At 34.8% G+C, this 115,343-nt stretch carries 94 protein-coding genes, 2 CRISPR repeat arrays and 1 riboswitch (2 of these 97 running past the window's edge); of the genes, 33 read left to right on the forward strand and 61 right to left on the reverse strand.

Features of this window, described 5'->3' with window-relative positions; translation table 11 throughout:
• From J3U36_RS03500 to coaA, 14 genes are all read right to left on the reverse strand, one after another.
• Positions 1–2,497: the 5' portion of a type VI secretion system Vgr family protein gene (locus J3U36_RS03500; protein WP_267385841.1), read on the reverse strand. The gene continues 41 nt to the left of window position 1, outside the view; only the first 2,497 of its 2,538 coding nucleotides appear in the window; its start codon is at positions 2,495–2,497; the stop codon falls past the left edge of the window.
• Between the two features lie 615 nt (positions 2,498–3,112).
• The gene (locus tag J3U36_RS11390) at positions 3,113–3,415 is read right to left on the reverse strand and encodes a helix-turn-helix domain-containing protein (protein ID WP_065559280.1); all 303 of its coding nucleotides are present in this window, start codon (positions 3,413–3,415) and stop codon (positions 3,113–3,115) included.
• 136 nt (positions 3,416–3,551) lie between these two features.
• Positions 3,552–4,069: direct repeats of the CRISPR family, unit length 29 nt; unit sequence CGGTTTATCCCTATGTGTATAGGGAACAC.
• 449 nt (positions 4,070–4,518) lie between these two features.
• Positions 4,519–5,223 carry an OB-fold protein gene (locus J3U36_RS03505; protein ID WP_267378289.1) on the reverse strand — a complete coding sequence of 235 codons (705 nt, stop codon included), beginning with the start codon at positions 5,221–5,223 and terminating at the stop codon, positions 4,519–4,521.
• A gap of 422 nt (positions 5,224–5,645) precedes the next feature.
• The gene (locus J3U36_RS03510; protein WP_267361299.1) at positions 5,646–6,059 is read right to left on the reverse strand and encodes a type II toxin-antitoxin system HicB family antitoxin; all 414 of its coding nucleotides are present in this window, start codon (positions 6,057–6,059) and stop codon (positions 5,646–5,648) included.
• Positions 6,060–6,120: 61 nt separating this feature from the next.
• A complete protein-coding gene (locus tag J3U36_RS03515) occupies positions 6,121–6,294 on the reverse strand; it encodes a type II toxin-antitoxin system HicA family toxin (RefSeq protein WP_267361297.1) in 174 nt (57 codons plus the stop codon).
• Positions 6,295–6,417: 123 nt separating this feature from the next.
• A CRISPR array of direct repeats spans positions 6,418–7,240; the repeat unit is 29 nt; unit sequence CGGTTTATCCCTGTGTATACAGGGAACAC.
• Between the two features lie 771 nt (positions 7,241–8,011).
• The gene (locus tag J3U36_RS03520; RefSeq protein WP_267378286.1) at positions 8,012–8,473 is read right to left on the reverse strand and encodes a hypothetical protein; all 462 of its coding nucleotides are present in this window, start codon (positions 8,471–8,473) and stop codon (positions 8,012–8,014) included.
• A gap of 39 nt (positions 8,474–8,512) precedes the next feature.
• Positions 8,513–8,965: a nucleoside-diphosphate kinase gene (ndk, locus tag J3U36_RS03525; protein ID WP_267378284.1), complete on the reverse strand. Its 453-nt coding sequence runs from the start codon at positions 8,963–8,965 to the stop codon at positions 8,513–8,515.
• 15 nt (positions 8,966–8,980) lie between these two features.
• Positions 8,981–11,212 (reverse strand): penicillin-binding protein 1C, encoded by a 2,232-nt coding sequence (pbpC, locus tag J3U36_RS03530; RefSeq protein WP_267378282.1) that lies wholly within the window; start codon positions 11,210–11,212, stop codon positions 8,981–8,983.
• Between the two features lie 175 nt (positions 11,213–11,387).
• Complete coding sequence (locus tag J3U36_RS03535; RefSeq protein WP_267378280.1) at positions 11,388–16,487, reverse strand: alpha-2-macroglobulin family protein; 5,100 nt, start codon at positions 16,485–16,487, stop codon at positions 11,388–11,390.
• Between the two features lie 269 nt (positions 16,488–16,756).
• A complete protein-coding gene (locus J3U36_RS03540) occupies positions 16,757–17,440 on the reverse strand; it encodes a 7-cyano-7-deazaguanine/7-aminomethyl-7-deazaguanine transporter (protein WP_267378278.1) in 684 nt (227 codons plus the stop codon).
• Between the two features lie 196 nt (positions 17,441–17,636).
• Complete coding sequence (queC, locus tag J3U36_RS03545; RefSeq protein WP_267378276.1) at positions 17,637–18,296, reverse strand: 7-cyano-7-deazaguanine synthase QueC; 660 nt, start codon at positions 18,294–18,296, stop codon at positions 17,637–17,639.
• 27 nt (positions 18,297–18,323) lie between these two features.
• Positions 18,324–18,797, reverse strand: a complete 474-nt coding sequence (gene queF, locus J3U36_RS03550) for a preQ(1) synthase (protein ID WP_267378274.1) — start codon at positions 18,795–18,797, stop codon at positions 18,324–18,326.
• 2 nt (positions 18,798–18,799) lie between these two features.
• Positions 18,800–18,844, reverse strand: a riboswitch (PreQ1 riboswitch).
• Positions 18,845–19,085: 241 nt separating this feature from the next.
• Positions 19,086–19,523 carry a DUF1090 domain-containing protein gene (locus tag J3U36_RS03555; protein WP_267378272.1) on the reverse strand — a complete coding sequence of 146 codons (438 nt, stop codon included), beginning with the start codon at positions 19,521–19,523 and terminating at the stop codon, positions 19,086–19,088.
• 17 nt (positions 19,524–19,540) lie between these two features.
• A complete protein-coding gene (coaA, locus tag J3U36_RS03560) occupies positions 19,541–20,479 on the reverse strand; it encodes a type I pantothenate kinase (protein WP_267351425.1) in 939 nt (312 codons plus the stop codon).
• A gap of 167 nt (positions 20,480–20,646) precedes the next feature.
• Between coaA and yihI the strand changes: the two genes are divergently transcribed.
• Both yihI and hemN read left to right on the forward strand, forming a co-directional pair.
• Positions 20,647–21,135 (forward strand): Der GTPase-activating protein YihI, encoded by a 489-nt coding sequence (gene yihI / locus J3U36_RS03565; protein WP_267378267.1) that lies wholly within the window; start codon positions 20,647–20,649, stop codon positions 21,133–21,135.
• Positions 21,136–21,415: 280 nt separating this feature from the next.
• Positions 21,416–22,819: an oxygen-independent coproporphyrinogen III oxidase gene (gene hemN / locus J3U36_RS03570; protein WP_267378264.1), complete on the forward strand. Its 1,404-nt coding sequence runs from the start codon at positions 21,416–21,418 to the stop codon at positions 22,817–22,819.
• An 89-nt stretch (positions 22,820–22,908) separates the two neighbouring features.
• Here hemN and rsmC read toward each other — a convergent pair whose 3' ends face one another.
• Positions 22,909–23,949, reverse strand: coding sequence for a 16S rRNA (guanine(1207)-N(2))-methyltransferase RsmC (rsmC, locus tag J3U36_RS03575; protein WP_267378261.1), 1,041 nt, complete (start codon positions 23,947–23,949; stop codon positions 22,909–22,911).
• Positions 23,950–24,036: 87 nt separating this feature from the next.
• Between rsmC and J3U36_RS03580 the strand changes: the two genes are divergently transcribed.
• The 6 genes from J3U36_RS03580 (at position 24,037) to cyaY (ending at position 27,322) form a co-directional block, all read left to right on the forward strand.
• Positions 24,037–24,444: a DNA polymerase III subunit psi gene (locus J3U36_RS03580; RefSeq protein WP_267378257.1), complete on the forward strand. Its 408-nt coding sequence runs from the start codon at positions 24,037–24,039 to the stop codon at positions 24,442–24,444.
• Positions 24,413–24,877, forward strand: coding sequence for a ribosomal protein S18-alanine N-acetyltransferase (gene rimI, locus J3U36_RS03585; RefSeq protein ID WP_267351416.1), 465 nt, complete (start codon positions 24,413–24,415; stop codon positions 24,875–24,877). Before J3U36_RS03580 ends, rimI begins: the two co-directional genes overlap by 32 nt.
• A 25-nt stretch (positions 24,878–24,902) precedes the next feature.
• Positions 24,903–25,538: a thiamine diphosphokinase gene (locus J3U36_RS03590; RefSeq protein ID WP_267378255.1), complete on the forward strand. Its 636-nt coding sequence runs from the start codon at positions 24,903–24,905 to the stop codon at positions 25,536–25,538.
• Positions 25,539–25,609: 71 nt separating this feature from the next.
• The gene (locus J3U36_RS03595) at positions 25,610–26,380 is read left to right on the forward strand and encodes a hypothetical protein (RefSeq protein WP_267378252.1); all 771 of its coding nucleotides are present in this window, start codon (positions 25,610–25,612) and stop codon (positions 26,378–26,380) included.
• A gap of 19 nt (positions 26,381–26,399) precedes the next feature.
• Positions 26,400–26,915: a surface-adhesin E family protein gene (locus J3U36_RS03600; RefSeq protein WP_267351411.1), complete on the forward strand. Its 516-nt coding sequence runs from the start codon at positions 26,400–26,402 to the stop codon at positions 26,913–26,915.
• 98 nt (positions 26,916–27,013) lie between these two features.
• Entirely contained in the window at positions 27,014–27,322 is a 309-nt protein-coding gene (gene cyaY / locus J3U36_RS03605; RefSeq protein WP_267378247.1) for an iron donor protein CyaY, read from the forward strand.
• Positions 27,323–27,411: 89 nt separating this feature from the next.
• On the opposite strand, the gene uvrD is transcribed toward cyaY, so the two are convergent.
• The 7 genes from uvrD to lptM all read right to left on the reverse strand — a co-directional run bounded on the left by uvrD (position 27,412) and on the right by lptM (position 34,734).
• Positions 27,412–29,640: a DNA helicase II gene (gene uvrD, locus J3U36_RS03610; protein WP_267378245.1), complete on the reverse strand. Its 2,229-nt coding sequence runs from the start codon at positions 29,638–29,640 to the stop codon at positions 27,412–27,414.
• A gap of 191 nt (positions 29,641–29,831) precedes the next feature.
• Complete coding sequence (gene yigB, locus J3U36_RS03615) at positions 29,832–30,545, reverse strand: 5-amino-6-(5-phospho-D-ribitylamino)uracil phosphatase YigB (RefSeq protein ID WP_267361267.1); 714 nt, start codon at positions 30,543–30,545, stop codon at positions 29,832–29,834.
• A complete protein-coding gene (gene xerC, locus J3U36_RS03620) occupies positions 30,545–31,468 on the reverse strand; it encodes a tyrosine recombinase XerC (protein ID WP_065559259.1) in 924 nt (307 codons plus the stop codon). The genes yigB and xerC overlap by 1 nt, the downstream gene beginning before the upstream one ends.
• 9 nt (positions 31,469–31,477) lie before the next feature.
• Positions 31,478–32,212, reverse strand: coding sequence for a DUF484 domain-containing protein (locus tag J3U36_RS03625; protein ID WP_267378241.1), 735 nt, complete (start codon positions 32,210–32,212; stop codon positions 31,478–31,480).
• A 118-nt stretch (positions 32,213–32,330) separates the two neighbouring features.
• The gene (gene dapF, locus J3U36_RS03630) at positions 32,331–33,155 is read right to left on the reverse strand and encodes a diaminopimelate epimerase (RefSeq protein WP_267351401.1); all 825 of its coding nucleotides are present in this window, start codon (positions 33,153–33,155) and stop codon (positions 32,331–32,333) included.
• A gap of 142 nt (positions 33,156–33,297) precedes the next feature.
• Complete coding sequence (gene lysA, locus J3U36_RS03635; protein WP_267378238.1) at positions 33,298–34,551, reverse strand: diaminopimelate decarboxylase; 1,254 nt, start codon at positions 34,549–34,551, stop codon at positions 33,298–33,300.
• A gap of 15 nt (positions 34,552–34,566) precedes the next feature.
• A complete protein-coding gene (lptM, locus tag J3U36_RS03640) occupies positions 34,567–34,734 on the reverse strand; it encodes an LPS translocon maturation chaperone LptM (RefSeq protein ID WP_220216806.1) in 168 nt (55 codons plus the stop codon).
• Positions 34,735–34,904: 170 nt separating this feature from the next.
• On the opposite strand from lptM, the gene J3U36_RS03645 reads away from it, so the two are divergent.
• The gene (locus tag J3U36_RS03645) at positions 34,905–35,240 is read left to right on the forward strand and encodes a zinc ribbon domain-containing protein YjdM (protein ID WP_220216805.1); all 336 of its coding nucleotides are present in this window, start codon (positions 34,905–34,907) and stop codon (positions 35,238–35,240) included.
• Between the two features lie 66 nt (positions 35,241–35,306).
• Here the strand turns inward: J3U36_RS03645 and J3U36_RS03650 are convergent, their stop codons facing one another.
• The 5 genes from J3U36_RS03650 to J3U36_RS03670 form a co-directional block, all read right to left on the reverse strand.
• Positions 35,307–36,203 (reverse strand): L-ribulose-5-phosphate 3-epimerase, encoded by an 897-nt coding sequence (locus J3U36_RS03650; RefSeq protein ID WP_267378235.1) that lies wholly within the window; start codon positions 36,201–36,203, stop codon positions 35,307–35,309.
• A 68-nt stretch (positions 36,204–36,271) separates the two neighbouring features.
• Positions 36,272–36,916: a 3-keto-L-gulonate-6-phosphate decarboxylase UlaD gene (locus J3U36_RS03655; protein WP_267378232.1), complete on the reverse strand. Its 645-nt coding sequence runs from the start codon at positions 36,914–36,916 to the stop codon at positions 36,272–36,274.
• A gap of 19 nt (positions 36,917–36,935) precedes the next feature.
• On the reverse strand, positions 36,936–37,628 hold the full coding sequence (locus tag J3U36_RS03660) for an L-ribulose-5-phosphate 4-epimerase (protein ID WP_267378229.1): 693 nt from the start codon (positions 37,626–37,628) through the stop codon (positions 36,936–36,938).
• A gap of 3 nt (positions 37,629–37,631) precedes the next feature.
• Positions 37,632–38,105, reverse strand: a complete 474-nt coding sequence (locus J3U36_RS03665) for a PTS sugar transporter subunit IIA (RefSeq protein ID WP_267351391.1) — start codon at positions 38,103–38,105, stop codon at positions 37,632–37,634.
• A 25-nt stretch (positions 38,106–38,130) separates the two neighbouring features.
• A complete protein-coding gene (locus J3U36_RS03670; protein ID WP_267378225.1) occupies positions 38,131–39,900 on the reverse strand; it encodes a PTS ascorbate-specific subunit IIBC in 1,770 nt (589 codons plus the stop codon).
• A gap of 426 nt (positions 39,901–40,326) precedes the next feature.
• Between J3U36_RS03670 and ulaR the strand changes: the two genes are divergently transcribed.
• Together ulaR and ulaG are read left to right on the forward strand one after the other, a co-directional pair.
• A complete protein-coding gene (gene ulaR / locus J3U36_RS03675; protein ID WP_267378223.1) occupies positions 40,327–41,088 on the forward strand; it encodes an HTH-type transcriptional regulator UlaR in 762 nt (253 codons plus the stop codon).
• A 26-nt stretch (positions 41,089–41,114) separates the two neighbouring features.
• Complete coding sequence (gene ulaG / locus J3U36_RS03680) at positions 41,115–42,182, forward strand: L-ascorbate 6-phosphate lactonase (protein ID WP_267351386.1); 1,068 nt, start codon at positions 41,115–41,117, stop codon at positions 42,180–42,182.
• 152 nt (positions 42,183–42,334) lie between these two features.
• Here the strand turns inward: ulaG and recG are convergent, their stop codons facing one another.
• From recG to pmbA, 6 genes are all read right to left on the reverse strand, one after another.
• A complete protein-coding gene (gene recG / locus J3U36_RS03685) occupies positions 42,335–44,428 on the reverse strand; it encodes an ATP-dependent DNA helicase RecG (protein ID WP_267378220.1) in 2,094 nt (697 codons plus the stop codon).
• Positions 44,428–46,542 carry a bifunctional GTP diphosphokinase/guanosine-3',5'-bis pyrophosphate 3'-pyrophosphohydrolase gene (gene spoT / locus J3U36_RS03690; protein WP_267351382.1) on the reverse strand — a complete coding sequence of 705 codons (2,115 nt, stop codon included), beginning with the start codon at positions 46,540–46,542 and terminating at the stop codon, positions 44,428–44,430. The genes recG and spoT overlap by 1 nt, the downstream gene beginning before the upstream one ends.
• An 18-nt stretch (positions 46,543–46,560) precedes the next feature.
• On the reverse strand, positions 46,561–46,851 hold the full coding sequence (gene rpoZ / locus J3U36_RS03695; RefSeq protein WP_220216796.1) for a DNA-directed RNA polymerase subunit omega: 291 nt from the start codon (positions 46,849–46,851) through the stop codon (positions 46,561–46,563).
• Positions 46,852–47,005: 154 nt separating this feature from the next.
• On the reverse strand, positions 47,006–48,229 hold the full coding sequence (locus J3U36_RS03700; RefSeq protein ID WP_267378218.1) for a CinA family nicotinamide mononucleotide deamidase-related protein: 1,224 nt from the start codon (positions 48,227–48,229) through the stop codon (positions 47,006–47,008).
• Positions 48,230–48,278: 49 nt separating this feature from the next.
• Positions 48,279–50,015 (reverse strand): SulP family inorganic anion transporter, encoded by a 1,737-nt coding sequence (locus tag J3U36_RS03705; protein WP_267378215.1) that lies wholly within the window; start codon positions 50,013–50,015, stop codon positions 48,279–48,281.
• Between the two features lie 8 nt (positions 50,016–50,023).
• Positions 50,024–51,376, reverse strand: a complete 1,353-nt coding sequence (gene pmbA, locus J3U36_RS03710; protein WP_267361243.1) for a metalloprotease PmbA — start codon at positions 51,374–51,376, stop codon at positions 50,024–50,026.
• Between the two features lie 84 nt (positions 51,377–51,460).
• Between pmbA and yjgA the strand changes: the two genes are divergently transcribed.
• The 3 genes from yjgA to J3U36_RS03725 all read left to right on the forward strand — a co-directional run bounded on the left by yjgA (position 51,461) and on the right by J3U36_RS03725 (position 53,546).
• Positions 51,461–51,994: a ribosome biogenesis factor YjgA gene (gene yjgA, locus J3U36_RS03715; protein WP_267361241.1), complete on the forward strand. Its 534-nt coding sequence runs from the start codon at positions 51,461–51,463 to the stop codon at positions 51,992–51,994.
• 72 nt (positions 51,995–52,066) lie between these two features.
• Positions 52,067–52,594, forward strand: a complete 528-nt coding sequence (gene ppa, locus J3U36_RS03720) for an inorganic diphosphatase (protein WP_065559243.1) — start codon at positions 52,067–52,069, stop codon at positions 52,592–52,594.
• A gap of 742 nt (positions 52,595–53,336) precedes the next feature.
• Positions 53,337–53,546 (forward strand): cold shock domain-containing protein, encoded by a 210-nt coding sequence (locus J3U36_RS03725; protein ID WP_065559242.1) that lies wholly within the window; start codon positions 53,337–53,339, stop codon positions 53,544–53,546.
• 134 nt (positions 53,547–53,680) lie between these two features.
• On the opposite strand, the gene gapA is transcribed toward J3U36_RS03725, so the two are convergent.
• Together gapA and J3U36_RS03735 are read right to left on the reverse strand one after the other, a co-directional pair.
• Positions 53,681–54,679 (reverse strand): glyceraldehyde-3-phosphate dehydrogenase, encoded by a 999-nt coding sequence (gene gapA, locus J3U36_RS03730; RefSeq protein WP_065559241.1) that lies wholly within the window; start codon positions 54,677–54,679, stop codon positions 53,681–53,683.
• 394 nt (positions 54,680–55,073) lie between these two features.
• Positions 55,074–56,459, reverse strand: a complete 1,386-nt coding sequence (locus J3U36_RS03735; RefSeq protein WP_267378209.1) for a hypothetical protein — start codon at positions 56,457–56,459, stop codon at positions 55,074–55,076.
• 636 nt (positions 56,460–57,095) lie between these two features.
• Between J3U36_RS03735 and J3U36_RS03740 the strand changes: the two genes are divergently transcribed.
• The 4 genes from J3U36_RS03740 (at position 57,096) to mutS (ending at position 63,795) form a co-directional block, all read left to right on the forward strand.
• A complete protein-coding gene (locus J3U36_RS03740; RefSeq protein WP_267378206.1) occupies positions 57,096–58,259 on the forward strand; it encodes an ABC-three component system protein in 1,164 nt (387 codons plus the stop codon).
• A complete protein-coding gene (locus tag J3U36_RS03745) occupies positions 58,246–58,755 on the forward strand; it encodes a three component ABC system middle component (protein ID WP_267378203.1) in 510 nt (169 codons plus the stop codon). Before J3U36_RS03740 ends, J3U36_RS03745 begins: the two co-directional genes overlap by 14 nt.
• Positions 58,756–58,757: 2 nt before the next feature.
• Positions 58,758–60,743, forward strand: coding sequence for a DUF3732 domain-containing protein (locus tag J3U36_RS03750; RefSeq protein ID WP_267378200.1), 1,986 nt, complete (start codon positions 58,758–58,760; stop codon positions 60,741–60,743).
• Between the two features lie 493 nt (positions 60,744–61,236).
• Positions 61,237–63,795 carry a DNA mismatch repair protein MutS gene (gene mutS, locus J3U36_RS03755; protein ID WP_267378197.1) on the forward strand — a complete coding sequence of 853 codons (2,559 nt, stop codon included), beginning with the start codon at positions 61,237–61,239 and terminating at the stop codon, positions 63,793–63,795.
• 118 nt (positions 63,796–63,913) lie between these two features.
• Here the strand turns inward: mutS and dld are convergent, their stop codons facing one another.
• Positions 63,914–65,611 carry a D-lactate dehydrogenase gene (gene dld, locus J3U36_RS03760; protein WP_267351367.1) on the reverse strand — a complete coding sequence of 566 codons (1,698 nt, stop codon included), beginning with the start codon at positions 65,609–65,611 and terminating at the stop codon, positions 63,914–63,916.
• A gap of 361 nt (positions 65,612–65,972) precedes the next feature.
• Positions 65,973–66,932 (reverse strand): 23S rRNA (adenine(1618)-N(6))-methyltransferase RlmF, encoded by a 960-nt coding sequence (gene rlmF, locus J3U36_RS03765; RefSeq protein ID WP_267378193.1) that lies wholly within the window; start codon positions 66,930–66,932, stop codon positions 65,973–65,975.
• Positions 66,933–67,164: 232 nt separating this feature from the next.
• On the opposite strand from rlmF, the gene J3U36_RS03770 reads away from it, so the two are divergent.
• Both J3U36_RS03770 and J3U36_RS03775 read left to right on the forward strand, forming a co-directional pair.
• Positions 67,165–68,586 carry a sodium:proton antiporter gene (locus J3U36_RS03770; RefSeq protein ID WP_267378192.1) on the forward strand — a complete coding sequence of 474 codons (1,422 nt, stop codon included), beginning with the start codon at positions 67,165–67,167 and terminating at the stop codon, positions 68,584–68,586.
• A 522-nt stretch (positions 68,587–69,108) separates the two neighbouring features.
• Positions 69,109–72,567, forward strand: coding sequence for an autotransporter outer membrane beta-barrel domain-containing protein (locus J3U36_RS03775; protein WP_267378191.1), 3,459 nt, complete (start codon positions 69,109–69,111; stop codon positions 72,565–72,567).
• Positions 72,568–72,939: 372 nt separating this feature from the next.
• Here the strand turns inward: J3U36_RS03775 and J3U36_RS03780 are convergent, their stop codons facing one another.
• A complete protein-coding gene (locus J3U36_RS03780; protein WP_267378189.1) occupies positions 72,940–75,486 on the reverse strand; it encodes an autotransporter outer membrane beta-barrel domain-containing protein in 2,547 nt (848 codons plus the stop codon).
• 895 nt (positions 75,487–76,381) lie between these two features.
• Here J3U36_RS03780 and asd point away from each other — a divergent pair.
• Both asd and mscM read left to right on the forward strand, forming a co-directional pair.
• On the forward strand, positions 76,382–77,230 hold the full coding sequence (asd, locus tag J3U36_RS03785; RefSeq protein ID WP_267378186.1) for an archaetidylserine decarboxylase: 849 nt from the start codon (positions 76,382–76,384) through the stop codon (positions 77,228–77,230).
• Between the two features lie 4 nt (positions 77,231–77,234).
• Positions 77,235–79,844, forward strand: coding sequence for a miniconductance mechanosensitive channel MscM (gene mscM, locus J3U36_RS03790; protein ID WP_267378184.1), 2,610 nt, complete (start codon positions 77,235–77,237; stop codon positions 79,842–79,844).
• Here mscM and J3U36_RS03795 read toward each other — a convergent pair.
• A complete protein-coding gene (locus J3U36_RS03795) occupies positions 79,841–80,371 on the reverse strand; it encodes a DedA family protein (RefSeq protein ID WP_267378183.1) in 531 nt (176 codons plus the stop codon). The genes mscM and J3U36_RS03795 overlap by 4 nt on opposite strands.
• A gap of 207 nt (positions 80,372–80,578) precedes the next feature.
• On the opposite strand from J3U36_RS03795, the gene fdhD reads away from it, so the two are divergent.
• The 4 genes from fdhD to J3U36_RS03815 all read left to right on the forward strand — a co-directional run bounded on the left by fdhD (position 80,579) and on the right by J3U36_RS03815 (position 84,836).
• A complete protein-coding gene (fdhD, locus tag J3U36_RS03800) occupies positions 80,579–81,385 on the forward strand; it encodes a formate dehydrogenase accessory sulfurtransferase FdhD (protein WP_267378180.1) in 807 nt (268 codons plus the stop codon).
• Positions 81,386–81,630: 245 nt separating this feature from the next.
• Positions 81,631–82,449 carry a purine-nucleoside phosphorylase gene (locus J3U36_RS03805; RefSeq protein WP_267361209.1) on the forward strand — a complete coding sequence of 273 codons (819 nt, stop codon included), beginning with the start codon at positions 81,631–81,633 and terminating at the stop codon, positions 82,447–82,449.
• Between the two features lie 55 nt (positions 82,450–82,504).
• On the forward strand, positions 82,505–83,746 hold the full coding sequence (locus J3U36_RS03810) for a nucleoside permease (protein ID WP_267378177.1): 1,242 nt from the start codon (positions 82,505–82,507) through the stop codon (positions 83,744–83,746).
• 184 nt (positions 83,747–83,930) lie between these two features.
• The gene (locus J3U36_RS03815; RefSeq protein WP_267378174.1) at positions 83,931–84,836 is read left to right on the forward strand and encodes an EamA family transporter; all 906 of its coding nucleotides are present in this window, start codon (positions 83,931–83,933) and stop codon (positions 84,834–84,836) included.
• Between the two features lie 62 nt (positions 84,837–84,898).
• Here J3U36_RS03815 and dsdC read toward each other — a convergent pair whose 3' ends face one another.
• Positions 84,899–85,834: a DNA-binding transcriptional regulator DsdC gene (gene dsdC / locus J3U36_RS03820; protein ID WP_267378172.1), complete on the reverse strand. Its 936-nt coding sequence runs from the start codon at positions 85,832–85,834 to the stop codon at positions 84,899–84,901.
• Positions 85,835–86,530: 696 nt separating this feature from the next.
• On the opposite strand from dsdC, the gene J3U36_RS03825 reads away from it, so the two are divergent.
• Together J3U36_RS03825 and J3U36_RS03830 are read left to right on the forward strand one after the other, a co-directional pair.
• Positions 86,531–86,950 (forward strand): hypothetical protein, encoded by a 420-nt coding sequence (locus J3U36_RS03825; protein WP_267378169.1) that lies wholly within the window; start codon positions 86,531–86,533, stop codon positions 86,948–86,950.
• Positions 86,951–87,297: 347 nt separating this feature from the next.
• Positions 87,298–87,777, forward strand: coding sequence for a hypothetical protein (locus J3U36_RS03830; protein WP_267351326.1), 480 nt, complete (start codon positions 87,298–87,300; stop codon positions 87,775–87,777).
• 106 nt (positions 87,778–87,883) lie between these two features.
• On the opposite strand, the gene amtB is transcribed toward J3U36_RS03830, so the two are convergent.
• The 9 genes from amtB to J3U36_RS03875 form a co-directional block, all read right to left on the reverse strand.
• The gene (amtB, locus tag J3U36_RS03835) at positions 87,884–89,164 is read right to left on the reverse strand and encodes an ammonium transporter AmtB (protein WP_267378166.1); all 1,281 of its coding nucleotides are present in this window, start codon (positions 89,162–89,164) and stop codon (positions 87,884–87,886) included.
• A gap of 14 nt (positions 89,165–89,178) precedes the next feature.
• Positions 89,179–89,517, reverse strand: coding sequence for a P-II family nitrogen regulator (glnK, locus tag J3U36_RS03840; RefSeq protein ID WP_220216771.1), 339 nt, complete (start codon positions 89,515–89,517; stop codon positions 89,179–89,181).
• 262 nt (positions 89,518–89,779) lie between these two features.
• Complete coding sequence (gene dgt, locus J3U36_RS03845; RefSeq protein ID WP_416379814.1) at positions 89,780–91,273, reverse strand: dGTPase; 1,494 nt, start codon at positions 91,271–91,273, stop codon at positions 89,780–89,782.
• Positions 91,274–91,291: 18 nt separating this feature from the next.
• Positions 91,292–92,356: a 5-(carboxyamino)imidazole ribonucleotide synthase gene (gene purK, locus J3U36_RS03850; RefSeq protein WP_416379815.1), complete on the reverse strand. Its 1,065-nt coding sequence runs from the start codon at positions 92,354–92,356 to the stop codon at positions 91,292–91,294.
• A 7-nt stretch (positions 92,357–92,363) separates the two neighbouring features.
• The gene (gene purE, locus J3U36_RS03855) at positions 92,364–92,864 is read right to left on the reverse strand and encodes a 5-(carboxyamino)imidazole ribonucleotide mutase (RefSeq protein ID WP_267361193.1); all 501 of its coding nucleotides are present in this window, start codon (positions 92,862–92,864) and stop codon (positions 92,364–92,366) included.
• Between the two features lie 143 nt (positions 92,865–93,007).
• Positions 93,008–93,358 (reverse strand): RidA family protein, encoded by a 351-nt coding sequence (locus J3U36_RS03860; RefSeq protein ID WP_267381737.1) that lies wholly within the window; start codon positions 93,356–93,358, stop codon positions 93,008–93,010.
• Positions 93,359–93,383: 25 nt separating this feature from the next.
• Entirely contained in the window at positions 93,384–95,387 is a 2,004-nt protein-coding gene (uvrB, locus tag J3U36_RS03865; RefSeq protein ID WP_220216767.1) for an excinuclease ABC subunit UvrB, read from the reverse strand.
• Positions 95,388–95,782: 395 nt separating this feature from the next.
• Complete coding sequence (gene modF, locus J3U36_RS03870; protein ID WP_416379813.1) at positions 95,783–97,255, reverse strand: molybdate ABC transporter ATP-binding protein ModF; 1,473 nt, start codon at positions 97,253–97,255, stop codon at positions 95,783–95,785.
• Positions 97,256–97,265: 10 nt separating this feature from the next.
• Entirely contained in the window at positions 97,266–98,201 is a 936-nt protein-coding gene (locus J3U36_RS03875; RefSeq protein ID WP_267385843.1) for a TOBE domain-containing protein, read from the reverse strand.
• Between the two features lie 177 nt (positions 98,202–98,378).
• Between J3U36_RS03875 and modA the strand changes: the two genes are divergently transcribed.
• The 3 genes from modA to modC are packed head-to-tail and all read left to right on the forward strand — an operon-like array spanning position 98,379 to position 100,532.
• Entirely contained in the window at positions 98,379–99,143 is a 765-nt protein-coding gene (gene modA, locus J3U36_RS03880; RefSeq protein ID WP_267378149.1) for a molybdate ABC transporter substrate-binding protein, read from the forward strand.
• Between the two features lie 12 nt (positions 99,144–99,155).
• Positions 99,156–99,845 carry a molybdate ABC transporter permease subunit gene (modB, locus tag J3U36_RS03885; RefSeq protein WP_267351309.1) on the forward strand — a complete coding sequence of 230 codons (690 nt, stop codon included), beginning with the start codon at positions 99,156–99,158 and terminating at the stop codon, positions 99,843–99,845.
• A gap of 3 nt (positions 99,846–99,848) precedes the next feature.
• Positions 99,849–100,532 (forward strand): molybdenum ABC transporter ATP-binding protein, encoded by a 684-nt coding sequence (gene modC, locus J3U36_RS03890; RefSeq protein ID WP_267378145.1) that lies wholly within the window; start codon positions 99,849–99,851, stop codon positions 100,530–100,532.
• Here the strand turns inward: modC and J3U36_RS03895 are convergent.
• The 4 genes from J3U36_RS03895 to J3U36_RS03910 form a co-directional block, all read right to left on the reverse strand.
• Positions 100,511–101,263, reverse strand: a complete 753-nt coding sequence (locus tag J3U36_RS03895) for a UDP-2,3-diacylglucosamine diphosphatase (RefSeq protein ID WP_267378142.1) — start codon at positions 101,261–101,263, stop codon at positions 100,511–100,513. The two genes, modC and J3U36_RS03895, sit on opposite strands and share 22 nt — an antisense overlap.
• Positions 101,256–101,747, reverse strand: coding sequence for a peptidylprolyl isomerase B (ppiB, locus tag J3U36_RS03900; protein ID WP_065559211.1), 492 nt, complete (start codon positions 101,745–101,747; stop codon positions 101,256–101,258). Before ppiB ends, J3U36_RS03895 begins: the two co-directional genes overlap by 8 nt.
• Before the next feature lie 75 nt (positions 101,748–101,822).
• On the reverse strand, positions 101,823–102,674 hold the full coding sequence (gene folD, locus J3U36_RS03905) for a bifunctional methylenetetrahydrofolate dehydrogenase/methenyltetrahydrofolate cyclohydrolase FolD (RefSeq protein WP_267378139.1): 852 nt from the start codon (positions 102,672–102,674) through the stop codon (positions 101,823–101,825).
• Positions 102,675–102,743: 69 nt separating this feature from the next.
• The gene (locus J3U36_RS03910; RefSeq protein WP_267378136.1) at positions 102,744–103,433 is read right to left on the reverse strand and encodes a DUF2884 family protein; all 690 of its coding nucleotides are present in this window, start codon (positions 103,431–103,433) and stop codon (positions 102,744–102,746) included.
• A gap of 378 nt (positions 103,434–103,811) precedes the next feature.
• On the opposite strand from J3U36_RS03910, the gene J3U36_RS03915 reads away from it, so the two are divergent.
• Complete coding sequence (locus J3U36_RS03915) at positions 103,812–104,078, forward strand: GrxA family glutaredoxin (protein ID WP_220216757.1); 267 nt, start codon at positions 103,812–103,814, stop codon at positions 104,076–104,078.
• Between the two features lie 60 nt (positions 104,079–104,138).
• Here J3U36_RS03915 and tsaB read toward each other — a convergent pair whose 3' ends face one another.
• The 3 genes from tsaB to rfaD all read right to left on the reverse strand — a co-directional run bounded on the left by tsaB (position 104,139) and on the right by rfaD (position 108,002).
• On the reverse strand, positions 104,139–104,822 hold the full coding sequence (gene tsaB / locus J3U36_RS03920) for a tRNA (adenosine(37)-N6)-threonylcarbamoyltransferase complex dimerization subunit type 1 TsaB (protein ID WP_267378132.1): 684 nt from the start codon (positions 104,820–104,822) through the stop codon (positions 104,139–104,141).
• A gap of 30 nt (positions 104,823–104,852) precedes the next feature.
• A complete protein-coding gene (locus J3U36_RS03925; protein WP_267378130.1) occupies positions 104,853–106,757 on the reverse strand; it encodes an ATP-dependent DNA helicase in 1,905 nt (634 codons plus the stop codon).
• Positions 106,758–107,075: 318 nt separating this feature from the next.
• Complete coding sequence (gene rfaD / locus J3U36_RS03930; protein WP_267351293.1) at positions 107,076–108,002, reverse strand: ADP-glyceromanno-heptose 6-epimerase; 927 nt, start codon at positions 108,000–108,002, stop codon at positions 107,076–107,078.
• Positions 108,003–108,286: 284 nt separating this feature from the next.
• Here rfaD and J3U36_RS03935 point away from each other — a divergent pair, with 284 nt between their 5' ends.
• On the forward strand, positions 108,287–109,294 hold the full coding sequence (locus J3U36_RS03935) for a glycosyltransferase family 9 protein (RefSeq protein ID WP_267378128.1): 1,008 nt from the start codon (positions 108,287–108,289) through the stop codon (positions 109,292–109,294).
• A gap of 60 nt (positions 109,295–109,354) precedes the next feature.
• Here the strand turns inward: J3U36_RS03935 and J3U36_RS03940 are convergent, their stop codons facing one another.
• The 5 genes from J3U36_RS03940 to rfaE1 form a co-directional block, all read right to left on the reverse strand.
• Positions 109,355–110,284, reverse strand: coding sequence for a hypothetical protein (locus tag J3U36_RS03940; RefSeq protein WP_267378124.1), 930 nt, complete (start codon positions 110,282–110,284; stop codon positions 109,355–109,357).
• An 11-nt stretch (positions 110,285–110,295) separates the two neighbouring features.
• Positions 110,296–111,243 carry a glycosyltransferase family 8 protein gene (locus J3U36_RS03945; protein WP_267378121.1) on the reverse strand — a complete coding sequence of 316 codons (948 nt, stop codon included), beginning with the start codon at positions 111,241–111,243 and terminating at the stop codon, positions 110,296–110,298.
• Between the two features lie 151 nt (positions 111,244–111,394).
• Positions 111,395–113,164: a lipid A ABC transporter ATP-binding protein/permease MsbA gene (gene msbA / locus J3U36_RS03950; RefSeq protein ID WP_267378118.1), complete on the reverse strand. Its 1,770-nt coding sequence runs from the start codon at positions 113,162–113,164 to the stop codon at positions 111,395–111,397.
• Between the two features lie 28 nt (positions 113,165–113,192).
• Positions 113,193–114,929 carry a lipid A export permease/ATP-binding protein MsbA gene (msbA, locus tag J3U36_RS03955; RefSeq protein WP_267361167.1) on the reverse strand — a complete coding sequence of 579 codons (1,737 nt, stop codon included), beginning with the start codon at positions 114,927–114,929 and terminating at the stop codon, positions 113,193–113,195.
• 196 nt (positions 114,930–115,125) lie between these two features.
• Positions 115,126–115,343 carry the 3' portion of a D-glycero-beta-D-manno-heptose-7-phosphate kinase gene (rfaE1, locus tag J3U36_RS03960; protein ID WP_267378113.1) on the reverse strand. Its footprint extends 1,261 nt past the window's final position, so only the last 218 of its 1,479 coding nucleotides appear in the window; its start codon lies beyond the right edge, outside the window; its stop codon occupies positions 115,126–115,128.

A 115,343-nucleotide genomic window follows, 5' to 3' on the forward strand; every position in this document is an offset into this window, starting at 1 on the left:
CAGTCATCGGTAATTGTTCGGTGTTACCACTTTCATCCGTCATGCCGTCTTGTGTACTACCGTCACTAAAATGAATTCGATAAGGATGATTTTTAAGTACTTGAGTGGGTGATCCATTTACACGTAACTTAAACTTACGCCCAAAATCGCCTTTTTGGAAAGAAGGTGTAACTTCTTTTATACTTTCCGCCCCAGAATAGGACAATAGTGCGGTTTTTTGTAAAATACTGGTTGGTGCAATTAATTCAATGGTTCCATCTTTAATGCGTATGCCTGCCCCACCACTGAGTAGTAATAATTCTTTATTGGCATTGATCGTGACTTTGCCATCGGTACTGGTTATAAACATATTTTTTTGGGATATTACTTCCATTTCGTCAGATTGCGCTTGAATTTGAATGCGACCCGATGCCGCAATCAGTTTGATCCCTAATTTTTGTGCGAATATCGACACCATTTCGCCAGCAGCCATGGATAATTTTTTTAAAATATTGACGCTGGCATTTTTACCTGCTGTGACAATAATATTTTCACTGGCTGCACTTTGAATACTTTTTGGTGATGTTTGGGCAATCCCTTTTTCACCGTGAATGACGACCGTTGATTCTTGTAATTGATTTGTTGCGCTAAGCAGTGTTTGTTGTTCGTTAATGTCAGCCGGTTCAGCACCACTTAATTTGCCACATTCAATCAATGTGTAAGAAATCTCTAAAGATTTTTCTACCTGTTGGATTGATTGTTTCATATCAAGTTGTTGACCTTCAGCCTTTTCTTGCGATATGGTGCTGATATAGACCCCTTTAGCAGCACGCATTGCCCCCCATTCATCAGTGCGTAACTCAAAGCCTTCACCACGTTTATGTTTCTCGCTATCCACTAAATGACCAATGTTGAGCTGGGTTTTACCGTACTCAGTGGCAAGCTTGATATGTTCTTGCCCACGTTTGTCATCCATGCGCAGTTTGTTGTTCGCTGGTGTACGAATTACATTGCGGTGTTTGTTGATTGTGGTGACATGGTCGGGGTGAGTACTGTCATGCATAGCATGGGCAATATAAGGTCTGTCCGGGTTACCATTAGTAAATGCAACCGCCACTTCTGTACCGTCTATTAACGGAAAATGAAAGCCGTACGTATTACCCGAATAAGGTTTTGCCAGTCTTACCCATAAACTTTCTTCGCCTTTTTTCCAATTTTTTAAATCAAAATTGAATTTAATACGATAGCGCCCTTTTGTATCGATATAACCATAAGTATCATCATCCGGACTGGTTACCCGTGCCGGTAAAGTACCGCTAACTTGTGGCCAAGGAAGTGGCAAAGGGCGATAAGGTTTTAATACATCATATGGAATGGCAGTAAAATGGGTTTCGTAAGAGTCTGTTCGATTACCATGACTTTCGGAAGCAATAATAATAATACCTTCTTTTATATCATAAATCGGACATTCTTCAATAATAAGACGTTGACCCGGCACCAGTTGATAATCATTACATTTACCATAGATAATGAATTGTTCTGATATATAGTGTTGGTGACGTATGTGCGCATACCATTGCCCGCTTTCAACGGTTTGTTTATCACCCAATACTTTATAATGCTCTTCATAACGATAGTCATCGCCATGGGTTGTGATATCTTTAGGCTGGCTATTGGCTGAGCCATGTAGTTGACTGTTTGCCATGCGATAATTGTAGTCGTTAACACTAACTTGCTTAGGTTTGGTTTTACTACTGAATTGTAAGTCCCATATGCTGTGACGTTGATTATCCGTCAGTCCACTCGGCTGTTTGATTATAATACTTCCGGCATCTTCCAGTCCTTGTTCATAATCACTCATCACGATAACATCACAGTGGTGCTTAGGATGCGTTTCGAAATAGAACCAAATCCCGACATCGGCAAGTAATCTTTGTATAAACGCTAAATCGGACTCTTGCCATTGGGTAATAAATTCACGAGCCGGATAGGTTTCGTTTAATTCAAAACGAAAATCAATTCCTGTAAAACCATGATTTCGTAATACTTCTTCAACCACATCAACAACACTTGTGTTTTGATAAATTGCACTTTGGTGATGGTTGGCTAATAAGGCTATCCTTGGCACTAATGTAACGCAATAATGCGCTTCGTCTTTACTCATTGAAACAAGGCTGAACTCTGTGATAACACCGTAAATTGTTCTTGATTTATCAAGCTTATCAAGGGAACTGATCTGAGTTAACTTTAAAGGTAATTGACGAGGATGAAAAGTAAGCGATGCGGTTTGATTAAGTATCGTATCAATAGATATATGCTTATTTGGCGTAGTAAAATGAATTGTATATTGCCATGGTTGATTTAATTCTTCTTTACCTTCAAGTGATAATATTGATATTGTTGTCAGTAAATCTACACCATCAATTGAAAGGGAATAATTATTTTGTGCTGAATGTCCAGTTAATAAGTTTCCTGCTAAAGAAGACAAACTGTCTATCAACTGCTCCTTTGTTTTCATAACCTTGTTCCCTTATATTCTATTACTTAACTTTAATAACAAAACTCTGCATTTATTTTCATCATATTATCATAAAATTTACATAATAATACTTACAAAATACATTTTTTTAGAAATGTATCACAAAGATATTTAAATACGAGTTTAATCAAGAAAACATCCATTTAAATAGTATGGGTAATCAAAGGGGAATAATAATTTTATTTTTTGTCACAATTACACGATTCAACTTTTTAATAATCTTTTATTTTGAGCTGATAAACTTTGCCTGTATTTGGGGTTGGTCACTTTACACAACGCAATTAAGTTTTGGTTTATCCCTGTGTATACAGGGAACATTTTTTTAAGTCATCGTATATATTACTAATACAAATCCCTGGTTTATCCCTATGTATATAGGGAACACTCCGCTTTTGCTATGTCCTGCTCCAGCGAATCCGGTTTATTATAGGGAACACATCAACAGCGCTTTTTAAATTTATAACAAACACTTTCATCAATTAACAATTCTCAATCACAATTTGCAATATCAATAATTGTTAACTATATGATTAATTCAATTAATTGACAATAACCTGTAACTAATAATTTAGTATAACTTATTGTAAACGATCGTTATTTGTTGCCAGATATTACAAAATCGACGTCCGCGTTACACGCGTCCAGATATTTAAAAATTGTTTTTATATTGGCATGATCTGGGTTGTTTTCAATTCTACTGATATTTGACGGCGACACGTCTAACTGTGCAGCCAAATCGGTTTGTGTAAACCCCGCGCGTTCACGCGCGTTAATCAGAAATGCCCTCAATTTCCACGTTTTTTGGGATTCGCGATACGCGGCTAGGGCTGTGGGGTTTGCTAAAACCCTATTTTTGAGTTCCTCGAATGTTGTGCTATGTTTTTTTCTAGTGGTCATTTCCAATCATCTCCTGTAGTCGGGTTCTAGCTATTTTTAGAGCATTAGCAGGCGTTTTATTCGTTTTTTTGACAAACGCGGATCCCTATGTTTATAGGGAACACTTTTTTTGGCATAAATTTTCAATCCACGCATTCGGTTTATCCCTATGTGTATAGGGAACACGTGCAGCCAAATCGGTTTGTGTAAAACCCGCTCGGTTTATCCCTATGTGTATAGGGAACACTTGAAATGTAAACCGTTTATGTATAGCTCGAACGGTTTATCCCTATGTGTATAGGGAACACAATGCCACAGCAAGGGGTGTCCAGTACGTTTACGGTTTATCCCTATGTGTATAGGGAACACTAATATATCCAGCTGGGTGTCCATCTAAAAACGCGGTTTATCCCTATGTGTATAGGGAACACCGCTATTATCAACTCATTAGCCATCGCAACCTCGGTTTATCCCTATGTGTATAGGGAACACATAGATTTAGAAAATTGCAGTAAATGAATATGCGGTTTATCCCTATGTGTATAGGGAACACGCCAACACCTAACGTGACACTACCAGTTAAAACGGTTTATCCCTATGTGTATAGGGAACACAAGTTGGTTTAATCACCGCCTTAGAGACCAATCGGTTTATCCCTATGTGTATAGGGAACACTCTTATTATAACTTATTGTTTATTAATTAAAATAGAGAGGTGTAAAATTCTACCGATTTTTTTGATTCTTTTTTGAGCAATTAAGAGTTGAGCAATAACAGATTAAATTTATAATTTAATCAAACTGTTAAATATGATTTATAAGGAACTTTTTACGATACACATTCTTGTAATTTTTTTGTCTACCAACCAATTTGGAATCATCATGTGTCTGTAATCGATTGCTTAAAAGTTAATGACAAATTACCGTGCATTATACATCTTTGTATTCTTTCACCTTATTTGTCTTTCCGTACATATTTGATATCAATTCTTTTGTTGATATCATTTAAGTGAAAAATATCGTTTAATTTTGTTTAATATTCTACATAATATTTGGTGTATATTTTGTTGCTGAGTTGACGTGAAAACATGTCACTAGCATAGAAAAAAGCCCTAAAAGGGCTTTTTTATGGTTTTGGTAATGTAAATTTTTTGACCCCATCCTTCGCTTTAGTCTGTGCAATTGTCATAATTTCGATGAAATCTGCTTGATTTTTTTCAAAATCCTCAGCTGTTTTAAATTTCTCTAATGTATTTGGTTTTTGCTTATCAAATTCCCACATTGCTAAATAAACAGCCTCAAGTTTATTTGATGGTTTATCATTTATATCTAATTTATCTAGATCGCTCATTACTGAGTTGAGGAACTTATCGAAATAACTATCAGCAGTTACGCAACTTTTCAACGAAGGAAAAATGACATTATTTTTAGAGCCAAGACAAATCATATCAAGCTTAGTTCCTTTATTGATATTCATGGCATCATCTTTATTTTTTAATTCAAGCGAAACATATTCAAATTGATTTTTTCCATTTGCTACTACATAAGGATCGCCAGTCAAACTGGTTTTTACTCCTGATGCAACTGTTTTAATATTAACCAAATTTTTATCATATTTTTTTTCATAAACATATTGGTTATCACCATATTCTTTAATTAGCTGTGCAGCATTAACCGTTGGCATTGCATCCATAAAACCTGATTTTCCATTCGCTCTGAACACCTCTATATCATCTTCTATTAAAAATTCAATGATCCTTTTTGCATTTTCATTTGCTGAGACATTAAAACCAATACAAGCAAGGATGGCGCTAAAAACTACTTTTTTCATGTGATATTTCCTGTAACTTAAAATTTATAATGAGCATAACTTAACAAATTAAATATAACTTTTCAATTTTTTCAATAATATAATTTGTATTTACCATGTCAGTTAACATCACACAAGTCATCGTAATGGTCTGTTGTTTCAATTGTTTGGTCACCGTTTTATTGGTTTGGTTGGTTTGCTTGCTTGACCTATAGTGTAAAGTAAAAAAACTATAGTCGGCAGATTTAGTTCACCCTAGATTAGGTTGGATAGATAACTATATTTGGTGGTTTATCCCTGTTTATACAAGAAACATTTATTTTATAAAAAATAATAAGTGTCGCTATAACCTTATAAAAGGTTATATATAAGGCAGAAAATAAAAACCCACTAAGGGGCTTTTATTTTAATGATTTTTATTTACGTTAAATTAATTTTTTACCTTAGGTTACGTTTAATTCCAGACGTTTTCCAAGAGCAGAGAGCGCTTTGCTAATGGTATCAATTTTTGTTGAATGTCCTAAGTTAACAATCCGCTGAACTTCTTGAGGTCTTACGTGGATCCTCTTAGCTAATTCAGCATTAGATATGTTTTGTTCAATCATTTCATTTAACAACAATACCTTAGCAAAAAGACTAACTGGTAAATCAATTAAATATTCACCTTTTTTTTGCTTGCTGGGTAATGGGACTTTTCGATGATCTTCAAAGTAAAAGTCAATGCTTGTAATCAATGCATCTCGTGCCATTTTCAAAGCATCATTTAAGTCATCACCACAGGTTATTGCTTCTGGTATATCTCTAAATGTTACTGTATACATATCCCCTTCATTGGTTAATGTTGCAGGATATAACATACCTCCTCCTTTGCTTTTAAGTTGAATTCTCTTATCAAGATAGCCCCTTTCGGGGCATCTATTAAAGATTGAGTTGCTTTCTAATCGCAATCATTGTACCTTTCGCTAATTCCTTATTTGGATGCCTTGGCATGGTTGATCGCCTTCCTTGGTAGTAAAGTTTTAGGTGATTACTACCTTGCTTTACTTCGACTCCTTGAGCAACTAGCCATCTTAAAAACTCTGCATGTTTCATAATTAATTTCGAGCTGATTTAAGATTAGACCATAGTAAACAAAAATGTTTATTTTTTCAATTAAAAGTAATCAAAAATGTTTATTTTTTTAATCTAATAAATAAACTTCGAATCGTATGTTCTCGGTTTATCCCTGTGTATACAGGGAACACTTTTCTTGCAGATGCTGGCTCAAATCGCAAAACGGTTTATCCCTGTGTATACAGGGAACACTATTAACGAGAACGCCCTCATGTAATTGAGGGCGGTTTATCCCTGTGTATACAGGGAACACTAATAACAAAACCACAGCATTCAGTCTCACCGCGGTTTATCCCTGTGTATACAGGGAACACTAAAAATCTACTAACCGAAGTTGTGGCTGACCCGGTTTATCCCTGTGTATACAGGGAACACGTTAATCAAAAAATGAATGATTTAAAAGATACTGGTTTATCCCTGTGTATACAGGGAACACCACTAAATTTTATATATTGTATCTTAAAAATTCGGTTTATCCCTGTGTATACAGGGAACACTATAGCCGTACTGCCGTTTTGTAACAGCGGGATCGGTTTATCCCTGTGTATACAGGGAACACTTAGAGGAAACAACGAATGACTGTCCAAAAATCGGTTTATCCCTGTGTATACAGGGAACACTAATGAAATGCTAATAAGTTTATGTATGAAAACGGTTTATCCCTGTGTATACAGGGAACACTCATAGGTTTTAGGGTGTTCTGCTCCCGTGTCCGGTTTATCCCTGTGTATACAGGGAACACTGATTTTAATTGTCCAACCGTCATGATTTCACCGGTTTATCCCTGTGTATACAGGGAACACCGTGACTACCGTCACATGGAAACGAAAGGGGGCGGTTTATCCCTGTGTATACAGGGAACACGAATCTAAAACACCGGTCTATAAATCCGTTCCCGGTTTATCCCTGTGTATACAGGGAACACCCTTATTATAACCCATTGTTTATTAATTAAAATAGCAAGGTGAAAAAATCCACCAAATTTTTTGATGTTTTTTTAAGCTATTAATAGTTAAGCATTATCGGCTTAAATTTATAATATTATCATCATGTTAAGCACAATTTGTAAGAAATTTTGTACGACATTCTTTTCTGTAATTTTTGTTCGCACCACGCAATAGTGAGTTGATCTAGCTTTTGTGATGCAAAAACTTTTTTTATAATTGGCATGACCTGAACCAAAATTTTCTTGAGGTACAAAAAAATCAAACTTTCCAAGATGATTTTCAAAAGACAAAAATCCTTTATTTTTTAAATGAAATCTAGTCATGTCCCACTTAAAATATGCGTTTTCTCATCTTGATTATTATTATTTATAGAAGGATATTCCTTGTGGTAACAATTACACTATTGTAACGAGTTTTTTTGATTACGATACTCAATGACCCTTTTGTATATTTAGTCACATGCCCTAAATTTTAAGGTCAATCTATATTATTCTTTGACCTTTAATAAAAGGTGTTATGCTTTTAGAAGTAACAATAAGATAGCTTTTACTGTTTTCATTGGGGTGTTAATTAAGTTTCTCAATAATTAATTTTTTATATTTATAATCAGTACTAAAAGAACCTTTTTCGTTCCATATAGTATCCGTGACTTTTATGTATAGAATATTGTCATTCCAAACCAAATCCCAAATAATCCATTTTTCTGTTTCGAAACAAAAATTATGCTCTATATGATCATGTTTAATCTTTTATAAGTCTATAATTGATTTTGATCCTTCATAATCTAAATAAAAGGTAGTAAAATGCGTTTTTGCCTTATTTATATAGGGTATTCCTTGTAAAGTAATGGTATTATTTTTGTTATCCTGAATTTTAACCTCGCTATCTTCATAATATAAAACTGTAATAATATCCTTATTCAAGGGCTTCCAATAACCATAATAGTCATAAATTTTCTCGGATTCGTTATCGTTCAAATTATTTATATAGGTTTTATTGTTCACTTTTAGGTATGATTCTGTTTTTATGAATCTTTTATCATTTTTTTCAATCATTGGGTCATAAATTTTTTTCATATGACGGAATTCTTCTGCGCTGCTTTTTTCTTCTATAAAGTTTATTGAAAACTTTTTTAGATTATTAGCTTCACTATTTGTTGTATAACTACCTACCAGAAATAAAAAAATAGATAAGAAAAGGTGTTTTATCATTTTGTTTTAACGCTATGTCATTTGGGGTATATTGGTGATTTATCCCTGTGTATGCGGGGAAACACGGTCGCTGCCGACGATTTCACTGTCCACAAAAAAATAGGCAATTTCTTTTTCAGCTGATGATAATGAGTCAGAACCATGCACGGCATTTTCAGTTACGTTGTCAGCAAAATCTGCACGTAATGTGCCTGTAGGAGCTTTTGATAAATCCGTTGGGCCCATAAGATCACGATAACGTTTGATAGCATTTTCACCCTCTAATACTTGTACTATAATCGGACCAGAGATCATAAATTTAATTAAATTATTGAAAAACGGTTTTCCTTGATGTTCGGCATAGAAACCTTCAGCTTGTGTTTGGGTCAATTTAAGCATTTTTATTGCAATGATATTAAGATTTGCTTGAGTTATTCGAGTTTCTATTTCGCCCATTAAATGTTTTTTTATGGCATTGGGTTTAATAATTGATAAAGTACGTTCAATAGCCATTGTGCGTTATCCTTGTTAATCTGAAGTAAATTGGATTCGTGTTATTTGTCCACTTTCATCGAGTAATAATAATCGATGTTGTCCTTTTTTCACGATTGTTAATGCGATTTTATCATTATCAGTTGATTGGGCAACAAGTTCTCCATCTAGAAACCACCATTTTTCACCCACTCCACCTTCGGCAAACAGTTCGATATTTATTTGATTTTGTCCCGGTAGCGATTTAACAAATTGCTGGTTTTTCAATCCGATAATCGTTAATGTAGAAAAAATATTTTTTTCCATTATAGGACAATCTTTATCGATTGGTGGAATAAGTGAATTTCTTCGCTCTTTCGGTAATAACCAGTTTTCCAGTGCTATAGGCCAAAGTGCTATTGTTTTTTTCTGAGCACCAGCACAATCAGGCGCAACACGTTTTCCTTGATCATTAATCCATACATTTATCCAACCAGTGCGATAAATAGTTTTAAGTTCATTTAATGAATTTTGCGTTGGTGGAATCATGTTATTTAATACCCAAGCCGTTTTTTGACGGTGACAATTATCATCTGTTACAGGTAATATTTGTCCAGTAGGCCAACATATTTTTTCTGATGTGACCGAGTCCGGTTTAACCGAAATTGGTAACGGTCGATTAATTCGATTTTCTTTATTTAATAATATTGAGTTTACTTGTTGCAAAATTGGGGTAGCGGAAATTGAACCATATTGACCTATTACTGGTGTTCCGTCAGGACGACCAACCCATACTCCAATTAAGTAACGAGGATTGATGCCGACAGCCCATGCGTCTCGATATCCATAGCTGGTTCCTGTTTTATAATAAACGCGATTATTATTAATAAGCATTTGTTTTGTGATCCATGCACTACCCTCAGAAATAAACGGTTGATTAATGATAGGTTCATTTTGAGTAAATCTTAATGGGCTAACTTCACCTTGTCGAGCAAAGGCACTGTAAGCACTCACTAAATTATCCATTCTTAACGAAGCCCCACCTAAAATATAAGCGATATTAGGATTGTTGCCTTGTGAAATCAATGGCAAACCCACGCTAAAAAGTTTAGCTGCAAATCGTTTTGGACCATAGAGTTCAATAAGTTGTACTGCCGGAAGATTAAGGGATTTTCGCAGTGCATTTGAGGCGCTGACGGGTCCGTTAAAATCTTCGTCAAAATTAGTGGGTCGATAATCAGTACTTATACGCGGCACATCTTGCAGTAAAGATTCAGAATGAATCATTCCATCATCAATCGCAAAAGCATAGATAAAGGGTTTTAATGTTGAGCCTGGTGATCGTAGTGCTTTAATCATATCAATCTGTCCAAAGCGTTCTTTATCATTAAAATCCGCTGATCCTAAATATGCTTTCACCGTCATATCAGTATGATCGACAACTAATATCGCAAGCGATGTTTTAGGGGGTAACTGTTTTTTGCGGTTTAATACCATATCTTCAAGATGATATTGAAGTGAAGGATCAATAGTTGAATGAATAATTTCATCATTAGGATATTGCTGCTTTAAACGATAAGATAGCAATGGGGCAAGTTGTGGGGATTTGCGAGGATGTACCCACACTTCATCTTGCTTAACTTGCTCAATAATTGCAGGTGTCCAGACTTGATATGTTGCTAGGCGATCTAAGACTTTGTCGCGTGCTTGTTTGGCTCGCTCTGGGTATTTATCCGGTCTTAATCGGCTTGGCGCTTGGGGTAAAACCGCTAATAAAGCAGCTTCGCTACGAGTTAACGCACTGGGTTTTTTACCAAAATATGACCAGCTCGCAGCACCAATACCTTCTATTGTTCCCCCATAAGGAGCATGGTTAATATATAGCGTGAGTATTTCTTTTTTACTGTAATGCAGTTCAAGTTGTAAAGTTCGAAATATTTGCTTTAATTTACCTGAAAGCGTTCGTTCATGAGGATAGAGTAATCTAGCAACTTGCATTGATATTGTACTACCACCAGATATAATTCTATCATTATTGATATTTTGCCAAGCAGCACGAAGCAAAGAAAAAGGGTTTATCCCAACATGTTCATAAAAATAGCGATCTTCGTAATTTAATAAAACATCCAGATAATAATCAGGGACTTCATCGAGTTTTACGGAATAACGCCAAATACCATTTTCATCAGCAAATCGCCACAAAGGTGTTCCGTCTTGTGCAACTATTGTTTGAGTAGGTTTATTTTTTGAAATTGATATGGGAAAAAGGTAATCAGCGATGAGAAACATAATTAACCCAAAAAATCCGAAAATGAATAGCCAAATAAGAAGTTTAAAAAGGCGTTTTATTATCTTCATTGTCATTATCTAATTTCAGGGGTTAACAGAGATTTTTACACAAAAAACACCGCCAATTTTATTTGGCGGATGTTTTGATGATAATTAATTTAATGAATTTATACTACTAATCATTTTTAATTTTAGGTTGAAATATTGTCATCATATCTAGTGTTTGACCAATCGCAAATCTTTCCGGACGATACATTGATTCAACAAATGGAGAAGGCACCATATAGCTACCTGGCGTCACTGCTCTAACTAAATAAGCCATACGTTCACCGTACAAATTTCTGCCAATATAATTTTGGATATCAACAGCCGCTACGTACCTATCATCACGATATTGCTGATAACGTATATGACTACTATCTTGATTATTGAGTAAATTGGCTAACCCAGGAATAGAATCTAAACTGACATTACTGCCTATAAGATTTTGATTTTCCAATTCTAATCCAGCAGGTAAGAAATCAACAATTAACGCATCTTGAATTCTTTCTCGCGATTTTACATCTAAGATGACAAGCATCATTGTACCCACTTTTACATCTGTAGGAATAATAGGGTTGCCTTTCATATCATAATAACTTCGACTGATCCTTAAGATGTTCCCATTTGATGTTGGTGCCGGTGCTGTTTTAGCATAACCTGATACGGTTAATTTAATATATAGCGGTTTATCATTTTGCGGGTTACTGATAGTTAATCCGTGATTTATATCGTTAAAATTAAAATTACGTTTAAACGAACCACTAGCCAAAGTGACTTCATTATTCACTGCCACTTTAAACTTCTGTGTGCTTTTGCGTTGTTCTAACGACCAACCCGCAATAAACAGTGAATTTAATTCTTGCGTTGATAGATAACGTTTGTCACTTAATAAATCAGATAATTTAAATAGATATTCAGTTTGCAAATTCGTACCAATTTTATTTTCAACAAGAATCGCTAATACTAAAGCGTCATCACGAAGTTCACTACCGTAATCACCATAATAATTAATGTCGTTTTCGTAATTTGTATTTTTCACTTCTTCCATCAAAGCTCGATATAATTCTTCATAACCGGTAAGTTTTGCCGTTAATGCTAACTGCATTATAGGTAGTGGAGATAACGCTATGTTGTTGTCTATAATTTTTCGAGATAGATTTTTAATTTCATTACGCATTATCGAAGTAATTTTATCTTGTTTTGCCATTAACATTAACGCATAAGCTTTTATCGAAAGCTCTGTATGATCATATCTATCTGAATTTTGATAATAATATCTCATGTTATCAAGAACTGAAGAGGAATAGATATACTCTCCAATTCGTGTCATCGCTGAATTGAGTGCTTTATCATTCACTTGATAACCTCGTTCTTTAGCTTGAAGTAGAAAATCAGTGGCATAGACAGTAAGCCAATATTCCTCATTACTTTCACTACTCCAAAGACCAAAACTACCATTGCTTCTTTGCATTGATAAAATACGAGAAATCCCTAATTGAACATTTTGACGACGTTCTTCATCCGAGTCGGTTTTGATGCCTAATGCAGCTAGCTGTTCACTATTAGCATATAAAGATGGAAATAAGCCACTTGTAGTTTGTTCCAGACATCCATAAGGATACGCAAACAATTCTTTGATATATTGGGCAACATTTAACGGTGGCTGATTAGAAACAATTAATTGAGCGCTAACAGTATTATCAATTAAATTATCTAAATTAGACGGAGATAGCATCCAACTTTCACCTGCATCAATTGCTTCAACATAACTTTTGTAGGTTGCAGAATAGGCAGGCCTGACTCCTAATTTCCATGAACGGTTGATTTTATAATCCGATCCATCATTCAATTTAATTCCTGTTACGGTGACTGTTATGGTTCCTTGACCATAGCCGTAATCAGCAATAATAGGGATTTGAATAATATTTTTCTGCTTTGTATCAAGCTTAAGATTGATAGATTTCGATTCCGTTTGATAAACCAGTCCTGAGGTTGCGACATCAATTTTCATGGTTTGAGTTGTATCAGTCAAATTATGGATATCTAATGCTAATTCAGCACGATCTCCACCTGATATGAATCGAGGAATAGACAATTCAGCAATCACAGGAGAAGCAACAATCATCGCTTGCTCAGCTTTACCAAAGCGGTTGTCATCCCATGCTTGCGCCATTAAACGTAATTCTCCATTAAAATTTGGTAATGCTAACTCAACAATTCCTTCACCATTTTCATTTAATTGGATCGTTTTGAGTTGTTGAGCAACGATGTTTACTTCAGTTAATGGTCTTTTACCGCCTGCGGCTACCGCATCACCACCAAAACTCATTTTAATGTTTCGTCCTTTTGCCTCAATTAACTTGCCGTATACGTCATACTGATCAACATCATATCGTTTACGTCCTAAAAATGAGGTATAAGGATCGGGCGTTGCGAAATTAGTTATATTCAACACGCCTGCATCTACCGCAGAAACTAAAACTGTTACGGTCTGATCTTTATTAATTGCTTGTTTATCCATTCTTATTTTAATTGGAATGGTTTTTTCTGGCTCGGTTTTATTCGGTGCGTCAATCGTGATATTTAATTGACGATTTGACGTGTCTAACGGTAAATAAAGTAGACCAACCGCCCGTTTAACCGTTTGTACTTCAGCATTCGTCGACGGTCGGATAATCATTGCATTTATATAAATATCGTGACGTTTCCAATCATTAATTGGGATTTCAACTTCAAGACCTTCATCACCAACGGTAATTTCTTTTTTCCATAATGTTCCATCGTTGGTTTCAAGTGATATGTAACCTGAACCGGCAGCTGGCGCTTGTACGTGTACTTTTGCTGTATCACCAACTGAATAAAATGCTTTGTCTATACTCAATTTTACCTGATCTGGACGCAAATTATTTGTACCTTGAGTATTATCTTCCCAGTCATAGCCAGCCCAAAAACGAATGTTACTTACTACATTGGTATTTGGATCCACAATTTCCATTCGATATGCCCCATAATCATCAGGTTGATAGCTGACTTTAGCTGTAGCGTTTTCATCAATGGAAATCCTATTTTCTGAAACAACAAACTCTTTTAAAGTTGAATGTTGCTCCCAACCACTACCATCAGACCAAGACCAATAATAATTTCGACGCTCACGCACTACACGGGCTATTAAATTATTAGTAGCGAGTTTTTCACCTTGCTTATTCACGTAAGCAACTTCAAACTCAGCTAATGCGCCAATGTCAACAGTTGGACGCTCACTATAAGTATCCATCTGCCAATTGTAATAAGGTTCGTCGCTAAATAAAGTACGTAAAGCGGGAAGTTGATTTGCTGGCCAAATATCTTGAGTTGCATAACGAGTAACTGGTCTTCCACCCGAATCCAATAAACTTATATTTGTCACGATTCTAATAGGTTTTTTTACACGAGCCCACTGATCTGCACTAAGCTTGATTTCTGTTTTACCATTATTATCCAAAGTTTCATCAATTTCGGACAACTCAGTATAATCTGTTTCACCTTGAACATTTCCGATTTTAAAATCATTTAATCCCTGAACAGTTCTTAAATTTTTATAATAGTTCCTACCATTCAATTTATTCCCTGAAGCTGGTGCACCATAGAGATACCAACCTTTTATACTAAATTCCACGTCTTGATCAAATGATATAGGTTCATTAGAAGGCGCTTTGATTTCCATTGCCATTCTTTCTGGCAGGAACTCTTCTACTTTAAAATAAGAAAAACGATAGTTGTCATCACCGACATTAATACGAAGTGACCATTTACCTGTTGGCGCATCATTTGGTATCGTGAACTCAACTTGATATAAACCATGCGTGTCTGGTTCTTTTTTTACGTAACCACTTGCTATAACATTATCGTCAGAAGAGAGCACATCAACCATGATTGGTTGATCAGGTAATTGTTGTCCGTCAGCATCCCGTAATAATGCGTTAAAATAAACCTTTTCACCAGGACGGTATAAATCGCGAGGCCCAAAAATAAATAATTGTTTTGAATAAAAAGTTGAACCAGATAGATTAAAGTCCGTTAAATTTAGGGCATTACGATTAATGGTGACAAATGAAGTCTGGCTTCCATCATCGGCTGTTAATAAAGAATAATTAGATCCTTCTGGTAATGTGATCTCAGCAAAACCTTCATTATTCGTTTGGAATGAAAGGGTATTACAATTATTATTGTTGTCATTTGAGGAGTTAACACAAAGTAGCGATAAATTTATGTTTGGTAACGGTTTGCCATTATCTAATCCATGAGTCATTACCAATAATTTACCATTGTTGTAAGCATGAATAGCTATCCCAATATTACTGATTGAAAATAATGTGGCAGGCAATTCATCATTATAAGATCCAGCTTTATCCATTATTGCAAGATAAATGCCTTCTTTATTTATTTCTGAAAACTTAGATAAATCCAGCAATAGTGTTTCTTGAGTATTTGGTGTAGGATTGAGATCAAACCTTGAAGAAAAAGATAAATCCATATATTCTTCAAAATTTTGTGAACGCCAAGTATAATAACGGTTTATAAATCCGTAATTCGTAATAAATTTAGCTAACTTTTCTGGTTTGATTCGATAAAAATTAATATCGACTTTATCAATATTCAGTGTCGTAACTGGTAAACCATTCATGGATTTGCTGGGTAATAATACTCCACTACTTGAAAAAGCGATAAAAGGCTCACGATTTTGGGTATTAATTTCAATTTGATATACTGAGGATAAACTCTTATCATTGATAGCAGATAGCATTTTATCAATGGTCAAGGTTAACTTACGATTCGGTTCAAGGAATCGATGCCTTAATTCCAAACCGTTATTTGAAAGCTCCCATGCGCCATCAACCGTTCCTTTTTCCTTATCGACAAGTCTTAGAAGATTGGAAAAATTGAGTTTAGGGTTAACCGGAACAGAAAACGTAACAACTAAAGTACTCGAACCATCAAGTATCATTTCTGAGGTATCAAGGACAGTAAAAGGGTTATTTTTATATTTTTCTTTTAACTCAGGAGTAACAGTAAATATACTTTGAGTTTGATTATTTTGATTCGAATTAATCTTTGAAGTATTGTCATTGACAGATTGAGTTGTTGTCTGACTATCTTTGTTTTCATTAGCTATCGATGAAGATTTATTATTATTATCACAACCGATTAAAACCAAAATTAAGCTCAATACGCTTAACCCTTTAATAAAGCTCATTATTTTTCACCTATTTTCTATTCCAAATATTACATTATCAACATTTTTCGATTATCTATATTATGCACTGCCTAAAAACGTTTGGCAAAAGTTGTTTTTAAAGACAATGCCACTTCTTCAAGTATGTCTGATAAAAAAATTATCTTTTATTAAAACATATTGTTAATAGAAATCATTGCCATTAGATGAAGAGACAAAACTCATTTATTCATGAAAATAAATGAGTTTTGTAAATAGTGGAAGGCGCTTCGTTACAAAAGCGAACAAAATTATGAATTGGCGCTAGCTAACGTCATTAATCTTTTCATTAAAAAATTTAAAATAACACCATAAAGGGGTAAGAAGAATAATCCACAAATTAAAATTTTAAAGCTATAGTCAATCGAGGCTATTTCGATCCAATGATTCGCCATAAATTCGTCGTTACTTTGATAAAAGGCAATAGCAAAAAAGACAATAGTATCAATACCATTACCTAATACCGCTGACGCTGAAGGCGCAACCCACCATGCTTTATTTTTTCGTAAATAATTAAACACGGTAATATCCATCAGTTGCCCAACCAAATAAGCGGCAAAACTGGCTAAAGCAATACGGAAAACAAAACTGTTAAAATCAGATAAAGCTGAAAAGCCCATCCAATGCCCTTCAAAAAACACAACCGAAATGGAATAAGAGAACAGTAAGGCCGGTATCATGACAACGAAGATAATTTTTCTGGCAAGGCTGGCACCAAATACCCGAATGGTTAAATCGGTGGTTAAAAAAATAAATGGAAAGGTAAATGCTCCCCATGTGGTATGAAAACCGAAGATATCAAACGGGATTTGTACCAAATAATTGCTTGATGCAATAACTAAGATATGAAAAAAAGAGAGCCAACAAAGTGCTTTACGCTGCTGAGATGGAGTAAATTTTTTCTGTAATGAGTCTGAGTGAATATTTAAATACATATTCGTTTCCTTTTTTGAATGGGGTGAGAGAACCCATAATGTTTAACGTAAAAATGATGTAATTAAGGTAAAAATGTCGGATTACCTTAATTTAATTACATCGATATTTAATATTGTTAACTTTTTATACAAAAATACTTGTTATACAAAATAATCGTTGATGATTTGCCTGCATTCATTTAACCGTCAGACACGACTATTTTGTGACATCGGTTAAATATTGATTTAACCCTTTTTCACGTAGCTCACAACTTGGGCACTGACCACATCCGCCGTCAACCCCGTAATAACAAGTGTGAGTGTGTTGTCGAATATAATCAAGATAACCGAGTTTATCAGCCATTTCCCATGTTTGCGCTTTAGTCAGATACATTAAAGGGGTGATGATGTTAAACGTGTAATCCAAAGCTAAATTCATCGATACATTCATGGATTTAATAAAGATATCTCGACAATCCGGATAACCACTAAAATCAGTTTCACATACACCAATAATAATATCTTGAATAGCGTGTTGTTTGGCATAACACCCCGCTAACAATAAAAATAGCATATTACGCCCGTCAACAAAGGTATTCGGATAATTCCCTTCTTGAGAGGCTTTGATTTCTTGTGAGTCATCAATCAAGGCATTATTGGTCGTTTGTTTGATCACTGAAGTATCAATGAGGGTTTGCTTTACACCAAGATCGTCAGCAATCCATTTGGCTTTTTCAAGCTCAATGGCATGTCGTTGACCGTATTGAAAGCTGATTGTTTCAACGTTTTCACGTCCATAATCAGCAATGGCTTGTAGCAGGCAAGTGGTCGAATCTTGCCCACCCGAAAATATCACAAGTGCTTTACGATGTTGCATTAAAAAATTCCTGTTAGGCTGATGAGATTAGCGATTATCGACTTTTTCAGGATAAAGATCGTGATTAGCTAAACGATTAAGCGCAATTTGTTCCCAGTGAGTACCGGGTTTACCATAATTAGCATAAGGATCAATAGAAATACCACCACGTGGCGTAAACTTACCCCAGACTTCGATGTATTTGGGATCCATTAATTTAATCAGATCTTTCATGATGATATTAATACAATCTTCATGATAATCACCATGATTACGGAAACTAAACATATAGAGCTTAAGTGATTTACTTTCGACCATTTTGATATTAGGTACATACGAAATGTAGATCGTTGCAAAATCAGGTTGACCGGTGATAGGACAAAGACTGGTAAATTCCGGACAATTGAATTTTACAAAATAGTCATTATCAGGATGTTTATTATCAAAGGTTTCCAGAATTTCTGGACAATAAGTTGTAGGATAGCGAACAGACTGATCGCCTAGTAGTGTAACGTTACTCATAATTTTCCTTAGTTTTTTTGCGTGGGAGGTTTACGAACCACGTGATAAGGCGCACACCTTACCTTTTTTTGTGATAAAAGTCTAGCCTATTGCTTAATCACTTAGCATAACGGCGTTAACCGCTAAGTTAACTTAATTTGCTTGAAAATTGGGGCATTTTGGTTAAACAATAGCAATGCGTGTTGAATAAGAAAGTTGTCATCATCAACGGGATAACACACAACGTTATCACTATTTTGATGATGACAAATTTGGAGGATAATCTTAATAAAAGCTAAAATTTAAAATTTATTTCGATTTCACTGCTTTGTAGAAGTTGTCCAATTTATCTTTAGCTTCCGCAAGTTCTTTTTCAGCATCATTTAATTTTGCGGTTTTTTCGGCAATTTTTTGGTTATCACCTTTGAGTTTTGCCTCTGCTAAATCTTTTTGCCTTTCTGCCACTTTTTCAGTTTTTTCGTTAATATTTTTTTTGTATTCGGCTTCTAAATTATCATCTTTACAATGCATTTTGACATTTAACAATGCTTTTTCTAATCCTTGAACACGTTCAACATTATCGGTTTTTTGGGCTTCAGTAATTTGTGCTTCAATTGCCTCTTTTTTGCCGGCACAGGTTTGCCCTTCATGATCATCAACGTTTGCGGCACAAACACCTAATGTAAGTGTTGTTAAAAAAGAAAGCAGTGTTAATTTACTTACAGACGACTTAATTGTTGATTTCATAATAATTCCTCTTAAGTTTATTTTCTTAATTGAACACAATCGACTTTATGGTTTTTGCCTTTCGTTAATATTAAACTTGCTCGCTCTCTTGTCGGTAAAATGTTTTCGATCAAATTTAATTCATTGATTTCTCGCCAAAGACGATTAGCGATATTTATCGCTTCTTGCTCTGGAAGCTGTGAATAGTGATTAAAATATGAGTTAGGATCACTAAAGGCGCCAGCTCGAAATTTTAAAAAACGATTCACATACCAATCATGTAGAAGCGACAAATCCGCATCAACATAGATCGAAAAATCAACATAATCTGAAACAAAGACTCGGTTGGTATTTTGTGTAAAATTTAAGGTTCCTTGTAATACGTTTAATCCTTCTAAAATGAGAATATCAGGACTATCTATAACGATTTCTTCATTATCAACAATATCATAAACCAGATGTGAATAGACGGGTGCTTTAACTTGAGATTGACCTGATTTTACATCAGCAACAAAATTGATCAACCTTTTAATATCATAAGATTGTGGAAAGCCTTTTTTGTTCATTATGCCACGCTCTTCAAGATATTTATTAGGATATAAAAAACCATCCGTGGTGACTAATGCAACTTTTCGATGTTCAGGCCAACGACTTAATAGTGCTTGTAAAACACGTGCAGTCGTACTTTTACCTACTGCTACACTCCCTGCTATACCGATAACGTAAGGGATTTTTTGGGTTTTACCTAAAAATTTAGCAAGAACAGCCTGACGGCTAAAACTATTATTAATATAATAGTTGAGCAATCGGGATAAGGGTAAGTAAATTTCGCTGACTTCATCTATGGACAAATCTTCATTAATTCCTTGCAATGAGGTCAGTTCTTCAGGGGTTAATGTCATGGGTTCAGCATTACGCAAACTAGCCCATTCTTGGCGGCTAAATTGCATATAGGGACTAAGATGATTTTTCATCATGTCGTGTTCTCAAATTCCATCTATTTAAATTGATTGGGTTAAGATTATACATAAATCTTAACTTTTACAATCATAAATTAGCATTAATGCATGATCGTAGCTATATTGAAGACTTACTGATAAAATAGCCTAAATAAATATTTGTCCTAATATTAAACAGAGATTATATGTTAAAAACCAAATCGAAACAAAAACCGAAAAAAACCCGTCAAGAGATTAATGAAGAATCTTGGGCACTCAAGCGAAAACGCAAACATAAAGGCTTACCAAGTGGTTCTCGTTTCAATAATGAAACCAAAAAAAATAAACCAACTGCTAAAACTGTTAAAGATCCACGCATTGGTAGTAAAAAACCGATTTCGTTAATTGCAGATGAATCAGTGAAATCGACCAATAAAATCAAACAACCGAAAACGCAAAAATTAGTTTTATCACCCGAGCAAGAATTGGAACAACTGGAAAACGATCCTAAATTAGAGCAATTACTTGATTTAGTCGAAAGTGGAAGCCAATTAACAAAAGAGCAACAAACATATCTCGATACTAAATTAAATCGTATCGATGAATTGATGCAGCAACTCGGTTATAGTGTTGATGATTTTGAAGATGAAGAAGAGAAACAAGAAGATATTGTAAGTTTATTGAAACGTAATTGACGTCATATCTGAACAAATTTACATTAATTTATTGTGATATATAATGCAATGAATTTGTGATAGTTTGGCTGTTAAAATATCAACATCAATCTGTTCCGTCGACTGAATGTACAATCAAATATTTAATAATGAGAGCCAATCATTATGCCTATGTTAATCATGCTTAGTTTATATATTGGACTATTTATTTGTACTTTACTCTATCTTCGAAAAACGAACCGGATTAAATTTCGTGTTAAGGCAAAACAGAAAACGATTTTAAAAGGTCATGGAAAAAGTCATGTCAAAGACAAAATTAGACGAAAATAATAGCTTAGCAGAAGCACAATTGTGGGATCAAAGTTTAATTGAAAAATACAATTATTCAGGCCCACGCTATACTTCTTATCCTACTGCGTTAGAGTTTAATGAAAATTTTAGCCAACAAGACTTTATCTTGTCCGCCACCCGCTTTGCGGATAGACCTTTATCGCTTTATGTTCATATTCCATTTTGCCATAAACTTTGTTATTTTTGTGGGTGTAATAAACTGGTTACCCGACAAACCCAAAAAGTCACCCAATACTTAGATATACTGGAACAGGAAATAGCTTCACGTTCTCAGTTATTTAAAGATCGCACCGTCACTCAAATGCATTGGGGAGGCGGTACACCGACTTTTTTAACGCATGACGAGATTACTCGACTTATTACCTCGTTAAAAAAGCACTTCAATTTTGATACCCACGCTGAACTTTCAATCGAAATCGATCCAAGGGAAATTACCCCACAAACTATCGATCATCTAGCCAATTTGGGCTTTAATCGATTAAGTATGGGGATTCAGGATTTTAATCATGAAATTCAGTATTTAATTAATCGTGAACAAGATGAACAACTCATTCGATCCTTGATCCTTCAAGCAAGAAAAAACCGTTTTCATTCAATTAGTTTAGATCTAATTTATGGATTACCGAAACAAACGGTTGACAGTTTTACCGAAACATTGGATAAAGTGATTGATATCTCACCCGATCGTTTAAGTGTCTTTAATTATGCCCATTTACCTAGCCGATTTGCAGCACAACGCAAAATTAAAGACCACGATTTACCTAATGCTCATGCAAAATTACAGATTTTACAGACCAGTATTCAAAAGTTAACCCAAGCAGGGTATCGCTTTATTGGTATGGATCATTTTGCAAAACCGACTGACGAACTGGCAATTGCCCAGCAGCAAAATAAATTACATCGAAATTTCCAAGGTTATACTACCCAAGGGGAGGCAGATTTATTAGGGCTTGGCGTATCAGCAATTAGTATGCTGGGTGATAGTTATGCACAAAATCAGAAAGATCTTAAACTTTATCAACAACAAGTTGAATTAAGTGGTAATGGTTTATGGAAAGGGTTTTCCTTAAAGAAAGATGATAAAATTCGCCGTGATGTGATAAAACAGCTTATTTGTCATTTCTATTTAGATAAACAAGCGATTGAACAGCAGTATCAAATCCGATTTGATCACTATTTTGCCGAAGATTTAACCCTGCTTGACCCATTAGTCAAAGATGGATTAGTCACAGTAACAGACGATGCCATTATCGTTAATCCTAAAGGTCATTTGCTTATCCGTAATATTTGCATGTGTTTTGATAGCTATATGAGACAACAAGCACGGCAACAGCAGTTTTCAAGGGTGATTTAGTCACTAGTCAAACCGCCCTCTTTCGATGATGTATTAAAGGCAAAGTTACGGTAAAAACCGTAACTTTTTTGCTTGTGTGGAATTATCAGTTAATGACAAGCTAAATAAACTCTAAATTTTGTTGTTTGTGCAATGACTTCAACACTTTTGAAGGTTTCGTCTAAAATAGCTTGATAAGGTAAAAATGAGTTTGCCACAATACAAAGGTAACCATTTAGTTTTAAGTGTTTTTTCGCTTCTTTAATCAGTGTGTTTACTGCCGTATAACTGGTTTCTTTACCGTCATGAAAAGGGGGGTTAGACACAATAAGATGATATTTATCATTAATATTTGAAAATACATCGCTGGCAACAACTGTTGCATCAATATGATTGGCAATTAACGTAGCTTTACTTGATTCAATGGCAGCAATGCTAACATCAGACAAAGTAAGATTGATTTCAGGATACAATTTACCCAACACGGTTGATAACACCCCTGCTCCGCATCCTACATCTAACACATTACCTTTAATAATATCAGCATGATCAACTAACGCATTTAATAGCAGTTCACTTCCGGCATCTAATCCTTTTTGACTAAACACGCCCGGTAAACTCTTAATCTCAATATCTTGATCTTCAATGGATAAATGATAATTTAACCACCATTCACTAAGATCAAATGCCAAACGACTTTCAGCTTGAAAATGATACAAACCACAACGCCTTGCGCTGTCAATTTTTTGGATGACACCAAAATCAGCGAGAAGCGACTCAACACTTTTCACCCCCGTTCGATTTTCACCAACAATAAAGATATCACTATCTTTTGACATATTATTTAATAGATAAGAGAGCTGAAATTGGGCTTCGCTTTTTGTTTTTGGCCAATAATAGATTAACGTATTCATGCCGTTATAAAAATCTTTATCAGGCAGAAGAGAAAAATCGATTTCAGTGCCCTTACGACTATTTTTTAGACGCAAATAGGTATGAAATTGTGAACAATGAATTTTAACTTGATTAGCCACAATAACAATAGGATAACTATCTTGAATATCACCAGCAATAATAACTTTTTTATCGCTAAAAAATGTTTGATGACGTTCAAGTACTTGACTTGCAGGAGTAAAAGCGGATGTTGCCATAATGCCTCAATGAAAAACCTTTATAAATTGATGCGATGATTATACAATTAACCATCTTTAATCTCTAATAAAAACCGAATGTCGATAATGTCACAACGTGATTGGTACTTACAACAATGCAATATTACGCAATATGTGTTGCGTAAAGCAAATGTTTTTAAAGGTGAAGTGGTAAACCATATTGACGATGAAATTCGTTTAATTGTTGTCGCTGAGCAAAAACCCACGCAAAAAATTTATTTTGATATTTTAAATGCCATTCGCCTTAATCAAGAACAGGTACTTTTTTTAACGCCTTCCCAATTAATCATCCCCTCAGATGATATTGATAAGGTTATATGGTTTATTGACATAAATCCTGATGAATCTTGGAAACGTGCATTAACGATTCAAACAACGGATTTAATTTCTTTAGCTAAAGCTCCACAACAAAAACGCCAACTTTGGCAACAATTATGCGAATATGAAAACTATTTCCACCCTGACCGACAATGATTTACCCGATGCTTTTGAGTTAGAACAACAATGCCACTTGATTCCTTGGTCAAAGCAGACGTTCTATTCAAATCAAGGCGATCATTATTACAATCTTAAATTGACTATCGATAACCGTATAGTTGGTTTTTGTATTTGTCAAATGGTTGCTGACGAAGCTAATTTGTTCAATATCGCTATTCATCCAAAATACCGACAACAAGGGCTTGCTAAGGCGTTACTGAATCATTTAATTGATCACCTGACTAGCATCGATCACCCAATTGCGATTTCCACATTGTGGTTAGAAGTAAGAAGATCAAATACACCCGCAATCGAACTTTATCATTCTCTTGGTTTTAACCAAATTACCGTTAGGAAAAACTATTATCCAACAACCAATGGCAAACACGAAGATGCAATTATTATGGCTTACACATTAACCTTATCATAACGATAAATTACAGAAGGAATAATCAATGATAGCTAATCGGGCTCTACTTTTTGTCAATGGTGAACCGCCACATCACTTTCCAAGTGATTTAACCGGCTATCATTATGTTGCTTGTACTGACGGCGCTTATCATAATTACTTAGCCTCAACCGCTATCATACCGGATTTTATTATTGGCGATTTAGACAGTTACCATCACACTATGGCTGTGCCAGACAAAATCCAAATAATACAAACTCCCGATCAAAATAAAACTGACTTTGAGAAAGCTATCATTTTTTTAGCTGATAAAGGGATTCAACACTTTGATATTTATGGGGCAACTGGACATGCTAGCGACCATTTTTTAGGTAATTTATCGGTAGCGTTGCAGTATCATTCACAATATCAAATTACTTTTTATGATAATTACGGCCACTTCTTTTTTGCCAAAAAGTATCAAGAAATCGTTAATATCAACAATCATATAGTCTCTTTTATGCCATTTTGTGAAGTGACGGACTTGACCATTACAGGCGTGCAGTATCCTTTAGTCAATCAAACGCTCACTTTTGGGAAATTTATTAGCGTACGCAATAAAGCCATATCAGATTTAGTTAAAATTACTTTTCAACAAGGTAATTTAATCATTTTCATTGAAGATTTTAGTAGTAAACATTGACGGCGTGATTTACAATAATTTACAATATCATTATACTTTTTTAATAAAAAGATTACCAAAAGGACATCACCATGCTTTTAAAAAAACTTTCTGTGCTTGTGAGTACATTATTGATATCTTGCATGGCTTTTTCTGCTCAAAATCAACAAGATATCAATAAAACTGACAAAGTAATGAAAGCTTTTTTAGCATGTGATAATCAATTATTTAAGCAACTCGCTTTATACAAAGATGATTTTAATCAATATGTTGACTTAGCCACTGCTGATAATGTGACCTATATTCCTGTCGAATCTATCGAAAGTCATGATAAAAACAAAGTGATGTTTAAAAAACCGTTTCAATATCGTGGGTTAACCATTTCGGGTTATCAAAATGTCTACCTTTCTACCACCGCATCAGGCCAATTTTATTACTGGGGATTTATTGTTGATAATGCCATTGACGATGTAAAAAACGCATTAGATACTCTCCATTGGTCTAAATTCAATGCACAAATTTATACTGCAAATACTAAAATTTTTGATACCCAATCTCATTCTCCTAATTGGCAGGATAATCCATATTCTATAGACGGTGTGCTTCCTAAAATTGGCACTATTGAAAAATCACTTTATTTAGAACCGATTTCTGACAAACAAAGCTTGGTGTCGTGCTCGATTCAAGGTGATGTAGACAAACAGATTCTTTATGTTACAAGACCAGATATAAAACCAATTTTTAAAAAAATGGAACTTGAACGTAAACAGAAGTTAAAACTAGATAATAAACAGAAAGAAATAGAACAAAAAAGACAATTTCAACCTCAAGTTAAGCCTAACCAAAGCTTAAAAAATAATTAAAAAATGGAGATGAAATTTAATGAAAAAATTAGGAATACTGTTATTTCTTTTTTCTTTTTCTGTACTAAGCCTTCAGGGAGTAACAAAAAATAAAACGGAGGTAAATAAAGTTGACTTTAATAAAGAGTATCAAAAATTAAAAGACGCCAGTATTGGAGAGCAATTTATTTCAATCAATAAAAGTTATGAAAGAGATTCGGTCGGTTACACTTTTATAGATAAAAATTCGGTCAGATTGCATCCGTATAATAAAAACATTCGTCAATTTAATAAAGTAACTAATTATATACCTTCTCTTAACTATGAACAGATTAATGGGAATAAAGTACCTTATCATTCAATGGTTATCCAAGAATTTGCGAATTGCGATAAAATGGAAATTGCCGAAGGCAAGATACAAATTTATGCAAACTATTTTGGTGACGGTAAATTGATTTCTGAAAATCAGTTAGTAAACCGTTGGGTTGCAACCAATCCAGGAACCGATATGCGGGTGTTACTGGTTATTGCCTGCTCGTTACCCCTTGTGAATTAGTCACGAACTTTGTGCATTGCATTTAGGCGTACGGTAGCGAAGAATAGGCGTTTATGCTAATATTCTGGCATTATTTTTAACGAATTGATGACAATGAAATGAATATTACGCAATTTCACATTCTAACAGAACAATTATTTAATAGTGTTGAACTTTTTTTAGATAACTACGCTCAAGAACATGATGTCGATATTGATTATGAAACTAATGGTAATGTGATTACAATCAGCTTTCCAAATGGCAGCAAAATCATTGTCAATACTCAAGAGCCGCTTTATCAAGTATGGTTAGCAACCTCAAAACAGGGTTATCATTTTGATTATCATGATCAGCAGTGGATATGTAACCGAAGTGATCAAACCTTTGATACGATTTTTTCTGAAGCAGTAAAAGAACAAGCAAGCTAATTAAATAAGCAGTTAAAAAAGGGATCTTACAATACTTTATTAAGATCCCTTTTCAGGTTCAAACAATATTCATTTTTTTGCAGGTATAATCAAAGTAGGGTTAAATTGGCTAATTTAATCACTAACCATTTGATTCCTTCGTTAACAAATGCGATTTGAACACGTCGATGATCCCCTTCACCATCAAGATTGATTATTGTGCCTTCACCAAAACGATGATGTTTCACTTTTCTGCCTAATGTATAACCATCACTTTCACGACTTTTATCCAGATAAGATTGTCTGCGATTTTGCTGAAATTGCTTTTCTTGACTTAGATTATCTAATTTGCCTTCAGGAGGCGCAAAGAATCCCCGATAGCTAATTTCGTTTAACCTGTCGACTGGCAATTCAGCTAAAAAGCGAGAAGGTAAATTACGCTCTTCACGACCATAAAGGCGTCTTAACTCGCATAGCGATAAGGTTAAATGCTTGCGTGCTCGTGTTATACCAACATAAGCAAGGCGTCTTTCTTCTTCCATTCTGTCGATTTCTAGTGCTGAACGTTGCGCCGGAAACAGTCCTTCTTCAAGACCGACAATGAAAACATTATCAAATTCAAGTCCTTTTGCAGCATGTAATGTCATCAATTGGACTGAATCTTGTTCTTTTAGCACGTCTCGGCTTTCTAACGAAGTATAAGCTAAAAATGATTCAAGCACGGTTAAGGTCTGACCGGTTTCACTATCTTCAATCACGGTATTTTCATTATTACGATAAAACTGTTCAGCCGCCGACACTAACTCTTCAAGATTTTCAAGTCGAGATTGTCCTTTAATGCCTGGCTCTTGCTCATACATTTGTTGAATTCCGGACGATTTTATCAGGATATCGAGTTGTTGATAAAACGGCATTTGCGCAACTTCATCATAAATTGATCCCATGAGTTCAAGAAAACGACTTACTCCAGATCGCTGCCGTTCGGTTAATCCATTCATTTGAATTAACATTAAACACGCATTCCATAATGAAATATTATTTTGTTTGGCTGTTAATCTGATTTTATCAAGGGTCACATTACCAATACCCCGCGTTGGCGTATTCACCGTTGCTTCAAATGCCATATCGTTATCGTGATCATGCAAAAGCCGTAAATACGCAAGTGCTAATTTGACTTCTTGCCGCTCATAAAACCGGATCGAACCATAGATCTGGTAAGGTAACCCAGCTTGTAATAACGTGTCTTCAAACAGTCGGGACTGCACATTATTGCGATATAAAATGGCACAACTGGAATATTTTTCACCAGCATCATGATATTTTTTTATCTGCCCAATAACAAATCTGGCTTCATCAATATCATTGAAACCAACATAAAGAGAAATCTTTTCGCCTTCATTGCGATCTGTCCACAAATTCTTACCTAATCGATTCTGATTTTTAGCAATAAGTTGATTAGCGGCATCTAAAATCGTACTGGTTGAACGATAATTTTGCTCTAATCGAATAATTTCAGTTTCGGGAAAATCATGAATAAAGAGTTGTAAATTATCGGCATTTGCACCACGCCAACTATAGATTGATTGGTCATCATCGCCAACAATCATGACATTCGCCGTCGTGCCCGCTAATTTTTTTACTAAAGAATATTGTATATGATTCGTATCTTGGAATTCATCAATTAAAATATTTGAAAAACGATGTTGGCAGTAACTTAATACATCTTTGTCACTGCACAATAATTCATAAGCACGTAAAATAAGCTCCGAAAAATCAACATAGCCTACTCTGTCACAAATCGCTTGATAGTCATTGTAGATACTCTGCCACATTATCTGTTTAGGATCTTCAGGTATCAAATCTTTAGCGCGTAAGCCCTTCTCTTTTTGATTAGAGATAAAACTTGCACACTCTTTTGCCGACCACTGTTTTTCGTCAATTTTTAATTCACGAAAAATCCGTTTGATCAGACGAATCTGATCTTCCGTATCGATCAATTGAAAATTGGATGGGAGTTTAGCTTGCTGAGAGAACATGCGTAATAAACGATGCGTTAACCCATGAAATGTTCCAACCCACATACCATTAAAATAACCTTCACCAATCAGATGCTGTATACGCTCTTGCATTTCAGCCGCAGCTTTATTGGTGAAAGTGACGGCAAATATGGAATGAGGCGAATAATGTTTTTCCATACAGAGCCATGCAATACGGTGAACTAATACCCGTGTTTTACCACTGCCAGCCCCTGCAAGAACAATAGTGTATTGATTATCAGTGGTCACCGCATCTTTCTGCTCGGTATTAAGGTCGTCTAATAATGATTGTCTGTTTTCCATTATGTTAAAACCTGTTGTCATCATAGCAATTCTTGATAGGTTTTGAATTTAAACCTAGTATCAATCAATTCTTTTCAGTTAATCTGTCGTGTTTAGGTTGTCATCAAAAAGGATGTAAAGATAGGCGTTTTTTTAAAGCAATTGATGATGATCGTGTAGCTTACTGTCTATTTATACATATTTAAAATAAATTATAGCAGATTATCCAGTTCTGATAAATGATTGATTTCAATATGTGGTAAACATTTGGCATCAGCAAGATGATAAATATCTTGACCATAAATATTAATCCAACAAGCTAATAAACCATTATTTACTGCGCCGTTAACATCTGTTAATAGATTATCACCGATATGTAAAACGTGCTTTGCTGGTACGGCTAACTTGTTAACTGCCAAATCGAATATCTCAGGAAAAGGTTTAGAACGACCATCCGCCCCACCTCGAAGCGAAAATTGAAAGTAATCTCCTAATCCTATTTTATGAATATCCACATTGCCATTTGTGATCACCGCTAAGGGTATTTTACTGGCAAGTGTTGCCAATAATTGATGCGTCGATTCAGTGATTTGCATTTTATGACGCCAAAAGTTAAAGCACGCCATAGATTGCTGAACGATATCATCAATGTTAAATGTGGATACACCCATTTTAAGGAGTAGAGATTTAATCGTTTCGATTCGCCAAATAACCACATCGTGATAGATTTCGGGATTTAGGGCTAATACCTGTTGTTTTTCATTATGAAGATCTGACAAGGTGATATTTTTTAGCTGTTCATGTTGTCTTAAAGACTTGATGATTTCATCTTCAGCTTTTTCAACAATCATGCTGTTGTCATATAACGTATCATCAAGATCAAATGTCATTGCTTGAATGCGGTTAATTGATCGGTAAAAACGCATTACTTTCTTCCTCTTTTTGCTCTTGGATGCGTCGAATCATAAACATCAGATAAGTGTGAAAAATCAAGGTGGGTATAAACTTGAGTTGTAGACAAATCAGCATGCCCGAGTAACTCTTGTACTGCACGCAGATCTCGACTGGATTCTAACATATGCGTTGCAAAAGAGTGACGCAATTTATGCGGATGAACATGTGAACTTAATCCCTGTTTGATCCCCCACTCAGCAAATCTTTTTTCAACATTTCGTGGGGAGATTCGACGACCTAATTTTGATATAAATAAGGCATCATCTTGAGGTTCTAATAAGTTACGCATGGATAACCAGTGTTGGATCCATTTAATCGATTCTCTACCTAATGGTAATTTCCGTTCCTTATTTCCTTTCCCCATTACCCGAATTTCCCCCTCTTTTAGGTTTAATTCACGGCAATTTAGATTCACTAATTCTGACAAACGTAATCCGGATCCATACATAACTTCAAGCATTGCCCGATCACGTACAGATAAAGGATCGTTATATTCAATGTCCAGTAATTGATTTATCTCGTCAATATCAATATTTTTAGGCAGATGTTGACCGATCTTAGGATTTAAAACGCCACGAGCAGGATTTGCGCTGATCAATTGATTCTTGACCATCCAATCACAAAAGCTCCGCAATGCCGATAACCTTAATGACAAGCTTCTTGCTTGTAACCCTGCTTGTTTACTTCTACCAATTAATAAGCGCACCGCGGATGAATCGAGATCTTGCCAGTTAGCAATTTCGACTGTTTTTGCTAATTCAATAATGGCATAGAGTTGTCGACGATAATTAATTTGCGTGTTTAAACTGAGTTGTCTTTCGGATTTTAAGTAGTTTAAAAATTGCTCAACGGGTTGGGTTAATAATGATAGTTGTTCTTGATTAGACTGAATCATCATTAGTCCTTATTTTGTTCGCATAATCCACTTTTCAATCAAGATCGGTAATAACTCACTTATTTTTTCCAACAAGAGTGTCCCTTGACCTACTTGATAATGATGTGGATTTGCACTGGTAAAAATCAAGATGCCCAAATCACCAAATTTTCCTAATAGCGATAAAGCAACTGATCCAACATAGTTATGTTCTGGTAATAAAAAATCTAATTCCGTCGAATTTAATGTACCTAAATACTGATGGCTATACTGCAAATGACGAACACGAATAAAATCAAATTGCGAAGAATTCAGCGCCAAGTAGTGATAATTTGATGGCGCACTAAGTAGCCATTTATCGTCAAAAAGGTAGAGATAAGCGCCGTTCAGTCCCAATGATTTTGCCCATGAATTAAGTGACTGAATTAATTCATTGAGGTCTGAGGTTTGAATCAATTTCAGTTGAAGATCCATCAATTGGCTAAACAACTGCTCATTCGCTGTGGCATGTTCCATTAATAACGTTATTTCAGACTCAAGTTGCTTTATTTTATTTCGTTGCCTTGCCATGTGCCATTCGGGTAATGAGATGACGCCACGCACGGGATGAGGAATTTGCAAACTTTCAATCTGGTTGGCATTGCGAATAAAAAAATCAGGGTTATTGATAATATACTGACTGACCACTTCATCATTTAATTTGAGTGGTTTAGTTTGAGTTTGACTGTTTTTAGTTTTTAAATTCCGCGTGTTTTTTACAACCATAGTTAAATTCTTTATTCATTTGTTAACATTTTAAAGATAGACTCATTTAATATTCAAATATGCGAACTCGGATTTTTATTGACCCACGCTACAAATTAATTGCCAAATAAGCACTATTTTAAAAAGAGATAAAACCGTCATAAACATGTGTTGCCGGCCCCGTCATAAAAAGTGGTTGATTTTCGCCTTTCCACTCAATCAGCAACTTGCCACCGGGTAAATTGACATTCACAGTCGAATTTAACAAGCCTTGATTAATTCCTACCGCGACCGCTGCACACGCACCAGTCCCACAGGCTTGGGTTTCACCCACTCCACGTTCGAATACGCGCAAATTGATGTTATTACGATCAATAATATGCATAAATCCAATATTAGCCCGTTCAGGAAAACGTTCATGTTGCTCTAATAATGGCCCTAGCGTGCTCACTTGAGCAGTTAAGATATTATCAACTTGTATTACACAGTGTGGATTGCCCATTGAGGCAACTCCACATAAAATGGTTTGTTCTTGTGCTCTGATAATATAGGTCTTTTCTTCTTTAATCGCTTTAAAAGGTACTTTATTTGGCTCAAAAACAGGTACCCCCATGTTCACTCGAACGGTTTCATCATCGTTAACGGTTAAGACAATGTTCCCTTTCATGGTACTGACTTTTAACACGCGCTTTTTGGTCAAACCTTTCAAACGAACAAAACGCGCAAAACAACGTGCACCATTACCACATTGCTGAACTTCTGTCCCGTCCGAATTAAAAATACGATAGTGAAAATCGCTATCAGGTGAATAAGGTGGTTCAACAATAAGTAGCTGATCAAACCCAATACCGGTATATCTATTAGCCAGACGCTTAATTAAATCCGGAGATAGATGAACATTTTGCGTTACCGCATCAATAACCATAAAGTCATTTCCCAGTCCATGCATTTTTGAAAAGTTCATCATCATCTACCTTTTATCATCAAAGATTACTATATCTTTAATAACTGTTTATTGATTCGTTTTATTTTAAAAACGTCATAAACAACTTATTAAGATTCATCATTTTTGTTTAACCAGTTATAACCTATACATTAATGGATAGCTAAAACACGTGTTCTCCACGCCATAAGTCGTCAAACGTTTCGCGTTGACGAATCAACTTATGCTGTTGTTGATCAATCAGCATCACTTCTGCTGGGCGAGGATGGCTGTTGTAATTTGAAGCCATGCTAAACCCATAAGCACCTGCGCTACATATCACGACTAAATCATCTTGTTTGACAGATAGCTCACGTTGATAAGCAAGTACATCACTTGATTCACAAATCGGCCCAACAACGTTGTATATAAAGGTTTTATCTTCCGCTTGTTGCTCTTTTTCGGGTAATATACGCATCCAAGCTTCATAAAGCGCTGGACGAATTAAATCATTCATCCCTGCATCGACTATTGCAAAATGGTTATCATCTTGATGTTTAGTGTATTCCACTTTCGTAATGAGTAAACCTGCGTTAGCCACTATTGAACGCCCCGGTTCAAATATTACTTCGAGATCTGGATAATGCGCTAATTTTTTCAATAATTCAGTCACCAGTAGCGATGCCGTTGGTGGTTGCTCATCATCATAACAAACGCCTAACCCGCCACCTAGATCAATATGTTGTATCTGAATATTTTCTGATTTTAATTTATCGACTAATAAAAGTATACGTTCAGCGGCATCCAAAAACGGCGATAACTCGGTGAGTTGCGAGCCGATATGACAATCAATACCAACAATGTTAATATTGGATAATGCTTTTGCTTGACGGTACACCTCAATCGCTAATTGGTAACTAATACCAAATTTGTTTTCTCGTAAACCGGTTGAAATATACGGATGCGTTTTTGCATCAACATCGGGATTAATTCTTAAAGATATAGTAGCGACTTTACCAAGACGTTTTGCAATATCATTGATTCGATATAATTCTGCTTCTGATTCAACATTGAAGCATTTTATACCTACTTGTAAGGCTCGTTCAATTTCGACAATGGATTTCGCCACGCCCGAAAAGACAACTTTTTTGGGATCTGCACCCGCTTTGAGTACTCGTTCTAGCTCACCTTGTGAAACAATATCAAACCCTGAGCCTAACTTAACTAACAACTGTAATACCGCTAAGTTACTATTCGCTTTGACCGCATAACAAATTAAGTGTTTACGATGAGTAAGTGCATGCTTGTAAGCTAAAAACTGCTGAGTGATATAGTCAGCAGAATAGACATATAAAGGGGTACCATATTGTTTGGCTAAATCATCAATAGCAATTTGATCAGCCAATAAATGACCATTTTGATAATGCAAAAAATTCATTGTTTCTTTCCTAACTTAAGCAACTTTATTTATTATTTGTTCTTGATTCAAACTATTCATAGTTGTTTGGTCTGTTTGATTATTGGATGCTTCTGTAGGATGATATAAAGGCCCTTTTAGACCGCACCCCACAATTGATAGAATGAGCAAAAACATCGAAAGTAATTTTATTAATGATTTCATATAATATTCACAATATTCTAGATTTTTATGATAACGACTATATTACACGATAGCCCTAATCGTGCAAAGCGCTAATAATAGGTTTGCCAAAGAACAAGGCAAAATCTAAAGTCAGGGAATTTGATAATAATTATGCTATAATTAAACTTTTTAATACGACAGGAAACAAGATGGAATCAACAAATCACTGCCCTACCTGTGGATCAGAATATACTTATCCCGACGGTAATTTAATTGTCTGCTCAATGTGTGCTCATGAGTGGGATCCTAATCAAGCAACGACTGAATCATCTCAACGTGAAGTGAAAGACAGCAACGGTAATTTATTAGCGGATGGCGATGATGTATTATTGATTAAAGACCTTAAATTAAAAGGTTCATCGACTGTGCTTAAAAAAGGGGCAAAAGCGAAAGGGATTCGTTTAGTCGACGGTGATCATGAAATTGATTGTAAAATCGATGGCATGAAAATTATGCTCAAAGCCTGTTTTGTCAAAAAAGCTTAATGCATTGAATGCTTCATCTTTTTCAATAAGATGAAGCGTTGATTTACAATCAAATCATGTTTGATTTTATATTGACTTAAATATAGGAAATCCTGCCTGTTCGCCAATTGCCTTTAATCTGTTTTGAGCTGTGATAATATTTTCTTTCCATTTGTCATCTTTTGCCCACATCTCAATGACTAACGGTGCTGAATAGTTCATCATTTTAAGTGTTTTAAGTATGGAAAGAAAATCAACCTCACCTTCACCAATGACAAGATCTCTAAATTGTCCTGAATAATTCTTTTTCACTTTTAAGGTGTCTTTCAGATGAATTTGGACGATATGATCACGACTTAACAATAATTCAGTACATGTATCGTAGTTCCAACCCGTGATATTTCCAACATCAGGATAAGCCATGAAGTAAGGGGAATTCACTTCCCGTTTTAAAATTTCAAATTTACTGAGTGAATTTAGGTAATTAGTATCCATAATTTCAACTGCCAACATTATTCCAACTTTTTCCGCTTGTTTAGCTGACCATCGTATACCTTCAATAAAACGTTGGTGAGTCTTGTTATTGGCTGGTTCATAATAGACATCATACCCTGCTAACTGAATCACTCGTATTCCAAGCTTATAAGCCAAACGAAGCGCTTTATTCATGATGTCTTTAGCTTGGTTGCGGACTGTTTCATCTGCTGAGCCAAACGGATATTTACGATGTGCACTTAAACACATTGAATGTAGTGGTATTTGATTTTGCTCACATAATCGTTTTAGTGCATAGATTTCGTCATCAGACCAATCGAGCCTTGCTCGACGCTCATCTGATTCATCTATTGATATCTCAATAAAATTAAATCCTAATGATTTTGCTTCCTGCAATTTTTGTTGCCATGAAAGTTCATTAGGCAATGCCTTTTCATAAATACCAATATGATTGGTCTGTAAAGTGGGATCGATTGCAAATGTTGACATAGTTAAAACCTGTTCATATCTTTATTATTTTCAAAAATGCAGTCGCCGTAACAACTGCAATCTATCACTTACCAATATTTTGCTATTTGCTCTCTTAATGCTTGAGCCGTTTTTTTACCATCTTCATTGGCAAGAGCTCGACCAGCAATGAAGGCTTTGGTTTTAATGCCAGCAAACAAGTGGATATCTTCCGGTACAATTCCCCCTGTGATTGAAAGCTCTAGTCCTAAATCTGAAAGCTGACGCATTTTAACCAAATCCTCTTCGCCCCAACCTACCCCAGCTAATTCTGCATCTCGAGAACGGTGATAAATTGCCTGTTTAATACCCAATTTACGCCAAGCTTTCGCATCTTCTAATGTCCAATGCCCATACAATTCAATTTGGATTTCGCCTTTAAACTCATCGGCGACTTTCTTACATGCTTCAACCGTGGCTATGTGCGCAGCTGCCGATACGGTTAACCAATTAGCGCCAGCAGAAAAAGCCATTTTTGCTAATATTGCTCCGCCATCGGTGGTTTTTAAATCACAGACTAAAATATGATCGGGATAAAGTTGTCTTAATGTTTTTACACTTTCCATGCCTGCCCCAAACGCAAGAATAGTGCCGACTTCAATAATGTCGACAAATCCTGACACATTTTTAGCAACATCTAATGCCGGTTTTAATTCAGTTTGATCTAAGGCGATTTGTAATTTAGGTGCTGTCATTTTTATTTCCTTGTTCATTTTATTTTTGACCGTAATAAGCGTTTGCGCCATGTTTGCGAAAATAGTGCTTATCAGATAAAGTTTGTTGTATTTTAATGGTTTGATTGAGCTGACGAGTTGCAATTGCCATCATAGCGACTTCTTCCAGTACCACAGCATTATGTACGGCGTCGATAGCATTTTTTCCCCAACAAAATGGGGCATGTCCAGAAATCACAGCGCCAGGCATGGCTTTTGGATCGACGCCTCGACGCTTGAACTCCTCAATAATGACAAGTCCTGTATTTTTTTCATAATCGGTCGCAATTTCACTATCGGTTAGCCGACGAGTACAGGGTATATCACCATAAAAGTAATCGGCATGCGTTGTGCCTAAGGCTGGGATGTCTAACTCTGCTTGAGCCCAAATGGTGGCATAGCGCGAATGGGTATGGACAATGCCACCAATATTTTCAAATGCTTTATAGAGTTCAAGATGAGTGGCTGTATCACTGGACGGATTGAGTTTACCTTCTACAATTTCCCCTGTTAATGAAAGCACAACAATGTCATCTACAGTCATCGCACCGTACTCAACACCTGAAGGCTTTATGGCAATAACGCCTTTTGTGCGATCAATTTCTGATACGTTGCCCCAAGTAAAAGTAACCAGATTATATTTAGGTAACAGTAAATTAGCGTGTAAAACCCTTTCTTTTAAAGCTTGATACATAAACTAACCTCCATTTAAAGCCCGATCAATGACTGCATAGACATCTTCTTTACTGTGACAACGTCTTAATTTATCGAGATCAACACCTGTTGCGCTATTTTCATCATCTAAAATTTGTGTCACTTCCATTAACCCTTCCATATGTTGATCAGACGTACTTCCGGCTAAGGTGACAAGCACATCAACCGGTTCATCTTCTCCGTCAAAATAAACAGGTTTTTTTAAGGTTACTAAGGCAAAAGCGGTACGATTGACACCATCTTCAGGTCTAGCATGCGGCATAGCCAGATTAGGCGCAATGATAATGTAAGGTCCCATGGATTTTACACAACGGATAATGGCATCGTGATAAGATGGTTCAATGGCTTTTGATGCTACTAACATATCGGTTCCAAGCTTGACCGCATCTTCCCAATTTGCCGCTTCTGCGCTGAGTAATATTGAGTTATTTTCAATTAAAGATTCTTTGAAAGCCATATTGCGCTCCTTTTTCATATTCTATCTATTTATTCGTATTAACTTGGTTAATTAGTTCGATAAGCTCATCGCCAAACGTATGTGGATTAAGCATATTTTGTACACCGAGTGCATGTTGACCTTCATTCACTTCAATTTCATGTATCAGATGCTTCGATGCTACGATGATATCAACATTCGGTAATCGGGATTTGTAGTCGGTAACAGCACAAGAATCCATAATGTTAGGGATCCCTTTCTTATCCAGAAAATTCGCAATTTTCATTTTCATCATCATTGATGACCCTTGACCACTACCGCATACCGCCAGAATACGAATTGGTTGGCCTTCACTTATTGCAACTTCATCCATTTTTTCAACTACTGCTTCATTTACATCCTGATGTATATCATTTTCGATAGGTTGATTTTTTTGTTGTGCTTCTTCAGCGCGTAGTGTTTTAGCGGCAAAGAACATATACACCAATGCTAACGCAATGATTAAATAGATAAACAAATGAGAAAATGATAACCCTTGTAAGATTGGTGGGAATAGAATTGACCAATCCGCCATCCCCATCCATGAGTCAATAGGCGTGCCGTTTTGCGCAAAAATATTGATCACCCAAGCAGAGCCCAGAACTTCGATTATCCCCATTGCAAAACAGATTTTCATAACTGCTTTCCAACCACCAAAATGGTTGGCAAATACGCCAATTGTCGCATTTGAGAAAAACATTGGAATAAATCCCGGAATAATCATTATTGGGGATTTAAAGATAAGCAATAATGCGATCGCTAAGAATTGCCCTAATGCGCCCCAAATAAAACCAAAAACCATGGCATTAGGCGAAAATGCATAAATGGCTGCACAATCAATAGCAAGCACAGCATTGGGAATTAATTTTTCAGAAATACCTTTAAATGCTTCGGATAATTCAGCAACAAACATTCGTACACCGCCCACAATAACTTGTATTGCAACGGCAAATTTAAGCCCTGTTTCGAAAATATAGATTGTCCAATGGGTTGAACCAGCCATTGTTTGAAGATTATCTAAACCAAATGAAAGAAGAATGATGCCAAAGAAGAATGTCATGACAATGGTTGTGGCAGCGATACTATCATGGAAAATATGTAACCATTTAGGTAATTTAAGATTATCAACCGAATCATTTTTATCACCCAGTTTTGGCGCTAATTTTACCGCTATCCATGAACCGAGTTGCTGTTGATGACCAATGGAAAAACCAGCCCCACCTGTTACCGCTTGGGTTGGTTTAAACATCATATTTGAGAATATCCCCCAATAGAGTGCAGTAATAATGGCGGAATAGATAATGGTTTCCCACATGCCATAACCAAATAAAAAGTAAAATAGTGCAATAAGACCGACTTGCTGAAACATAATATGACCTGTCAGCATGATCGTTCTGATACCGGTTAAACGGCGAAACAGTACAAGTGCAATGTTGATAGCAAGTGCCAATAATACTGCATAGCCAACCCAAGAATATTGATCGCCCATACCCTTTTCGACGGCCACCATCGAGGCATACGTATCAATAATCGATCCTTTAATACCATGATATTCTGATAGTTTTGCAATGACGGGTTTAAAAGTTGAAACTAACACTCCTGAACCGACTTGTAATAACATAAAACCAACAATGGTTTTAATGGTGCCTTTTAAAACGGTTGTTATGTCTTTACGTAAAAGGCAATAACCTAACATTGTCACTAAGCCAAGCAACAAAGGCGCTTTTGTCATAACTTGGCTATAAAAAATATAAAATATGTTGTAGATTACTTCCATATGTTCCTCTCATTGGTTTATCGACATCTTTAAATATCTAACGCTTTACTGTGGAGAACTAACTTCGTTTTTAAATTTTTCTATAATATTTATTGTTATATGAATAGATAAAATTTCTGATTACACTTCGTTATTCATGATTAAATAACACTTGTTATATTCTACAATCACAATTAACCATTCAATGATTATTTATGATTATTTTGATAAAGATCACTTTTCTAAATCTATCACACCCACATCTGTGATTATCATCACATTTTTAGGAAAAAACAGCGGTAAAAATTAGAAATATAATTATTATTATCAACATATTGAATCAACAATGAGTTAAATATTGGTTATAAATATTTGACAATATTATGAATGAAAATTATTATCATTTTTGATCAAAATTAATCACTTTAATTCAACAAAGAGGTAATAATGAACGAAATATCACGACATAATGAAATAGTGGCAATGGTTAACGACAAAGGGATGTTAAGAGTGACTGAGTTAGTTTCATATTTTTCTATCTCACCGGCTACAGCTCGTCGTGATATCACTAAGCTCGATCAGGAAGGAAGAGTAAAAAAAGTACGTAACGGTATTATGCGCATCGAAGAGAAAAAGCCAATATGGGCACCAATCGGCAATAATAATACCGATCATTATCATGAAAAGGCTCGCATCGCTATTCGTGCAGCTAAGTTATGTGGTGCTGATGAAAATATTGTCATTAACTGCGGTTCAACGGCGTTTTTATTGGGTCGAGAACTCTGTGGTAAAAATGTTTCAATCATTACTAACTATTTTCCGTTAGCGTGTTACTTGATTGAACATGATCATGAAAATGTCATCATTATGGGAGGATTATATAACAAAACACAAAATATTATTCTTAACCCCATTGCGAACATTACTGATTCTTATGCTGGCAAATGGATGTTTACCAGTGGCAAGACGTTAACACCCAATGGACTTTATAAGAATGAAATATTAGGTGCAGTGGCTGAACAACAGATACTTGAAAAAATTGAAAAATTAGTTGTTGTTGTGGATAGTTCAAAAATTGAAACCAAAGCCAATTCTGGCATGCTTTTTTGTCCTGTGAATAAAATCGATATTTTAATTACCGGTAAACAAGCAAACAAGGAAGTCATTGAAAGCATTAAGGAGCAAGGTGTAGATGTTATTTTAGTTTAATTATTAAAATGTAAAAGGAACAAAGTATGAGTAAAGTGAACGAAATTACCCGAGAATCGTGGATATTAAATACCTTTCCTGAATGGGGTACTTGGCTAAATGAAGAGATTGAAGCAACAGAGGTTAAACCCAATACGTTTACCATGTGGTGGCTTGCTTGTACTGGCATTTGGTTAAAATCTGCCGGTAATACCAATATCTCCGTCGATTTTTGGTGTGGGACCGGTAAAAAAACACACGCTAATCCCTTGATGAACAAACAACATCAAATGATGCGTATGGGGGGAGTACGCGAATTACAACCTAATTTAAGAACCAGTCCATTTGTATTAGATCCTTTTGCTATTAAAGAGATTGATGCGGTAATGGCAACCCACGATCATGCCGATCATATTGATGTCAATGTGGCGGCTGCGGTCATTCAAAACTGTTCACCAAAAGTGAAATTTATTGGCCCTAAAGCTTGTGTCGAATTATGGAAAAGTTGGGGTGTACCTGAAGATCGTTGCATTGTTGCCAAAGTAGGCGAAACCATTAAAGTCGGCGATATTACCATTCGAGTGCTAGATTCTTTTGACAGAACATCGTTAGTGACACTACCAAAAGGGGTATCCTCAACTGATAAAGCGATATTAGATGGCATGGATGACAGAGCCGTTAACTATCTGTTTGAAACTTCGGGCGGTTCACTCTATCACTCGGGAGATTCTCATTACTCTAACTATTATGCCAAACATGGTAATGACTATAAAATCGATGTTGCGTTACTTTCTTATGGTGAAAATCCGCGTGGGGTCACCGATAAAATGACCTCTTCAGATATTTTGCGTGCTGCGGAATCACTAAAAACCCAAGTTGTGATTCCTTTTCATCATGATATTTGGGCAAATTTCCAAAGTGATCCTCGTGAAATTGAAGTGCTTTGGCAAATGAAGAAAGATCGTTTGGAATATCAATTTACGCCTTTCTTCTGGCAAGTTGGCGGTAAATATACTTATCCAACAGATAAAAACAAAATGCACTATCAGCATTATCGTGGGTTCAGAGACATCTTTACCGATGAGCCTGAATTACCTTATCGATCTTTCTTGTGATTTGTTTCGAAATTAAGATTAATAATTTTTTGTGGGCAGTGAATAAAATTCAATGTCCACTTTTTATATTCTCTGCCATGAATAAATGTGGAATCAATTCACTGAAATTATCTATCTGTTTTTATGAATAAACTAATAAGAAAATGAAAATACTAGGCATTAATATATTTTTGTCTATCCGGAAGCCAACAGTCAATCAGCTCTTTGACACTTTCGGGGTGTTGTTGTTGTAAAAAATAAGAGGCTTTTTGAACTTGACTTATCAAATGTTGATCACGGATTAAATCCACAACTTTGAAGTTAGCTATCCCCATTTGACGCGTACCCAAAATCTCCCCACTACCACGTATTTCTAAATCTTTTTGCGCAATCACAAAACCATCATTACTGTCACGCATGACTTTCATTCTTGCTTGTGCAACTTTGCTTAATGGTGCTTGATACATTAATACACAATGAGATACCGCCGTTCCTCGACCTACACGACCACGTAATTGATGCAATTGCGCCAGACCTAATCTTTCCGCATTTTCAATAATCATCAAGCTTGCATTTGGCACATCGACACCCACTTCAATAACCGTTGTGGCGACGAGCAATTGGATAACACCTTGTTTAAAATTCTGCATTACCGATTGTTTTTCGTCCGACTTCATTTTGCCATGAACCAGTCCAATCGTTAAATGAGGCATTTTTTCTTTGAGCTCTTCAACCAGTATTTCAGCGGCTTGGGCATCTAATGTTTCCGACTCTTCGACTAATGTACAAACCCAATAGACTTGACGATTTTCCAGGCAAGCTTGATTAACGCGTTCAATAATTTCATCACGCCGAGAATTTGGAATCACAACAGTTGTGACAGGTGTGCGCCCCGGGGGTAACTCATCAATGATAGAGACATCTAAGTCAGCATATACCGTCATGGCTAATGTTCGTGGAATCGGAGTAGCTGTCATAATTAGCTGATGAGGATAGTCGTTATCTTTGATTCCCTTTTCCCACAAACTCAGTCTTTGATTCACACCAAAGCGATGCTGTTCATCGATAATCACCAGTCCTAACGAAGCAAATTCGACTTTATCAACAAATACGGCATGTGTGCCAATTAACAATCTAATATCCCCATTTTTTACTTGTTCATAACGCAATCTTTTATTTTTAGCAGTCAAACGCCCTGATAACCAATCAACGGTAATACCCAACGGATCAAACCATTGTTTAAAGTTATTATAGTGTTGCTCAGCTAATATCTCGGTCGGTGCCATTAAGACAACCTGCGCACCATTTTCAATCGCATTTAATGCCGCTAAAGCCGCGACTAACGTTTTTCCAGATCCCACATCCCCTTGAATTAATCGCATCATTGGGACTGGTTTTGCCATATCGTGATAGATATCGTGTACAACACGTTGTTGTGCGTTAGTGGGTTTAAAGGGTAACGAGGCTAAAAAAGGCTCAATAAATTGTTGCGTTGGGCGATAAATACGGGCTTGCTGTTTTTGGTTATCGACTTTTAGCATTAACATACTCAGATGATAAGCAAGTAGCTCTTCAAAAATAAAACGTTTGATAGCAGGATGTTCCCCTGCAGATAATTGAGTGATATCGGTACCAATAGGAGGGTTATGAATAATATTTAATGATTCCAATACCGGTAAAAAATGATTTGCTATTGACTTAGGCAGAATTTCTTTGGGTGGATTACGTTTTAACAGTAATAACGCAGAAGCAATTAATTTACGAATGACATTTTGAGTTAATCCATAGGTGGTTGGATAGACTGGGGTATATTTTTCTTGATCATCCAATAATTTTTTAGATTTGTCTGCTGGATTAGCAATAATTTTATATTGAGGATGAATAATTTCAGCGCCTAATTTTCCTTTTTTTATCTCACCATAAGCACTAACCCAATTGCCAAGTGCTAAACTTGCTTTTATGCCTGCATTGAAATGCATGAATCTTAATATTGCTATGCCCGAATCATCTTGAATATGACAAATTAACATTTGTCGACGTCTAAGCACCACTTCACACTTGATGATTCGACCTTCTATGGTAGTGTGCTCACCAATAGCAACCTCACTTATAGGACAAGATGAGGTGCGATCTTCGTAACGTAACGGAAAGTGTAATAAAAGATCTTGAACAGTATAGATACCTAATGCATTGAATTTTTTTTCAAGGTTAGAGCCAATTCCGCTCAATTTTATTATCGGAACCTGACTTAAAAATCGATTTGCCATCATCGCTTATTAATATTACGTGAGACACTTACAACATCTTGCTGCAATGAAATTTTACGCATTAACTCATTGAGCTGCTGACGATTTTTAACTTCAACTTGCAAAATGACTGTATAAATTTGTCGATCTTTCTGTTCGGTATTAAGCCATTGCAAATGCGCTTTTTCATCATTAATAATTGAAAGAATATGCCCAAGAGCTCCTTGGTTGTTGGAGATATCAACCCATATTTCAGCAACAAATTGTTGAGTGATATCAGTCGCCCATTTTAAAGAGATGTATTTTTCAGGATTATTTTGGTATCCCGTGACATTTCGACATGATTCATGATGGACAATTAATCCTTTTTCAGGACTCACTTGACCGACAATCGGATCATCGGGAATTGGGTGACAACATTTCGAAAATGTGACTAAAACCCCTTCACTACCAGTAATGACTAAGGTTTTATTTGTATCGTTGTTATTTTGAAACAATTCTTTGTGTTCTAACCCTTTAACAATAAAATGGCTCATTATATTACCAAGACCAATCTCGGCTAAGACATCATCAAAAGATTGTAACTGCGTTATCTCAACAATTTTCGCAATTTGTTTAGCTTTAAGTGAATTGATGCCACCTGTTTTTAATAATGACAGATTCAATAGTCTTCTACCTAATTCAATTGCATCATCACGTTTTAACATTTTTAACGCTTGTCTAATACGTGATCTGGCTTTAGCACTCACAACAAAATTAAGCCAGTTTGCATTCGGACGACCTTCAGGCGAAGTGATAATTTCAACGGTTTGACCATTACTTAATGGCTGTGAAAGTGGATAAGGTTTTCGGTCAACAATTGCGCCGATACATTGATAGCCAATATCAGAATGGACAGCGTAAGCAAGATCTACGGCGGTTGAACCTTCCGGTAACTGTACTATTCTTCCTTTAGGGGTAAAAACATAAATTTCTTTCGGAAACAGGTCAGATTTCACATTTTCAATAAATTCAAAAGAGTTACCCACACTTTGTTGCAACTCTAATAGACTTTGCATCCAACGCTGTGCTTTGATTTGCGCCGTTGTATTATTCAGCTCATCATTGGCATTATAAACCCAATGTGCGGCAACACCCATTTCAGCCATTTGATCCATATCTTCAGTACGTATTTGCACTTCAACTGGCGTACCATGTGGTCCAATTAATGAAGAATGCAATGACTGATAACCGTTAGCTTTAGGAATTGCAATATAGTCTTTGAAGCGATTAAGGCGAGGTTTATACAGATTGTGAACAAGACCAAGTGCACGATAACAGGCATCAACATCTTTCACAACGATCCGAAAAATATAAATATCCATGATAGAATGAAAATGCTGTTCACGCATTTGCATTTTTTGATAAATCACGTAGATATTTTTTTCTAATCCTTCAACTTCCGCCTCGATATTTGCTTCAGCTAAACGACCACGTATTTCCGATAAAATCTGTTGAATTAATTCTTTACGTGTACCTCGAGCTGCTTTTATCACATTTTCAATTACTTTGGCTCGATTAGGATGCATCGCCGTGAATCCTAAAATTTCGAGTTCAGTTTTAATATGGTGAATACCTAAACGGTGAGCTAATGGAGCATAAATTTCAAGCGTTTCTTTTGCAATACGACGGCGTTTGTCTGGTCTTAATGCCGCAAGTGTTCGCATATTATGCGTACGATCAGCCAGTTTAATTAAAATCACTCGCACATCTTCGGTCATGGCGAGCACCATTTTCCGAAAATTTTCAGCTTGAGCCTCTTGTCGATTACGAAATTTTAATTTATCAAGTTTGGATACACCTTCAACTAACACTGCAACATGTTTACCAAAATGATTTGTGATATCTTGGAAAGTAACTGGTGTATCTTCAATCGTATCATGTAATAGTGCAGCAATGATAGTTTCATAATCAAGCCGCATATCGGCTAAAATTGATGCCACAGCAACAGGATGCGTGACATAAGGTTCACCACTAGATCGAAATTGCCCTTCATGTGCTTTCTGAGCAAAAAGATAAGCATCTTTAATAAGTTCAACTTGTTTGGGTGGAAGATAAGATGCTACAACCTCTTTTAAGCTATCAAAATATTGCATAGGCAATTCCTATAGCGCTTATTCGTATGATGGCGTATTTTCGAGAAGGATCGATTCATGCAGTGTAGAACGCACTTCTGCTTCTTCTTCCTGACGAGCTTGAAAATCAGCTGTATCAAGAATTTGTTTATTAACAAGACCATCTTCAATTTCACGTAAAGCAACAACGGTTTCTTTATCGTTTTCTTCTGGAATTAATGGTGATTTGTTTTCAACTTGCAATTGACGTGCGCGTCTTGCTGCAACTAAAACTAGATCAAAGCGATTACCAATTTTTTCTACAGCATCTTGAACAGTTACTCGAGCCATTTTTACCTCTAATGTATTTACTAGTTTATGTAATTTGGAAGATCCGTTATTTTACTTAATTTTGTGGGGAATTGTCTATATTAATATCATACTATTGTTAAGATAGTTAAAATTAACCATTCCCAGTCTAAAAAACATCACATTATCGTTTAACTTAATCCAAAATATCGAGCCAAGCATTAGAAGCAATTATTGGTTTATTTAACAAATAACGACGTAAAGCATCTAACGCTATTGCTGAAAAAGTTTGTAACTCTTCATGCCGTGAAAGTTTTCGACCAATATATTTTAAATTAACTTGGATAGTTTGCTTTGCTGTGGTAATGATTAACGTAAATTGACTGTTCTTTTCTTTGAAATTAACCATACCTAATACAATATCAGCTCTATATTGGGTCATAATATGCCAAAGATAATCTTTGGGATCTTCAAATAATAATGGAATCACTTCTGATTTTGCGATGGGTGCATCGGTTTCAAATAATTGATAACTAATTATCCCTGCTGATTGTTGTTCGACCACTGCGATAGTTAAATCTTTTTCATGTAACAGCCCTGAAACAACTTTGGCTAAACCGAGTTCACTGTCTTTGCTAATCATGCCTTCGTAAAGCAAATTGTCATCAACAATAGATTTAGTTTTTCGCCATAAACTATCCAACGTGTCTTTTTTGTGTTGAGGACCACTCAATTTTAATTCAATAATAGGCATCGCAGCACGATAACCAATCACGATATCTTTTGGAATATCTAATTTAGATGTTAGCTCGGTGGCTAAATCACTTTCAGTGCGCCCGATAATAGTTAATCGATAGCAGAGCGTTTTTTCTAATTTTGGAAAGGATAATTTAATTTCTGGTAATACAAGAGTTTTGATCATCTCTTTAAATTCAGCAGGCACACCAGGCGTAAAAAACACAATACAGCCGTTGATGTGCATTTTAAATCCGCAGGCTGTTCCTATTGAATTATCAATTAATACAGAACTTTGCGGCAATAAAGCTTGTTTAAGGTTGCTTGACGGCATCACGTTACCGCAACTGGCAAAATAACGTTCAATTTGTGTTAACCACTGCTGATTGAGTACCAGTGCTTCATGATTGGCTAAAGCTGCCGCTTGTGTTGTTAAATCGTCACTGGTTGGCCCAAGCCCCCCATTAACAATAATGATATCATTGATCAGACTACGTTCTTGTAATGTTTGGGTAAGCTGGTTAAGATTATCACCAACTGTGTGGCGAGTCGTGATTAAAATACCTTCTTGAAAAAATAGTTCAGAAAGCCAAGCTGCATTCGTATCGGTTATTTGACCATATAAAATTTCATCGCCGGTACTTATCATTTCGATCTTAACGTGATTATTGTTCCTACTCATCATGGTTCTGCACCTTTTGACATCATTAATTGAACAAAAAAGGGGGCGTTAATTAATCCGTATCCTCGTCTTCATTTTTATTGTCCATATGTTCCCTACTTTGAACTAACTTAACAGCAAAATAGAGATCGTAAGTAAATTCAATGTAATCATGATCAGGGGTAATATTCATTTGTTTAAACCAATTTTTAAGGGTTTTGCGTCTACCTGATAAGATTAAAACCACATTACGTACTTTTAATGCATTAACTAATTCGTTAATACCCGATAATACACTGACATCTTTATAAGTAAAGCAAGGAATCGCATCGACGATAACATAATTAACAGGTTGCTCTGATTCGTCAATATAACTAATGATTCTTCGTTTAAAATAAGCAATATTAAAATACGTTAAAGGTGAATTGAATCGATAAATTATCGTATTACTAACAGGTTTAACATCTTTGCCTAATGAATGAATTCGTCCGTCATCATCAACCCCTAATAACTGATCTTTAGGTCGAAAAACGCGACGTAGAAACAAAAAGATGCCTAATAATACCGCTAAAGCCATACCCGGTATAATACCGATAAGTAATACCGCAATAAATGTTGCTAAGCTTAAATAAAATGCGTCACGGTCATATTTAAAAAAACGCAAAATTGTTTGTACATTAATTAGCGAGATCGAGGAATATATCAAAATCACGCCAAGGACACTTGTTGGAATAAATTGTAACGGTGACAACAAAAAGAGTACCACAAATCCTATTAATGCCGCAGCGATTATCGATACAAGCTGAGTTTTTCCACCATTCGCATCGTTCACCGCCGTTCGTGACGAAGTCCCACTTACAACAAATCCTTGTGATAGACCTGCTGCAATATTTGCCATGCCTAATGCCTTAAATTCAACATCGGCATTTGTTTCATAATTATTTTTTGTTGCAAAACTTCGTACGGTAATCATCATACTCACAAAACAGATAACAGCAATGTTCAATGAGGGAACAACTAAATCACGCATTAATCCTTTATCAAAATCAATCCAAGCTTCCAATGGTATAAAATCACCAGTTACATTACCAATAATGTGGATATCAAAATGTTCAAAATTAAACAACCATGAAAATAAAGTCATTATCACAACGGCAAAAAGTGGTGCCGGGTAACGTGGTTTATATTTCTTAAAAGCAATGAGAATCAATAATGTTATGAAAGATATAAATGTCGTGCCTAAATGTGATTGATAAAGCTTAACCGGTAAATAAACCACACGTTCAATAAGGTAAGAATAGTCATAATGAAAACCAAATGTTTTCGCTAATTGATCGACAATGATTGTAATAGAAATACCATTTAACAAACCAATTAAAATAGGTTGACTGAGTAAATCTGCTAAGGCGCCAAGATGAAATTTGCCGGCAATGATACACCAAATACCAATCATAATTGTCAGCAGCACCACCAGTTGCCAACGTAACATGGGATCATCTGCAGCTAAAGGAAAAACAACCGCAGCAACCACCGCACACGTTGCGGTATCGGGCCCTACAATCAACTGTTTAGACGATCCAAAAAGGGCATAGACAATAAGCGGTAAAATGGTTGAGTATAGCCCCGCAATGGCACCAACACCTGTTAGCTCAGCATAAGCAATCGATACCGGTAAGGATACCGCGGCTACGGATAATCCGGCTTTTATATCTGCGTTTAAATATTCACGTTTATAATGTAAGAAACTGATTAGTCCTGGCATCCATAATGTGATTTTTTGGAAAAACGTACTACTGACTAACTTTCCCATTTTTCATCCTATTTCCCTGCTATACTCATTTTATCTATTAATATTGAACCACATTGAATATTACTGCGTGTTTCAAGATCATTCCCTATTGCCACAATATTTTTATACATATCTTTTAGGTTATTAGCAACGGTTATTTCATTTATTGGATATTGAATTTCACCATTTTCAACCCAAAAACCTGTCGCACCACGTGAATAGTCGCCCGTTACATTATTCACACCTTGCCCCATAAGCGAAGTAATCACAACCCCTTTATCCAATTTTTTCAACATGGTTTTAAAATCAGCATCATGCTCACTTGGCGATACAAGCCAGTTATGAATTCCTCCCGCATGACCTGTTGATGTTAAACCAAGCTTTCTGGCTGAATAATGACTAAGCAAGTAGGTTTGCAATACACCGTTTTCAATGATATTTCGTTTAATTGTTTTGGTTCCTTCACTATCAAAAGGCGATGAACCAACACCTTTTAAAATATGTGGATCTTCAAAAATAGTTAGCCATGAAGGAAAAATCTGTTTACCCACGCTATCAAGTAAAAATGATGATTTGCGATAGATTGCACCGCCACTAATTGCACCCACTAAGTGCCTTATTAATCCAACTGCAACTTCTGCACTAAACAGTACGGGTACTTGCATGGTAGAAATTTGTTTAGCCCCTAAATGCGCAATTGTTCTTTCTGCTGCTTGCTGCCCAACCCAACTAGGAGATTTGAGTGCCTTAATATCACGCGATGAAGTGTAAGCATAGTTTCGTTCCATTTTTCCCGCCTGTTCAGCAATCGCTGTACAAGACAACGAATGAGAACTTGCACAGTAGCCTTGTAACATACCAAGACTATTACCATATACATACACACCATATTTACTACTAAAATAACCGCCGTCACTACTCATAATGTCAGCATTGGCAAGGGCCGCTAGCTCAGCTTGTTTTGCCTGCTCAATAGCCTTATCCACGTCTAAATCACTGGGATAAAAAAGATCTAAATCAGGAGGATTCAATGCCATCTGATCTAAGTTTCCTAAACCAGAACAAGGATCAGCAGAAGTATATTGCATAATATTAATTGCCATATCGATAGCTTGATTTATTGCATGTGGCGATAAATCATTAGTTGATGCATTTCCTTTGCGTTGTTCTTTATAAACGGTTATAGATAATGCACCATCACTATTAAATTCAACATTTTCAGTTTCCCCTTGTCGAGTACTTACACCAATACCAGTTGCTTGGTTAATTGAAACTTCAACTGAATCAACACGAGGTTTAGCCAGTTCAATAGCTTGAGCAACAATATTTGATAACTTATCTTGTTGTCTTTGGGCATCTTTTTTAATCTGTTCAATACTCATTTTATTATTTTCTACAATTCTGCTAGTGATACGTTATAATAAGCCAGAATTCAATTTTAGTTAACTATTAACAAAAGAAATCCTATGAATAACCCTAAAGATTTAATCATTGACCAAGAATTTGATACTGATATGGATGATGAAATTATTTATGTCAGTAAAAGTGAAATCAAACGAGATGCCGAAATTTTGAAAAAAATGGGCGTCGAATTGGTTAATTTAAGCAAAAATGAACTGACTAAAATCCCCCTTGATGAAGATTTACTTTATGCTATCGAACTTGCTCAAAAAATCAAAAAAGAGGGATATCGAAGACAAATACAATATATTGGCAAATTGCTTCGTAGCCGCAATATCGATCCTATCACGCAAGCTTTAGACAAGCTCAAAAACCGTCATAACCAACAAGTTGCCTTATTTCATAAACTTGAAAAGTTACGTGACGAATTGATTGAAACAGGTGATGCAGAAAACATTATCGAACTCTTTCCTATAGCAGACAGACAACAACTGCGTACGCTTGCCCGTCAGGCTAAAAAAGAACGAGAATCCAATAAACCACCAAAAACAGCCAAACAGATTTTTCAATACTTAAAAGAATTGAGCAACGCCGAATAATCTTTATAATGTTCGCTCATTTCATATCAGAAACAATATTGTAAATTATTAACCAAGATAGAGGATACAAAAATGGGACTTTTAAATGTACCAGCAGGTAAAGAATTACCGGATGATATTTATGTAGTAATTGAAATTCCAGCAAATTCGGATCCAATTAAATATGAAGTAGACAAAGATACAGGTGCAGTTTTTGTTGACCGTTTTATGGCAACAGCAATGTTTTATCCATGTAACTATGGTTATATTAATAACACATTATCGCTTGATGGCGATCCTGTTGACGTTTTAGTTCCAACGCCGTATCCATTACAACCTGGTTCAGTGATTCGTTGCCGTCCTGTTGGTGTATTAAAAATGACTGATGAAGCCGGTCAAGATGCTAAATTAGTTGCCGTACCACATACTAAATTATCTAAAGAGTATGATCACATCAAAGATGTGGATGATTTACCTGAATTACTAAAATCTCAAATTAAACACTTTTTCGAACAATACAAAGCATTAGAAAAAGGAAAATGGGTAAAAGTTGACGGTTGGGAAAATGCCGATGCTGCTCGCAAAGAAATTATTGAATCTTTTGAGAGAGCTAAAAAATAATTAATATTTGCTATCAATTTTCATAATAATGGTTAATTAAAAGCTATAAGTCTTTACTTATAGCTTTTATTTTTAAATAAAGAATAGCAGAAAGTAATTAAATCAATAACAATGCCTTTTTAACAGATGAGATGAAAAATAAGTGAATATCCAATTTAGTGCTATTTAGCTTAGATAATTTGCGCTGGCAATCTTATCTCAATAAGGCAAGTTGCAAGCCTTATATGACATAAATGACATAAATGACATAATTAACCACATTGTGATTCACATCTTTAACAGTAAGTTGTAAACCTATAGTTAAAACGTATGTAAACGTTTGATATAAAGAAACGATAAAACAATGTATTCAAAAGAAACCTAAAAGTAATCGTTAATACTAATTTTTAAATTTACATCTTACATGCCTTAATTTGCTTAAATAATCTTTACTTTCGAAATAAATTTAAATCAAAAACCCTTCAATAATTTGCTATTTATCAAATTTAACCATTATATCTAAAAATTTTATAAAAAACTTCATCCTAAGATGAAAAAATTGTCATTAATATCTTGCTTTCGATTATAAATTATGCGGTAATAGTAACAGACTTATGAAGCAATATTTTTTTATGAAAACGTTTAACAATTAGGGGGTGTTTTTAACGCATCATCTAGTTTGTAAGTTGATTAATTTATATTGCATAAAAGTCTATACGTGCCTTAAAGGCAAAATATTAATTATTGTTAGGATATCTAGTAAATGAATAAGAAAACAGGCCAAGTAAAATGGTTTAACGAGAGTAAAGGTTTTGGATTTATCACACCAACCGATGGGAGCAAAGACGTATTTGTTCACTTTTCAGCAATCTCGGGGGAAGGTTTTAAAACTCTAGCTGAAGGTCAACAAGTCGAATTTGCTATTCAAGATAGCCCTCGCGGACCAGCGGCATCAGAAGTTGTCGTAATCTAATTAATATCGTAGTATATATATTAGTGAAAACGCTCATTTTTAAAAAATGAGCGTTTTTATTTTGTAAAGCTATAAGATTTTAGCGAAAAAAAAGTGACCATTTGGTCACTTTTTAAAAAACTAAAAATTAGTCATTATTTTTTAGATACAACCGCAATTAAATCTAAAACTTTATTTGAATAGCCAACTTCGTTATCGTACCAAGAAACTAATTTAACGAAAGTATCGCTGATTTGGATACCCGCTTTTGCATCAAATACAGAAGTACAAACTTCACCTAAGAAATCAGTTGAAACAACATCATCTTCAGTGTAACCAAGAACGCCTTTCATTGGACCTTCTGAAGCCGCTTTGATCACTTTACAGATATCTTCATATTTAGCAGGTTTTGCTAAACGAGCAGTTAAGTCAACAACAGAAACATCTGGAGTTGGAACACGGAAAGCCATACCAGTTAATTTACCGTTTAATTCAGGAATAACTTTACCTACTGCTTTAGCTGCACCAGTTGATGAAGGGATGATGTTTTGTGCTGCACCACGACCACCACGCCAATCTTTGTGAGATGGACCATCTACCGTTTTTTGAGTAGCTGTAGTTGCATGAACAGTTGTCATTAAGCCTTCAACGATACCAAAGTTATCATTGATTACTTTAGCTAAAGGCGCTAAACAGTTAGTGGTACATGACGCATTAGATACGATATCTTGACCAGCATAATCTTTATCATTAACACCCATAACAAACATAGGCGTGCTATCTTTAGAAGGACCAGTTAAAACAACTTTTTTAGCACCCGCTTGGATGTGTTTACGAGCAGTTGCATCATCTAAGAATAAACCTGTTGCTTCAGCAACAACATCAACACCCACTTCGTTCCATTTTAAGTTTGCAGGATCTCTTTCAGCTGTAACGCGGATTGTTTTACCGTTAACGATTAATTTGCCATCTTTAACTTCAACAGTACCGTCAAAACGACCGTGAGTTGAATCATATTTAAGCATGTACGCCATATACTCAACGTCTAATAAATCATTGATAGCAACGATTTCAATATCAGAGCGTTTTTGTGCAGCACGGAAAACAATACGACCAATACGGCCAAATCCATTAATACCTACTTTGATTGTCATAAAAATTACCTTCTTTATTTGTGTTAAATGATAAAATAACTAACAGTAAACTACCAAATTTTTAAGGTTTATTCAAGCTGATTCAGAATAATTGGCAAGAATAAATTAAAATGAAAATTATCTTAATAATCATAGGATATAGGTTAGTTATATTTTATATAAGACTGTGATTGGATTGAGCAATGACAATGATAATTTTTAACTAAATTGTCAGAGTTAAATTGATCATAATTAAGGTGCTAAATTTTAGATAATCGCACGATTACATTTAATAAATTAAAAGGTATCAATTAATCCATATCAGACGTTAAGTTATACTAAAAGACGATTAAAATAAAAAATCCCACATTATCAATTTTGTGGGATTCTATTTTTGAGCGATAATTAACAATTATTATAAAGAACTCATCTTATCAATAAATTGTTTTAAATGGTTTCTGATATCCTCACCTTGCGTATAATGTGCTTCAGATTTTAACGTTGATTTGGACTTCCACTCGCCTGCTTGTGAGTTATGAAATTTACTTGGAACATCGCCCGAATAGATATAATCCGTTTTAGAAGAGATGGCTTCGCTTATCAAACGTTTAGAATTACTGATTTCTCCGGTTATTTCGATATCAGTAGTAAAAATGTATTTTTTTGAATTAGTGATAGTCTTTAAGTTGAATTTTTGCTCTTTATAAATTGGAACTTTAATTTTATTACCCTTATCATCGGTTTTTTCGCTCATTCTTTCTACATATTTTTCTGTTTTTACTTCATTTTTTTCATACGGTTTCATATGAATATAGTCAGATTTGGCATTAATATCTATAATGATATTAGCTTGTGAACTATGATCAACAAAGTATATATAATCAGCGTTAAAAACTTGTTTTACCCAGCTAAGATAGTCGGAATCTTTAACATACACATTAACGCGTCCCTTTAATTTACAACGACTCGCTCTAGCGCTGGCATCACGGTATGAACCGAACTGTTCATAGGCTGAATTGGCTGCCTCATAATATTTAGCCGCTTCACGATAAATTTTGCGTTTATAAGCTATTTTTTCAAGTGACGAGGCTTTTTCATAATACTCTTTTGCTAGCGCAGTAACATGTTTTCTTTTATTATCCTCATAGAGTTTAAAACTATCTTTATATTCGCCTATTGGCTTATAAACTTCCCAAGCTTTAAGATATTCTAGGGATGCTTCATGATAACTACCCTGTTGCGAAAATGTTTTACCTAAATCATAGTGTTGTTTTGCTTCAATATCCAAATGTTGCTTTTTAGCATTTTTATATAAAGTAAAAATATCTTTATATTTATACCGTTCTGAACCTTTTAAATATAAGTCAGCTTTTATTTTGTAACTTTCACTATCCGTACCTTTTATCGAATTACCATAATCGTAATACTCTTTTGCAATAAGTTGATCTAATTTACTCACTGGATATTTATCGTTAAAAAATGCAACAGTTTGACTATAAAAACGATTAACTAACATTAAATTGATTTTTCGAAGCGATTCATAACTATCAATACGTGCTTGATAATCAGTACTAGCACTACTATTAATGATTGTCTCGTAATGTTTCATCACATTACTAACCAATCCCCGTAATTTTTCGGCACTTTCTTCATTAAATTTTGCTTCGCCTTTTTCATCAATAGTAGCCGTTAATAAACTAATACTTTCTACATATTTCCCTTCGTTATAAGCTTGATCAGCCGTACGAACATGGCAAGCCGTTAAACAAAACACCAACAAAATCGCTAAAACTATCCGCATATTATTTCCTTTCTCTATTTATTAATTAATTATCAGACAGTTAGAATAAAAACAGTTTGATTTAGTGATCTTATGAAAAAAATTAACCTTATTTTTTTCATTTAATGCTAAATTTTTAAACAATAAAAATGATTAATTTTAGAAATAATAAGACTTTTAAAGCAAACTCTTTATCATCAGTAATATTTCTGATTGGTCATATCTTAATAAGCCGAAAGAATCGAAAATTATGCTAAATAGTCAGTAAAAATAGAGAGAGTAATCGCCTGAAATGTAGATAAAAAAGGGGGGATAATATGACCGAATATAACAACTTCACTGACTACAGGCAGGTAATGATTTAGTGCTATTTTATTAAATTTTTAAAAATAATTGTCATAGTTTTTATTACATTTTGATAATGTCTTTTTACTGTAGAGTAAATTAGTTATATATAATTTTTTATTTTTACTCTACTGTTGGTTAGTATTTAAATGTTAAGATATATTTAATCATAATACAAAAAGTAAATATAGTGTAAAATTATTATATTATAATTGTTAAATTAATTTTTTTTTTGTGCTATACTCTACCATATTTATAAATACGTTTATGGCGTAATATATTATATTTTATGATAAAAGTGTTGGAGATTTAATGTCAAGTGCGGTTGAGTCATGGCTAGGATACAAATATCAGGAATATCGCCTCGTACAGCGTTTACTTGAAGCTGATAATACAATTAATATAGGATTTGAAATGCTTGACGACCTCGAAGAGCAATTAGAGTCTTCTACCGTTCTTGAACAAAACAAGGTAACTACTACAACTCGTAATATTGTATCAAATAAAAGTAAAGATTTTTGGAAAACACTTTCTAATTGGTTAGACCTAATACGTGACAATAAAATAGATCCTTATATCACTACTTTTTTACTCTATACAAATAAATCACATTCGAGTAAATTATTAAAGTTATTAGTAAATGCAAAAACAGAAAAACAGGCTAGAAAAGCATTTGAATCTATTTTAACCTTAGTCAGAATTCGATCGAATAATATTAAAGCCTATATCGATAACTTTATAACCATGGATGAAAGAAAATTTATTTTGATTAAAAATTTTGATTATATTCATGGTTCTGGTTCTGTGATACAAGATCTTAAAAATACATACTTTCAAAAAAGATTAGGGGCTCTTGAGGAAAATATTGAAGATATTTTAGATGAAATAGTTGGATGGGTTGGAAATAATTTAACCCGTGCAGCAGAACTCAGAATTCCTACAATTATTTCAGCAAAAGCATTTGGTATGCGATTGGGAGATATCGAAAGTAAATATAGAAGGCGAGATATTCTCAAATTTGTTTGTAGTCGAACTAATAATAGTATAGATGTAAAGAATGATCTTACTTTAGAGCCAATATATATAAAACAGCTAAAATTAATTGAATCTAATGATACTGAAATTGAAGAAGCAGCAATAGCCAAACTTGAAACTAAAGATGCCATTTCAAAATGGACGATTAATGGATTTATTCAAGAATCAAGCTATCAGGATTATCAAATTTTACTAAAACATAAATGGAAAATTCATCAAAAACAGATAATAATAGCACATGGACATAATGTAACTAATGAGTCTTTAGGTGCGCTTATTTATTATAAATGTTTGGAGACCTTTGATAACATTAAATTAGAAAATAAAACAATTGAGTCTTTTTTTTCTCATGGAACTCTTCAAACTTTAGCAGATGATCTAAGTATTGGTTGGCACCCTGAATACAAACAAAAATTAGGTATTATAGATGATAATACCTAATGGTTTAGAAAAAGAAGCATGGGAAATTAACAATCCTGCTCTAGGTGGTTATTTATTATGGATTTTTGCAAAATCCTCGTTTGAACAAAATAAAAAACCAATTCACCCATGCAAACTATTTTGTTTGTTTGCTTTTATATTTTATGAAGATACAAGAAGTGTATTAGTAAAGACAAGAAATAATTTGCAAAGTTATATTTCAAAATTTTATTCTGCCAAAGAGAGTAAAACAGATATTCCTTTCTCAATACATTTTAGAGTCGATTCTCAAAAAGAAAGAACTTTAGATTCTCTTCTGATATCAGTTGATGCTGGATTACTTTATTTAGATGATATTACAGGTATGATTACACCTAATATTAAGCTTAAACCAGTTTCCATTAAAAACTTGGACATTACTACAAAAGATCTTATTAATTGTTCAGAAAAGTTAGGAAAGTGGTTATCTGATATAACGGAAAGTGATTTAACCAGAATTATTAAGGTGGTTTATTAATTATGTTTTTCCAAATTGAAAAGGTTATTCTTTGGTCAAAGGATAAACAAAAAAAACCTCGAATTATTAGTTTCGAATTAAACAAAGTAAATTTGATAACTGGTTCTTCTAAAACAGGAAAATCATCAATTATCCCTATTATTGATTATTGTTTAGGATCTTCCAAATGTTCTATTCCCGTTAATACCATACGCGATACTACTTCTTGGTATGGGGTACAAATAAAAACATCTCAATCTAGATTATTAATTGCCCGTAAAGATCCTAATAATCAAAATTCAACATCTAATGCTTTTTTTATTGAATCTTCGGAAATAGAAATTCCTCAATTCATTTCAACTCATACAATTAATATCGATGATATCAAAATTAGATTAAATGAAATAATTGGTGTTTCGAATATTAATTTTGATTTTTATAAAACTGGGCGGTTAGATAAATTTAAAACGAGCTTAAGAGATCTAGCTGCTTTTAATTATCAACCTCAAAATATATTAGCAAACCCAAATGCTCTATTTTATAAGACTGATTCACTTGAACATAAGTCGAAATTGATAACAATCTTACCCTATGTGTTAGGTGCTTTAAGTAATGAAGATCTTGAGAAAATTCATGAATTAAGATCGTTAGAAGAGCGATTTAATAAAGTAGAAAAAAAATACCTGAAATTAAAAAAAGAAAACGAACATTGGATAGCAACTGCTCAAGCTTATGTAATTAAAGCCATCGAACTTGGTCTTCTAGTAGTTAAAAAAGATATAAAAGAACTTACTCTAGAACAAATTTTAAATTTACTGAATATTGTTTCGAAAAAAGAAATGGACAACTCTATAGGTACAGCGAACATAAAATTTGCTAATGAACAAGAAATTTTATTGATAAGAAAATCAAAAGAAATTTCTGAACAAATCGGTAAAATAAAGAGCAGATTAATAAACTTATCCGCAATACATGAAGTTACTAACAATCATACCGAAATTACCTTTATTAAAAGAAATCGTTTATATTTTAGTAAATGGCTTATCCAACAGAAAGAAATAGAAACATCTCTATTTATTGAACCTAATAAAATAAAAACATTAGTCCTGGAACCTTTAGCACGGGCATTTGATAGCTTAGAGTCTGAATTAGAAGTTCCTGAAAAAATACAAGGGGTTTTCAGCAGGGAAAAACTTTTCCTAGAAAATGAACTTAACCGTTTCATATCAGAGTTAAATGATGTGAAAGAACAAATAAATATACTTAGCAGTAAGAAAAAAAAATCATGTTATGATTCGTTTGCTATTGGCGTATTTGTTGGTCAAGTTAAATCGGCATTAAAAATTATGAGTGATATCGATGAAAAATCTGAATTAACTAAAGAATACAATAAACTTAATCTTGAACTTTCTCAGCTTAGAAAAAAAGTTATACCTAGTAACTTCCAGAAAAAAACAGAATTGCAATTACAAAAAGTAAATAAACTAGCAACAGCTTGGTTGCCTCATCTAGATACAGAAAATCCTAATGCACCAGTTTCTTTATCTGCAAAAGAGTTAACCGTGACAGTCAATAATAATGGAAGAAGAGACTATTTATGGGAAATCGGTAGTGGAGCAAATTGGGTTTCTTATCACATAGCAATAACTTTGGCATTACATCAACATTTTTCAACATTAACTCACTGTCCTGTACCAAATTACATGATTTATGATCAACCAAGTCAAGTGTATTTCCCTAGTAAATTGCATCACCATAGAAGTGAAGATATTCAGATCAATAACGATCAAGAGTTAGATTTACTAAAGAATGATGAAGATATAGTACAAGTTCAAAAAATATTTAAGGTGTTTAGTGATGCGATTGATAAAACAAACCATAATTTGCAGATTATTGTACTTGATCATGCTCCTTTAACAATGCTAGAAGAAGTTAATAATGGACATCTTGTTGAGGAATGGCGTAATAATATTAAACTTATTCCTTTAGATTGGTTAGATAATGAATAATGAATTCAATATTTACTATATTAAAATAAATAATCTCTAAATCTTATACTTTGGTAGTATTAATTAAAGGTCATCATTGGAATATTTTTATATCAATTATTTTTACAATACTTTGGTATTTTCTAATTTTCTAATTTTCTAATTTTCTAATTTTCTAATTTTCTAATTTTCTAATTTTCTAAAAAAAATAGTATAATTATTATGTTATCTTAAACAGATTATTATACAATCTGCAATAATTGCTATTATTTTCATGATTATGTTACTAACTTTTTTTCTTATTCACATCAAATCCCCTCATTTTCAATACAGCCTATAAAGTGATACAATCATTTAATATTAAATGATGCCTAATATAATAAGTTTCACCGATTTTTAGGGTTTTTAAGACAGTTACCGAGTTACTTAAGAGCAAAATCAAAGATTTTGCGATAAAGTGAGTAAGATTAGAAATAGTAATCGCCTGAGTTTTAGATAAAAAAGAATTGATAATATGACCGAATACGACAACTTCACCGACCACACACCAATGATGCGACAATACCTAAAATTGAAAGCAGAAAATCCGGATATTTTACTGTTTTATCGTATGGGTGATTTTTATGAGATGTTTTATGATGATGCCAAACGGGCTTCGCAACTTCTTGATATCTCGTTAACTAAAAGAGGCTCTTCAAATGGTGAACCTATTCCAATGGCAGGCGTGCCTTATCATGCAGTTGAAAGTTATTTAGCAAAACTCATTGCGTTGGGTGAGTCGGTCGCAATTTGTGAGCAGATTGGCGATCCTGCTACCAGTAAAGGACCTGTTGAGCGTAAGGTTGTTCGTATAGTCACCCCTGGCACAGTAAGTGATGAATTACTTTTAGAAGATCGAAAAGATAATTTGTTGGCTTCCATTTGGCAGCACAAAAATCATTTTGGTTATGCAACTCTTGATATCAGTTCTGGTCGTTTTTTTGTATTCGAATGCGATAACGTTGAAGCAATGCAAGCTGAACTACAGCGGACAAATCCGGTTGAACTTCTTTATCCTGAAGATTTCGAATCCATGTCATTAATTGACAATCGTAATGGCTTAAGACGGCGCCCATTATGGGACTTTGATCTTGAAACAGCAAAACAACAGCTTAAGTTACAATTTGGAACGAATGATTTAGTCGGATTTGGAGTTGAAGATTGTTGTTATGCATTGTCTGCCGCAGGTTGTTTATTACAATATGTTAAAGATACTCAACGCACAGCCCTGCCCCATATTCGCTCTATCATTAAAGAGTCAGCCTATGATTTTGTTGTTTTAGATGCAGCTACTCGCCGAAACTTAGAAATCACCGAAAATTTATGTGGTGGCACTGAAAATACGGTTGCCGATATATTAGACAAAACGCAAACCGCTATGGGAAGCCGAATGTTAAAACGTTGGTTGCATTCGCCTATCCGTAATGTGGTTATTTTGCAAAATAGACAAGAAGCCATTAGCGAATTACAACATGATCTTAGTGATATTCAACCGTTCTTAAAGCAAATTGGTGATCTGGAACGAATTTTAGCCAGATTAGCGTTAAGAACAGCACGCCCACGTGATTTTGCTCGTTTACGTGATGCCTATAATGTATTGCCAGAATTACAACAATTGTTAAATCATCACTTATCACCTTATTTAATTGCTTTACGAGCTAAAATCAATCAATTTGATCAGATAGCCGATCTTTTAAATCAAGCGATTGTTGAAACCCCATCCGTTATTATTCGTGATGGAGGGGTGATTGCAACTGGCTATAATGCCGAATTAGATGAACTTCGTAATCTTGCTGACGGTGCAACGAATTATCTGGAACAACTCGAGATTCGCGAGCGTGAAACGCTAGGTATCGATACCTTAAAAGTCGGATTTAATGCGGTACATGGTTACTATATTCAAATCAGTCGAGGGCAAAGCCATTTAGCGCCGATTCACTATACCAGACGGCAAACATTGAAGAATGTTGAACGTTATATTATTCCAGAATTAAAAGAATATGAAGATAAAGTGTTAACCTCTAAAGGTCGTGCATTAGCTTTAGAAAAACAACTTTACGATCAACTTTTTGAGTTACTTTTGCCTGATTTAGCGAATATGCAAATGAGTGCCGATGCAATAGCTGAACTTGATGTACTAACTAACCTTGCTGAACGTGCTTTAACACTTAATTATCAGTGCCCGACATTATCTAATAGTGCAGGAATTGAAATTAAAGATGGTCGACATGTGGTTATAGAACAAGTATTAAAAACACCATTTATTGCAAACTCGCTTTTGCTATCACCAAACCGCAGAATGCTTATTATTACAGGCCCAAATATGGGCGGGAAAAGCACCTATATGCGTCAGGCCGCATTGATTGTTTTACTGACTTATATTGGTAGCTTTGTTCCTGCATCTAAAGCCGTGATTGGACCTGTTGATCGCATCTTTACGCGGATAGGTGCATCAGATGATTTAGCATCCGGGCGTTCTACTTTTATGGTTGAAATGACTGAAACAGCCAATATTATGCATAACGCAACTGAACAAAGTTTGGTACTGATGGATGAAATTGGTCGAGGCACTTCGACCTATGATGGGCTTTCATTGGCTTGGGCATGTGCAGAAAATTTAGCTAATCACATTAAGGCGATGACCCTATTTGCTACTCATTACTTTGAATTAACTCAACTACCTGAACATATGCAAGGCGTCTATAACATCCATTTTGATGCTATTGAACATGATAATACCGTTGCATTTATTCATGAAGTTTCTGAAGGTGCAGCAAGCAAAAGTTTCGGTATCGCCGTTGCGGGTTTAGCGGGTGTGCCTAAAACGGTTTTAAAACGGGCTAAACAGAAATTAAAAGAGCTTGAAATGATTTCAAAACAGACAGCGAACAGCCATGTTGATAGCTCGCAACTTTCGTTTGAAACTGAATCAGAACCTTCTGAAGTTGAAGAGGCTTTAAAACGTATAGATCCTGATGCATTAACACCGAAACAGGCATTAGAAATGTTATATCAATTAAAAAAATTACTTTGATATACAAATGATTTTCAAGACAATATATTAATCGAATTATTGAACAATATGATTATTTAGTCATATCAACATAACACCGCCAGTTTATCAATACTGGCGGTTTTCGTTTAAGGTCAAATTACTGCCAATATTTCTTTTTCGATGTCTTACCAATACCTGGATTGAGGCTGTTAGTCGGATCTAATTGCTGATAGAATTTTTTCAAATCAGCGTTAGCTTGATATAAATGACCAACATTATGTTCAGCAGGATATTGTGCCCCACGCTGATCTAAAATAGCTAACATCGCTTCTTTCACTTTGTGGCAATCTGTTCCTTTTTTGGCAATATAATCTTGGTGAAAAACAGAACAGAAGAAATGCCCATAATATAATTTATGAATAAAATGCTGACTTATATTTTCTGGTAATGTTTCAAACCAATCTTTATCATTACGTCGTAAAGCAATATCCAGTGCCACCAAATCTTCAACCGTATCCGAATGGACACTACGATAAACAGTTGCAGCACCAGCTGTCGCAAAACGATGCAACATCGCCGCTTCTGCTTCTTTCTCATTACAATGAAAATAGTCGCTTTGTTTGTTTTGAAAAAATGTTTGCAAAAATGCCTGAGCTTCCGCTATGCCATCATCGGCCATTTTTAAAATAAGATGATGTTCAAAACGATCACGATAATCACGAATAGATTTAGGTAAGTGGTTAGGAAGTAATTTACTCACAGACACCGCAAATCGATCTGAAAAATTATTGGGGAAGAATGGAATTTTTGTACTGACACGATCAACGAAATTTTTAAATGCATATAAGCGAGGAATCACATTTGTCCCTAATTTTTGTATGGCTAAATAGATATGTTTACCATATACAGCAGCGATATCAAATGCATCACGATGAATATATTCGCCCGATACCGGCAAATTTTTAAAGTGAGCTAAAATATGACGTCGGATTTCATCAAGATCATCAGTATTATTAGTACCGATATAAAATACTGCACTATTTTTTTCAAGTGGAAATGTATCTAATCGTACAGCAAATACCATTAACCGACCTGCACTACCCGAAGCTTCGTAATGTCTAGTTGGATCGGCATTAAAACGCGCTGGCGTATCGGCATCAATCTCACGAACATGATCGCAATAATGATGATCGTGTCCTAAACCTGCATCATGATTAATGTCTTTTTCAGTATAAGTATGATTTTGAAGATTTTGTAAGATCGTCTCTGGATCATCACCTAATTCAATCCCTAAATGGTTAACCAGATGCAATTGTCCTTGATCATCTAATTGAGCAAATACGGCCATTTGTGTATAGGCAGGCCCATGCTGGATTAAAGCACCACCAGAATTATTACACACCCCACCCATAACGGATGCGCCAATACAAGATGAACCTATTACCGAATGCGGCCCACGATTATATTTTTTTAACTCTTTTTCAAGTTTAAATAGTGTACTGCCTGGCAAACAAACCACTTGCTCACCATTTTCAATCACTTGAATACCTTCAAGTCGACGAGTACTGACAATTACCACAGGCCTATCATAATCATTACCGTCAGGTGTAGAACCACCGGTTAATCCTGTATTTGCCGATTGAGTAATCACAATGACATCGGCTTCAACACACGCTTTTAAAACTAGCCACTGTTCAACTAACGTACCGGGTAAAACCACTGCAATAGCATCACCTTCCCCAAAACGAATACCTTTACGATAAAGTAAAGTACGGGAAGGATCAGTTAATGTATGCTTTTTGCCCACAATAGTTTCTAACTTTTCAATCAGTTCTGCCGTCGTATTCTTACTCATATTATCTTCCTTATACCTAAATGGAAATCGCTTCAGTATTGATTATATTATAACCATTACTGTTCATTGCAAAGCATTTTAATTATCGTTAATTTTTTATAAGAAAAATAATAATTTTTAGTTATAACAAAGAATTATATAATTAATGAATACCCATTTTTAATATTAAACATTGATTACATATCATTTTTTATTTATGTTAAAAATAGCATGTTGATTAAACATCTGATTAGATAAAACAAGAAAAGGTCAACTAACAACACAAAAATTATTGAATACTATTTGCAGGACACATTGGGGGATTAATCACTCGCCTTTGTAGTACTTAAATACCTGTCTGTTTGAGATATTTTACTAAACATTAATAATTTGCTAGAAGCTGTTGACGTTCCGCTTTATTAAAGTAAGTCCATGCGACAAAACGGCTAATTTTTTGTCCTTGTGCCATAGGCACAATTTTTGTCTCAATAGCTTTAACGGCTTTTAAGTGTTTTCTAATTACCGGTAATGATTCTTTTTTTGAAACCAATGTCGTAAACCATAAACACTGTGTTTTATAATTGGCACTCTCTTTTATCATATTACTGATAAATGTACTTTCGCCACCTTGACACCATAACTCCATATGTTGCCCACCAAAATTCAGTACTGTTTTTTGTTTTGAATCACCCAATTTTCCTAGATTTTTAAGTTTCTTCTGGGTACTGGCCAAGGCAGCTTGCGCTGACGCATGAAAAGGAGGATTACAAAGGGTAAGCATATAAAACTCTTTAGGCTGAATAATCCCATCAAAAATCGCCAAACAATTTTTTTGCAATCGACATTGAACAGATTCCTTAAGTAACAAATTAGCCTTAGTGATTAATGATGCAACTTTGATGGCTGTTAGATTGATATCACTGCCCACAAATGACCAACCATACTCAGCTCGACCAATGATAGGATAGATCATATTGGCTCCCATACCGATATCCAACACCTGAACTTTTTTACCCGTCATCATGATATGTTGATTATCTTCTGCCAGCAAGTCGGCCAAATAATGCATATAATCGGCTCGTCCGGGTATTGGTGGACACAAATAATCGTTAGGAATATCCCAATAAGAAAGTTGGTAATAGGTCAATAACAGTGCTTTATTTAACATTCTAACAGCGTCAGGATCAGCAAAATCAATCGATAAATTTCCGTATTGATTCCGTTTAACAAAAGGTGAAAAATCTGGCACGGCTTTAATTAATTTTGCAAAATCATATCCATAGCGATGTTTATTGCGAATATGTAAAGGCGATGCGTTGACAGTTGGTGATCGTTTTTGCATGCTTGTTCCAGAAATGTGTACTATTATCTATTATAATGACGTTTTGCTGTGAGAAAAATACATACACGATTAATTAAGCGCCATTTACACACATTATTTTCACATCTTAAGTATTAACTTAATAAAATAATTAAACTTTTTAGTATGATTTTTGATACAACTTACTGTAATAACAATTACAATTAAAATATTTGTTATAATAGGTTATAAAAGAATACTCAAAATACACCTAATGAATCATTTAATTAAATTATCACTAACACCATTGTTTATATTAACCTTCATCCCTTTCGACTTGTATGCTGATGATTTTAGTGGTCAACATTTATCACTTATTTGGGGTATCCCATTTGTTGGTATTTTGTTGTCGATAGCATTGTTACCATTATTGATCCCCCGAATTTGGCATCATCATTATGGCAAGATCACCATTTTTTGGACGTTGCTCTTTATGGGATCAGCATGTTATTTTTTTGGGTGGCAATCAACTCTTGAGCTAACTACTCATGCAATATTCGCTGAATATCTTCCTTTTATTCTGTTATTGCTGGCGCTGTTTACCGTATCAGGTGGTATTTTAATTAAAAGTGAAATAGTCAGTACCCCAAAATTAAATGTATGCTTATTAGCAGTGGGCACTTTATTAGCTTCAATCATGGGAACAACTGGAGCTGCCATGCTAATGATACGCCCCCTTATCAGAGCCAATCGCAATCGAAAACAAGCCGTTCACATTATTATCTTCTTCATTTTTTTAGTGGCTAATATAGGAGGAGGATTGACACCACTTGGTGATCCGCCACTATTTATCGGTTTTTTAAAAGGTGTCGATTTTTTCTGGACAATGAGCCATATGTTATTACCAGTATTGTTAACCTCGACATTATTACTCACGATTTTTTATTTCATTGAGCGCCACTATTTCCAATTACAATACGGAAAGCAACATTTAGCCACAATGCCCAAAAATAACAGTTCCATAAAGTTTTATGGATTAAATAATGTGTTACTGTTAATCCTGATTATTGCAATGGTTCTATTATCTGGAATATGGCATTCTTCTATAGAGATAACGCTATTCGGGACGCATCTAAGTCTGCCTAACCTTGTCCGAGATGGCGTTTTTATCATTATCACCCTAATTTCTATTTGCATAACTCCGAAAAACATTCGCGCAGCTAACGAGTTTAATTGGCAACCTATTATTGAAGTAGCTAAACTATTCATTGGTATATTTATTACAATTGTACCGGTTCTGGCAATTTTGAAAGCTGGCAGTAACGGCGCACTATCCACTGTTGTTTCATTAGTTAATAATCCACAAGCGCACCCCATTAATAGTATGTATTTTTGGCTTTCCGGGTTACTATCAGGATTTTTAGACAATGCACCAACTTATCTCGTCTTTTTTAATTTAGCATCGGGTGATGCAACAATATTAATGACTTCGCTTGAAAAGACCTTATTAGCCGTATCCATGGGTTCTGTTTTTATGGGTGCTTTAAGTTATATTGGGAATGCACCTAACTTTATGGTTAAAAGTATTGCAACCCAAAATCAAATCAAGATGCCTAGTTTTTTTGGGTATATGAAATGGTCAATTGGCATATTAATCCCTGTTTTTATTGTTAATAATTTATTATTTTTTATTTGACAACGTAAAAATAGAATGGGGTCAGTCAGTGACATCAGATGAATATTGCCTGTTAATAAATCCTAAAAGAACTTTAAATATTTCTTTTTTACTAGTTGAAAACACTTCACTTAATTTTATTTCATCGGGATTAGCATTATTTTTTAATGTTAACCCGATGCCTATCGAAATAATATTAATCCCTAATCACGGGTCGAAATGCACACTTACACATTTTAACAAAAATTTAATTTTTGATTTTAACCACTAATTTCACTGATCAAATTATGATCATAAAAAGATGATTTTTATATATACTTATTAATCGAATAAGAATAGAATTAATCGCCTTTAACGAGTTCCTGACAATAAAATCAATTTAGATACATAATTCACATCAAATTATTATTTAAATGTAAATATTGTTAGGATAATTTTTACGCAACCCGTTAAAGACAAGTAATAAGATCTAATTATAAAAAAAACTTTGTTGGCTTGATTTCTAACAAAGTTGACTAAGAAATACCTTAAAAGGATGAAAATATGAATAAAGTTTACAAAATAGTCTGGCACACCTCTAAACGACAATGGGTTGTTGTTTCAGAGCTGGCAAAAAAAGGGAAAACGAAAAGTTCAAAATTGTTAGCAGTAACAGCATTGGCTTCGCTTTCCGCTAATGCATTAGCTGGTCCTTGCTCAATCAATGTTCAAAACCAAATAAATGTCAATGGTAGTAACTGTGAACTTACTGATGACAGCTATACGGGCATTGAAACTAAAGGGCAAGATAATAAAGTCATTACTGTTGATAACGGCGGTAAACTGACTTTTAATCCAACTAACGGTAAAGTGACCATTACCAGCAAAAACCAAAATCATGCTTTGGTCGTTGGGACGACAGAACCTTATCCTAAGCAAGACCCAGTAAATAATCGTCCAAATTTAGGCGGAACGGTGACCGTTGACGGCGATTTAACGATTAATCTTAACGCTCAAACTTTACCACCAGATGCTACAAAAAAACAATACCGACCAAGTAGTATTTTATTAGGGGACAATAGTGAATTAGTGGTTAATGGTAATTTAAACATCAATCACACCGATTTCTGGCCCGATAAAAATGATCAGTCACAAACCGAATTTGAAACGGGTGCCCCGATCGACGTGTCTTTGACGAAGGCAAACTCAGCACGCATCACGGTAAAAGGAGAAACCAATATAAAATCGAATGGTGACGGTATTCGTAATGGTTCGGAATTAAATGATACCCAATTAGGGGGGATCTTAAATTTTGAGAAAAACGTCAATATTGAAGCAAATTATGTTGGTTTAAAAAACAGCGCAGGTGACACTACATTTCATAATGATCTAAATATTAATATGAAAGAAGGAAAAGGAATTGTTCAAACTTCTGGTTCGATTCATGTGAAAGGTAATCTGGGTGTAGAATCAAATAAATTAAGCGGTGCTAGCCATAACGCCATCGATATTTATGGTGGTGAAATGAATATTGATGGTATAACTACAATTGAATCATATGGTGCAGGGAATCAACATTATGCATCAGGCACTTCATTATATGTCTCAGGACAAGGGAAAGCGTCTTTTGGTTCCGAACTTAACGCAACCACCAATAGCGTCAATTCCAATAATACGGATACCGGTAACGGTGATGTCATAAAACTGCAAGATCTGGGAGAAATTAATTTAGCGAGCAAAACATCCCTTACTGCAAAAGGCGCCGGTAATGGTATAACTATGGGTGGTAATAGTAAATTAAACCTTAACCGAGAAACGACTATTTTTACCGAAATGGGCGATGGTCTCAATATTAATGGTGGCACAATCAATAGTGATAAAGCCGACCAATTAAATATCAGTTCAAATGCGAATAATGGTAATTTAATTAAAGTTACAAATGGTACTGTCAACTTAGCCAAAAATACCACGCTTAATGCTAAACATGCTACTCACGGTATTCATGTTGAAAATGGTACAGTTAATTTGAATCAACAAACCACTATCAATACCCAATTGGGCAACGGTATTCATCTTAGCGGAGGAAACATCATTGCCGCAGATGATTCACAGTTAGACATAACCACGACAGAATCAAGCGCTATTTATCAAACAGGTGGAAATTTAATATTAAAAAATACAAATATTAAATCTCCGCAAGGTTATAAAGCCATTATTCTCGATGGTGGTTCACTATCTAATTTAGGTAAATTGACAATTGAATCCGTGACGGATACGGCAGCGATACATAGTACTGTCGAATCTGGCAAAAAAGCGGTATTTAATAATACTGGAACATTAGATACCAGTAAAATTGATAATATTCAATCTATTGTTAGTCATGATAAAACAGGTACATTAGAAATTAACAATGCGAAAACGGGTGTATTGAATGCTAACAATGGTAATCTTTTTACCAACACATCTACAGGAACTATCGTCGTTAATAATGCTGGTAATTTGTATGGCAAGATTGAAACTGGAAATGGTAGCATTAATTTAAATAACTCTGGCCTTTGGGAAATCACTGAACATTCTACTCTCACCAATGTCAAAAATGCCGGAACCATTCACTTTAAACACCCAACATCGCTTAACCGTAGTGCAAGCGAATTCTATTCAATTGATATTGCCGGTGATTATGTTGGTGATCAAGGTACAGTGAAAATGCATACTATATGGAATGCTTCAGACGACCCAAATAATAGTAGCATCAAGTCAGATGTTTTAAATATAAGTGGAACAGCTAAAGGCACAACGACCATCGTTCCATTATCTGCTGATGGTACAGAACGCATTATTGATGGTAATATAAAGCAAATTGAAAAAAGTTTGAATAGTGTTTTAGTTGTCAATGTTGCTAATAGCGGATCAGAAGTTGCCTTTACGGGTAAAGCTCAAACGACCGGATTGACAGAAGTTCAGTTAGCTAAACGTACCGTCGATAATCGAGATGAATACTATTGGACAATGAAAGCAAGAACCAAATCACTTGTCGAAACCAATAAAACTATTTATGCCGATCCAATTGCGGCTTATGCACTTATGCCGAGTGTCAACTTTGAGCAAGGATACACAACGTTAGCTAATTTAAGGGAACGTCGTGGAGATATCTATTGCTTGGACTGTGCTACTGACGATAGTCAAAATACTTGGGCTCGAATTTTTGGTAAACATCAAAAACAAGATGGTGAACATCGCCTCAATTTTGAAACCAATATCTATGGTTTCCAAATTGGGCACGACTTCGCCATCACATCGTTGGAAAATAATGGTCTGAATTTATTTGGTGGTTATCTGTCTTACAACAGAGCTAAAACTGATTTTTCTGATAAATATCGTACTAAAGACGGTATCCTCATCAGTAACAAAAAAACAGGGAAAGGCGAATCAGATAACTTTAGCTTGGGTATTACTAATACCTACTATACCGGTACTGGCACTTATGTTGACTTAGTGGGTCAATTATCTTATCTACGCAACAAATATAATGCTCGCACAGGTAAAAATCCATCCACTCAAGATGGTTGGGGTGTAGCGCTATCGGCTGAAGCAGGTCATTCAATTCCATTAAGTGGAACGAATTGGTCTATTGAACCTCAAGCACAACTGACATATCAGTATTTGAAACTTGACAGTTTTAATGATCATATTCGCCATGTCGATCAGAATAATCCTGATACATTACGTGGTCGTGTTGGTGTCATGTTTGCGTATAATGCAACAGATACAGAAGACCAAAAAACGTCAGTATATGGTATTGTAAATATCTTGCATGATTTCTTTAGCCCTGATGATGTAAAAATTGGACGTGATAAACTTAGCGAGAAGTTCAATAAAACTTGGGGAGAAATTGGTTTAGGTTTAAATATTCCAATTACTACCCAAAGTGAACTATATGGTGATGTCCGCTATGAACACAATTTTGGTGGCAGTAAACATCAAAGTTTTCGTGGTAACATCGGTTTAAAAATAAACTGGTAATTATCATCAATCTATTCTGCCACATGAAAGTAATGTTGAATTTATGTGGCAGAATATTCAACGCTTAATTTTCTATTATTAATTGAACTAAGATTAGCCTTAAAAAATGGCTTATTGACGTCATCAAAATTGGTTAACAATGACCAATAATGACAGACAAAACGATGTAATATTAAAAATTGTCAATTTAACCTAAGTTATAGGCTATGCAATCGGTAAGAGTAATCTATTTATACTGTTGTTTAGGATATGAAGGATAGAAGACAAATTTAGCGGTGTTAAATCGTTTTAAATTTTACTTTACTGGATCGTACAACATTATAAAACCAATGATGTACGATCCTTTTTATTATTAATCGTTAATATTCCATACTACCAACGGATCATCATTCCAACATTCCCTGATAGACCTTGACGATGAGTACTACCAAAGTTATGTTCATATCGAACATCACTATACAGATTCATGTTGGTCACTATAGGTAACTGCATACCGATACCCATTTCTCCCCAAGTTCGTGCAAACTTTTCGTTGATATGATTACGACCGATATTGGTTTTTTCTGGATTCACGAAATCATGCCATAAATTTCCAATAACATAAAAAGATTTGCGTTGACTAAATTGGTTATCATCATGATAGGATAACTTTAAGCCTAAACGACTACGTAAACCGTCTTGTCCATTTTGATCAACATGACGAATACCATCTCTAAAGTGACTTAAATTGATATGTTGGTAAATCAATTGTGCTTGTGGTTCTATTGACCAATTTTTATCAAACACTGAAATAGCGTGCCCAACTTCAGCAGAAACAGCAGCAGCCCAACCATGTTGACTATCTGGATTATGGCTATTTTTAGCATGATATTTGTTAGTTAAATAAGATAATTGACCTACTAAATCTAAGTAACTCCCACCTTGGGTATAGTAAGTGTTCGTTAAGCCAAAACTAAAGCTTTCTGATTTACCATTACCTGTTTTTTTATCATGTGTGATAACGCCATCTTTTGCATGATATTTATCTGAAAAATCAGTATTGGCATTACTATAGGCAAAATAAGCACCTAACATCATGACATCTTGACTATCTGTCTGTTTAACAAAAAAATCATGACCAATTTGTAAACCATAAATATTTGTATCAAGATTTAAACGTTGTTTACCATCTTGTTTATGCTGTTTCCCAAAAAAACGTCCCCAAGAATGATTTCCATTAATTTCACTACAATCATAACAAGTTATGTCACCTCGACGTTCTCTGAAGCTGGCTATACTAGAATACCCTTGTTCTAAATTGACACGAGGCATCAATGTATAACCTGACACTGGATTTGCGTAAATTAACTTATCAAATTTAGCATTTTGAGCATCTTTGCCTGATTTCGAATTAGCTGCCATAGTCCAAAAGTATTCATCACCACTCTCTGTAGTGCGTTTGGCTAACTGAAACTCAACAACGCCATTCGTTTTTGCTGTGCCACTAAAGGCTTTTTCGTTATTACTTTCGGCAACATAAATGACAGGCGTTGTATTTATCGCTTTAGTGATTGATTTTATATCACCATCAATAATATTCTCTTTACCATCATTAGAAACAGGAACAACAACGGTATGCCCTTTAGCTGAACCGGCAATTTTTATTGTATCAGATTGAATATTTTTATCGCTTTCATTATCAGTAGCTCCCCATACAGTACGCATTTTCACGATACCTTTTTTTCCAACATAATCACCCTTCACATCCATAATATGAAATTCAGTTGGCGATTTATGAGCAAATGAAATGAGACCTGAATTTATGACATTATTTAAATTTGAGTCGCCATTAATATACCATTGACCACTATTATCAAGATTTATAATACCTACATTAGCATCCATTGTTCCGCTAAGTTTACCTGCATTATTAATATTAATTGTACCTGGTGTGATATTTTTAAATAATGAACCTTTATCAAAAGAAAGATCCCCATTATTGCTATTATTCACAATAAACGTTCCTGTTCCTTCATGAATAAACATATGTTCAATTGATGTCGAAGCGGGATCAGCTCTAAGTGTTCCATTATTGTTAAATGTTGTCGTATCATCACCCATGACAGCTGCATGGACTATTGATACATCATTATTTGAATTTAAGGTGATAATTCCATTATTCGTTAAGGTTCCGTACCATAAATGGATACCCTTTCCTGCAGTAGTAATTGTCGTATTTTTATTTAATGTTAGATTACCAGAATATTTTTCATTTCCATCCTTGTTGCCTAGGCTGATTCCAATACCACTAACTTGACTGTTATTAATGATTAAATCATTATTAAAGGTAATGTTTCCACCATTACGTATCGCATCTGCTCCATCAGTGTTAAACGTTGCAACACCATTGACCGTTACCACATTGTTATCTTTTACAACTTCCAGTGGTGCACCAGTAGGGGTTTTTTTAGTTATCGTTAAATCACCTTTAATTAAAAGGGTACCCTTATTGTACATATAAATACCACGAGAAACTTTATTACCGGTAATAATTTCCAAATCACCATTAAATATTGTTGTCCCGCCTTCTACTTGAGGTCCGCCATTACCGCCACCTATCGCTAGCGTGTGATTACTTGAATAAGAAGGGCTTATCATTTTTACCTTATCAGCGGTAAATATTGCTGTTGTATTTTCACCTTCAATGCGTGATAAATTAGTTCCGTAGTAATCACCGTTTGAAAATTCACATGTTGAACCTTGGTTAGCATACGCTTTGTTACCGGCATAACAATCAGCATAAGCAATATAGGGAGCGCCCATTAATGCTGTTAATACTAATATTTTTTTAAATTTTGATTTTCCATGTCGTAATACTTCCGAAGTCATAATCCAACGTTGTAGTGCAACATTCCACTTTAATCTATATTTTTGATCCATATTTAAAACAACTCTCATTTAATCCCATCAATTAATTTTGTGTAAAACACAAAATTTCCATCTTGCCTTAAGCTTATTTATATATCGGTCATAACACTTAAATTCTTTATGTTTTTTTTCAACTTACCTCTTAAAACTATAACCAACTGATTGATATTTATTTTTTACTTTGCACTGAATACTACATTACCTATTTTTATTTACATGATATTTTTAACTCAAATAAAAAAATTTTATTGATATTGAGAAAAATGAATCAGTAATGACAACTTAATATCCAAATTTTATATGCTATAAAAAAATATTTACTTTTTTTATAAATAGAATTTAATATCAAACTCTAATGATTGTAAATAATTATTTATTTATGTATAGATTATGTTAATTCATTAACAATTATTTAATTTAGATAATCACAATAATTCCCAAAAATCATTTTAGAAAAGATAAGTTGTTTATATTGACGCATGTCAAAATGAGGTTGCAATTGAGTTTATAATAAAAATTACAGTCATTTTTTTAACTAAATGATGAACGCAAAAAAAGGCATTTTTTAAAAGCATCAACTAAATTAACATGAATATTTTAACCTTTTAACTTTTAACTATTTCATCAATAACTGTTTTAAATTGACAGCGAATTTACCCCAGCATCCATCAATATTCATTAGCAAATTTTTATTTAAATGCGTAATAGCTCATCCTGCTTGAGGCTTTAAATAAAACGTCTGGTTAAGTTCAAATATGTTTTCTTAATCCATGCAAAAACGATCATTTTATTACTCATAATAAAGCAAATAAACAATAAGGCTTCAGTTTTGTTTTTAGTTCGTTTTATACTTTCATAATAATTATTGTTATAATGACCTATTTTTACAATAATTTGAGAGTGACTTATGTTAAATCAGCTTAAAGCAATTATTCAGTATCTTCTTCCAAAACAGTTTTTAACAATTATCTTTGGATGGTTAGCCAAAAAACAGTTGGGAAAAGTCACAACATGGATGATTAAAGGCTTTTGTAAGTTATATCGAGTCGACTTAAGTGAAGCAAAGCTCACTAATGCCGCAGACTATAAAACATTTAATGACTTTTTTGCGCGGGAATTAAAAGAAGATGCTCGCGAAATTGATACGGCTGAAAATTCAATTATCATGCCCGCCGACGGCGTATTAAGCCAATTTGGTACAATTCAAGATAGCCAATTATTACAAGCAAAAGGACATTTTTATTCACTCGAATCTTTGGTTGCTTGTCATCCAGATATGATTAAGTACTTCCAAAATGGATCTTATGCCACCACCTATCTATCGCCCAAAAATTACCACCGTTTCCATATGCCATGTGACGGTACATTACGCGAGATGATCTATGTGCCTGGTTCACTTTTTTCAGTCAGTAAAGCCACAACAGAAAGCATTCCGAATATTTTTGCGCGTAATGAACGTGTTATATGCCTTTTTGAAACAGAATTGGGGCCAATGGCACAAATATTAGTCGGGGCTACGATCGTCGGAAGTATTGAAGTAGATTGGGCTGGAATAATCACACCACCACGTGAAGGAATCATGAAACGTTGGACATATTCTGATGAAATTAAACTCAGCAAAGGTCAAGACATGGGATGTTTCAAATTAGGTTCAACCGTTATTACATTATTTGCTTCAAATGCGATTGAATTTTCAAACGATCTTAAAGTTGGGGATGTAACACGTGTAGGTCAAAAATTAGCTGAAAGGATTTAACAATATGTGGATGCGTGGATTATTGTGTTTGTTATTAATGGTTTTTTCTTCAACCCTATTCGCTGAAGAAAAAATAACGACTATTGATGATGTTCAACAACTTACTGAAATCGTTGATAAACTCAACGAGACTAATGAAGATCTTCGCCAAAATATGGAAAGCCAAAAGATTCATTTAACCAGTATAATTAACGAACAGACAAATATATCAACGCAAATCTCTCATGTTCAAAATACCCTAGCTACTCTCGATGAACAAGGGGAGTGGCTAAGCTTTTCAACAGCATTAGGTGAAACATTACGTCAACAATTATTACGTTTACCTGAAAAACCAAAATCTTTAGCGCTCGACGCAGAAATAGCCAAAGCAAAAGTTCAACAACTTAATTACAGTAATGTTCTTAAAAATTTGGATAATTATCCAAATTTATCTAATCAAATTAACGCAGGAAAACAAGGCTCACAATATCGTCGTCTATTACGTGAACAAAGCGAGTTACTTAAGACGTTAATCGCAGGTACAGATACCACGATTTTAGAATTAACCAAATTAAAAATTGCCAATAAGCAATTAATTAATGCTATTGACGAAGTGAATGATGCTGCTCATCGATATTTCTTTTGGGTTGCTGATGTAAATCCCGTATCATTGAGTTTTCCGTTACAATTAGCTAAAGACGTCAATTATGTTATTTTTTCGATCGACTCGCTTTCACAATTATATAAAGCGGGAATCCAAATACTGACGACCCCGAAAACGCTTTTTTTACTGATTTTATCGATATTATTTGTCGTTGTGCATTTTAAAATGCGTAAAAAATATTACGCATTTTTGAATAAATCTGCCTCCCGTGTGGGTAAAGTAACGCAAGATAACTTTTCATTAACTTTAGAAGTTGTCATATATTCTTTAATCATGGCTTTACCGGTTCCTATTTTATGGGCAGTCTTTGGCTATGCATTACAACTCAACTGGGATTATCCTGTTGCCGTTGCGTTAGGATACGGTGTTAATGCTGCTGCTCCAATTTTATGGGTATTTATCATCACGGCACATCTGGCATCACAAAACGGCTTGTTTATTAGTCATTTTGGTTGGTCATCTAAAAAAGTCCGTGCAGCCATGAAATATTATCAATTATCGGTATGGCTTGTCATACCATTGGTTATGGTTGTCATGAGCTTTGATCAGTTCAGTAATCGTCAATTTGCCGCAACTATTGGGCGTATTGCGTTTATCATTCTTTGCTTTGCGTTAGTGTTTATGACTAACTCTATCCACCGAGCAGGAGTTCCACTTTATATTGATAAAAAAGGATCGGGCGAAAATTTATTAAGCCGTATCGTTTGGCTAATACTTCTTAGTGCGCCATGGCTTGCCATTATTGCTGCTTGTTTGGGTTATCTATCAACGGCACAAGTTTTATTAGGTCGTCTTGAAGCATCGGTCGTGATTTGGTGTGGACTTCTCGTTATCTATTTTATGATTCGTCGCTGGATGTGGATACAAAAACGGCGTATCGAATTTGAACGAACTAAACAACGCCGTCTTGAACGTCTGCAACGCGCTAAAACACCCGAAGAAGATCTGGCTGACAACGTCGATGAGCCTGTTATCGATTTAGATGTGATTAGTGCACAATCTTTACAACTTGTACGTTCTATCATCATGTTAATTGCTTTAATTAGTATGATTTTACTTTGGTCTGAATTACATTCAGCATTCGCATTTATGAATAATATCAAACTTTGGGGAACTACCACGATCATCAATGGTACCGAAGTTGAACAATATATTACTTTAGGCGCGGTATGTATTGCTATTTTGGTGATGACAATTACCGTCCAATTAGTTAAAAATCTACCTGCATTACTGGAATTGGGAATATTGCAACACTTAGATTTAGCACCGGGCACCAGTTATGCAATATCAACCTTATCAAAATATATCATTTTAATGATTGGCTCCATGATGGCCTTTTCATTTATTGGGATAGATTGGTCTAAAATACAATGGCTTATAGCGGCACTTGGTGTTGGTTTAGGTTTTGGTTTACAAGAAATATTTGCAAATTTCATTTCGGGATTAATCATTCTTTTTGAAAAACCAGTCCGAATAGGCGATACCGTAACAATCAGGGATCTGACTGGTAATATCACCAAAATTAACACTCGAGCCATCACTATTGTTGATTGGGATCGAAAAGAGATTGTGATGCCGAATAAAGCATTTATCACCGAACAACTCGTTAACTGGTCATTGTCAGATTCTATTACACGAATTGTACTCACTATCCCGGCTACAATTGATGCCAATAGTGATCTGGTTATTGAATTACTTCAAAAAGCCTCGGATAAATGTGAATATGTGCTTAAAGACCCTGAACCGCAAGTTTTTTTAGTGGATATTCAAGAAGGTATTCAATTATTTGAACTGCGTGTTTTTGCTGCTGAAATGGGACATCGCATGGTGTTACGAAGTGCAATCCATAAATTAATCCTAGAAGCCTACCGTGAAAACGGTCTGACACTCCCTTTTCCACCATTACAAACCAATTTAGAGGCACTGGGTCGCAAAACTGGGCGTCGTAGTTATACTGTAGGAACCATTTAACCAAAAAGTGTCTCTAACCAAGGCACGCCGAAGGCGCCTGGCGCTAACAGAACAAATGCCCATATCGGTGCTGAGGTGATGTTAGCTAAATTAAACTTAGTTGTTGGCATATGCATTGCGCCAGCAACTAACGGCACTACGGCTCTTAACGGACCAAAAAAACGCCCGATAAAAACCCCTAACGCGCCATAACGTTGAAAAAATTGCTCTGCTCGAAAAACCAATTTAGGATACTTTTTAAGTGGCCAAGAATGGATAACTTGATGATGATAATGTTTACCTAACCAATATGAAATTAAATCACCCAAAATGGCTCCTAGCGAAGCAGCAATCAATACCGGTACGAAAGCGAGTGTACCTGTTCCAATTAATGCACCTACACCTAATAATATAGCCGTTGCTGGAACCACTAAAGAAATAATGGCAAGCGATTCACCAAATGCTAATAAAAATATAATGGGCAAAGCCCAGATTTGATGATTTTCAATAAATTGCATTATGGTGTGTGAAATTTCATTTAATGACATAATTGCATCACAAATTTTCAATTGATTATGGTGACCTATTTTATCATAATAAGTAAGTATTAGCGTTAAGTTATAAGTGCATTATGAATTATCTTACAACTATTTTTAAGTATGCTAATACCCTATTTTCAACAAATCCAGATAGCGTATAATAGCTAATCACTTAGCCATAACGTTTTATAAAAGACAGATAGCCAGAGAAAGTCTATGACAATCGGTTTAGAACATATTACCGTTGAAAAATTTAACAGTAATCAACCTATCCATTCAGAACATGATGTTTTAGCTATAGAAACCCCTGTTGCATTGGTATATAACGGTATTTCACATGTTGTCATGATGGCAACCCCTAAAGACCTTGACTATTTTGCTATCGGCTTTTCATTAACAGAAGGTATTATTCAATCCCTAGATGACATCTACAGCATTGACATTATCAAAGTGACAAATGGTTTTGAAGTGCACATTGAGCTATCATCACGGCGATTTTTTGAGCTTAAACAAAAGCGCCGGAACTTAACAGGTCGAACAGGTTGCGGTATTTGTGGCACGGAACAGATTGAACAAGTCTGTAACATCTTGCCTACCTTGTCATCCACTCATTTCATTGAGTTATCCTATTTTAATCAAGCATTGTCAGCATTAAAATGTGTTCAAACTGTTGGTGAACAAACGGGTTGTACGCATGCTGCAATATTACTTGATTTAGCAGGTAATTTTATTGCTGGTTTCGAAGATATAGGTCGACATGTCGCATTGGATAAATTGTTAGGCTTTCGAGCGACACAACTTAAAAAAAATCCGAATTTTCCTCAAGGTGTTATTGTTGTTTCAAGTCGAGCCAGTTATGAAATGGTACAAAAAACCATTCATTGTGGAATTGAAATATTGATGGCAGTATCCGCTGCAACCTCGATGGCAGTCGATATGGCCAAGAAAAGTAATCTTACCTTAATCGGTTTTTTCAAAAATGATAAAGGTGTGATTTATTCAGCTAGTCACCGAATACGTTAAAAGGTGAACAATGCGAGTTTAACGATAAATTTTTATGTGATCTTTTTCGCGTTTTAAAAAAAAGATGATTAATTATTTTTTTAGATATGACATACTACGGCGATTTTAAGAATGTGCCAAAAATAACAACGCCATCACACATTCTCAAAATGAATTTATTAATAATACATTAATCTTGAAAAGATGAATTAGCTTCATCAAAATTTATTCTTACAAACATCTACAGACAATTTAAGGATACATCCATGCATCAAACATCTGATATTCAACAAGCGGTCAGCTATATTCAACAAAAAACCAATAAAAAACCAACTATTGGTATTATATTAGGTTCAGGATTAGGCCCTTTTGCCGATACGCTTGAAGATGCAATCCATATTCCTTATGACACAATCCCTCATTTTGCAAAATCAGCTGCTGTGGGACATTCTAATGAGTTAGTTATTGGTCAATGCGGCGATAAAACAGTAGTTGCCATGAAAGGACGTTTTCATTACTACGAAGGATTTTCGTTAGATCAAGTGACCTTTCCGGTGCGAGTCATGAAAATGCTGGGCGTTGAAAAACTGATTATTACCAATGCTTGTGGTGCAGTGAATACCAATTTTAATCCTGGTGATTTGATGCTGATTACTGATCATATTAATTTGACGGCAAATAATCCTTTAATTGGTCCGAACAACGATGAACTAGGTGTACGTTTTTTAGATGTCAGTGAACTTTATAATAAACAATTACGAGCAACCGTTTTAGACGTTGCCAAAGAACTTAATATTACCTTACGCCAAGGCGTTTATGCTTGGTGGACAGGGCCAACTTATGAAACGCCAGCAGAAATTAGAATGATTCGGGTATTAGGTGCCGATGCAGTCGGTATGTCCACTGTGCCTGAAGCCATTATTGCTCATCATTCGGGAATTAAAACGATAGGCATATCCTGTTTAACGAATATGGCTTGTGGTATTTTGGATCAACCATTAGGGCATGAAGAAGTGATTGAAACAGCAGAACGTGTAAAATCAACGTTTTTACAATTAATTACTAAAACGATAGCACGCTTTTAATTACTGTTTTATTGTGTTGATGTTGTATTAAGGGTTTACTTTGTAGGTATCTGTAATGAACATAAGCAATAGATTGAAAATAATGTTGTTTTTCCAATACTTTATTTGGGGAAGCTGGCTGGTTACCTTTGGCTCTTATATGAGTCATACTCTCCATTTTTCAGGGACTGAAATAGGATTAGTGTTTAGTTCAAAGGGACTTGCCGCATTAATCATGCCATGCATTATCGGCATTATTGCAGATAAATTTTTACAACCTAAATACCTTTTCATGCTATGTCATACAATCTGTGCCATTGCACTTTTTTATGCAGCATCAATCACTCAACCTAATCCATTATTTTGGGTAATGTTAGCGAATGCTTTAGCATTTATGCCCACTATCGCTTTATCGAATTCAATCAGTTATCACTGTTTAGACAACAATAATATTGATTCATTAAAAGCTTTTCCTAAAATAAGGGTTTTTGGTACCGTAGGCTTTATTATTGCAATGTGGATAATGAGCCTACTTAAATTAGAACAGAGTCATGCACAACTCTATGTAGCCAGTATCGCATCAATCATACTTGTCATTTACAGTTCGACACTACCTAAAATAACGATTCATAAAAAAATAAAACAGTCATGGCATTCTCGATTAGGATTAGACGCATTTGTACTTTTTAAACAACCGACAATGGCGGTGTTTTTTTTATTTTCGGTATTAGTAGGCGCTATTTTGCAAATAACCAATACTTTTGGTACCACCTTTTTGCGTGATTTTAATAAGATTCCGCAATTTGAAAATAGTCTAATTACACAGTACCCGGCTATTTTATCTTCAGTTTCACAAATGGCAGAGGTTGCCTTTATCTTAACTATCCCATTTTTTCTCAAAAAATTGGGGATAAAAAAGGTCATAATGATAAGCTTAATCGCTTGGACTTTAAGATTCGGACTATTTGCATTTGGTGATCCAACACCATTTGGTTTTGTTTTACTCATGTTATCCATGATTGTTTATGGTTGTGCATTTGATTTCTTTAATATTTCCGGTTCAATTTTTCTTGAAAAAGAGGTTAATGCAAGTATACGAGCCAGCGCACAAGGTTTATTTATGACTATGGTAAACGGTGTCGGGGCTTATTTAGGTTCAATTATCAGTGGTTTAGTTGTCGATATGTGTACCCATAATAATGTAAAAGATTGGCAAGCAATATGGTTAATTTTTGCGTCTTATGCACTCATTTTAGCTATCGTGTTTTACTTTAGTTTTCATGATGACCATACAAGCAATAAACAGATTAAACAATAGGATAGTCAACTCATATAATGGATTATAACAACATGTTTATCTTCTAAATCGAATCAATTCGTATTCATTATCATCACTCATTTAATGAACTTGAATAAACGACAGGGCTAATCCCCCTGTGATTATGTTTTACATCGAAAATTATCGATGAAGTTTTTTGTTACAAAAGTATTGAGATTCAAATATGAAAGAAAAATTTTTAGGCAGTTTTCTAGTTTTTTTAGGGGCATGTAGTTTTGGTGTCCTCTCTTCTATTGTAAAAACCGCTTATCAAGCTGGATATACATTAGGTGAAGTTACCGGTGTGCAATGTTTTTTGGGTATGCTGATACTATGGTGCAGTCACCTAATCGTTAAAAGCTTAAATAAACCCAAAGCAACCCCTGTTAAACATTCTCCTTCTACCCCAAAATGGAAAGTATGTGCTGTTGGAATTTTTCCCGGCTTAGTTGGTATCTGCTACTATCAGTGTGTTCAATTAGTTCCGGCATCAATAGCCATTATTCTACTGATGCAATATTTATGGATCAGTATCATTATTGATTTTGTCATATTTAAAAATAAACCCAGTAGCGTTCAACTTTTGACAGTAGGCATTATCATCATCGGTAGTTGCTTAGCAGCAGGCGTTCTTAATCAAGACATTCATTTAAATTTTTCAGGCTGTTTATTTGGATTTTTAGCCGCTTTAATGTATTCCCTTTTTATCACTACCAGTAGTAATGTGGGTAACGATTTACCAAAGCTTGAAAAAAGTGCCTTAATGATAACGGGTGCATGTATTATTACGTTTTTAATTTTTCCACCGTTATTCTTTTTTAAATACAGTATTTCAGACCCACTTTATGTATTAGGATTCTTATTGGCGTTATTAGGAACCGTTTTACCGCCCTTTTTATTTTCGATTGGTATGCCAAAAATTGGCATTTCATTTAGTGCGATATTATCGGCAGCTGAACTTCCGATAGCCGTGACCTGTTCTTATTTCTATTTGAAAGAATCTGTCTTGTTAACGCAATGGATCGGCGTCATCATTATTCTATCAGCCATTGCATTGTTAAATCTGAAAAATCTTAAGACAGGCTCATAACGGCGTTATAATTTACGAATAAGACTAATTCGCTTTATATATACAAATTCTGACATCAAGGCTTAAACATAACGTTTAAGCCACTTAATAAAAATATCCGCTTTCGGATTATATTTGGTTTGTGGTCTTAAAATGTAATAACGCTGTTTACATAATAATTCCATATCAGGAAAAGGCATAACCAACTCTTTCGTTTCCAAATATTTACTAATTAACTGTTTTCGTCCCATGGCAATACCGGTATGGTTAATAGCCGCAATAATAGCTAAATCAGAACGATCAAAGATGATTTTGGGGATATCATTAAGTTCAAAAGGTAATGAAAAATTATTTGCCCATGACTTCCACTCTTCTAAGTTGGAGTCATGTCCCCAAGCTTGTCCGTCATGCAATAAAGTACAATTGGTCAATTTATCCACATTACCATATAAATCCTGTTTAAGCGCATAAGCGTGGCTACAGACTGGAATAATGGTTTCATTCATCAAATGGTCATAACGAACTTCTTCATAGCGTAGCGCATCAAAATAGATGGCAAGGTCAATATGATGACGATTAAAATTACTCACTTCATTACCGGACAAAATATTCAAACTGATATATGGATACTGCCGAGTAAATTCAGCAAGTTTAGGGACTAACCAACATTGAGTAAATGACGGTTTTGCATAGACCGTTAATGTTCCAGCTGCCTCTTGATTCGTTATTTCCAGAATTTCTTGATTCAAATTACGAAGCGAATTTTTTACTGCACTAAAAAGATTTTTGCCATTATAAGTCAATTCAATACGACGATGAAAACGCTTAAATAACTTAAAACCTAGCTCATCTTCTAATTTATTGATTTGATGACTGACAGCACTTGGGCTAATACAAAGCTCTTCTGCGGCTAAAGCGAATGATAAATGGCGAGCTGCTGATTCAAAAGTATGTAGTTTAGCTAATTGATAACGATTAACGATACGGCTTTGTGCCAAATATTTATTTTCATCATACATCTGTAATTCTCCTGTACTTCGACGGTCAAACTTCAGTTAGCTGTTTTTCAACTTTCATCTTTACATTTACAAACAATAATATGTAGGACAAGTATTGAAAAGAAGGACTTGCTGGTTTTAAATTACTTTTTTAGATGAATCCAGTTCATGTTAAGTTGTTTATTTATCATTTGTCAAATATTAATCAAAAACATCTAATAATAACAGTATTTAACAGCTTAAAAAGACGGCATTTTTAATTCAAAATTTATAATTTTTACTAAATTAATCATTAGTATAACGTAGATTGAAGTTTTTGTCGTGAATTGTTATTCATTCATCTGGTCTGATTAGCCTATTTAGTGAGTTAAACCGGCTTAAAAGAATGGTGATCGATAAAATTGAGATGAATGTAATGAGTTTGTTGTAGTCAATATTGGTTAGACAACTTAGCCGTTAATTTAAGTTACTGCTATATAGTCATCCTAATATTTTAATAAGAATGTGAGAGTGAATAAGATCGAATAAATATTAAATTTAAATGCGTCTAGCAAAATGTCTTATCCATTTTTTATGTTTAATTTAAACATATTCCTCCACAATCTTTATTACAATGAACAATTTCTATGCTTTTGTAACCTTAATAGTTTGATTTGTTATACTTGTTTCTACATTTTTATTTTTTAAATTAATAAAATAATATAGAGGAATAGGATTATGATGTTTCAAGACCTTGAAAAACGTCTACTAAGCCACCATTTAGTGATTAGTCTTGTTAAATTGGCAATATTTTCTTGGTCTAAACGAAGAATAACCGTTTTAACTCAAAAATTATTTTTTCAAGTATTAACAAAAATAGGCGTAATGGAATGTGATCAACAACTAGTAAGAAGTACTTCTTATCACGAGAAATCATCTCCAAAAGCGGCTGTAACAAAAGGAATTATTAAGCCAAATAAAATTATCATATCGAACACAACATTATTTCCAGAAAAACACCATCATCTCGACAGTTTAAGTAATTATTTGCTTAACAATATAGTTATTTTCTTAGGAAAGCTTATACCTATGTCGATATTTTCTCATTATGGAGATCAAGCTGAATTTGATTTAAAGAGTGATATGAAAACGAGTTAGCCGAACAGAATTGGTAATTTTATTGGTATTTTTATTCGAAATTAGTGTTAAGTTCTTGGTTAGTTTTATCCATTATAAAGTGTATTAGTAATGACAGGAGGCATTAAATTTTAATTTTCGTCTTGTAAAAATAAAGTAAATAATAATTTTTTAACTTGATTTATTAATTGTTGAATAGCATTTAATCGACTTGTTATAAGGAAATTACAAAAAAACTGGAAGTTAGTTATTTTATACTGATGTAGCACCGTAACAAGAAGTATCTTAAGAAAACAAGTAACAATCGTTTTTTTCATTGTCCGACACATTGTTATATTATTGTCCTGAAATAGAAAGGAAGTTATAGAATGAAGACACATAAAAAACCATTATTTACCTTAGTACAAAACAGTGAATCAGTAACAAAACAAAATACTTTAAGCTATTTAGACTCTAAACTAAATTATCCGGATTGCGTAGATGAAATCATTGCATTACGTATTAAGGAGCTTAAATTACATCATACTGAGTATAAAGAAAAAGAGTACAACGAAAAAAATACTTTTCGTAAAAATAAAGAGTTTTCATTTATATTTGGGGAAATATTTGAATCCGAACACCATGAGAAACAAATCGGTATGTTAAAAGATGAGATAGCTTTGGCTAAAGAGTCCAATAAAGTAAAGGAATTACTTGGTACTCGATTGAAAGAGATGGCTAAAGTATACCCAGATGTTGAACTTGATCTAAGTGATGTTGATGTGATCCCAACACAAATAAAAGAACATTTGTTTGCTCCACCTTTAATCTTAACTGAAGATAATGCCATTATGCTTTGGGATGATTAAAAAATAGTTTTAACAATAATTAATACTAGGTCTAATAAATTACAGGGTATAAGCCCTGTAATTTATTTAATAGGTTTGTTAGAACAAATACTAATATTTATCAGTGCTAACTGTTAAAGGCACTTTCACCATGGCTGTTAATATCTAATCCTTCACGTTCATGCTCTTCTGATACACGTAATCCAACTGACAAATCGGCAATTTTATAACCAATCAATGCGATAATAGCTGTCCAAACAACACAGGTAATCACACTCAATAATTGGATACCTAATTGGCTTAGCATATTCATGCCTTGGGCATAACCAATGCCGCCTAACGATTCTGCTGTAAATATACCTGTTAGCAGACAACCTACAATACCACAGACGCCATGTACTCCAAACACATCACAGGTGTCATCAATTTTTAACCTTTTTTTAAGAGAAGATACGCCCCAAACACCGGCAAAACCACAAATCAAACCAATTAACATTGCGCCACCAACGCCGACAAATCCAGCGGCTGGCGTTATGCCAACTAATCCAGCAATAACCCCTGAAGCAGCGCCTAAACATGATGGTTTACCTCGCAATACCCATTCGGCAATGGTCCACGCTAAAACGGCGGCTGCCGTTGCTGCGACCGTATTAATAAAAGCCAAGCTGGCAATCTCATCGGCTTGTGTTGCCGATCCCGCATTAAAGCCAAACCAGCCTATATAAAGAATTGCTGACCCTAAGTACACATAAGGTAAATTGAAAGGTTTTAAGGGCTCACGATTATAACCGATACGGTTTTTAAGCAGATAGGCGCCAATTAATCCGGCAACGGAAGCATTAATATGAACCACTGTACCACCAGCAAAATCTAATGACCCTTCATCCCTTAATATGCCACCACCCCAAACCATATGAGCCATCGGTATATAGGCGAACGTAAACCAAATTACCATAAAAATTAATACGGCTGAAAAACGAATACGTTCCGCAAAAGCTCCCAGTATTAAACAGCAGGTAATACAGGCAAAAGAGCCTTGAAAAGCGATCCAAATCAGCTCATAAATCGTTCCCGACAAGTCCGTTATCTTCACACCAATCAATAAAAAATGATCGAAATTACCAAAAAACCAATTTCCTTGACCAAAGGATAAGGTATAGCCATACGTTATCCAAAGTACGGTGATTAATGAAAAGGTAACCAATACTTGTGACAACATGGATAACACGTTTTTAGAACGTAATAATCCACCATAAAAGAGTGCGATACCCGGTACAGACATAAATAGTACCAGTGCAGTACAAATCATCATAAAACCATTATCTGCTTTATCAGCAATAGGAACTTCATTAGCCAATACTGAACCAGAAACCAATAATCCAAACACTAAAATTACTTTTTTCAACATAATATTATCCCTATTTATAGTGCTAATTCATCGGTTTCACCCGTTCGGATCCGAACAACGTGCATCAATGGCGTAACAAAAATTTTTCCGTCGCCGATTTTGCCGGTATAAGCCGCCTGACAAATTGTGGTAATAGCTTCATCGAGCTGATCGTCACTGATCGCTAACTCTATTTTTACTTTAGGTAAAAAATTGACAGTGTATTCTGCACCTCGATAAAGTTCGGCATGACCTTTTTGCCGCCCAAACCCTTTTACTTCTGTAACAGTTAATCCAGTGATACCAATATTTGAAAGTGATTCTCTGACCTCTTCTAATTTGAAAGGTTTAATCACAACAGTCACTAATTTCATCTGTGTAACTCCTGATCTTTTACTATGGGTAATCAACATAATGCAAAGGTTATGCCAGCTTTGATTAAGATTAATTTGTTGTGATTTTAGATAAGCAATGATGAAGCGTTATCATGCAGGTATAAAACATGAATTGTATAACAAATGATTGAGCTGATAAGCTCTATTGGGTTATCAAGAAAATTTAACTCGATAGCGTTTGATGCACTAATCTGGTGCTATTGCGTTTTTGTAGTGCCTTTTAATCTATTCATTAATTTAATTAGAAGGTCACCATTAACTTGCGGTATTCATCAAAAGCAAAGTGATCAGTCATGCCACTAATATAATCTTGCAACAAGCGACAACGATAATAGAACTCCCAACTTTGAAAAGTCTCTTTCGTTTCATCTTTATTCTTAATAGCTTGTTGATAAGCATCCCGATGTTTAGCGGAAAGTTTATGATAAAGCCGTGTTTCAATCGGGTATTCTTTGTGATTATCGTCTTTTACTAATTTTAAAAAATCATGGGTTGGCATATCGAGTAACGGACTATAGATATCTAACAATCCACTAATAATTCGGTGACCTTGTAATTCAATATTTTCAACAGATTCATGATTAAAAACATATTTAACTCCAACCGTTTTAAAGATATTTAATAATTTATATTCAGCCCCGTGACCTTCCAACAGCGCATTATTAAATGAACCATGATAGATATCCTCGATATTTTCAATAAAGCGCTCAGCAGCATGAGGGACGAGTTTTGTGATAGTGTTAACACGTAAATACATGAAAAATTGCCCAATAGCTATCGCATTAAATTGATTTTGTCTTAGATTTTCATATGAACGCTCGACAACTTTATCAAAAAGATCACCAGGTTTGGTTGGCCCCCAAGCGTCCTTTAAATATTCATAAAGTTGTTGTACAGAAAATAATTTTTTTTCTACCGCATCTTCAAGATCGGCAATACAGTAAGAAATATCATCTGCTGCTTCCATAATATAAGTGAGTGGATAACGGTGAAAAGGTTTAATATCAAGTTGTTCAGATAACTCTTTGATAAAAGGCTCTTCAGATAAGTAATAACCCGGTTTTTTCATCAAATAGGAAAATTGAGCGGGAACTTCACGCAACCAATAGGCAGGTTTGGAATATTTTAATATTGATGCAATTTGCGAATAAGTAAGATTTAATCGCAAAATGGTATGAACTAATCGTATGGCTTGTGCATTACCTTCAAAATTGCATAAGTCTTGACGGATTTTACTTTTCAACTCCTGAAGCTCAGTATTATCCGTTTTTTGTATTTCAAGCACAGGATAATAAGATGATGCATGAATTTTTAATCGTGAGCCAAACCATTGGTTAATTGCTTTTTCACCAAAGTGTCCGAAAGGAGGATTACCAATATCATGCATTAAACAAGCCATTTCAACCAAACTTTCAATCGGCATAATAACTTGTTCTAATCCCAATTGTGCCAGTTTTCCGGCGTTGCTAAGACGATGAATGATCTCTTTAACAATATAACGCCCTACCTGTTGTACTTCCATGGAGTGGGTTAATCGTGTTCTGACAACTGAATTACGCTCTAATGGAAAAACTTGTGTTTTTTGCTGTAAACGGCGAATCGCAGCAGAGTTAAGGATCCTTCCTCGATCGCTTTCGAAACAACGAATTATTGAGTAGAGATTGGTTATCTTTTCTCGGGTTTTGCTTGCGCTACGTTGATAGTTAATTTTTTTATTGAAGTCGATCATACTCAATCCCTTGTATTCATATTATTATAATTTCTGTTTCGCCCATTTAATAGCCGATTGATATTCCACTGGTAATAACGATATCAAACTAGCTAAAGATTGCTTTAATTTATCTGGATTATCATGTGTTAAATTGATATGCCCTACTTTACGCCCAACTCGAACTTCCTTTTCGTACCAATGCAGATGCACTAAATCAATCGATAACCATTTTTTATTGAGTTCTGTACCGATTAAATTCACCATAATTGAAGGGGTAAAGACATCTGGCTTAGGTAATGGCAACCCCAATAAAGCCCTTAAATGCAGTTCAAACTGACTAATTGAAGCACCATTTTGTGTCCAATGTCCACTATTATGCACACGAGGCGCTAGTTCGTTAATGAGCAAATCATTACCCATCACAAAACACTCCATCGCCATGACACCCACATAATTTAGTTTATCCATAATGGCCGATAGCATTTGCTCAGCTTTTGACTGTAATGTTTTGTTTTCATCGGGTAAGACAACACTCATTTTTAGAATACCGTCTTGATGTAAATTATTAGTCAACGGATAAAAAACCTTGTCCCCATTGGCATTACGTGCCCCAATTAGTGAAACTTCTTTTTCAAATTTGATGGTTTGTTCAACGATCGCATGACCATAAACTTGATCTGGTATATTGACGTTGTTTTCATCGTTAATCCGCCATTGACCACGACCGTCATATCCGCCTGTTCGACGTTTGACAATCAAACGTTGTCCTAACTGAGCAAACAGATTTGACCACTGTTGTTGATGTTCAAGTGAGTGCCATTTCGCTGTTGGTAGACCTAGTTCATCGAGTAACTGTTTTTGCGTTAAACGATCAGCAATAACAGGAAATACATGGCGGTTAACAAATTGAGGATGGTTAGCTAAAAGCTTGGTAAAAGGCGTATCAGGCCAACGTTCAATTTCAGCAGTAATCACCGACTGTTGATAAGGAATTGAATCGGGTTCAACATCTATGCCAACAGGATAGACTTTTATCCCTAAAGGCTCACCAGCTTGTCTTAACATTCGTCCTAATTGCCCATTTCCAAGTACACATACCGTTTTCATTGTCATGTTAATCTTCAACTCGCGGATCGGGATGATTAAGGACATCATCCGTTTGGCTTAATCGCCAAAGGGATAATCGTTGGAAAATATCGGCATCATGCAGGGCAAGAATTTGCGCAGCAAGTAAAGCCGCATTTGCTGCCCCAGCTTTACCAATCGCTAGCGTACCAACAGGAATACCTTTAGGCATTTGAACAATCGAATAAAGACTATCTACCCCACTTAAAGCCGCGGTTTGAACGGGTACACCCAGCACAGGGACAAGTGTTTTAGCCGCTAACATACCCGGTAAGTGAGCTGCACCGCCAGCACCAGCAATAATCACATCAATGCCCTTTTGCTTAGCGTCCTGAGCAAATTGAAACAGTTTATCGGGAGTACGATGAGCAGATACGACTTCAACATGATATGGAAGACTGAGTATATCGAGCACGTCAGCAGCATGTTGCATCGTTGCCCAATCACTTTTGGAGCCCATAACAATAGCAATTTTAGGTTGAATACGCATAGAAAATTGTATGAATATTTAAAAGATTAAGTAGATAAAGTATACACTAAAATTTTATGAATGGGGATAAAAAGGATCGTTAAGGATATACACAATGCCACCCTTGCCTACATAACAAAGGTAGCATGTGCATCAATTTTAATTTACGCTTTAACCGCAGCAATAACTTTTATTTCAACCAGATACGCTTCTACCATCAGCGCACAATGTACCGTACAACGAACGGGCGCACTACCTTTTGCTACCCATTCATCCCATGCTTTATTCATTGCGGTAAAATCACTTTTGTTGGCAAGAAAAATGGTGACATCTAAAAGCTGTGTTTTATCACTATTTGCTCTGGCTAACATATTATCTATTTCAGCCAGTGCACTTTTAGTTTGTGCATAAGCATCATTGATTAAATTAGTCGGTACACTGGTATAATAAATTACATCATTGTGTATTACCGCTTCAGACCAACGATCTGCTGGATCAATTCGTGTTATTGTCATCATTTATTCCTTATAAGATGATTAATTAAGAAACCTTAATAAAATCTGCACGTAATTTTTTTATTTCATCACGCAACACACCTGCTTTTTCAAATTCAAGATTTTGTGCTGCTTCATACATCATTGCTTCAAGCTCTTTCACTCTGGCTTGAACCTCTTTAACAGAGACATAATGATAAGGTTTACCCGGTTCAAAAGCTTGGACTTTCGCCGTTGATTTTTTAGTGCTTAATCCTGCTTCTAAAATATCTTTAATCTCTTTACGTACTGATTTTGGTGTTATGCCATGTGCAGTATTAAAATCTTCCTGTTTTTTTCGACGTCGAGCAGTTTCGTCAATGGTTTTTTGCATTGCTGGTGTAATTTTATCAGCATACAAAATCGCTTTACCATTTACATTACGTGCGGCACGTCCTACTGTCTGAATTAAAGAACTTTCAGAACGTAAAAAGCCCTCTCGGTCAGCATCTAAAATCGCAATAAGCGAGACTTCAGGAATATCTAATCCCTCACGTAATAAGTTAATTCCAACAAGCACATCTACCTTACCTAACCGTAAATCCCGAATAATCTCCATGCGTTCAACCGTATTAATATCAGAATGCAAATACTTCACTTTCACATTATGCTCCGATAAATAATCGGTTAGATTTTCTGCCATTTTTTTGGTTAAGGTGGTAACTAATACCCGCTCTTCATTTTGCATACGGATTTTAATTTCCGAAAGCAAGTCATCAACTTGCGTTGCCACCGGTCTTATTTCAATAATAGGATCTAGCAAGCCTGTTGGTCTAACCACTTGTTCGATGATTTCACCACCCGATTTTTCGATTTCATATTTTGCCGGTGTTGCCGATACATAAATTGTTTGCGGCATAATATTTTCAAATTCAGAAAATTTCAATGGACGGTTGTCCAACGCTGACGGCAAACGAAAACCATATTCAACCAAATTAAGTTTACGTGAACGGTCGCCATTATACATTGCACCTAGTTGGGGAATAGCAACATGGGATTCATCAATAAACAATAATCCGTCAGCCGGTAGATAATCAAATAACGTTGCCGGCGGATCGCCCGGTTTGCGCTGTGATAAAAACCGTGAATAGTTTTCGATTCCCGAGCAGTAGCCTAATTCGGTCATCATCTCAATATCAAATAACGTACGTTGCGTTAAACGTTGTTCTTCTAACAGTCGTTGATTATCAAGTAGTACTTTCTGACGCTCTTTAAGTTCGAGCTTAATTTGAGCAATCGCATTTTCCATAATGTTTCTTGGTGTAACATAGTGGGTTTTAGGATAGATAGTAATACGTGATACTTCATTAACGCTATTACCTGTCAATGGGTCGAATAATGTAATTCGATCGACTTCATCATCAAATAGTTCTACCCGTACTGCAAGTTCGTCCGAATCAGCCGGAAATATATCGATGACATCACCACGAACTCGGAAAGTACCACGACTAAATCCAAGGTCATTACGCGTATATTGTAATTCAGCCAAACGGGTTAATATCGAGCGCTGATCGGTAATCGTACCTTTAGTTAAATGCAAAATCATTGACATGTAAGTTTCTGGCGCACCTAAGCCATAAATCGCTGATACCGAAGCGACTATGACGACATCACGACGTTCCAATAAAGATTTTGTTGCCGAAAGTCGCATTTGTTCAATATGTTCATTAATCGATGCATCTTTTTCAATAAATGTATCGGTTGAAGGTACATAAGATTCTGGCTGGTAATAATCATAGTAAGAAACAAAGTACTCAACAGCATTTTCAGGAAAAAAAGCTTTCATCTCGCCATATAACTGTGCAGCAAGTGTTTTATTTGGCGCTAAAATAATCGTTGGGCGATTATGTTTAGCAATGACATTTGCCATCGTAAACGTTTTACCTGAGCCAGTCACGCCTAATAATGTTTGATGTGCTATTCCGTCATCAAGATTTTGATTAATCCTTTTAATCGCTTCTGGCTGGTCGCCGGCAGGTTTAAAATCGGAACACAATTTGAATTTTTTCATTACGTCGTAACCTAAAATTTTACCTATTAATAAAAATTATCCCCAAAAGGGCTTGACCTTTTAAAATGTTATATTTTTTGTTCAGTTAACATAAATTCAATTAATCGCCGCTTACTAATGACAACTTGATTTATGATAACTTATTGATATTATTAATTTCATTCCATTACGCTTACAATCTAAACAGTTCAATACAAAACCTTATAGAAACTGAGTTTTTTACTGTTTTGAATAAACTACTCACAGAGTTATCCACAGGGTTGGGGGATAACTCCATAAGTATAGTCTTTTTAAAATTTTTTCAAATTTCAACAAAAAATTTAGGGATTAAATCGCCTTTATTTAATTGTTTTTTTCTATTTTTAAATAGTTTTTAATAGCAAAAAACTAACAAACTAATTAATCTCTTCAATCTTATATTGATAGTTAACATCAGTTGTAGGTACAAAAGTTAATCGATGAGTGATGCATTTAGGGGCATCTTCAGCATGATGAGACACAAATAACAATTGTGTATGCCCATCAAGAATTAAGCAATCTATCCAACGTTTGACTAATTCTCGATTTAAATAATCTAATCCTTGTAAGGGTTCATCCAATATTAATAATGTAGGATGTTTAACCAATGCTCTGGCAATCAAAACTAAGCGCTGTTGCCCCCAAGAAAGCGATTGAAACGGTTTATTAGCCTGAGAATATAAACCAAGTAGTTGTAGCCATTTATCCGCTAGCTTATTTTGTTTATCACTCGCTGTTCGATAAACCCCAACAGAATCAAAATAACCGGACAAAAGGACATTTTTAACGCTGGTACTCACTCGATAGTCTAAATGGAAGCTACTGCTGACATAGCCTATATGACGTTTTATGTCCCAAATGGTTTCACCAGAGCCACGTTTACGCCCAAAAAGTGTCAAATCATTGCTGTAACCTTGAGGATGATCGCCTGTGATTAAACTTAATAGTGTCGATTTACCGGCACCATTAGGCCCGATAATTTGCCAATTTTGATGCGCTTTAACCTGCCAAGTTAATCCATTAATCACCGCTTTATCGTCATAATAAACATAGCCGTTATTTAAAATGATACGATCTAAGTGATCGACAAGTTCAATAGGTGATTCATCTGCTTCTGGTAATGACATCTCAGGCAGATTTTCCAAATTAACCAGCTGCTGGATTGTTTCATCCTTTAATATTGTATCTTTTTTGCCCATTTTCAAGAGTTGACAATCGGCTAATAGTCCAATATTTTCAATGAATGGAGGAATATCATTAAATCGATTTAAAACCAATATGATAGTAATTCCTTGTTTGACTAACCCCTCAAGGATTTGAGATAGGTTTTCACGTGATTGCACATCTAATCCGTCAAAGGGTTCATCTAAAATCAATAAATCGGGTTTTACCATTAACGTTCGACAAATCAATGCTTTGCGAGTTTCACCAGTTGACAGATATTTAAATCGACGGCTTAAAAGTTCGCTAATACCAAATTGTTGCGCTAATTGATGACACAAAGATTCATTTGCATGGGCTTGTTGAATAATTTGCGAAGTCGTTAATCCAGTATCGTGCTCACCTTCACTTAACATATCTGTATTATTTCGCTTCCATTCGTCATCAACCAATTTTTGCAGTTGCTCAAACGAGATATGGGCAATGGATTTAAATTGGTTAACAATTATACCAGATAATAGGGGTAACTCTCCAGGGATAGCTTTCACAAAAACCGATTTACCGCTGCCGTTACGACCAATACACGCTAAACTACTGCCTGAGTTGAGCGTCAAAGATTCAATATCAAATACACGATAATCACTGATCTTATAAACCGCATTTTCAATTCGTAACATGGATACCTCCATTTATTCAATATTATATTAAGGTGGCGATAATAATGTGCTGTGGATCAATAGACAGCATAATCTTCTTGTCTTTAGTTATTGCCAATTTTTCTATTTCTTGGGTTAATTTGGTCGCATAAATGGCAAGCCCAGAGGGCAATAATAATTGAATTTCACTCCAATGTTTATCGCTTTTAATTTGCACCACTTTTGCCGATAAACAGTTTTCATTGAGATGATTAAATTCAATGGCAGGGGCTTTAATGAGTAACATAACAGTTTTATTTGGACTCAATTTTAATCGTTGCACGCTTGATTGGGTAATATTAACTTTCAATTCAGTTTGATTATCGCTTAATAGAACGGTGATATAGCCAGCGACCTCATTGATCTCTAATTGCTTAATACTACCATATAACTGATTACGTGCACTGGTCTGCAAAGATAACTTTGCTGTCGTTTTTAAAATATCATCGAGTGGAACTTTATCATCACTCAATATATTAAAAGCATTTTGCTGTAATTGCGTTAGCAACTCATAAAGCTGAATAAATCTTACTGCATAAGGACTAAGCTTTGTTCCACCGCCCTTCTTGCCACCAATTGAGGTAATAAAAAAAGGAGTCGGGGCTAACGCACTCATTTCATTAATAGCATCCCATGCAGTTTTGTAACTCATGCCGACTTGTTTTGCAGCCTGACTTAATGAGCCTGTTTGCTCAATCGCTTTAAGTAAGGCTATTCGACGAGGATCGACAAACCGGTGTTGATTCAGATTTAATGTCAGTAAAATTTCAGGAGAAAACATGATTTCAGCCATTATTACGCTTATTTCAAAGCGACCATTCACCAAAAGATTTCTATTATTGTAAACGCTTTTTAGCCATCCACCAAAAAATGAATCGATCTTACTAATTGATTGATTAGCAATAAAATGACTTAGCAATTTCCCTATACCGTTAAACACGCTTTCGATTGTCGAATCAATCCTAAATATCAAAAAGTTTAATTGTACTTTATTAACGAATTTTGATAGCATCGCTATATAATATTTTATATAACGATTAGCTATCTGTTATGACAAGTTTAGTTAAACCAATATGATAGGTCATATTAAAACAACCTATATCGAGCGAGGAAGAGGATGAACAAATACATAAAAACATTGTTAGCCGTAACATTGTTAACAGCAACTACCCTATTTAGCGTTTCAGTTTCAGCCATTGAGAAGATAACTGTTTTTGCTGCGGCTTCACTGACGAACGTTATGCAAAATATTGCAAATGAATATCAAACCGATCATAAAAATGTTGAAATTGTGTTTTCATTTGCCTCATCATCCGTGTTAGCTAAACAGATTGAACAAGGTGCACCGGCTGATATTTTTATGTCTGCCGATCAGAAATGGATGACTTACTTGATTGATCATCATCTTGTTAACCATAAAGATAATTTACTCAAAAATGCTTTAGTACTTATTGCACCAAAACAGTCCTCGATTGATAAAGTTGAGATTAATTCTACAACCAATTGGAATGCTATTTTGCCTAAAAATGAAAAACTGGCTATTGGTGATCCCGATCATGTGCCAGCAGGACTTTATGCTAAAGAGTCATTAACAAATTTAGGGGTATATGATCAATTAGCCCCTCAGTTTGCACCGGCAAGTAATGTTCGTGATGCTTTAATGTTAGTTGAACGCAACGAAGCCGTACTTGGGATTGTCTACAGCACAGATGCTAAAGTAAGTAATAAAGTGAAAATAGTAGGGACGTTTCCTGCCAATACATTTACCTCGATTGAGTACCCGATCGCTTTATTGAAACCTGAAGCACAAGATTTCTATCAATATTTGCAATCACCCAATGCTAAAATAATTTTTGAAAAATATGGATTTATCACGCAATAACACATTATCACTATGCTACTGACAGACTTTGAATGGCAAACCTTGTTGCTAAGTTTAAAAATTGCAGGCGTAGCCATTGCTTGCAGTTTACCCATCGGTATTTTCACCGCATGGATTTTGGCTCGATGCCAATTTTGGGGAAAATCTTGTTTGGATAGTTTTGTTCATCTTCCTTTAGTTTTGCCACCTGTAGTGTTGGGATATTTGTTACTGTTGACCATGGGCAAACAGGGAATAATCGGTAAATGGCTTTATCGTTATTTAGATATTAGTTTTAGTTTTAATTGGCAAGGTGCCGCGTTAGCTTCAGCCGTGGTTGCTTTTCCCTTAATGGTACGTTCAATTCGCTTGGCGATAGAATCGATTGATTACCGCCTTGAACAAGTCGCTCGCACGTTAGGTGCAAAACCGTTACGAGTGTTTATAACCATAACATTGCCATTAGCCTTTCCCGGTATTTTAATGGGCATAATTCTTGGTTTTGCTCGCTGTTTAGGTGAATTTGGTGCAACGATTACCTTTGTTTCAAATATACAGGGTGAAACCCGTACTTTGCCTTTAGCCATGTATACTTTATTGCAAATACCAAATGGTGAATTCGCCGCTTTTCGACTTTGCATTATCTCCATTATCTTATCGCTAGTGGCGTTATTCTTATCTGAAATATTAAACCGCTGGCATAAAAAAAAGATAGCAGGCTGATAAATGATGTTAAATCTTGATGTAAAAAAACAACTTCCCCGTTTTTTATTTGAATTTAAACTTCAAATTCCTTGTCAAGGTGTGACTGCCGTATTAGGGGTATCGGGTGCGGGTAAATCGACACTGATTAATTTGATTAATGGTTTAATTAAACCTGACCATGGTTTTATCCAACTTAATGGCACAACCTTATATGATGAAGAACAAAAAATTTTTGTTTTGCCTGAAAAAAGAGATATTGGCACCGTATTTCAAGATCCTTTGCTCTTTCCCCACTACCGAGTCATAAAAAACTTAACCTATGGTGCAAAAAAAATCACAATGTCACGATTTGATGAAATCGTCGATGTACTCAATATTCGCCCTTTATTATTACGCTATCCAGCCATGTTGTCAGGCGGTGAAAAGCAACGAGTCGCTATTGGTCGAGCACTCTTAACTCATCCTAAACTATTATTAATGGATGAGCCTTTATCAGCGTTAGATATGCCGCGTAAAAAAGAGATGTTAAGCTACATCGAAAAATTGGTTAATGAACTAAATATTCCAATAATTTATGTTACTCATAACATAAACGAAGTCAAACGTATCGCTCACGATGTGGTTATTTTGGAACAAGGAAAATTGTTAGATTATGGAAAAACCGATTCTATTTTGCAAAGCGATTATTTACAAGAGTGGTTATAAAGAGTTAATTGAGCACTATCTTTTTCTTGTTTAATATACGAAATACCATCATGCCATGCACCCAGTACAAGCCTTTTTACAGGTTTATTGTCCACTAAAAAATCATGAACAGCAGGTTTATGTGTATGACCATGCACCATAATATCTGCATGATAGTGTTTCATCATACTGTCAACCGTTTGCTGATTAACATCCATAATATACGCTGATTTAACTTGATTACGTTCACGACTTTGTTGTCTTAATTTTGCAGCAATTTTCAAACGGATGAATAATGGCATCATTAAAAAGAGTTTTTGCAACCATCGGTTATGCATAACTTTACGAAACTTTTGATATTGAAGATCATCTGTACAGAGCAAATCGCCATGTAAAAATAGAATTTTTCCGTTTTGATTTGGTAAGCAATTTATATCTGGTAATAAGATCATATCACAAGTTTCAGCAAATTTTTTACCTAATAAAAAATCACGATTACCATGAACAAAATATTTTTTTATATGACGTTGAGAGAGTAATTTTAATGCATCTGCAACTTGATTTTGTAATTTAGAATTAACATCATCACCCACCCAATAATCAAATAAATCACCTAAAATGTAAAGTTCACTGTATTTAGGTAATGTGTCAAGAAACGAGAAAAAGCCTGCGCTGATATTAAATGAATCAGCCACAGGCTCACTATCTGATAAATGGATATCAGCAATAAAATAACGGACAGGATTATTCAACCGTGACACTCGTAATAATCACGTCTTCGACTGGAACATCGGAATGCATACCATTACGTCCCGTTTTAACCGCTTTGATCTTATCAACGACATCAAGTCCATCAACCACTTCGGCAAAAACACAATAGCCAAAACCGTTAACATCTGCTGAACGATAATTTAAATAATCATTATCAACCACGTTGATAAAAAATTGTGCTGTAGCTGAATGCGGATCTGATGTACGTGCCATCGCCAATGTACCACGATTGTTTTTTAATCCATTTGCGGCTTCATTTTGAATCGGTGCTTTCGTCTTTTTTTGTTTCATACCCGGTTCAAAACCACCACCTTGAATCATAAAATTATTAATAACACGATGAAAAATAGTGTTATTATAAAACCCCTCTTTACAATACTCGACAAAGTTTTTAACCGTTTCCGGTGCTTTATCATCAAAAGTATTAATTTTTATATCACCATATGTAGTGTGAAATACGATCATAAATGTTCCTTATTTTCATTTTTATTTAATGTAAATCTAACAAATAAACCTTAAATGAGTTTCGATTAATTGAACTCAATTACTTAATTTTTCACAAGCTTGAAGTGTATTGCTCATTAACATAGCGACCGTCATTGGCCCTACACCACCGGGAACAGGTGTTATCCAACCCGCGCGTTTTACGGCAGTATCAAATTCTACATCGCCAACAAGCTTACCGTCACGTAAACGATTAATACCGACATCAATAACAATAGCGCCGGGTTTAATCCATTCGCCTTTCACATAATTGGCAATTCCAACCCCAGCGATAACAATATCAGCATTACTAACATGCTTTGCTAAATCGACCGTTCTGCTATGTGTAATTGTCGTTGTGCAACCCAATAAAAGCAGTTCTAACGCCATGGGACGACCAACAATACTTGAAGCACCAACCACAGTGGCATTTAATCCAGATAAATTGATACCGGTCGATTCAAGCATTTTAACCACACCATAGGGTGTACATGGACGTAAAAGTGTATCACGCTGTAATAAATGACCAATATTATACGGATGAAAACCATCAACATCTTTATTCGGATCGATTCGTTCAAGCACTTTAGTTTTATCAATATTTTCAGGGAGAGGAAGTTGCACCAAAATACCATGCACATCAGATCGCTGATTTAATTCATCTATCAATGCTAATAATGCTTCAGTTGTTGATGTGGGAAAATCATAAGCAAATGAAGCAAAACCAACATCATCACAAGCTTTTTGCTTATTGTTTACGTATATTTTTGATGCAGGATCTGAACCGACTTGAATAACAGCAAGCCCAGGAATAGATAACCCATTTTCAACCCGAACTTTTACCTTATTAGCAATTTCGTTTCGTATTTGTTGTGCTAACGCTTTACCATTAATTATATGTGCAGTCATGAGCTTCTATACTTACTTATTTTAAACACTAAAGTCTTTATTTTCGCAAAAGTTGTTATTAATGTCTATTCACTTATCGTTTGCTTGACTAAGTTCAGATAATATCTGTTTATATTGTGTATCAACATTTGTAATTACCGAACAAATTTTACTATCAAAAGCTTTTAATTTTGGTTTTTGAGTTTTCCACTCATTTTTCGATATTTGTTTAATTCCCCCATAATTTTTGAACAGGCGAAAATGCAAAATACTATTACCGACAATATTATAAAAAATTCGTTGCCCAATCTGTTCACCATCTTTTTTTAAATTATTAAAATTTTTATAATAAAAATGGGTTTCATTATTTTCAGTGATAATCGATTGGTGTAATAAGTTTACTAATCGTTTATATAATTTTTTGAGTTGTTCATGTAATCCGCTATCATCATCCAATTTTGTAATAATGGCTTTTTTGAAGGTTGTATTAACTTCATCTAACAAGTTCAATGCTTGTTGTTCTAATTCTGGAAGTTGTTGACGTAAAGCACGCTGAAATTTTAATGCATTTTGCTTCAATTGAGGAGAAGGCGAAACCGACTGATTATTGAAAATAATCTTTCCTGTTGGTGAAATCAATAAATCATTTTTATCATTAAAAATATGGACATTCTGTTTACTTATTACAATGTCATAGCTGGGTTTTACTGCACATTCTTGGTTAGCAGCAAAAACAGTGAATGAATTAAAAAATAATAAAAACAATAGCTTTTTTAACATATCAACTTTTATATATTAAGATTAGTTAAATTATAACCAGACTTTAAATAAAAAACATAACAAAATTTTTATTTGCCATAATAAAATGATCAATTACATGACATAAAAAACGCCATTAACAAAACTATATTTAGCATAATAACAACGAAACTTATCTTTATAAACAATATTAGTTTAAAACTAGGTAAACACGTTTTTTAATAATTAACCGTTGTTAGAAATAATTAATTTAAAATCAGACGTATTCATTAATTTTAACAGCTAATAATAAATTATTAATAGGTTTAAACTATAAAATTAAATATGATTTAGTGCTTTTTTTTCTAGAAAAGTTAAGTATAGTAACTATTATTAAATAACATATAACCGAGGTGACCAATGTTTACTGTAATTTTTGGACGTTCAGGCTGTCCTTATTGTGTACGGGCAAAAGAATTAGCTGAAAAACTGTCTCAAGAGCGAGATGATTTTTCTTATCGTTATGTCGATATCAATGAAGAAGGTATCACTAAAGAAGATTTATCAAAAAGTGTTGGCAAACCTGTTGAAACAGTACCTCAAATCTTTATTGATGAAAAACCGATTGGCGGTTGTACTGATTTTGAAGCTTATGCTAAAGCACACTTAGGATTATTTAAAGAGTAGTTTAAACACTTTTCCTTGATTGGTTATTAATACTATGCCACCGTTTCAGTGGCATTTTTTTTAACGCCCTGGCAACTTCTTCCAAGTAACTTCGTTACGCAAATAAGTTGGTTCGACATCTTCAACATTCACTAACTCTTGTCTTTGCCATTTTTGGTTGGCAATAACGATCAAATCTTGTGCATGAGGTAATAAAAGATCGCTGCTTTTAATATCTGTTAACATTTCAGGATAAGTTTGCCAACCGGTACCTGCGCTATAATAGTCATCTGTACATTTTCGTTTGACTTTATCAGCGACCTTTTCAGGAGCAATCACGCATTCATCGATCATGGCTTGCCATTGCTCATTAACATATTGATATTGTCCTAAATAAACTTCGTTCATTCTGGCATCGATTGCGGCAATTACGTTTTTGGCTTGATTCAAACGTAAAGCGCCTTGGGCTAACGTCATCAATGTCGAGACACCGATCATCGGTCTGTCAATGCCTAACGCTAATCCTTGAGCAACGCCAATACCTATTCTTACACCCGTAAAACTACCAGGACCTTGTCCAAAAGCGATAGCATCAACTTGTGATAATAGGCAATCGGATTGTTTTAATATTTTATCCACCATAGGCAGTATCTGCTTGGTATGATCTCGAGCAGAAACAAGAAAATCATGCGTGATTTCATTTTGATATAATAGCGCAACTGAACACGCTTCAGTTGAGGTATCAATGGCTAAAATAGTACTCATTTTTTTTCCAAAATAGTCCGTTTTTAAAAGCTAGTGTTTGGCAAGCAAAAAATCAATAACTTTGTTCAGATCACGTGTTCGTGGCGACGGTGGCAAGCTATTAAGAAATATTGCGCCATAAAGTCTCATGACTAAACGATTATCACAAATAATGATTGCCCCTCGATCATCATGATGACGAATCAATCGCCCTACCCCTTGTTTTAGCGTGATCACCGCTTCGGGTAACTGCACATCATTAAAAGCATCGCCACCTTGTAATTGGCAATCTTCCATGCGAGCTTTAATCAAGGGGTCATCCGGTGATGTAAAAGGTAATTTATCTATAATAACACAAGAAAGCGTATCCCCTCTAACATCAATTCCTTCCCAAAAACTACTGGTTGCAATCAATAGCGCATTGCCACTATTAATAAATTGTTCTAGAAGTTTAACTTTACTGGTTTCACCTTGAACTAATACTGGTAACGCTGTCAGTTCCCGAAACTGCTTGGCTAACGCATTCATCATCGCATAGGATGTACACAGAAAAAAACATCGCCCATTATTCGCCTCAATCACTGGTAACAATAATTCTACCAATTTTTCTGCAATGCCATGTTCATTGGGTGAAGGCATATAACGAGGAACGCACATTATCGTTTGGTGCAAATAATCAAACGGACTTTCTAATATTAACGAATCCGCATTTGTTAACCCTAAACGCTGGGTAAAATAGTCAAGTTGATTATTTACAGACAAGGTTGCTGACGTAAATATCCAGCTCCCTTTGCGTTCTGTTAGTAATTCCGTAAATTTATCCGAGACAGATAATGGCGTTAAAGCAAAGACAAAATGATGATGAGTGCTTTCATACCAATAACTAAAACCAGTCACATGGGTTTCAGTCAATCTATTAAGCAACGTTTTATATTGATTAACACGCTCAAAACAATTATCTAAAGTTGATGATCGTCCGACCGCTAATAATAAAACCTCATGACAAAAATTCAACGTATCAAAAAGGTAAGCTATCTCTTTTTTGACTGGTTCTTGGTTGAATAAAAACCGCAGATTTCCTTTAGGTGCTTTTTGATTAATCACAAGACGTATATCTTGTGTGCATTTTTGCAATTTATCGGCACACTGCTGCAACTGTGACATATCTTTAACTTCAGTTCGATAGGTAAGATTAATCTCTTTAGCTAAATCAAAAAGCTGTCGACTGGTTAGTTGTTGCCCAAAATAGTGACAAGCAAGATCGGGTAATTGATGTGCTTCATCAAAAATCATTACTTCCGCTTTAGGGATTAACTCCCCAAAACCGGTATCTTTCACAACAACATCGGCTAAAAATAGATGATGATTCACAACGACAATATCAGCGTTCATGGCTCTTTTACGCGCTTTAACCACATAACAATCGTTGTAATGTTCACAATCACTACCTAAACAACTATCATTAGTGCTGGTTAATATAGGCCATATCGCATTGTCTTCTGTTACCGTCGTACATTTACTAATATCACCATCTTTAGTTTTGATTGACCAATTTTTAACGCGAGCTAAATCAACCCGTAATGCTTTATTAAGGTCACCGGCTGCCGCGTATTGATGATATAATCGTTCCAAGCAAAGATAATTTGCTCGTCCTTTCAATAACGAAATTTTACCGGTGTAGTCTAATGCTTTTTTGATAATGGGCAGGTCTTTACTAAATAACTGTTCTTGAAGATTTTTCGAACCGGTTGAGATGATAACTTTTTTATCACTCCGTAGCGCAGGAACTAAATAAGCAAATGTTTTTCCGGTACCCGTTCCCGCCTCAACAACCAATGATTTTTGTTTTTTAATTGATTCAGAAACTTTACTTGCCATATTTCGTTGTGGCTCTCTTGCCACAAAGCCTTGAATAGTTTGAGCAAGCAAACCATTTTCAGAAAAATCATCAATCACTTAAATGCACCTAATTTAAAAAGATAATTTAGTTTATATGTAAACGCTAGAAAGTTTATTTAAGGAATAATTCAATATAAAGAAAACATAGTATTTTCATAAAAAAGGGATGAATTGATTGTATTGGAATTGAACAACCAGTAACTTAAATAACCAATATACTATACCAATTATTTACAGCCAGCACTAGATATTATTAAAAACTTGAGGAAAATTACTTAATCAACCCGCCCCTTAATGATATGACGATAAAACGGTTTATTAAGGGACGATGTTGTTAATATGATTAAAAATGCTATTGCCCAAAAAGCGTAAACTTTATTGGTTATTTAACCATTTCATGTATTCGGTCGTACCTTCGGTCACCGATTTGAACTGAATCGGACAACCTGAATTTCTAAATTTGGTTAAATCAGCTTGGGTAAAACGTTGATAACGTCCTTCTAAATGTTCCGGGAACGGTATATACTCAATTTCACCTTTTTTATGATAGTTAAGTACCGCATCAGCTACTGTTTGGAATGATTCAGCTTTACCAGTTCCACAGTTATAAATGCCTGATACTTTATTTTCCCAAAACCATAAATTAACATCAACCACATCTTCCACATAAATAAAATCACGTTTGAAAGTATCACTTCCGGCGAATAATTTAAGTTTTTCGCCTTTGTGAAGCTGTTCATTAAGATGATATGCAACGCTTGCCATACTACCTTTGTGTGTTTCACGAGGCCCATAAACATTAAAATAGCGAAAACCACATACTTGTGATTTAGCCGTTGGTAATACTTGTCTTACGTATTGATCAAATAAAAATTTTGAATACCCATATACATTCAACGGTTTTTCATAAGCTCTATCTTCGATAAAGTTGTCGCTACGACCACCATAAGTTGCAGCAGAAGAAGCATATAAAAATGGTATATCAAATTCTAAACAGTAGTGTAGTAGATCTTTAGAATATTGATAATTGTTTTCCATCATAAATTTGCCATCCCACTCAGTCGTTGAGGAACATGCACCTTGATGAAAAATGACATCGATATTTAAATTTTCGTTGGATAAAATGGCGACAATAAAATCATCTTTATCCATATAGTCAGCAATATCGAGATCAACAAGATTTGAAAATTTTGTCCCATCTTTTAAGTCATCAACAACAAGGATATCTTTAAATCCTTTTTTATTTAGACCTCTTACAATATTACTACCAATAAATCCTGCTCCACCGGTCACAACAATCATAATAATTACCTTTTTAATTAATGAATAAAGATATTATATTGTATAATATCGTTATTTTCGAGTGTTCTTATTCAATCAGATTTAAATATTCTTTATTTGTTTTTCATAATTTGAAAAACATTTTATCTTATTAATGGTTATGTTTTACTGATACAAATTTTGGTACAATAAAAAAATCAAGACAAAACAATTAGACCTAGCCGATGCTTAAAAAAATTATCAATACAATTAGCAAATTAAACAGAAAACGAAATTATTTATTCAAAAATGTAAAACTTTTTATTTTGTCCTTTAAGCTGAAACGGTCTCAATTAGATTTATCAAAAATAGATAAAGTCACCATTCAAGCATGTAAAAATGGACTTGGCGATGCTGTTATCATATCAGGACTGCCTAAAATTCTCGCCACTCACGGTTTTGAAGTGACAGTGCTGACAAAAAAATCCAATGCTTTTTTATTTGAATCTAATCCTTATGTCAGTCAAGTTATTTGTCTTGACAGACCATTAACCAAATCACAGATTCGTGTTTTAAAATCTTTAGAATGCGATCTATTTATTGATCCAAACAATAGAACCAGTTATTCCAATTGGATTTTTAAGATCATCAAGAAAATAAAACCTAAACATACTATTGGCTTTAACTATCCCAATTGTTACCGTGTATATGACTCAATCATCACCTATACGGATTTTAGTGCACATTTTAGTCAAAGATTTAGGTATATTTTAAATAGAATTAATATACAAACAAGCGAAAATGATTACAAATATGATCTTCATTATTCCGATGAATATGATTTACAAGTTGAAGATCTTTTATCTAATTATCCATCTAAAAAGATCTGTATTTTTAATCCTTATGCATCCTCAGATCGCCGAAGTTTTTCAAGCAAACAGGCACAAGATATTATTGATCTTATGTCGAGTTACCCCTATATAGTAACCATTGTCGTTGGTTTGCCAGATAAAATCAGTAAATTACATCCATCACCAAATATAGTAATTAATCCACTCAATCATTTTTTTCATGCTGCGTCGTTAATTAAACATTGTGATTTTGTTATTTCGGTTGATACCTCTATTGTACATCTTGCCAATGCTTATAATAAACCTTTAATTAGTGTTTATAGTTCTGAGATTGATACTTTTGATCCCCGATATAAAAATAACGATGTGTATAAACCTAATTATGAAAATGCAATACAGATCATTGCACCCGAAAACTCAGCCCAAAATTTAGATATAATGAACTTAAAGCACTATATAGATCAGCTGACAATAAATCTTTAAATCAGATTTCACTTAAAAAATATTATTGTCATGAAGTTTATATAGCGTAAGCTTACTCAGTTATAATGAATTAAAAACATCGTTATAAGCCTGTTTTTCGAAAATATCCGTATCAAGAGCACTATCTAAAGACATATTTTTAACCTCTACTTTTAACGCTTTCATGACAGAACTTGCGTGCTCAAAAGCAGGGAGAATATTTTTTTCAAAATCAGATGCTAATTGTGAATAGGTGATATTGTCAGGTGTTTCATAAAATCGAGGTAAATGGAAATTATTTAAATCAACACCAGCTAAATAAAGTTGGTTAAAACCTAAGTAAACGGCTATTTGAAGCGCCCAATAAACAACAGTTTTAGCCGGAAATACGCCATTGACAATATTTGTCTCAAAGGCTAACGGCTCATGTTCCCGATGATCATTATGATAGAAGTAAATACTTTTATTTCGGGTAGGATCTTTTTCAATTTCAGACAATGTTTGGATCGGTTGATAAGTCAGTTTGAACGCATCTTCAATTAACGCTATTTTACAACAGATGGATTGGTTACCGAAAAGATTTATGATTTTCACTAAACCATCAACTTGCAAAAATAAGAGAAGATCTGGGTTAGCAATAATTTGTTCTACAATCTCAGGTCGTTGAGAAAAAAAGTGAATATCCGTGATAACGTAAAAATTAAAGTTTATTTTGTCCTTTAGACAATATGAGCCATTTACCCCTAAAGTTAATACCGAAGGAGAGTGTTTAAACGTTATTTGATTAATGGATGGCCCAGAAGCAACCATGACTAATTGACCGGTAAAGGCATGTTTTAATGACTTAAGATCGATGATAGGAATCGAGATCCCTTTATAAGCAAAATCGACTATTTGCCCACAATTCCCACGAGAGATTTTGACATGAGGCCAACGTTTACGGTTATGTTTATAACGCTTAGAGTGCGTTAGTCGATAGATTACTTTAAACAATTCATCACTTAATTTCATTTTGATTAACTTTATTTTTTGTTTTTAAGTTTAATATACATAAATGCATATTTTAAGGCTTTTAATACATGACCACTTTTAAAGAATTTTTTTGCATAAACTCGGCAATCAGTTGGTCTCATTTTATCTTGATAGCTGTCTAAACAATTATCTCGCCATGGCGTAAAATGTTTATAAAAAAGATACCAATTCTGGGCAACACCCACATGCTCATGGTACCAAGGTTTTCTCGCTCCCGTAAAATGAATAAAGTAAGGTAAATTTTTTTCAGTTTCAAAAAACTTATCTTTATTTTTTTCGTTAATCCATGTGAATAAGTAGTTCCAACTAGGATCAACGATTAACACATCATTTTGTAATACCATGTTAAGCGCATCTTGATCTGGATAACGCAACTGACCTTTATGCGATAATAAAAGCGTATTTACTTTATCTTCGGTGTTAAAATCATTCCAATTTTTTACATTAATGTATAAAAAACCTGAATTAAAATAATGTGTAGTCGACAAGTTTAATCGTTGAATATTTTTAGAAACGTTTTCATTATTTAATGAATCAATACCGGCCGCACACACGACATTATCGATGTCGATATTATTTATTGCAAATATATCTTTGAAACAAAGGATGTCAGCATCTAAATAGATTAATTTATCCACTTTTCCATTTAATAACCGCGGGACAAGTAGTCGAATAAACATGGAACGATTAAGATGCTTTATCGCATGTTCGTTATCATATTTGTCCAAACATGCTTTAGGTATAGGATAGACGATAATATCTGAGCTTAAACGACTCAATTGATCAATATCGTCTTGTTCGACATCATAAAGAAAAACATGAAATTTTAACGCATTGTTCAAATTGTTAAAATAGATTGATTGAATAGCTATCGCTACATATTTTAAGTAATTTTTATCTGAGCAAAAAGCGATGTTAATCGTATTATGTTTATTCATCTAAATTATTTCCATGATGCACCATTTACTACAAATAATATTTTTAAATTAAATATCTTGCAATTATTCTTTTTACCCTCAAAAATCCAATAGTAGCGACTTTTCCGGTTTGACTAATACAGCTTTTGATTATAGTTTGCGTTCACTTAATTTATTGGAATTGTTTACCTGTATATAAATTAAAGTATATTCCTTTTTTCTCTAATAAAGCTGCGTGATTACCTTGCTCGATAATATGTCCATCATCAATGACTAGAATCTCATCGGCATTTTCAATCGTTGAGAGTCGATGTGCAATCACTAAAGATGTTCGGCCTTTTTGTAATTCATCTAACGCTTTTTGAATGGCACGTTCAGATTCCGTATCTAATGCAGAAGTCGCTTCATCTAAGATTAAAATAGGGTTATCACGCAATAATGCTCTTGCAATAGCGATCCGCTGGCGTTGACCACCTGATAATAATACGCCACTTTCCCCAACTTTGGTGTCAAAGCCTTTTTCAAAATTCATAATAAAATCATAAGCGAAAGCCTTTTTAGCGGCTGCTTCTATTTCAGCTTGTGAATACTGATCAAGTCGACCATATGCAATATTATTGGCAATGGTATCATTAAACAGAAAAACATTTTGCGAAACTAATCCAATTTGGTTTCTTAAACAAAATAGAGTTAAGTCTTGAATGTTATGTCCGTCAATCAATATTTCACCTTCAGAAATATCATAAAAACGTGTCAGTAAATTTGTGATCGTCGTTTTCCCTGAACCCGAACGCCCAACAAAAGCCACGGTTTTTCCTGCCGAAACAGTAAAGCTAATATCTTGGATCGCAAGTTGTTGTCGGGTTTCATACCCAAAACTAACATGCTTAAATTCGATATCCCCTTTTACACGCTCAATGTTAAGTTTACCGATGTCTTTTTCGATAGGTTGCTCCAAAATGGAAAAGAGTGTTTGACATGCCGCCATACCTTTTTGAAAACTCGCATTCACACTGGTCAAACTTTTAATAGGTTGCATAAGCGCAACTAAGGAAGAAAAAACAACCGTAAACTCACCCGCTGTGATATTTAAATCTGGATTACTTGCCGTTAATAAGACAAAAGCAATTGCAAATGAAATAACTAACTGAACAATTGGGGTAGAGAGCGCTGAAATAGAGACAAGTCTCATACCGTCACGACGAAACTTATTACTTATTTTAACAAAATTGTTCGACTCTTCGTCTTGTGCACCAAATACGATGATCTCACGATGTCCTTTTAACATTTGTTCAACAGACATGGTGACATTACCCATTGAATTTTGCATGTTTTTAGCTAATCGTCGGAATTTCACAGAAATAAACGTAATTAAACCAATAACAATGGGAGTAATGATGATCAGTGACAATGATAATTGCCAACTGTTATAAAACATCGTATAAAATAATCCACAAATAAACGCTGATTCACGAATAATGATAATTAAAGCATCGGATGATGACGAGGCTACCTGATCGGTATCGTAAGTTATACGAGACAATAATCGACCATTCGAATTTTGATCGTAATAACTAACCGGCGCATCGACAAAATGGTTAAATAACCTTTGTCTAATCCGCATGACAATTTTTCCAGAGATAAATGCTAACGAAACCGAATAGCCGTAGTTAGCTATACCTCGTAATAAAACCAACCCAAAAATATAGAGGGGAGCCATAAGTAAAAAACTTTTATCACCTTCACTAAACCCTCTATCTAAAAGGGGTTTTAATATTGCAATGAGTGATGTATCGGCAAATGCACTTAAGAAAAGTAATAATACAGAGACAAATAAAATGAGTTTATGCTCAATAATATATGGCCACAGTTTCAAAAACGTTTGCCATGTTGATGAATCTTTATCGAGATCATGCTTTTCTTGTTGATGTTTTTTAGTCATATTGTTCTTCATAAATAAATTAATGATATTACGCATTAAATTGCATTTTATGCATTTGAGAATAAATACCATTCAGCGCTAAAAGTGATTCATGATCGCCATCTTCAACGATTTTTCCCTCATCAATAACTAAAATTCGATCGGCTTTTTCAATGGTTGATAATCGATGAGCAATAATGATAGATGTACGATTTTTTTGCAAAATTTCAATCGCTTCCTGTACCAATCGTTCGGATTCATTATCTAATGCTGAAGTCGCTTCATCTAAAATTAAAATCGGGTTATTACGTAACAGAACTCTGGCAATTGCAATCCGTTGTCGCTGCCCTCCTGATAGCAATACGCCGTTATCACCAATTTCAGTATTAATACCTTGTTCTAATTTGTCAATAAACTCTAAAGCATTTGCTAATTTTGCAGCGTGCATAATGGCTTCTTGAGAATGTTTTCCTTTCTCTCCATAAGCAATATTATCGGCTATTGTTCCATTGAATAAATGCACGCGTTGCGATACATATCCAATCTGGCTTCGTAATGATTTTAATGTGTAATCTTTTATATTAATCGAATCTAACAGAATTTCGCCGTTTGTTACATCATAAAAACGAGGAATTAAACTGGCTATGGTGGATTTACCGGCCCCAGACCGTCCAACTAATGCAACCGTTTGCCCCGCTTTTATCGTAAAACTGATATCATTGAGTGAGGGTGTATTTCGAGTAGGATAAGTATAGGTAACATGTCTAAATTCTATATTACCATTAACTTTATCTTTCTCAATTTTACCTTCATCTTCTTCTAATGGTGAATTTAAGATCCCAAATAATGATTCACAAGCTACCGCACCTTTTTGTAATTCAACATGTAAACTGGTTAATTCACGAAGTGGGCGCATAACCGCAACCATAGCAGAAAATACAACGGTAAAAGATCCAGGCGTGATATCCAAACTTTCACTGGCAACCAGATACAAGATGCCCCCTAAACCTAAAGTTGCAATCAACTGGATGATTGGTGTTGACAATCTTGAAACAAATTCAATTTTTAATACGCCACGTCGCACAGTATCAGTTATCTGGCTAAAATTACGTTTTTCGTAATCCTTAGCATTAAATATTAATACCTCTTTATGACCGTTTAACATTTCATCGGCAGCGGTGGTAATTTCACCCATCCCTTTTTGCATCGATTTAATGGTTTCTCTAAATTTTTTGGCAATAAATTGTGCGATAAAAATGATTAAAGGAACAATGATAAATAGCACTAATGCTAATTTCCAACTACCATAAAACATGACACAACAAAGTCCAATGGCGTAGGTAATTTCTCGAACCAAGATAATTAATGCATCAGATGAAGCTTTGGATAAGAGTTGTGTATTGAATGTGATAACTGACACAAGGTCACCCACAGAACTCTTATCATGGAAGCTAACGGGGCTTTTAACAAGATGATTGAAGATTAACTGCCTAAATTTGGTGACAACTTTGCCCGACAACCACGATAGACAGTAGGTCGATGCGTAGTTTGACAATCCTCTTAACAGTATTAAACCAATGATCGAACCAGCAATGATCATCAATAACGAATAATTTTTTCCCATTAAACCATGATCCAATAACGGTTTTGTAAGAGAAATTAGCGTAGCATCAGTAGCGGCATTTAATAGCAATCCAAACACGGCCGCAATTAATGCTTTTTTGTATGGTGCAACAAAAGGCCAAAGCAGTCTAAGTGTTTTCCAAGAGGTATATTTGTCCGACATAAAGTTAATTAAAAATTATCAAAATAATAGGTATTATACTACAAATAACGATGTCTCGTTAGTTTAATAAATGCTTAAAAGAGTCTTAGTTAATTATTCCTACAATAAAACTTCGTTCATTTAAAATAGAATAGAATCTTCGCATCAAAAAAAATGCATATCTACTCGATATGCATTTAGATCACCCAATCGTCGATTATTTTTTACATTTAGCGACTAACTGAGAGGTTGAATAACCTTCTATACGTTCAAGAATAATGGCCTCGCCACCATAACTGACTACTTTTTGCGCTTCAGGCCAATTATCAATGGTGTAGCCTTCTTTCGCAATCACATCAGGTCGAAGTTCTTCCACAATATGGCACGCATTATCTTCACTAAATACGATGACATAATCAACAAATTCGAGTGAAG

The sequence above is a fragment of the Gilliamella sp. B3817 genome (assembly GCF_026536705.1).
Classification (GTDB): Bacteria; Pseudomonadota; Gammaproteobacteria; order Enterobacterales; family Orbaceae; genus Gilliamella; species Gilliamella apicola_I.

Excerpts from the sequence above, each read along its gene's own strand:
- J3U36_RS03910 (WP_267378136.1), bottom strand. The coding sequence starts at position 103,433 with ATGTTAAAAAAGCTATTGTTTTTATTATTTTTTAATTCATTCACTGTT.
- modA (WP_267378149.1), top strand. The coding sequence starts at position 98,379 with ATGAACAAATACATAAAAACATTGTTAGCCGTAACATTGTTAACAGCA.
- purE (WP_267361193.1), bottom strand. The coding sequence starts at position 92,864 with ATGCGTATTCAACCTAAAATTGCTATTGTTATGGGCTCCAAAAGTGAT.
- J3U36_RS03830 (WP_267351326.1), top strand. The coding sequence starts at position 87,298 with ATGAAGACACATAAAAAACCATTATTTACCTTAGTACAAAACAGTGAA.
- J3U36_RS03700 (WP_267378218.1), bottom strand. The coding sequence starts at position 48,229 with ATGATGAGTAGGAACAATAATCACGTTAAGATCGAAATGATAAGTACC.
- J3U36_RS03810 (WP_267378177.1), top strand. The coding sequence starts at position 82,505 with ATGAACATAAGCAATAGATTGAAAATAATGTTGTTTTTCCAATACTTT.
- ppa (WP_065559243.1), top strand. The coding sequence starts at position 52,067 with ATGGGACTTTTAAATGTACCAGCAGGTAAAGAATTACCGGATGATATT.
- queC (WP_267378276.1), bottom strand. The coding sequence starts at position 18,296 with ATGCAACATCGTAAAGCACTTGTGATATTTTCGGGTGGGCAAGATTCG.
- J3U36_RS03595 (WP_267378252.1), top strand. The coding sequence starts at position 25,610 with ATGCTTTTAAAAAAACTTTCTGTGCTTGTGAGTACATTATTGATATCT.
- fdhD (WP_267378180.1), top strand. The coding sequence starts at position 80,579 with ATGACAATCGGTTTAGAACATATTACCGTTGAAAAATTTAACAGTAAT.
- J3U36_RS03780 (WP_267378189.1), bottom strand. The coding sequence starts at position 75,486 with ATGGATCAAAAATATAGATTAAAGTGGAATGTTGCACTACAACGTTGG.
- recG (WP_267378220.1), bottom strand. The coding sequence starts at position 44,428 with ATGGCAAATCGATTTTTAAGTCAGGTTCCGATAATAAAATTGAGCGGA.
- J3U36_RS03735 (WP_267378209.1), bottom strand. The coding sequence starts at position 56,459 with ATGCGGATAGTTTTAGCGATTTTGTTGGTGTTTTGTTTAACGGCTTGC.
- J3U36_RS03795 (WP_267378183.1), bottom strand. The coding sequence starts at position 80,371 with ATGTCATTAAATGAAATTTCACACACCATAATGCAATTTATTGAAAAT.
- J3U36_RS03725 (WP_065559242.1), top strand. The coding sequence starts at position 53,337 with ATGAATAAGAAAACAGGCCAAGTAAAATGGTTTAACGAGAGTAAAGGT.
- msbA (WP_267378118.1), bottom strand. The coding sequence starts at position 113,164 with ATGACTAAAAAACATCAACAAGAAAAGCATGATCTCGATAAAGATTCA.
- J3U36_RS03770 (WP_267378192.1), top strand. The coding sequence starts at position 67,165 with ATGAATCATTTAATTAAATTATCACTAACACCATTGTTTATATTAACC.
- cyaY (WP_267378247.1), top strand. The coding sequence starts at position 27,014 with ATGAATATTACGCAATTTCACATTCTAACAGAACAATTATTTAATAGT.
- J3U36_RS03515 (WP_267361297.1), bottom strand. The coding sequence starts at position 6,294 with ATGAAACATGCAGAGTTTTTAAGATGGCTAGTTGCTCAAGGAGTCGAA.
- coaA (WP_267351425.1), bottom strand. The coding sequence starts at position 20,479 with ATGATGAAAAATCATCTTAGTCCCTATATGCAATTTAGCCGCCAAGAA.
- J3U36_RS03775 (WP_267378191.1), top strand. The coding sequence starts at position 69,109 with ATGAATAAAGTTTACAAAATAGTCTGGCACACCTCTAAACGACAATGG.
- ndk (WP_267378284.1), bottom strand. The coding sequence starts at position 8,965 with ATGGCTATTGAACGTACTTTATCAATTATTAAACCCAATGCCATAAAA.
- J3U36_RS03510 (WP_267361299.1), bottom strand. The coding sequence starts at position 6,059 with ATGTTATATCCTGCAACATTAACCAATGAAGGGGATATGTATACAGTA.
- rfaD (WP_267351293.1), bottom strand. The coding sequence starts at position 108,002 with ATGATTGTTGTGACCGGTGGAGCAGGATTTATTGGTAGTAATATTGTA.
- J3U36_RS03650 (WP_267378235.1), bottom strand. The coding sequence starts at position 36,203 with ATGTCAACATTTGCAATCGATCCCACTTTACAGACCAATCATATTGGT.
- J3U36_RS11390 (WP_065559280.1), bottom strand. The coding sequence starts at position 3,415 with ATGACCACTAGAAAAAAACATAGCACAACATTCGAGGAACTCAAAAAT.
- modB (WP_267351309.1), top strand. The coding sequence starts at position 99,156 with ATGCTACTGACAGACTTTGAATGGCAAACCTTGTTGCTAAGTTTAAAA.
- rlmF (WP_267378193.1), bottom strand. The coding sequence starts at position 66,932 with ATGCAAAAACGATCACCAACTGTCAACGCATCGCCTTTACATATTCGC.
- J3U36_RS03745 (WP_267378203.1), top strand. The coding sequence starts at position 58,246 with ATGATAATACCTAATGGTTTAGAAAAAGAAGCATGGGAAATTAACAAT.
- pbpC (WP_267378282.1), bottom strand. The coding sequence starts at position 11,212 with ATGTTTCTCATCGCTGATTACCTTTTTCCCATATCAATTTCAAAAAAT.
- pmbA (WP_267361243.1), bottom strand. The coding sequence starts at position 51,376 with ATGAGTATTGAACAGATTAAAAAAGATGCCCAAAGACAACAAGATAAG.
- gapA (WP_065559241.1), bottom strand. The coding sequence starts at position 54,679 with ATGACAATCAAAGTAGGTATTAATGGATTTGGCCGTATTGGTCGTATT.
- mscM (WP_267378184.1), top strand. The coding sequence starts at position 77,235 with ATGTGGATGCGTGGATTATTGTGTTTGTTATTAATGGTTTTTTCTTCA.
- J3U36_RS03860 (WP_267381737.1), bottom strand. The coding sequence starts at position 93,358 with ATGACAATAACACGAATTGATCCAGCAGATCGTTGGTCTGAAGCGGTA.
- dsdC (WP_267378172.1), bottom strand. The coding sequence starts at position 85,834 with ATGTATGATGAAAATAAATATTTGGCACAAAGCCGTATCGTTAATCGT.
- J3U36_RS03655 (WP_267378232.1), bottom strand. The coding sequence starts at position 36,916 with ATGACAGCACCTAAATTACAAATCGCCTTAGATCAAACTGAATTAAAA.
- lysA (WP_267378238.1), bottom strand. The coding sequence starts at position 34,551 with ATGAATTTTTTGCATTATCAAAATGGTCATTTATTGGCTGATCAAATT.
- queF (WP_267378274.1), bottom strand. The coding sequence starts at position 18,797 with ATGAGTAACGTTACACTACTAGGCGATCAGTCTGTTCGCTATCCTACA.
- J3U36_RS03535 (WP_267378280.1), bottom strand. The coding sequence starts at position 16,487 with ATGAGCTTTATTAAAGGGTTAAGCGTATTGAGCTTAATTTTGGTTTTA.
- J3U36_RS03815 (WP_267378174.1), top strand. The coding sequence starts at position 83,931 with ATGAAAGAAAAATTTTTAGGCAGTTTTCTAGTTTTTTTAGGGGCATGT.
- purK (WP_416379815.1), bottom strand. The coding sequence starts at position 92,356 with ATGAAAACGGTATGTGTACTTGGAAATGGGCAATTAGGACGAATGTTA.
- J3U36_RS03540 (WP_267378278.1), bottom strand. The coding sequence starts at position 17,440 with ATGTATTTAAATATTCACTCAGACTCATTACAGAAAAAATTTACTCCA.
- J3U36_RS03805 (WP_267361209.1), top strand. The coding sequence starts at position 81,631 with ATGCATCAAACATCTGATATTCAACAAGCGGTCAGCTATATTCAACAA.
- spoT (WP_267351382.1), bottom strand. The coding sequence starts at position 46,542 with ATGCAATATTTTGATAGCTTAAAAGAGGTTGTAGCATCTTATCTTCCA.
- yigB (WP_267361267.1), bottom strand. The coding sequence starts at position 30,545 with ATGCGTTTTTACCGATCAATTAACCGCATTCAAGCAATGACATTTGAT.
- yihI (WP_267378267.1), top strand. The coding sequence starts at position 20,647 with ATGTTAAAAACCAAATCGAAACAAAAACCGAAAAAAACCCGTCAAGAG.
- J3U36_RS03750 (WP_267378200.1), top strand. The coding sequence starts at position 58,758 with ATGTTTTTCCAAATTGAAAAGGTTATTCTTTGGTCAAAGGATAAACAA.
- J3U36_RS03940 (WP_267378124.1), bottom strand. The coding sequence starts at position 110,284 with ATGAAATTAAGTGATGAATTGTTTAAAGTAATCTATCGACTAACGCAC.
- J3U36_RS03705 (WP_267378215.1), bottom strand. The coding sequence starts at position 50,015 with ATGGGAAAGTTAGTCAGTAGTACGTTTTTCCAAAAAATCACATTATGG.
- uvrB (WP_220216767.1), bottom strand. The coding sequence starts at position 95,387 with ATGAAAAAATTCAAATTGTGTTCCGATTTTAAACCTGCCGGCGACCAG.
- J3U36_RS03665 (WP_267351391.1), bottom strand. The coding sequence starts at position 38,105 with ATGGCTTTCAAAGAATCTTTAATTGAAAATAACTCAATATTACTCAGC.
- amtB (WP_267378166.1), bottom strand. The coding sequence starts at position 89,164 with ATGTTGAAAAAAGTAATTTTAGTGTTTGGATTATTGGTTTCTGGTTCA.
- dld (WP_267351367.1), bottom strand. The coding sequence starts at position 65,611 with ATGAGTAAGAATACGACGGCAGAACTGATTGAAAAGTTAGAAACTATT.
- hemN (WP_267378264.1), top strand. The coding sequence starts at position 21,416 with ATGTCAAAGACAAAATTAGACGAAAATAATAGCTTAGCAGAAGCACAA.
- uvrD (WP_267378245.1), bottom strand. The coding sequence starts at position 29,640 with ATGGAAAACAGACAATCATTATTAGACGACCTTAATACCGAGCAGAAA.
- J3U36_RS03670 (WP_267378225.1), bottom strand. The coding sequence starts at position 39,900 with ATGGAAGTAATCTACAACATATTTTATATTTTTTATAGCCAAGTTATG.
- J3U36_RS03520 (WP_267378286.1), bottom strand. The coding sequence starts at position 8,473 with ATGATAAAACACCTTTTCTTATCTATTTTTTTATTTCTGGTAGGTAGT.
- rimI (WP_267351416.1), top strand. The coding sequence starts at position 24,413 with ATGAAAACTATTTCCACCCTGACCGACAATGATTTACCCGATGCTTTT.
- msbA (WP_267361167.1), bottom strand. The coding sequence starts at position 114,929 with ATGTCGGACAAATATACCTCTTGGAAAACACTTAGACTGCTTTGGCCT.
- mutS (WP_267378197.1), top strand. The coding sequence starts at position 61,237 with ATGACCGAATACGACAACTTCACCGACCACACACCAATGATGCGACAA.
- J3U36_RS03505 (WP_267378289.1), bottom strand. The coding sequence starts at position 5,223 with ATGAAAAAAGTAGTTTTTAGCGCCATCCTTGCTTGTATTGGTTTTAAT.
- J3U36_RS03580 (WP_267378257.1), top strand. The coding sequence starts at position 24,037 with ATGTCACAACGTGATTGGTACTTACAACAATGCAATATTACGCAATAT.
- J3U36_RS03600 (WP_267351411.1), top strand. The coding sequence starts at position 26,400 with ATGAAAAAATTAGGAATACTGTTATTTCTTTTTTCTTTTTCTGTACTA.
- yjgA (WP_267361241.1), top strand. The coding sequence starts at position 51,461 with ATGAATAACCCTAAAGATTTAATCATTGACCAAGAATTTGATACTGAT.
- J3U36_RS03590 (WP_267378255.1), top strand. The coding sequence starts at position 24,903 with ATGATAGCTAATCGGGCTCTACTTTTTGTCAATGGTGAACCGCCACAT.
- ulaR (WP_267378223.1), top strand. The coding sequence starts at position 40,327 with ATGAACGAAATATCACGACATAATGAAATAGTGGCAATGGTTAACGAC.
- lptM (WP_220216806.1), bottom strand. The coding sequence starts at position 34,734 with ATGAAATCATTAATAAAATTACTTTCGATGTTTTTGCTCATTCTATCA.
- J3U36_RS03945 (WP_267378121.1), bottom strand. The coding sequence starts at position 111,243 with ATGAATAAACATAATACGATTAACATCGCTTTTTGCTCAGATAAAAAT.
- J3U36_RS03660 (WP_267378229.1), bottom strand. The coding sequence starts at position 37,628 with ATGTATCAAGCTTTAAAAGAAAGGGTTTTACACGCTAATTTACTGTTA.
- modC (WP_267378145.1), top strand. The coding sequence starts at position 99,849 with ATGATGTTAAATCTTGATGTAAAAAAACAACTTCCCCGTTTTTTATTT.
- tsaB (WP_267378132.1), bottom strand. The coding sequence starts at position 104,822 with ATGAGTACTATTTTAGCCATTGATACCTCAACTGAAGCGTGTTCAGTT.
- dapF (WP_267351401.1), bottom strand. The coding sequence starts at position 33,155 with ATGAACTTTTCAAAAATGCATGGACTGGGAAATGACTTTATGGTTATT.
- J3U36_RS03555 (WP_267378272.1), bottom strand. The coding sequence starts at position 19,523 with ATGAAATCAACAATTAAGTCGTCTGTAAGTAAATTAACACTGCTTTCT.
- ulaG (WP_267351386.1), top strand. The coding sequence starts at position 41,115 with ATGAGTAAAGTGAACGAAATTACCCGAGAATCGTGGATATTAAATACC.
- J3U36_RS03915 (WP_220216757.1), top strand. The coding sequence starts at position 103,812 with ATGTTTACTGTAATTTTTGGACGTTCAGGCTGTCCTTATTGTGTACGG.
- ppiB (WP_065559211.1), bottom strand. The coding sequence starts at position 101,747 with ATGATCGTATTTCACACTACATATGGTGATATAAAAATTAATACTTTT.
- J3U36_RS03645 (WP_220216805.1), top strand. The coding sequence starts at position 34,905 with ATGGAATCAACAAATCACTGCCCTACCTGTGGATCAGAATATACTTAT.
- J3U36_RS03625 (WP_267378241.1), bottom strand. The coding sequence starts at position 32,212 with ATGGTTGTAAAAAACACGCGGAATTTAAAAACTAAAAACAGTCAAACT.
- rsmC (WP_267378261.1), bottom strand. The coding sequence starts at position 23,949 with ATGGCAACATCCGCTTTTACTCCTGCAAGTCAAGTACTTGAACGTCAT.
- J3U36_RS03740 (WP_267378206.1), top strand. The coding sequence starts at position 57,096 with ATGTCAAGTGCGGTTGAGTCATGGCTAGGATACAAATATCAGGAATAT.
- xerC (WP_065559259.1), bottom strand. The coding sequence starts at position 31,468 with ATGATTCAGTCTAATCAAGAACAACTATCATTATTAACCCAACCCGTT.
- folD (WP_267378139.1), bottom strand. The coding sequence starts at position 102,674 with ATGACTGCACATATAATTAATGGTAAAGCGTTAGCACAACAAATACGA.
- modF (WP_416379813.1), bottom strand. The coding sequence starts at position 97,255 with ATGGAGGTATCCATGTTACGAATTGAAAATGCGGTTTATAAGATCAGT.
- rpoZ (WP_220216796.1), bottom strand. The coding sequence starts at position 46,851 with ATGGCTCGAGTAACTGTTCAAGATGCTGTAGAAAAAATTGGTAATCGC.
- asd (WP_267378186.1), top strand. The coding sequence starts at position 76,382 with ATGTTAAATCAGCTTAAAGCAATTATTCAGTATCTTCTTCCAAAACAG.
- glnK (WP_220216771.1), bottom strand. The coding sequence starts at position 89,517 with ATGAAATTAGTGACTGTTGTGATTAAACCTTTCAAATTAGAAGAGGTC.
- J3U36_RS03825 (WP_267378169.1), top strand. The coding sequence starts at position 86,531 with ATGATGTTTCAAGACCTTGAAAAACGTCTACTAAGCCACCATTTAGTG.